This window comes from Pontibacillus chungwhensis BH030062, assembly GCF_000770675.1.
Lineage (GTDB): Bacteria > Bacillota > Bacilli > Bacillales > BH030062 > Pontibacillus > Pontibacillus chungwhensis.
Genome location: NZ_AVBG01000004.1, coordinates 1 through 115,343, shown reverse-complemented (window position 1 = coordinate 115,343; position 115,343 = coordinate 1). Strand labels below are relative to the sequence as shown.

At 38.8% G+C, this 115,343-nt stretch carries 126 protein-coding genes, 1 pseudogene and 1 other annotated feature (1 of these 128 running past the window's edge); of the genes and pseudogenes, 88 read left to right on the top strand and 39 right to left on the bottom strand.

Features of this window, described 5'->3' with window-relative positions; genetic code table 11:
* Positions 1-67, top strand: the 3' end of a protein-coding gene (locus N780_RS07290) for a DUF3951 domain-containing protein (RefSeq protein ID WP_036781922.1). The gene continues 155 nt to the left of window position 1, outside the view; the window shows 67 of its 222 coding nt (coding positions 156-222); the start codon falls outside the window, past its left edge; it ends in the stop codon at positions 65-67.
* A 1,092-nt stretch (positions 68-1,159) separates the two neighbouring features.
* On the opposite strand, the gene N780_RS07280 is transcribed toward N780_RS07290, so the two are convergent.
* On the bottom strand, positions 1,160-2,005 hold the full coding sequence (locus N780_RS07280) for a TetR/AcrR family transcriptional regulator (RefSeq protein ID WP_036781919.1): 846 nt from the start codon (positions 2,003-2,005) through the stop codon (positions 1,160-1,162).
* Positions 2,006-2,138: 133 nt separating this feature from the next.
* Here N780_RS07280 and N780_RS07275 point away from each other — a divergent pair, with 133 nt between their 5' ends.
* Entirely contained in the window at positions 2,139-5,282 is a 3,144-nt protein-coding gene (locus N780_RS07275) for an efflux RND transporter permease subunit (RefSeq protein ID WP_156969105.1), read from the top strand.
* Positions 5,283-5,403: 121 nt separating this feature from the next.
* Here the strand turns inward: N780_RS07275 and N780_RS07270 are convergent, their stop codons facing one another.
* Complete coding sequence (locus tag N780_RS07270) at positions 5,404-6,147, bottom strand: SDR family NAD(P)-dependent oxidoreductase (protein ID WP_036782190.1); 744 nt, start codon at positions 6,145-6,147, stop codon at positions 5,404-5,406.
* Positions 6,148-6,424: 277 nt separating this feature from the next.
* Here N780_RS07270 and N780_RS07265 point away from each other — a divergent pair, with 277 nt between their 5' ends.
* The 4 genes from N780_RS07265 (at position 6,425) to N780_RS07250 (ending at position 8,882) form a co-directional block, all read left to right on the top strand.
* A complete protein-coding gene (locus N780_RS07265) occupies positions 6,425-7,078 on the top strand; it encodes a reverse transcriptase-like protein (RefSeq protein ID WP_036781918.1) in 654 nt (217 codons plus the stop codon).
* A gap of 219 nt (positions 7,079-7,297) precedes the next feature.
* The gene (locus tag N780_RS07260; RefSeq protein ID WP_036781917.1) at positions 7,298-7,723 is read left to right on the top strand and encodes a DMT family transporter; all 426 of its coding nucleotides are present in this window, start codon (positions 7,298-7,300) and stop codon (positions 7,721-7,723) included.
* An 11-nt stretch (positions 7,724-7,734) separates the two neighbouring features.
* Positions 7,735-8,433, top strand: coding sequence for a Crp/Fnr family transcriptional regulator (locus N780_RS07255; RefSeq protein ID WP_036781916.1), 699 nt, complete (start codon positions 7,735-7,737; stop codon positions 8,431-8,433).
* Between the two features lie 14 nt (positions 8,434-8,447).
* Entirely contained in the window at positions 8,448-8,882 is a 435-nt protein-coding gene (locus tag N780_RS07250) for a DMT family transporter (RefSeq protein ID WP_036781915.1), read from the top strand.
* Between the two features lie 176 nt (positions 8,883-9,058).
* On the opposite strand, the gene N780_RS07245 is transcribed toward N780_RS07250, so the two are convergent.
* Complete coding sequence (locus N780_RS07245) at positions 9,059-9,412, bottom strand: VOC family protein (protein WP_036781913.1); 354 nt, start codon at positions 9,410-9,412, stop codon at positions 9,059-9,061.
* A gap of 118 nt (positions 9,413-9,530) precedes the next feature.
* Between N780_RS07245 and N780_RS07240 the strand changes: the two genes are divergently transcribed.
* Both N780_RS07240 and N780_RS07235 read left to right on the top strand, forming a co-directional pair.
* Positions 9,531-10,187, top strand: a complete 657-nt coding sequence (locus tag N780_RS07240; protein ID WP_036781912.1) for a hypothetical protein — start codon at positions 9,531-9,533, stop codon at positions 10,185-10,187.
* A gap of 49 nt (positions 10,188-10,236) precedes the next feature.
* A complete protein-coding gene (locus N780_RS07235; protein WP_036781911.1) occupies positions 10,237-10,911 on the top strand; it encodes an HAD hydrolase-like protein in 675 nt (224 codons plus the stop codon).
* On the opposite strand, the gene N780_RS07230 is transcribed toward N780_RS07235, so the two are convergent.
* The 4 genes and pseudogenes from N780_RS07230 to N780_RS07225 all read right to left on the bottom strand — a co-directional run bounded on the left by N780_RS07230 (position 10,891) and on the right by N780_RS07225 (position 11,954).
* A complete protein-coding gene (locus N780_RS07230; RefSeq protein WP_438942501.1) occupies positions 10,891-11,154 on the bottom strand; it encodes a phospholipase in 264 nt (87 codons plus the stop codon). The two genes, N780_RS07235 and N780_RS07230, sit on opposite strands and share 21 nt — an antisense overlap.
* A 61-nt stretch (positions 11,155-11,215) precedes the next feature.
* Positions 11,216-11,317, bottom strand: coding sequence for a YjcZ family sporulation protein (locus tag N780_RS19475; protein ID WP_084599434.1), 102 nt, complete (start codon positions 11,315-11,317; stop codon positions 11,216-11,218).
* Between the two features lie 128 nt (positions 11,318-11,445).
* Positions 11,446-11,517 (bottom strand): annotated as a pseudogene (locus N780_RS20385) (YjcZ family sporulation protein); the annotation flags it as partial.
* Between the two features lie 191 nt (positions 11,518-11,708).
* A complete protein-coding gene (locus N780_RS07225) occupies positions 11,709-11,954 on the bottom strand; it encodes a hypothetical protein (protein ID WP_036781907.1) in 246 nt (81 codons plus the stop codon).
* Positions 11,955-12,089: 135 nt separating this feature from the next.
* Here N780_RS07225 and N780_RS07220 point away from each other — a divergent pair, with 135 nt between their 5' ends.
* On the top strand, positions 12,090-12,932 hold the full coding sequence (locus N780_RS07220) for a DUF2268 domain-containing putative Zn-dependent protease (RefSeq protein WP_036781905.1): 843 nt from the start codon (positions 12,090-12,092) through the stop codon (positions 12,930-12,932).
* A gap of 140 nt (positions 12,933-13,072) precedes the next feature.
* On the opposite strand, the gene N780_RS07215 is transcribed toward N780_RS07220, so the two are convergent.
* The 3 genes from N780_RS07215 to N780_RS07205 all read right to left on the bottom strand — a co-directional run bounded on the left by N780_RS07215 (position 13,073) and on the right by N780_RS07205 (position 15,369).
* Complete coding sequence (locus N780_RS07215; RefSeq protein WP_036781903.1) at positions 13,073-13,768, bottom strand: class I SAM-dependent methyltransferase; 696 nt, start codon at positions 13,766-13,768, stop codon at positions 13,073-13,075.
* Positions 13,769-13,875: 107 nt separating this feature from the next.
* Positions 13,876-14,562 (bottom strand): VOC family protein, encoded by a 687-nt coding sequence (locus N780_RS07210; protein WP_052114942.1) that lies wholly within the window; start codon positions 14,560-14,562, stop codon positions 13,876-13,878.
* An 84-nt stretch (positions 14,563-14,646) separates the two neighbouring features.
* Entirely contained in the window at positions 14,647-15,369 is a 723-nt protein-coding gene (locus N780_RS07205; RefSeq protein ID WP_036781901.1) for a 3-ketoacyl-ACP reductase, read from the bottom strand.
* Positions 15,370-15,539: 170 nt separating this feature from the next.
* Here N780_RS07205 and N780_RS07200 point away from each other — a divergent pair, with 170 nt between their 5' ends.
* The gene (locus N780_RS07200) at positions 15,540-16,964 is read left to right on the top strand and encodes an aldehyde dehydrogenase family protein (RefSeq protein ID WP_036781899.1); all 1,425 of its coding nucleotides are present in this window, start codon (positions 15,540-15,542) and stop codon (positions 16,962-16,964) included.
* A gap of 264 nt (positions 16,965-17,228) precedes the next feature.
* Positions 17,229-17,426: a cold-shock protein gene (locus tag N780_RS07195; RefSeq protein ID WP_027446191.1), complete on the top strand. Its 198-nt coding sequence runs from the start codon at positions 17,229-17,231 to the stop codon at positions 17,424-17,426.
* A 46-nt stretch (positions 17,427-17,472) separates the two neighbouring features.
* On the opposite strand, the gene N780_RS07190 is transcribed toward N780_RS07195, so the two are convergent.
* Positions 17,473-17,676 (bottom strand): DUF6366 family protein, encoded by a 204-nt coding sequence (locus tag N780_RS07190; protein ID WP_036781896.1) that lies wholly within the window; start codon positions 17,674-17,676, stop codon positions 17,473-17,475.
* Between the two features lie 210 nt (positions 17,677-17,886).
* Here N780_RS07190 and N780_RS07185 point away from each other — a divergent pair, with 210 nt between their 5' ends.
* From N780_RS07185 to N780_RS07170, 4 genes are all read left to right on the top strand, one after another.
* A complete protein-coding gene (locus N780_RS07185; protein ID WP_036781894.1) occupies positions 17,887-18,900 on the top strand; it encodes a C45 family autoproteolytic acyltransferase/hydrolase in 1,014 nt (337 codons plus the stop codon).
* A 95-nt stretch (positions 18,901-18,995) separates the two neighbouring features.
* Positions 18,996-19,295, top strand: a complete 300-nt coding sequence (locus tag N780_RS07180) for a DUF3784 domain-containing protein (protein WP_036781893.1) — start codon at positions 18,996-18,998, stop codon at positions 19,293-19,295.
* 130 nt (positions 19,296-19,425) lie between these two features.
* Entirely contained in the window at positions 19,426-20,043 is a 618-nt protein-coding gene (lepB, locus tag N780_RS07175) for a signal peptidase I (RefSeq protein ID WP_036781892.1), read from the top strand.
* A gap of 192 nt (positions 20,044-20,235) precedes the next feature.
* A complete protein-coding gene (locus tag N780_RS07170; protein WP_036781891.1) occupies positions 20,236-20,670 on the top strand; it encodes a DMT family transporter in 435 nt (144 codons plus the stop codon).
* Here N780_RS07170 and N780_RS07165 read toward each other — a convergent pair.
* Positions 20,648-21,037 carry a MerR family transcriptional regulator gene (locus N780_RS07165; protein WP_036781890.1) on the bottom strand — a complete coding sequence of 130 codons (390 nt, stop codon included), beginning with the start codon at positions 21,035-21,037 and terminating at the stop codon, positions 20,648-20,650. The genes N780_RS07170 and N780_RS07165 overlap by 23 nt on opposite strands.
* 104 nt (positions 21,038-21,141) lie before the next feature.
* Here N780_RS07165 and N780_RS07160 point away from each other — a divergent pair, with 104 nt between their 5' ends.
* The 7 genes from N780_RS07160 to N780_RS07130 all read left to right on the top strand — a co-directional run bounded on the left by N780_RS07160 (position 21,142) and on the right by N780_RS07130 (position 26,660).
* The gene (locus N780_RS07160; RefSeq protein WP_036781888.1) at positions 21,142-21,900 is read left to right on the top strand and encodes an SDR family NAD(P)-dependent oxidoreductase; all 759 of its coding nucleotides are present in this window, start codon (positions 21,142-21,144) and stop codon (positions 21,898-21,900) included.
* A gap of 171 nt (positions 21,901-22,071) precedes the next feature.
* Entirely contained in the window at positions 22,072-22,227 is a 156-nt protein-coding gene (locus tag N780_RS19745) for a hypothetical protein (protein ID WP_156969104.1), read from the top strand.
* Positions 22,228-22,581: 354 nt separating this feature from the next.
* The gene (locus tag N780_RS07155) at positions 22,582-22,932 is read left to right on the top strand and encodes a hypothetical protein (protein ID WP_036781886.1); all 351 of its coding nucleotides are present in this window, start codon (positions 22,582-22,584) and stop codon (positions 22,930-22,932) included.
* A 99-nt stretch (positions 22,933-23,031) separates the two neighbouring features.
* Positions 23,032-23,325 carry a hypothetical protein gene (locus N780_RS07150; protein ID WP_036781884.1) on the top strand — a complete coding sequence of 98 codons (294 nt, stop codon included), beginning with the start codon at positions 23,032-23,034 and terminating at the stop codon, positions 23,323-23,325.
* 206 nt (positions 23,326-23,531) lie between these two features.
* A complete protein-coding gene (locus N780_RS07145) occupies positions 23,532-24,824 on the top strand; it encodes an aminoglycoside phosphotransferase family protein (protein ID WP_036781882.1) in 1,293 nt (430 codons plus the stop codon).
* Positions 24,825-24,959: 135 nt separating this feature from the next.
* A complete protein-coding gene (locus N780_RS07140; protein ID WP_036781880.1) occupies positions 24,960-25,469 on the top strand; it encodes a hypothetical protein in 510 nt (169 codons plus the stop codon).
* Positions 25,470-25,898: 429 nt separating this feature from the next.
* Positions 25,899-26,660 (top strand): Nif3-like dinuclear metal center hexameric protein, encoded by a 762-nt coding sequence (locus N780_RS07130; RefSeq protein ID WP_036781876.1) that lies wholly within the window; start codon positions 25,899-25,901, stop codon positions 26,658-26,660.
* A 728-nt stretch (positions 26,661-27,388) separates the two neighbouring features.
* On the opposite strand, the gene N780_RS07125 is transcribed toward N780_RS07130, so the two are convergent.
* The gene (locus N780_RS07125) at positions 27,389-28,213 is read right to left on the bottom strand and encodes a DUF2268 domain-containing putative Zn-dependent protease (protein ID WP_036781874.1); all 825 of its coding nucleotides are present in this window, start codon (positions 28,211-28,213) and stop codon (positions 27,389-27,391) included.
* Positions 28,214-28,502: 289 nt separating this feature from the next.
* Here N780_RS07125 and N780_RS07120 point away from each other — a divergent pair, with 289 nt between their 5' ends.
* From N780_RS07120 to N780_RS07065, 11 genes are all read left to right on the top strand, one after another.
* On the top strand, positions 28,503-29,336 hold the full coding sequence (locus tag N780_RS07120; protein WP_036781872.1) for a hypothetical protein: 834 nt from the start codon (positions 28,503-28,505) through the stop codon (positions 29,334-29,336).
* A gap of 127 nt (positions 29,337-29,463) precedes the next feature.
* Positions 29,464-29,802, top strand: coding sequence for a DUF3221 domain-containing protein (locus N780_RS07115; RefSeq protein ID WP_036781870.1), 339 nt, complete (start codon positions 29,464-29,466; stop codon positions 29,800-29,802).
* 126 nt (positions 29,803-29,928) lie between these two features.
* Complete coding sequence (locus N780_RS07110; protein ID WP_036781868.1) at positions 29,929-30,363, top strand: hypothetical protein; 435 nt, start codon at positions 29,929-29,931, stop codon at positions 30,361-30,363.
* A gap of 97 nt (positions 30,364-30,460) precedes the next feature.
* Positions 30,461-31,048 carry a GNAT family N-acetyltransferase gene (locus N780_RS07105; protein WP_052114940.1) on the top strand — a complete coding sequence of 196 codons (588 nt, stop codon included), beginning with the start codon at positions 30,461-30,463 and terminating at the stop codon, positions 31,046-31,048.
* Between the two features lie 190 nt (positions 31,049-31,238).
* Entirely contained in the window at positions 31,239-31,577 is a 339-nt protein-coding gene (locus tag N780_RS20355) for a DUF4306 domain-containing protein (RefSeq protein ID WP_036781866.1), read from the top strand.
* A 1,247-nt stretch (positions 31,578-32,824) separates the two neighbouring features.
* A complete protein-coding gene (locus N780_RS07090) occupies positions 32,825-33,187 on the top strand; it encodes a hypothetical protein (RefSeq protein WP_036781862.1) in 363 nt (120 codons plus the stop codon).
* 64 nt (positions 33,188-33,251) lie between these two features.
* A complete protein-coding gene (locus N780_RS07085; RefSeq protein ID WP_036781860.1) occupies positions 33,252-33,800 on the top strand; it encodes a GNAT family N-acetyltransferase in 549 nt (182 codons plus the stop codon).
* A gap of 89 nt (positions 33,801-33,889) precedes the next feature.
* Complete coding sequence (locus N780_RS07080) at positions 33,890-34,369, top strand: GNAT family N-acetyltransferase (RefSeq protein WP_036781858.1); 480 nt, start codon at positions 33,890-33,892, stop codon at positions 34,367-34,369.
* Between the two features lie 117 nt (positions 34,370-34,486).
* The gene (locus N780_RS07075) at positions 34,487-34,864 is read left to right on the top strand and encodes a hypothetical protein (protein WP_036781856.1); all 378 of its coding nucleotides are present in this window, start codon (positions 34,487-34,489) and stop codon (positions 34,862-34,864) included.
* A gap of 122 nt (positions 34,865-34,986) precedes the next feature.
* Positions 34,987-35,370, top strand: a complete 384-nt coding sequence (locus tag N780_RS07070) for a hypothetical protein (protein ID WP_036781854.1) — start codon at positions 34,987-34,989, stop codon at positions 35,368-35,370.
* A 443-nt stretch (positions 35,371-35,813) separates the two neighbouring features.
* Positions 35,814-36,608, top strand: a complete 795-nt coding sequence (locus tag N780_RS07065) for a phosphotransferase (RefSeq protein ID WP_036781852.1) — start codon at positions 35,814-35,816, stop codon at positions 36,606-36,608.
* 315 nt (positions 36,609-36,923) lie between these two features.
* On the opposite strand, the gene N780_RS20045 is transcribed toward N780_RS07065, so the two are convergent.
* The gene (locus N780_RS20045; protein ID WP_036781850.1) at positions 36,924-37,103 is read right to left on the bottom strand and encodes a hypothetical protein; all 180 of its coding nucleotides are present in this window, start codon (positions 37,101-37,103) and stop codon (positions 36,924-36,926) included.
* Between the two features lie 345 nt (positions 37,104-37,448).
* Between N780_RS20045 and N780_RS07055 the strand changes: the two genes are divergently transcribed.
* The 3 genes from N780_RS07055 to N780_RS07045 all read left to right on the top strand — a co-directional run bounded on the left by N780_RS07055 (position 37,449) and on the right by N780_RS07045 (position 41,253).
* Positions 37,449-39,083 (top strand): acetolactate synthase large subunit, encoded by a 1,635-nt coding sequence (locus N780_RS07055; RefSeq protein ID WP_198135837.1) that lies wholly within the window; start codon positions 37,449-37,451, stop codon positions 39,081-39,083.
* A gap of 6 nt (positions 39,084-39,089) precedes the next feature.
* Positions 39,090-40,523: an aldehyde dehydrogenase family protein gene (locus N780_RS07050; protein WP_036781847.1), complete on the top strand. Its 1,434-nt coding sequence runs from the start codon at positions 39,090-39,092 to the stop codon at positions 40,521-40,523.
* A gap of 121 nt (positions 40,524-40,644) precedes the next feature.
* Positions 40,645-41,253, top strand: a complete 609-nt coding sequence (locus N780_RS07045) for a hypothetical protein (RefSeq protein ID WP_036781846.1) — start codon at positions 40,645-40,647, stop codon at positions 41,251-41,253.
* Between the two features lie 65 nt (positions 41,254-41,318).
* Here the strand turns inward: N780_RS07045 and N780_RS07040 are convergent, their stop codons facing one another.
* Genes N780_RS07040 through N780_RS07025 form a run of 4 tightly spaced genes read right to left on the bottom strand, consistent with a single transcriptional unit; the run spans position 41,319 to position 44,526 of the window.
* On the bottom strand, positions 41,319-41,885 hold the full coding sequence (locus tag N780_RS07040; RefSeq protein ID WP_052114939.1) for a hypothetical protein: 567 nt from the start codon (positions 41,883-41,885) through the stop codon (positions 41,319-41,321).
* Positions 41,886-41,897: 12 nt separating this feature from the next.
* Positions 41,898-43,334 carry a sodium:solute symporter family protein gene (locus N780_RS07035; protein ID WP_036781845.1) on the bottom strand — a complete coding sequence of 479 codons (1,437 nt, stop codon included), beginning with the start codon at positions 43,332-43,334 and terminating at the stop codon, positions 41,898-41,900.
* Between the two features lie 11 nt (positions 43,335-43,345).
* Complete coding sequence (locus N780_RS07030) at positions 43,346-43,570, bottom strand: hypothetical protein (RefSeq protein WP_036781844.1); 225 nt, start codon at positions 43,568-43,570, stop codon at positions 43,346-43,348.
* Between the two features lie 20 nt (positions 43,571-43,590).
* Complete coding sequence (locus N780_RS07025; RefSeq protein ID WP_052114938.1) at positions 43,591-44,526, bottom strand: ornithine cyclodeaminase family protein; 936 nt, start codon at positions 44,524-44,526, stop codon at positions 43,591-43,593.
* Between the two features lie 190 nt (positions 44,527-44,716).
* On the opposite strand from N780_RS07025, the gene N780_RS07020 reads away from it, so the two are divergent.
* The 4 genes from N780_RS07020 to N780_RS07005 all read left to right on the top strand — a co-directional run bounded on the left by N780_RS07020 (position 44,717) and on the right by N780_RS07005 (position 47,993).
* Positions 44,717-45,634 (top strand): DoxX-like family protein, encoded by a 918-nt coding sequence (locus N780_RS07020; RefSeq protein ID WP_036781842.1) that lies wholly within the window; start codon positions 44,717-44,719, stop codon positions 45,632-45,634.
* A complete protein-coding gene (locus tag N780_RS07015; protein WP_036781840.1) occupies positions 45,634-46,242 on the top strand; it encodes a DUF4166 domain-containing protein in 609 nt (202 codons plus the stop codon). Before N780_RS07020 ends, N780_RS07015 begins: the two co-directional genes overlap by 1 nt.
* Positions 46,235-46,957, top strand: coding sequence for a hypothetical protein (locus tag N780_RS07010; protein WP_052114937.1), 723 nt, complete (start codon positions 46,235-46,237; stop codon positions 46,955-46,957). The genes N780_RS07015 and N780_RS07010 overlap by 8 nt, the downstream gene beginning before the upstream one ends.
* Positions 46,958-47,147: 190 nt before the next feature.
* Complete coding sequence (locus tag N780_RS07005; RefSeq protein ID WP_036781838.1) at positions 47,148-47,993, top strand: GNAT family N-acetyltransferase; 846 nt, start codon at positions 47,148-47,150, stop codon at positions 47,991-47,993.
* 89 nt (positions 47,994-48,082) lie between these two features.
* Here the strand turns inward: N780_RS07005 and brnQ are convergent, their stop codons facing one another.
* The 3 genes from brnQ to N780_RS06990 all read right to left on the bottom strand — a co-directional run bounded on the left by brnQ (position 48,083) and on the right by N780_RS06990 (position 50,808).
* Positions 48,083-49,435 (bottom strand): branched-chain amino acid transport system II carrier protein, encoded by a 1,353-nt coding sequence (gene brnQ / locus N780_RS07000; protein ID WP_036781836.1) that lies wholly within the window; start codon positions 49,433-49,435, stop codon positions 48,083-48,085.
* Between the two features lie 257 nt (positions 49,436-49,692).
* Positions 49,693-50,319 (bottom strand): FMN-dependent NADH-azoreductase, encoded by a 627-nt coding sequence (locus N780_RS06995; RefSeq protein ID WP_036781834.1) that lies wholly within the window; start codon positions 50,317-50,319, stop codon positions 49,693-49,695.
* Positions 50,320-50,376: 57 nt separating this feature from the next.
* Positions 50,377-50,808 (bottom strand): MarR family winged helix-turn-helix transcriptional regulator, encoded by a 432-nt coding sequence (locus N780_RS06990; RefSeq protein WP_036781832.1) that lies wholly within the window; start codon positions 50,806-50,808, stop codon positions 50,377-50,379.
* A 192-nt stretch (positions 50,809-51,000) separates the two neighbouring features.
* Here N780_RS06990 and N780_RS06985 point away from each other — a divergent pair, with 192 nt between their 5' ends.
* The 3 genes from N780_RS06985 to N780_RS06975 all read left to right on the top strand — a co-directional run bounded on the left by N780_RS06985 (position 51,001) and on the right by N780_RS06975 (position 54,528).
* The gene (locus tag N780_RS06985; RefSeq protein ID WP_036781830.1) at positions 51,001-51,870 is read left to right on the top strand and encodes a pirin family protein; all 870 of its coding nucleotides are present in this window, start codon (positions 51,001-51,003) and stop codon (positions 51,868-51,870) included.
* Positions 51,871-52,005: 135 nt separating this feature from the next.
* Positions 52,006-53,151, top strand: a complete 1,146-nt coding sequence (locus N780_RS06980; RefSeq protein WP_036781828.1) for a winged helix-turn-helix domain-containing protein — start codon at positions 52,006-52,008, stop codon at positions 53,149-53,151.
* A gap of 81 nt (positions 53,152-53,232) precedes the next feature.
* Positions 53,233-54,528, top strand: a complete 1,296-nt coding sequence (locus N780_RS06975) for an MFS transporter (RefSeq protein WP_052114936.1) — start codon at positions 53,233-53,235, stop codon at positions 54,526-54,528.
* A gap of 164 nt (positions 54,529-54,692) precedes the next feature.
* Here the strand turns inward: N780_RS06975 and N780_RS06970 are convergent, their stop codons facing one another.
* Entirely contained in the window at positions 54,693-55,097 is a 405-nt protein-coding gene (locus tag N780_RS06970; protein ID WP_036781826.1) for an RDD family protein, read from the bottom strand.
* 214 nt (positions 55,098-55,311) lie between these two features.
* Here N780_RS06970 and N780_RS06965 point away from each other — a divergent pair, with 214 nt between their 5' ends.
* The 8 genes from N780_RS06965 (at position 55,312) to argS (ending at position 61,409) form a co-directional block, all read left to right on the top strand.
* Positions 55,312-55,809 carry a GNAT family N-acetyltransferase gene (locus N780_RS06965; protein WP_036781824.1) on the top strand — a complete coding sequence of 166 codons (498 nt, stop codon included), beginning with the start codon at positions 55,312-55,314 and terminating at the stop codon, positions 55,807-55,809.
* A 76-nt stretch (positions 55,810-55,885) separates the two neighbouring features.
* Complete coding sequence (locus N780_RS20155) at positions 55,886-56,077, top strand: hypothetical protein (protein ID WP_084599426.1); 192 nt, start codon at positions 55,886-55,888, stop codon at positions 56,075-56,077.
* A gap of 110 nt (positions 56,078-56,187) precedes the next feature.
* Positions 56,188-56,439, top strand: coding sequence for a hypothetical protein (locus N780_RS20150; RefSeq protein WP_084599424.1), 252 nt, complete (start codon positions 56,188-56,190; stop codon positions 56,437-56,439).
* A gap of 26 nt (positions 56,440-56,465) precedes the next feature.
* Positions 56,466-57,221 (top strand): NRDE family protein, encoded by a 756-nt coding sequence (locus tag N780_RS06955; RefSeq protein ID WP_036781822.1) that lies wholly within the window; start codon positions 56,466-56,468, stop codon positions 57,219-57,221.
* 246 nt (positions 57,222-57,467) lie between these two features.
* Positions 57,468-57,737, top strand: a complete 270-nt coding sequence (gene rpsN / locus N780_RS06950) for a 30S ribosomal protein S14 (protein WP_036781820.1) — start codon at positions 57,468-57,470, stop codon at positions 57,735-57,737.
* A gap of 27 nt (positions 57,738-57,764) precedes the next feature.
* On the top strand, positions 57,765-58,949 hold the full coding sequence (locus N780_RS06945; RefSeq protein ID WP_036781818.1) for an FAD/NAD(P)-binding protein: 1,185 nt from the start codon (positions 57,765-57,767) through the stop codon (positions 58,947-58,949).
* 85 nt (positions 58,950-59,034) lie between these two features.
* Positions 59,035-59,388 (top strand): hypothetical protein, encoded by a 354-nt coding sequence (locus N780_RS06940; RefSeq protein WP_036781816.1) that lies wholly within the window; start codon positions 59,035-59,037, stop codon positions 59,386-59,388.
* Positions 59,389-59,441: 53 nt separating this feature from the next.
* Positions 59,442-59,660 (top strand) — a binding site (T-box leader).
* Positions 59,661-59,711: 51 nt separating this feature from the next.
* Positions 59,712-61,409, top strand: coding sequence for an arginine--tRNA ligase (argS, locus tag N780_RS06935; RefSeq protein WP_036781814.1), 1,698 nt, complete (start codon positions 59,712-59,714; stop codon positions 61,407-61,409).
* A 91-nt stretch (positions 61,410-61,500) separates the two neighbouring features.
* Here argS and N780_RS06930 read toward each other — a convergent pair whose 3' ends face one another.
* A complete protein-coding gene (locus N780_RS06930; RefSeq protein ID WP_036781812.1) occupies positions 61,501-61,908 on the bottom strand; it encodes a hypothetical protein in 408 nt (135 codons plus the stop codon).
* Between the two features lie 121 nt (positions 61,909-62,029).
* Here N780_RS06930 and N780_RS06925 point away from each other — a divergent pair, with 121 nt between their 5' ends.
* The 7 genes from N780_RS06925 to N780_RS06895 all read left to right on the top strand — a co-directional run bounded on the left by N780_RS06925 (position 62,030) and on the right by N780_RS06895 (position 67,683).
* Complete coding sequence (locus N780_RS06925) at positions 62,030-62,593, top strand: GNAT family N-acetyltransferase (protein WP_036781810.1); 564 nt, start codon at positions 62,030-62,032, stop codon at positions 62,591-62,593.
* On the top strand, positions 62,590-63,471 hold the full coding sequence (locus tag N780_RS06920; protein WP_036781807.1) for a GNAT family N-acetyltransferase: 882 nt from the start codon (positions 62,590-62,592) through the stop codon (positions 63,469-63,471). Before N780_RS06925 ends, N780_RS06920 begins: the two co-directional genes overlap by 4 nt.
* Positions 63,472-63,498: 27 nt before the next feature.
* Positions 63,499-63,891, top strand: coding sequence for a nucleoside 2-deoxyribosyltransferase (locus N780_RS06915; protein ID WP_036781805.1), 393 nt, complete (start codon positions 63,499-63,501; stop codon positions 63,889-63,891).
* On the top strand, positions 63,885-64,406 hold the full coding sequence (locus N780_RS06910; RefSeq protein WP_036781803.1) for a GNAT family N-acetyltransferase: 522 nt from the start codon (positions 63,885-63,887) through the stop codon (positions 64,404-64,406). The genes N780_RS06915 and N780_RS06910 overlap by 7 nt, the downstream gene beginning before the upstream one ends.
* Positions 64,407-64,567: 161 nt before the next feature.
* Positions 64,568-65,458, top strand: coding sequence for a GNAT family N-acetyltransferase (locus N780_RS06905; RefSeq protein ID WP_036781801.1), 891 nt, complete (start codon positions 64,568-64,570; stop codon positions 65,456-65,458).
* An 82-nt stretch (positions 65,459-65,540) separates the two neighbouring features.
* Positions 65,541-66,290 (top strand): phosphotransferase family protein, encoded by a 750-nt coding sequence (locus N780_RS06900; RefSeq protein WP_036781799.1) that lies wholly within the window; start codon positions 65,541-65,543, stop codon positions 66,288-66,290.
* 169 nt (positions 66,291-66,459) lie between these two features.
* Complete coding sequence (locus N780_RS06895) at positions 66,460-67,683, top strand: MFS transporter (RefSeq protein WP_052114935.1); 1,224 nt, start codon at positions 66,460-66,462, stop codon at positions 67,681-67,683.
* A 62-nt stretch (positions 67,684-67,745) separates the two neighbouring features.
* Here N780_RS06895 and N780_RS06890 read toward each other — a convergent pair whose 3' ends face one another.
* Positions 67,746-68,024, bottom strand: coding sequence for a hypothetical protein (locus tag N780_RS06890; RefSeq protein ID WP_036781795.1), 279 nt, complete (start codon positions 68,022-68,024; stop codon positions 67,746-67,748).
* A 276-nt stretch (positions 68,025-68,300) separates the two neighbouring features.
* On the opposite strand from N780_RS06890, the gene N780_RS06885 reads away from it, so the two are divergent.
* Positions 68,301-68,861, top strand: a complete 561-nt coding sequence (locus N780_RS06885; protein ID WP_198135842.1) for a group-specific protein — start codon at positions 68,301-68,303, stop codon at positions 68,859-68,861.
* 27 nt (positions 68,862-68,888) lie between these two features.
* Here the strand turns inward: N780_RS06885 and N780_RS06880 are convergent, their stop codons facing one another.
* Positions 68,889-69,788 (bottom strand): LysR family transcriptional regulator, encoded by a 900-nt coding sequence (locus N780_RS06880; RefSeq protein WP_036781793.1) that lies wholly within the window; start codon positions 69,786-69,788, stop codon positions 68,889-68,891.
* 106 nt (positions 69,789-69,894) lie between these two features.
* Here N780_RS06880 and N780_RS06875 point away from each other — a divergent pair, with 106 nt between their 5' ends.
* The 3 genes from N780_RS06875 to N780_RS06865 all read left to right on the top strand — a co-directional run bounded on the left by N780_RS06875 (position 69,895) and on the right by N780_RS06865 (position 72,540).
* The gene (locus tag N780_RS06875) at positions 69,895-71,130 is read left to right on the top strand and encodes an APC family permease (RefSeq protein ID WP_052114934.1); all 1,236 of its coding nucleotides are present in this window, start codon (positions 69,895-69,897) and stop codon (positions 71,128-71,130) included.
* Positions 71,131-71,254: 124 nt separating this feature from the next.
* Complete coding sequence (locus N780_RS06870) at positions 71,255-71,977, top strand: MBL fold metallo-hydrolase (protein ID WP_036781792.1); 723 nt, start codon at positions 71,255-71,257, stop codon at positions 71,975-71,977.
* Entirely contained in the window at positions 71,974-72,540 is a 567-nt protein-coding gene (locus N780_RS06865; RefSeq protein WP_036781791.1) for a TetR/AcrR family transcriptional regulator, read from the top strand. Before N780_RS06870 ends, N780_RS06865 begins: the two co-directional genes overlap by 4 nt.
* A 110-nt stretch (positions 72,541-72,650) precedes the next feature.
* Here the strand turns inward: N780_RS06865 and N780_RS06860 are convergent, their stop codons facing one another.
* On the bottom strand, positions 72,651-73,169 hold the full coding sequence (locus tag N780_RS06860) for a dihydrofolate reductase family protein (RefSeq protein WP_036781789.1): 519 nt from the start codon (positions 73,167-73,169) through the stop codon (positions 72,651-72,653).
* Between the two features lie 101 nt (positions 73,170-73,270).
* Here N780_RS06860 and N780_RS06855 point away from each other — a divergent pair, with 101 nt between their 5' ends.
* The 4 genes from N780_RS06855 to N780_RS06845 all read left to right on the top strand — a co-directional run bounded on the left by N780_RS06855 (position 73,271) and on the right by N780_RS06845 (position 76,924).
* A complete protein-coding gene (locus N780_RS06855; RefSeq protein ID WP_036781786.1) occupies positions 73,271-74,203 on the top strand; it encodes a helix-turn-helix transcriptional regulator in 933 nt (310 codons plus the stop codon).
* 73 nt (positions 74,204-74,276) lie between these two features.
* The gene (locus tag N780_RS20350; protein ID WP_369094772.1) at positions 74,277-74,393 is read left to right on the top strand and encodes an RAxF-45 family protein; all 117 of its coding nucleotides are present in this window, start codon (positions 74,277-74,279) and stop codon (positions 74,391-74,393) included.
* Positions 74,394-74,556: 163 nt separating this feature from the next.
* The gene (gene abc-f / locus N780_RS06850; RefSeq protein WP_036781784.1) at positions 74,557-76,404 is read left to right on the top strand and encodes a ribosomal protection-like ABC-F family protein; all 1,848 of its coding nucleotides are present in this window, start codon (positions 74,557-74,559) and stop codon (positions 76,402-76,404) included.
* 73 nt (positions 76,405-76,477) lie between these two features.
* Positions 76,478-76,924, top strand: a complete 447-nt coding sequence (locus N780_RS06845; RefSeq protein WP_036781782.1) for an ASCH domain-containing protein — start codon at positions 76,478-76,480, stop codon at positions 76,922-76,924.
* A gap of 87 nt (positions 76,925-77,011) precedes the next feature.
* Here N780_RS06845 and N780_RS19185 read toward each other — a convergent pair whose 3' ends face one another.
* Positions 77,012-77,701, bottom strand: coding sequence for a hypothetical protein (locus N780_RS19185; RefSeq protein ID WP_052114933.1), 690 nt, complete (start codon positions 77,699-77,701; stop codon positions 77,012-77,014).
* Between the two features lie 343 nt (positions 77,702-78,044).
* Between N780_RS19185 and N780_RS06835 the strand changes: the two genes are divergently transcribed.
* Complete coding sequence (locus tag N780_RS06835; protein ID WP_036781781.1) at positions 78,045-78,392, top strand: hypothetical protein; 348 nt, start codon at positions 78,045-78,047, stop codon at positions 78,390-78,392.
* Positions 78,393-78,835: 443 nt separating this feature from the next.
* Positions 78,836-80,293, top strand: coding sequence for a UDP-N-acetylmuramoyl-L-alanyl-D-glutamate--2,6-diaminopimelate ligase (locus N780_RS06830; RefSeq protein ID WP_036781778.1), 1,458 nt, complete (start codon positions 78,836-78,838; stop codon positions 80,291-80,293).
* Between the two features lie 75 nt (positions 80,294-80,368).
* Here the strand turns inward: N780_RS06830 and N780_RS06825 are convergent, their stop codons facing one another.
* Entirely contained in the window at positions 80,369-80,920 is a 552-nt protein-coding gene (locus tag N780_RS06825) for a GNAT family N-acetyltransferase (RefSeq protein ID WP_036781776.1), read from the bottom strand.
* Between the two features lie 260 nt (positions 80,921-81,180).
* On the opposite strand from N780_RS06825, the gene N780_RS06820 reads away from it, so the two are divergent.
* The 5 genes from N780_RS06820 to N780_RS06805 all read left to right on the top strand — a co-directional run bounded on the left by N780_RS06820 (position 81,181) and on the right by N780_RS06805 (position 86,892).
* Complete coding sequence (locus N780_RS06820) at positions 81,181-81,573, top strand: DoxX family protein (RefSeq protein WP_036781774.1); 393 nt, start codon at positions 81,181-81,183, stop codon at positions 81,571-81,573.
* A 133-nt stretch (positions 81,574-81,706) separates the two neighbouring features.
* Positions 81,707-82,849, top strand: a complete 1,143-nt coding sequence (locus N780_RS06815; RefSeq protein ID WP_036781772.1) for a M20 peptidase aminoacylase family protein — start codon at positions 81,707-81,709, stop codon at positions 82,847-82,849.
* Between the two features lie 174 nt (positions 82,850-83,023).
* Positions 83,024-84,406 (top strand): S41 family peptidase, encoded by a 1,383-nt coding sequence (locus N780_RS06810; RefSeq protein ID WP_052114932.1) that lies wholly within the window; start codon positions 83,024-83,026, stop codon positions 84,404-84,406.
* 112 nt (positions 84,407-84,518) lie between these two features.
* Complete coding sequence (locus tag N780_RS20245) at positions 84,519-84,647, top strand: hypothetical protein (RefSeq protein WP_269746694.1); 129 nt, start codon at positions 84,519-84,521, stop codon at positions 84,645-84,647.
* Positions 84,648-84,750: 103 nt separating this feature from the next.
* Positions 84,751-86,892, top strand: coding sequence for a type IA DNA topoisomerase (locus tag N780_RS06805; RefSeq protein ID WP_036781770.1), 2,142 nt, complete (start codon positions 84,751-84,753; stop codon positions 86,890-86,892).
* Between the two features lie 169 nt (positions 86,893-87,061).
* Here the strand turns inward: N780_RS06805 and N780_RS19180 are convergent, their stop codons facing one another.
* The 3 genes from N780_RS19180 to N780_RS06790 all read right to left on the bottom strand — a co-directional run bounded on the left by N780_RS19180 (position 87,062) and on the right by N780_RS06790 (position 90,434).
* Positions 87,062-88,696 carry a transglycosylase SLT domain-containing protein gene (locus tag N780_RS19180; protein WP_052114931.1) on the bottom strand — a complete coding sequence of 545 codons (1,635 nt, stop codon included), beginning with the start codon at positions 88,694-88,696 and terminating at the stop codon, positions 87,062-87,064.
* Positions 88,697-88,882: 186 nt separating this feature from the next.
* On the bottom strand, positions 88,883-89,278 hold the full coding sequence (locus tag N780_RS06795) for a VOC family protein (protein WP_036781768.1): 396 nt from the start codon (positions 89,276-89,278) through the stop codon (positions 88,883-88,885).
* Positions 89,279-89,480: 202 nt separating this feature from the next.
* Entirely contained in the window at positions 89,481-90,434 is a 954-nt protein-coding gene (locus tag N780_RS06790) for a calcium/sodium antiporter (protein ID WP_036781766.1), read from the bottom strand.
* 558 nt (positions 90,435-90,992) lie between these two features.
* On the opposite strand from N780_RS06790, the gene qoxA reads away from it, so the two are divergent.
* From qoxA to N780_RS06765, 5 genes are read left to right on the top strand one after another with little or no spacing between them, the layout of a single operon-like run.
* A complete protein-coding gene (gene qoxA, locus N780_RS06785) occupies positions 90,993-91,940 on the top strand; it encodes a cytochrome aa3 quinol oxidase subunit II (RefSeq protein WP_052114930.1) in 948 nt (315 codons plus the stop codon).
* Positions 91,941-91,964: 24 nt separating this feature from the next.
* On the top strand, positions 91,965-93,908 hold the full coding sequence (gene qoxB / locus N780_RS06780) for a cytochrome aa3 quinol oxidase subunit I (protein WP_036781764.1): 1,944 nt from the start codon (positions 91,965-91,967) through the stop codon (positions 93,906-93,908).
* A 1-nt stretch (position 93,909) separates the two neighbouring features.
* A complete protein-coding gene (gene qoxC / locus N780_RS06775; protein WP_036781762.1) occupies positions 93,910-94,515 on the top strand; it encodes a cytochrome aa3 quinol oxidase subunit III in 606 nt (201 codons plus the stop codon).
* Position 94,516: 1 nt separating this feature from the next.
* Positions 94,517-94,891 (top strand): cytochrome aa3 quinol oxidase subunit IV, encoded by a 375-nt coding sequence (gene qoxD, locus N780_RS06770; RefSeq protein ID WP_036781760.1) that lies wholly within the window; start codon positions 94,517-94,519, stop codon positions 94,889-94,891.
* 20 nt (positions 94,892-94,911) lie between these two features.
* Positions 94,912-95,118 (top strand): cytochrome C oxidase subunit IV family protein, encoded by a 207-nt coding sequence (locus N780_RS06765; protein ID WP_052114929.1) that lies wholly within the window; start codon positions 94,912-94,914, stop codon positions 95,116-95,118.
* Between the two features lie 53 nt (positions 95,119-95,171).
* Here the strand turns inward: N780_RS06765 and N780_RS20040 are convergent, their stop codons facing one another.
* The gene (locus N780_RS20040; protein ID WP_036781758.1) at positions 95,172-95,459 is read right to left on the bottom strand and encodes a spore morphogenesis/germination protein YwcE; all 288 of its coding nucleotides are present in this window, start codon (positions 95,457-95,459) and stop codon (positions 95,172-95,174) included.
* A gap of 339 nt (positions 95,460-95,798) precedes the next feature.
* Between N780_RS20040 and N780_RS06755 the strand changes: the two genes are divergently transcribed.
* Both N780_RS06755 and N780_RS06750 read left to right on the top strand, forming a co-directional pair.
* Positions 95,799-96,146, top strand: a complete 348-nt coding sequence (locus tag N780_RS06755) for a MerR family transcriptional regulator (protein WP_036781756.1) — start codon at positions 95,799-95,801, stop codon at positions 96,144-96,146.
* Positions 96,143-96,604, top strand: coding sequence for an SRPBCC family protein (locus N780_RS06750; RefSeq protein ID WP_036781754.1), 462 nt, complete (start codon positions 96,143-96,145; stop codon positions 96,602-96,604). The genes N780_RS06755 and N780_RS06750 overlap by 4 nt, the downstream gene beginning before the upstream one ends.
* Before the next feature lie 219 nt (positions 96,605-96,823).
* Here the strand turns inward: N780_RS06750 and N780_RS06745 are convergent, their stop codons facing one another.
* Positions 96,824-97,309 (bottom strand): hypothetical protein, encoded by a 486-nt coding sequence (locus N780_RS06745; protein WP_036781752.1) that lies wholly within the window; start codon positions 97,307-97,309, stop codon positions 96,824-96,826.
* A 73-nt stretch (positions 97,310-97,382) separates the two neighbouring features.
* On the opposite strand from N780_RS06745, the gene N780_RS06740 reads away from it, so the two are divergent.
* Complete coding sequence (locus tag N780_RS06740) at positions 97,383-97,874, top strand: DUF6843 domain-containing protein (RefSeq protein WP_036781750.1); 492 nt, start codon at positions 97,383-97,385, stop codon at positions 97,872-97,874.
* A gap of 221 nt (positions 97,875-98,095) precedes the next feature.
* Here the strand turns inward: N780_RS06740 and N780_RS06735 are convergent, their stop codons facing one another.
* Positions 98,096-99,214: a glycerate kinase gene (locus tag N780_RS06735; RefSeq protein WP_036781748.1), complete on the bottom strand. Its 1,119-nt coding sequence runs from the start codon at positions 99,212-99,214 to the stop codon at positions 98,096-98,098.
* A 275-nt stretch (positions 99,215-99,489) separates the two neighbouring features.
* Here N780_RS06735 and N780_RS06730 point away from each other — a divergent pair, with 275 nt between their 5' ends.
* Positions 99,490-101,751: an alpha-galactosidase gene (locus N780_RS06730; RefSeq protein ID WP_036781746.1), complete on the top strand. Its 2,262-nt coding sequence runs from the start codon at positions 99,490-99,492 to the stop codon at positions 101,749-101,751.
* Positions 101,752-101,893: 142 nt separating this feature from the next.
* Here N780_RS06730 and N780_RS06725 read toward each other — a convergent pair whose 3' ends face one another.
* Positions 101,894-103,123: an ROK family transcriptional regulator gene (locus N780_RS06725; RefSeq protein ID WP_036781744.1), complete on the bottom strand. Its 1,230-nt coding sequence runs from the start codon at positions 103,121-103,123 to the stop codon at positions 101,894-101,896.
* Positions 103,124-103,622: 499 nt separating this feature from the next.
* Between N780_RS06725 and N780_RS06720 the strand changes: the two genes are divergently transcribed.
* On the top strand, positions 103,623-105,209 hold the full coding sequence (locus N780_RS06720; protein ID WP_036781743.1) for a solute:sodium symporter family transporter: 1,587 nt from the start codon (positions 103,623-103,625) through the stop codon (positions 105,207-105,209).
* Between the two features lie 41 nt (positions 105,210-105,250).
* Positions 105,251-107,203 carry a beta-galactosidase gene (locus tag N780_RS06715; RefSeq protein WP_036781742.1) on the top strand — a complete coding sequence of 651 codons (1,953 nt, stop codon included), beginning with the start codon at positions 105,251-105,253 and terminating at the stop codon, positions 107,201-107,203.
* A 306-nt stretch (positions 107,204-107,509) separates the two neighbouring features.
* Here the strand turns inward: N780_RS06715 and N780_RS19730 are convergent, their stop codons facing one another.
* A complete protein-coding gene (locus N780_RS19730; RefSeq protein ID WP_156969100.1) occupies positions 107,510-107,647 on the bottom strand; it encodes a hypothetical protein in 138 nt (45 codons plus the stop codon).
* A 176-nt stretch (positions 107,648-107,823) separates the two neighbouring features.
* Between N780_RS19730 and N780_RS06705 the strand changes: the two genes are divergently transcribed.
* On the top strand, positions 107,824-108,693 hold the full coding sequence (locus tag N780_RS06705; RefSeq protein WP_036781739.1) for a site-specific integrase: 870 nt from the start codon (positions 107,824-107,826) through the stop codon (positions 108,691-108,693).
* Positions 108,686-109,327 (top strand): hypothetical protein, encoded by a 642-nt coding sequence (locus tag N780_RS06700; RefSeq protein WP_036781737.1) that lies wholly within the window; start codon positions 108,686-108,688, stop codon positions 109,325-109,327. The genes N780_RS06705 and N780_RS06700 overlap by 8 nt, the downstream gene beginning before the upstream one ends.
* 135 nt (positions 109,328-109,462) lie before the next feature.
* On the opposite strand, the gene N780_RS06695 is transcribed toward N780_RS06700, so the two are convergent.
* Positions 109,463-109,696: a hypothetical protein gene (locus N780_RS06695; protein ID WP_036781735.1), complete on the bottom strand. Its 234-nt coding sequence runs from the start codon at positions 109,694-109,696 to the stop codon at positions 109,463-109,465.
* A 606-nt stretch (positions 109,697-110,302) separates the two neighbouring features.
* On the opposite strand from N780_RS06695, the gene N780_RS06690 reads away from it, so the two are divergent.
* Both N780_RS06690 and N780_RS06685 read left to right on the top strand, forming a co-directional pair.
* Positions 110,303-112,039, top strand: coding sequence for an ATP-dependent nuclease (locus N780_RS06690; protein ID WP_036781733.1), 1,737 nt, complete (start codon positions 110,303-110,305; stop codon positions 112,037-112,039).
* The gene (locus tag N780_RS06685; RefSeq protein WP_036781731.1) at positions 112,032-113,816 is read left to right on the top strand and encodes a UvrD-helicase domain-containing protein; all 1,785 of its coding nucleotides are present in this window, start codon (positions 112,032-112,034) and stop codon (positions 113,814-113,816) included. Before N780_RS06690 ends, N780_RS06685 begins: the two co-directional genes overlap by 8 nt.
* A gap of 193 nt (positions 113,817-114,009) precedes the next feature.
* Here N780_RS06685 and N780_RS19175 read toward each other — a convergent pair whose 3' ends face one another.
* Positions 114,010-114,600 (bottom strand): DUF6241 domain-containing protein, encoded by a 591-nt coding sequence (locus N780_RS19175; protein WP_052114928.1) that lies wholly within the window; start codon positions 114,598-114,600, stop codon positions 114,010-114,012.
* A gap of 281 nt (positions 114,601-114,881) precedes the next feature.
* Entirely contained in the window at positions 114,882-115,175 is a 294-nt protein-coding gene (locus tag N780_RS06675; RefSeq protein ID WP_052114927.1) for a DUF4386 domain-containing protein, read from the bottom strand.
* Between the last annotated feature and the right edge of the window lie 168 nt (positions 115,176-115,343).

The following is a 115,343-nucleotide window of genomic DNA, read 5'->3' as shown; positions in this document are numbered from 1 at the left end:
CCATGAAGAACGTCAGGAAGATGAACAAGAAGAGGAGGAAGACGAAGGAGACGACAAAGATCGCTAAGCGGATTAAGGAGATCTATAGATTTGAAAGAACTTTTCTGTACTTGGAAAAGTTCTTTTTTTTTGCGCGCTCTGCGCCTTATAGGGCGCTGAAGTATGTAGGCGCTTGTTCTAGTGTCGAGACGAAGTGCGGAAGTGTCGGGACCGCGGGCTGAAGCGTCGGAACGGCTCGCCGAAGTGTCGGAACGCGCGCCTGAAGTGTCCAGACCGGGCATCGAAGAGTCGAGACGCGCGCCTGAAGTGTCCCGACCGGTCGTCGAAGAGTCAGGACGCGCGCCCAAAGTGTCCCGACCGGTCATCGAAGAGTCGAGACGCGCGCCTGAAGTGTCCCGACCGGTCATCGAAGAGTCGAGACGCGCGCCTGAAGTGTCCCGACCGGTCATCGAAGAGTCGAGACGCGCGCCTGAAGTATCCAGACCGAGCATCGAAGAGTCGAGACGCGCGCCTAAAGTGTCCAGACCGAGCGCCGAAGAGTCGAGACGTGTCCCGAAGTGTCCAGACCGAGCATCGAAGAGTCGAGACGCGCGCCCGAAGTGTCCAGACCGGTCATCGAAGAGTCGAGACGCGCGCCCAAAGTGTCCAGACCGGTCATCGAAGAGTCGAGACGCCCGCCCAAAGTGTCCAGACCGGTCGTCGAAGAGTCGAGACGCGTGCCTGAAGTGTCCAGACCGAGCGCCGAAGAGTCGAGACGCGCGCCTGAAGTGTCCCGACCGAGCGCCGAAGCGTCTAGACGCGCGCCTGAAGTGTCCCGACCGGGCATCGAAGCGTCTAGACGCGCGCCTGAAGTGTCCCGACCGGTCATCGAAGAGTCAGGACGCGCGCCTGAAGTGTCCCGACCGAGCATCGAAGCGTCTAGACGCGCGCCCGAAGTGTCCAGACCGGTCATCGAAGAGTCAGGACGCCCGCCCAAAGTGTCCAGACCGGGCATCGAAGCGTCTAGACGCGCGCCCGAAGTATCCAGACCGAGCACCCAAGAGTCGAGACGCCCTCCCCAAGTGTCAGGACAACCCCCAAAAAGCGTCCAGACGCCCCCCTAATTGTCCATACCAAACCCATACCCCAACAAAAAAAGGAATCCGCTCCTGGATTCCCTCTACATAAATTTAGCTCTTAATAAAGAAGCCAGGTCTGCATAACGCTCGTACTTTTCTAAATGATGAGCCATTCCGGTTATGATTACCCTTCTTGGTGATGAAGTCTTTAGTTCTTGTACTAAAACATCAATTGTTTCTTTTATGTCTGGTTCGGGCTCACTTGAAGCGATTATCTCCAATTGCTCTAGAAGATCATCTAAATAATGTAGATTATAAGAAGAAGGGGTCAGTTGATGAATAATCTTTTCTGTAATGACTGGTTGGTCATTTTTGTGTTTATATCCTTCTATAAGAGAATCGACCTTATTTGTAATCGACTGAGCCAATACGAAATAATCAAATTCGACATTATCGACAATTATTAAGTCCATATAGCTCTTTAAAATGCCTTGAACCATTACGCTTGCTTCCCATGCATAAGGCTCTATCTCTTGGCCGTAAATACTTAGCAAATGGTTCCTGTAAAATAAAATAGAATGGTAGCGCATTCTCCGAATGAAATGCTCAATCGTATCATTGAAGGGGATGGCTTGCTCTCTTACTTGCATAATAATGAAGTCGCGGTGGGTAGCGATTTCTTCTATCGTAACCTTTAGCTGGTCTGTAAACTTTTCCTTTGGATCTAAGGGTTTTGCAGATACTTCGTTGATACGGGTTTGCATACGAAGCCAATAGTATTCAAAAAGCTCATGCAATAATTCATCCTTAGAATTAAAGTGGAGATAGAAAGCACCTTTAGAAATTTGACTTGCGTTCACAATCTCTTGAACAGACGTAGAACTGAAGCCTCTTTGAGCAAATAATTTAATGGCATTTTCAATGATGTTTACTTTCTTTTGATCCATGTAAGATCCCCCCTTTTTACCTAAGAAGATACATTTATTTCTTGACCTCTGACTGACTGGTCATGTATATTGTATATCGTACTGACTAACTAGTCAACGAGCTTGTTCTTAAGATGGAAAGGGGATATAAATATTGAAGAATATCATTAATTTCTCGATGAACAATAAGTTTGCCGTATGGCTGATGACCATTGTTATCACCGTAGCAGGCTTATACTCGGGGTTAAACATGAAGTTAGAAACAATACCGGATATTGACCCTCCGATTATTACGGTAACCACTGTATATCCAGGTGCGACACCAGCTGAAGTGGCGGGTGAGATAACAGAACCTATTGAGCAGCAGGTGCAAAACTTGAGCGGTGTAAAGACGGTGAGCTCAAGTTCATTCCAAAATGCCTCAAATTTGCAATTGGAGTACAGCTACAGTAAAGATCTTGATGAAGCTGAAGATGAGCTAGAGGAAGCTGTAAGGTCTATGCAACTACCAGAATCGGCTCAAGATCCAGACGTTTCACGCATTAATTTTAATGCATTCCCGGTTCTTAGCATGAGTGTGTTGAACGGAGATGGTAGTCTAGAAGAGCTCACTAAGACTGTTGAAGACCAGGTTGTACCTGAACTTGAGGGGCTAGAAGGTGTAGCATCTGTTCAAGTGTCAGGCCAACAAGTTAAAGAAGTTCAAATGAGTTTCAATGAAGAAGCGCTAGAACAGCGTGGCATGGACAAAGAAACAGTCCAAAATATCATTAAAGGTTCAAATGTAACCTTCCCATTAGGATTATATAACTTTGATGATACACAAAAGTCTGTTGTGATGGACGGGAACATTGCCACACTAGAAGACTTGAAACAATTACAGATCCCGATGGTACCATCACAATCTCAAGGAGCTCCATCACAAGCTGCTCAACAAGCCCCAGACGGACAACAACCCGGAGCTGCTCTGCAAGGGAATGCCGCAGCGCAAGGTAGCGCGGAAGCACAAGGGATCCCAACTGTTGAGCTACAAGAAATTGCAGATCTTGAGATTGTCGGGCAAGCAGAATCCATTTCTCGTACCAATGGGGAAGATTCTGTATCCATTCAGATTGTAAAGTCTCAAGAAGCGAATACAGTAGATGTTGTGAATGCGGTTAAGGACCGAACTGCTGAATTTGAAGAAAACATTGATGGTGTAGAATTTGTATATTCTTTCGACCAGGGAGAACCCATTGAAGAGTCTGTTAGCACGATGTTAAACAAGGCGTTATTTGGTGGCTTATTTGCGATCATTGTCATTCTGTTGTTCCTACGTAACTTTAGAACAACGTTGATTTCTGTTGTATCCATTCCACTATCCTTATTAATTGCTATTTTGATACTAAATCAAATGGGGATTACGCTAAACATTATGACACTAGGTGCCATGACAGTTGCCATTGGACGTGTTGTGGATGATTCAATCGTAGTAGTAGAGAATATATACAGACGCATGTCCTTGAAGGATGAGAAACTAGAAGGTAAAGAGTTGGTTCGTGCTGCCACTCAAGAAATGTTTATGCCAATCTTATCTTCTACAATCGTAACCATTGCGGTATTCCTTCCGCTAGGATTAGTGCAAGGGGTAGTTGGGCAAGTGTTCTTACCATTTGCGTTAACGGTCGTATTTGCATTACTGGCTTCTCTTGTTGTAGCCGTTACAATCGTACCGATGATGTCTCATTCACTATTAAACAAGAAACAAGCGATGAAAGGTCATCACGAAGGACCTGGGAAGCTAGCAAATGGATACCGCTCTGTTTTAAACAGTGTGTTAAATCACAAAATTATTACTTCAATTGTGGCGGTTGCGATTCTAGTCGGCAGTATTGCTCTTGTTCCTTTAGTTGGTACTAGTTTCTTACCTTCTGAAGGGGAGAAGATGGTCATGCCAACGTATAGTCCAGCACCTGGCCAAACAATTGAAGACGTAGAAGAGACCGCACAAGATGCATATGAATACTTTAAAGATCGTGAAGGCGTTAAGACGATTCAGTATTCAGTAGGCGGAGAAAACCCTATGAATCCTGGAGTAAGTAATCAGGCCGCTTTCTTTGTGGAATATGATGAAGACGCGGAAAACTTCGAGGAAGAGAAGCAAACAGTGACGGATGACCTGAAAGCTATGACCGAAAAAGGAGAATGGTCGAGTCAAGACTTCTCAGCTACAGGATCAAGCAGTGACATTCAAGTTCAAGTATTCGGTGAGACTATGGATGATATTAAGCCATATGTTGAAGATGTGAGAACAATCTTGAATGAACAGGAAGATTTACGTGAACCTGAATCAAGTCTATCTGAGTCATATGAAGAATATACACTCGTGGCTAATCAGGAAAAGTTAAGTGAACTTGGTTTAACAGCTGGACAAATCGGCATGGAATTAAGTCCAGACCGTGAACGTCCGAAAGTTACTACCATCAAAGAAGATGGAGAAGAGCTTCAAGTGTACCTTGAAGTGAAGAAAGATCAGTATAACAGTATTGATGAACTAACCGATAAGGAGATTCAAACTCCACTTGGTCAATCAGTACCGTTAAGTGACCTTGTTCAGGTCGAAGAAGGAACGACAGAAGATACAATCACTCGTCAAAATGGTAAGGTATATGCAAGTATAAGTGCCAAAGCCACGACAGACGACATAGGTTCTGTATCGGCTGATGTTCAAAAAGAGTTAGACAACATTGAGCACCCGGCTTCAATTGACCTGAAGATCGGCGGGGTTACAGAGGATATTAATGAGTCGTTTAGTCAGTTAGGTATTGCGATGCTCGCTGCTATTGCGATTGTCTATGTCGTTCTAGTCATCTTCTTTGGAGGAGCATTAGCGCCATTCGCTATTCTGTTCTCCTTGCCGTTTACCATTATCGGGGCCGTACTTGGTCTGTTAGTAAGTGGGGAAACGCTAAGTATTTCCGCTATGATCGGGGCGCTTATGCTAATCGGTATTGTAGTTACAAATGGTATTGTATTGATTGACCGTGTTATCCAACGAGAGAAAGAAGGCATTTCTACACGTGAAGCCTTACTAGATGCTGGAGCAACACGCCTTCGACCAATACTAATGACAGCACTAGCTACAATAGGTGCTCTATTACCATTAGCTCTAGGCTTTGAAGGTGGTTCGATCATCAGTAAAGGACTAGGTATAACCGTAATTGGAGGGTTAGCAAGCTCAACGCTTCTTACACTCCTAATCGTACCTGTTGTGTATGAAGCATTAAGTAAAATTGGACGTAAAAAGAAAAAAGCATAATAGAATGAAAGGGACCTAGCGATAGCTAGGCCCCTTTTTTTACTATTTTAAATGAGAAGGGGGAACTTATAGAAAACATTATTTCTCTGATGCACTGGCTTGACTTCGGCTAGGGCAACGTTTATTGATCAGACGTTCCTAAAGTCATTCCGCCATCAACCACTATCTCTGTACCGGTACAGTAAGAGCTCTCTTCAGAAACTAGAAAGGCAACAGCCTTTGCAATTTCAATGGGTTGTCCAATTCTACCAAGTGGAACGGATTCATAAAAACTCGGTACCCCTTCTCCTCCGGTTGCCATATCCGTATCGATACCTCCAGGGTGCACCATATTGACGCGAATGCCTTCTAGTCCTAATTCGATTGCCGCGGATTTCGACATCGCGACTACAGCTGCTTTCGTTGCGGCATAGGCAGATGATTTGCGAATGGGAGCAAAGGAAGAGATTGATACATTGTTTACAATTGAACCCTTTTGTTGCCTTTTCATTTGTGGAATGACGGCTTGCATGCCAAGAAACACACCTAATTGATTAACTTCAATCATCTGCTGATAATCACTCACTGTCATTTCTGTGAAAGGCTGTCGTATGAGGACACCTGCATTATTCACAAGGCCATCGATCCGTCCGAAATTCCTAATTATATCTTGAACTACTGAGTGCCACTGTTCTTCTGAGGTAACGTTTAGCTCAACGGGATAAGCTAATTCCCCGATATTTGTTGCGGTTGTTTGTGCGTCTTTTAAGTTCCTGGCTCCTACGATAACGTTTGCTTCAAGTGAGGCGAGGTGTTCTGCGATCGCTTTTCCTTGTCCTCTGTTGGCTCCTGTAATGATGATAACTTGTCCTTGTATATTAGCCATTCCTTGGTCTCCTTTTACTGTAGCATTAATGATTATTATATAATTCAAATAGTGCGACCTCCAACAAAAACTGCGTGGTTCGGATGAAATCGATTTGAAGAAACAAAACAATGGTAATGACCTTGTAGCTTTCCAATGAGGTTGAAGGAAAATTCCAAAGGGTATAAACGTATAAAGGTAAGGGAGACCAAGAATACACCAGGACGGGTTTAGGGAATGCTACACCTAACAATCAATGGAACTGTATTCACCCATTCAGAATAGAGGGGGAGATAGTATGAAAGTACATATAGAAGTCGTTTATAAAACTCCAGCAGGAGCAGAAGCAACATTCTCTTCAGAAATGATACAAGGAGCTCATGCGCTTTTGATAGCTGAAGATTTTGAACGAACGGGTCGTGTTAAATCGATGAAGTTTATTGATTCCTATGAACAAGTTTGGGAATTGAAGAAATTAAAAGAATATATGAAGGAATACGAAACAGAACCTCACAATATTACCGTTTACTTTGATGGAGGCTATGACCTTCAATCGAAAACGTCAGGACTTGGTTGTGTAGTGTACTATGAACAGAATGGTAAAGCGTATCGCTTAAGAAAAAATGCTCGTGTCGAAGAGTTAGAATCCAATAATGAAGCGGAATATGCAGCCCTTCATTTAGGTTTACAAGAGGTTGAGGCTTTAGGAGTCCACCATATGCCCATTCAAATAATAGGAGATTCTAAAGTAGTGATCCATCAGCTCCTTGATGAATGGCCATGCTATGAAGATACGTTATCAAGATGGGCAGATCGGATTGAAGAGAAATTACAAAGCTTACATCTAAAGCCAGAGTATGAAACAGTCTCTCGTAAGAAAAACCAAGAGTCAGACCGCCTTGCTACACAAGCTTTAAAAGGTGTGGAGATCTCAAGTACAATCGAAACGTAAAAATAAGGAGGAGAGGTACCGCTTAGCATGAACCAGAGCTAAACAATACCCATCCTCCTTTTGCGCTTTAAAGCGCTAATCGGTGTCTGGCACCCTTTATCACGGTAATGAGTTACTGTGATATATTTTTTAGGTGTTTTTGGGACATATGTCCTTTTAGTGTTAAGCGTAGTTGTACTTTAATAAGAGAGGTAAAAACTATGCTTGGAGGTTATTGATGTGCAAGGGATTTTATTCTCTTTAATGGCTGGACTTTTTATCACGATTCAAGGTGTATTTAACGCCCGTCTCGGTGAAACGATTGGGGTTTGGCATACGACTGTAATTGTTCATATAGTTGGATTATTACTCTCAGGAACGATATTTTTATTCGCAAGAGATGGTCACGTGAAGCAAATTAAAGAAGTTCAACCAATGTACTTATTGGGAGGGGCATTCGGTGTTTTAATCGTTTTTGGTGAACTGATGGGGATTTCCTTGTTAGGGGCGAGTTTCGCCGTATCACTCTTGTTAGTATCGCAATTAATGTTTGCATTTTTGATAGATACAAAAGGATTGTTTGGAGTACCTAAAATTCATTTCAGTGTCAACCGAGTGGCTGGTATTGCCATTATGATCTTAGGTATTATTATTTTTAAGTTATAGGAGGTGCTTGAATGCGACAAATGATGGACCGTCAGAAAATTCACGGTTTCTTAGACCAGCATGAACTTCAGCACACATTTCCTGAAGCCCTTCAAGAAAGAATTCGTTTATACCACTTTGAAAAGGGTGAAACGATTTGTACTGAGGGAGAGCAACTTTCTCAGATGTATTTTCTTGTGAAAGGGAAACTAAAGATTTATACGGTTTCATCCGAGGGGAATTCCAGGTTATTACGATTTAAAAATCCACTAGATATTATAGGGGATGTCGAATACATAAAGAAGAACCTTGTTTTCAATACTGTAGAAGCGGTAACCGAAGGAGCGCTGTTGGGAATATCTTATGAAGATATCACCCGATTAGCTTATGACCATCCACCATTTCTTCAATTTCTTCTAGAAGAAGTAACACATAAGTTTTATATAGAGTCCAATGCATCAACTCTAAATCACTTAAATTCTGTTGAAACCCGTTTGGCTAGCTATTTCCTTTCGACTGCTACAACTGAGAAGAGTACATTATTCTATCAAGAAATGAAGACAACAAACTTAAAGGACATAGCAGATCTAATCGGTACAAGTTATAGGCATTTAAACCGTGTGATTAAACAGATGTGTGAGGAAGGAATTATTGAAAAGAAAAGTAAGCGTATATACATAAAAGATCACGACTTATTACATGAGCGTGCTCATGGCAATATATACGAGTGACAGGAGGATAACGTATGCAAGGAATCATTCTTTCCGTGATCGCAGGCGTATTTATTAGTTTGCAAACTGTGTTTAATTCGAGGGTAAGTGAGCGTTTTGGATTATGGGCTACAACAACGTTAGTGTTCGTTGTTGGTCTTGCCGTTGCCATTCCTGTTTTCTTGCTTGTAGGCGAGGGGTCCCTTTTCCACATTGAAGAGGTAAACCTGCTGTATATGACAGGAGGGCTCTTTGGAGTTGGGATTGTTTATAGCATCATGAGGGGGATTAGAGCTCTTGGACCTGCATATGCGGTTTCTATTGTTCTAGTAGCCCAGTTATTATTAGCGCTTATTATTGATACGTTTGGGTTATTTGGTAGTGAAGTGATCCCTTTTAGTTTTACGAAATTAGCTGGTTTACTCGTAATGATTATTGGGATCTTAGTTTTTAAGATGAAGGATAAATGATAGAAAAAGTAAACAAAAGGACCAGACCTCATGCTTAGTACATAACTTTCGAAAAGAGCTTGCCCTATAAGGTAAGCTCTTTTTATCGGAAAAATAGATTTATTGAAACTTTTGGAATACTATTTTCGTCTATATAGAGAGGTAGTTAAAGGTAAAGACCTAGAATGAACGAAAATTTAACACTGACAAACCATTAGGTGATTTCCATCAGGATCTTGAAAGGTGAAGAAGTGATCGTGTTGGATTTCTGATGTGACAGTGACTTTCTTTTCTTTCATATAAGAATATGTTTTCTGTATATCGGTTGTATTTAAATGAAAAGGGGCCATCTTATAAACTTTTTCATCGGAATAAATCTTGCTGTCTAATACAATTCCGGTGCTCTTCATTGGTAATATATACAAGTGACCGAATAATATATCGCCATCAGCAGCGAGTCCCAAAATGTCACAATACCAATCGCGTGCTTTTTCAATATTCTTTACAGGGATAAAGACCGTTCCGATTTCATTAAGGATCGGATGATTCATCGTTCCACCTCCAACAAAAGTTGACTATATTTTACAAGAGATTGGATGGAAGAGGAAGAATTTTTCTGATAGTTGTGGTAAAATATGTAAAATAATCCTATTGAATGGAGAGTTCCGTATGAAAAGAATATCAGTTACTGCCACATTTACATTATTCATCCTCTTTATCATCTTTGTTATGGAACCTCAACAAAAGAAAATCGACACTTCAGAGAAAGTGTTGAACGAACCTACACAATCCCCACTGAATGAAAAAGACCTTCTGAGAACTTATAACGAATGGTCAGAGGACGGAGTAGTATCTTATTTGCTTGAAGCGCATGAAGGTGAAAAGCAAGTCCTCTATGGAGGGGAACCAACAGGAGTGACGATCATACCTAAAATGACGTTTCGAATACATGAATCAAAAGACAAATGGGAAGCGGAACCGATTGAATTTAAAGTAGAACCTGGGGATGGAGTGCGTATTGTTGAAGAAGAGGGATGGAAGAAAGACCATTCTAAAACCTACACGTATACGAAATCTGTCCGAATAAAAGGGGAAGAAGGGGTAAGGAGGCTTATCAGAGTATCACAAGCTAAAAAACTAACAGAAGAGCAGCCCGTATCGTTTAATTTTCCTACTGAAAACTATGATAGTCTTCAGGAGCTTTTAGAGGAACAAGACGGTTCGAAAATGTTTCACGCCATGTATGAGCCTGGTTTTGAAATGTACCAGGAGATTACATTCACCCTTGTAAATCCGGAGAATGTTAAGGTTCAATTAGGTAGTTAAGAAATCTCCCTTTATCTAAATGGGAGAGAGTCGATTAAGGAGGATTTTTATGAGCCAAGCTGTAATTTTTGATATGGATGGAACGCTGTTTCAGACAGATCTTATTCTAGAACCATCTTTAGAGGACACGTTTAGTCGGTTGCGTGAAGCAAATCTATGGGAAGGTGAAACACCTTTGGAACAATATCGTTCGATTATGGGAGTCTCACTCCCTGTTGTTTGGGAAACGCTCCTTCCTAATCATACGAATATTGAGCGTAAACGGGCGAATGAGTGGTTTCAAAAGAGTTTAATAGAAAATATACGTAATGGGATGGGAGATTTGTATCCTTATACAGTTAACGTATTGAAAGAGCTTAAAGATCGATCTTTCTCAGTGTTTATTGCTAGTAACGGAGAAGAAGAATACTTACATACGATTGCAAGTCAATTCTCTTTAAAGGACTGGGTCTCTGGTATTTATAGCATTCAAGCTATAAACTCCGGAGATAAAAGCGAGTTAGTAACGAAGGTTATGAATGACCATAAGATAGCCAGGGGCTTGGTCGTAGGTGATCGTGGGTCTGATGTTCGTGCAGCAAAGGCTAATAACCTATTAGCTGTGGGGTGTCAGTTTGATTTCTCTCAAGAAGGTGAGTTAGAAGAAGCGGATGTTGTTATTGAAGATTTAAGAACTGTACTGGAGTTAACAACTTGTTTCTCCTCACCATTTACATGTAAATAAAGTCTGAAACTTCATATAGTTGTACATGGCTCTTGCGTGTCGTCCTTCTTGTGTATAAGGGTTTTGTAAAGCAGCAAGTCGTTTAATGAACTGTTGATCACACTCGCAACTAGGACCAAAGCGCTTGTAGCATTCATCGTGAGCTTTACAAGCAGCGTCTACAGCGTTTACTGGTGTACCTGGACCTTTGCATCCTGGACCGCAGTATTTGTAGCCAGGAAATAAACAGATTTTTAATGGCAACGTGGACACCTCCCATTTTAATACCGAGAACCCGCAGGAAAGGAGGTTCTCGGTTTTTATTTTAGTATCCGTATCCTCCGCTAAACGCTCCTGCCCCAACAATGATAAGCAAGATAAATAATACAACGATTAACGCGAAACCTCCGCCGTATCCTCCAGACATATTCTCAACTCCTTTCTGCAGTAAGGTACCTTGTTACTATATGTGGATGCCCTTTATTTTGTTAGGGCCAATGTCATTCATATAAAAATAAAACCTGACCTGGAAGTTGAGGTCAGGTGTAAAGCAAATTAGTAAACGAAAGAAGCTCCAACAATAATAAGCAAGATGAACAATACAACGATTAATACGAAACTGCTACCGTATCCACCGCCGTAGCCACCGCCATAACCACAACCGTATGACATACAAACCTCTCCTTTCCTTACTAGTGTCGTATAAATCCACTTTGTGGACCTTACACTATCTCATCATATGGAATTAGGGAAAAGGTGTGTAGGTGCATCCCTAATCTGATGAAAATATCTTGCAAATGGGTCTTAACCTAAAACGATTACCACAAAAAGGCACCTGCTAACGCAATGCCTGTAATCGCGCCAAGTGCAAATGGCACTCCAAAGCCTCCATACCCGAATCCGTAATATCCCCATCCTAATCCTCTTTGACCACCAACAGGTCTAATCCATACATGGCTTCTAGTGACGCGTGTAACTTCTCCAACATGAACTCGGCCTCTTGATTCTAAACGCACTACTCTGCCTTTATAACGGCAACATCGATCGTACATGTGATGTGACATACATATCCTCCTTTCTTTCCTGATATACATATCAGTATGTAGTGATAACGTATGCGCCAAAGGAGCAAATGGACTAGACGTTTCGGCCAGAATCACCAGATTAGGTTAATAACCAGGTGTAAAAGGGGGGATTTTATGGGGATAATCCAGACGCATGAATGGGTTCAAGAGCTAGTGGAAGAGTACGAAGAGAAAAGGTCTTCTGATTTTTATTATTCTCAACTGAAGAAGATTGGTGAACCGGTCAGCAAGCACTTTCCTTCTTCAACTCCCGAAGAAGTTCTATATCACTTGCAACAAAATGGCTTATTTCAACCTGGAGAATGGCGAAAAATTAAACCGTTATTAAAGTCAATGAGGGATATAGAAATTTGGAAGACAATTGAAGTAGAATTCGTGAGGCTGAAGAAGCAATGGAAAGGGCCTGACATTCCGATCTATGTGTTTCCGATCACCCGTGGTTATGATAAAAGACAGGAAAAAAACAAAAACGGATTGGCTATTAAAGAAGCGGTTTTTCTCTTTCTCTCAGCTACGCATAGTTCAAATGAGCTAAAAGCCATATTAGCCCATGAATACCATCACGTATGTCGCATGAATGTACAAAAACTAAATGAAGTGGAACTGCGTCTTGACGATTTACTTGTCTTGGAAGGCACCGCAGAGCAAGTTGTAAAGAGAGTTTATGGAAAGGGATATATGGCCCCGTGGACGACGGCTTTTAAGGAAAATGAAATTAAACCTTATTGGAACAAATACCTTGTCCCTGTGTTAGATTCAAAAGACCATGAGCAAAATATGAAACTGATGTATGGGAATAAATTTGGACGCCCGCCAAAGTGGATGGGGTACAATGCAGCTTATCATCTTGTGAATGCATTTTGCAGAAAGAAAGGGCTTCAGAAAATCGAAGACTTGTTTCACGTTTCGGCAGAAGAAGTTATAAGAGAGTCTACTTTTGTCAGACCTCGTAGCTAGTAATTATTGAGGTAATATTTAACTCTTACGAAGGTAAAATCGCAATAACTCCCCTCCTTAAAGGAGAGGAGTTATGATGTTGCATTAGCAAAAACATTAATCTTATCATCATGTTTGGAAAACGGTAACTTTCAAACAGTTTAAGATTTACAGCAACGATAAATGCGAAATCCCAAGTGTTCCTTGCAGATTTCAACAAATTCTACGTGCTCATCCCAAAGCTCATATAAGGATTCTGGAATGACAGGGCTCATTTTCATATCAGAAATGGGGCTCTCCTCTAAATTTGATGGAATGTCTAGGCACTTAATGTTTGTAAAACCTGCTGCTTCCATTTCTTCCTTCCATTGTGATTCCGAATAAATTTCTTGAATATGATAAAGGTTCTTGACCTGCTTTTTCACAGTATCAGAAAGAGATTGCTCTGCTGTCATTTCCATAAATAGAGCCGTTCCTGTAGGGGTGAGGACGCGATTAATCTCTTTGAGGGCTTGTGGTATTTTTGTAAAACTAAGAGTGGATTCTGTGAAAACGAACTGAAAGCTTTCGTCTTTAAAAGGGAGATGTTCTACATCTCCTTCTAAAAATATGGCATCCGTTTTTCGCTCTTTTGCTTTTTGTATCATAAGCGGGTGATTATCGATTCCCGTGACTTCACACCCAAATGTTTCCCGTATATATTCAGACGATTGCCCAGTCCCGCAACCTATATCTAAGACATGAAGATCTCTATCTAAGTGTTCTTTTTGGAAAACTTGTTTACTTAATTCAAATCCTCCTGGATGAGCCCCGCCTATTCCAAAGTGAGCTAATAAATCTAAATAATCGTTTGTCATCGCGATTCTCCTGTTTCTTCGTTTTCCTATTAAACTATGTGCTCAAGCAGGCTTTGTGAAAACAAAAAGATCCAGCCTGCTGAGCAGGCTGGATCTTTTTACATCATTTAAAGATTAACACTTCCAAATTTAGCATTCACTCCGTTCCCTTCCGACAAGGAGAGTGTTCCATTTCCTAGCTTCCATTCATAGGAGGTGTTGCCGGCTAAGTCTTGTGCATGATTGGGTTCACCTAATTGATAGAATAAAGTCCACTGGTGAAGAGCAGCTTCTAGATCCTCGACACCAACATGAATCGTTTCAAATGGTAAGGAATTTAGATTTTCAGAGTTATTAGGCTTATTCGGTTCACCGCTCCATTCAATAAGAAATGGCAGGGGAGAGGAGGAATCGGTATTCGGGAAAAGCATGCGCCAGCTCAATTGGCGACCATCTGGAGTCGTTCTGTTTCCTTCGAAAGGTCCTTGATAGTCAAGATTTTCGGCTTCCCAATGTTCAATAAGCTGGTCCATTTGCGATGTTCTAAGTGCAAATGTAAAAGGTCCTTCTACATCTTTGTCGTGTGCTTGGACAGTTTGTTGGATTAAAGGATTATCTGAATCTGTTGCTGTATCGTAATCCGTGATTCCAATCCATTCTATGTAAGCACTATTTTCAAAGAATGCTAAATGGTTGTATGTGCCCCATTGTTTATGTTCGCCACCCTTTTCTCCTCGAATACCATGCTTACCTTTCATATCCTGCTGCGATTTCTCTGGAGATTTTGCTAAAACCACTAAATGATCGAAATCCATTAGGACGCCTCCTTAAACAATTTATAAGCTATTTACCCTTCGGTAAGGATTTACAAACAGATTGTTCCCATGCATTTTCTAATATTAAAACGGATTTGTTGCCCATTGCAGGGACTGTTTAATAAAGATACGAGGGTGCAGCTTTAACTGACTAACCATATATTCAGCAATGTCTTCAGGTTGCATGTATTTTTCCTTATCTTGTTCCTCAAGTTTGGCACCAAAGGCTAGTTCTGTGGCAACGAGGCTAGGGTTTAACGTGAAGACTCGTATGTTTTGACGGCGAACTTCTTGCATCAAAGCCTCAGTCATTCCTTGGATTGCGAACTTGGATGCGCTGTAAGAGGTGGAACCGGCAGTCCCTTTTAACCCATTGCTTGAAGAGATGTTTATAATGTCACCCTGGTTATTATCAATCATGTGGGGGAGAACCGTTCTTGTAACGTGATAGGTTCCAAACACGTTCACTTCAAATGTGTGCTTCCACTCATCTGGTTCTATTTCGAGAAATGATCCGTTTGATCCTATTGCAGCGTTATTCACTAGTATATCGGCTGGGCCAATGTGCTGTTTCAGGTCATCTACAGCTTTCTCTACCTCTTCAAGGCTTGCTATATCAGCTACTGCATAGCTAGCCTTCACCCCGTAAGAAGTAGCTTCTTCTTTGACTTCCTTCAGTTTGCTCTCTGTTCTTGCTATAAGTCCGAGGTGAATGCCTTCTTTAGCGAATTGAATAGCGGTTGCACGTCCAATTCCGCTACTAGCTCCTGTAATATAAGCGATTTTTCCTTTAACATTTTGTGCCATTCTACTCATCCTTTCTATATCAATAGTGTAAGCGCAATCTGAAACAACCTCAAAAAAACTGCTTTCCATTCGAGATGTTTCGTTTTGAGTATAAGCGGTAATACATGATTACGTAAGCACATCCATACAACTTTTTACAATCACAATTTTTTATAAAGGAGAATTTGAATATGCGTAAGAACCTAAAACATTATATTAACGGTGAATGGGTTGAATCAACGGGGAATGAGACATACAACGTTATTAACCCTGCAACGGAAGAACCAATGGGGCAAATCAGCTTAGGAACTAAGGAAGACTTAGATAAAGCTGTTCAAGCAGCCAAAGAGGCCTTCCCAAGCTTCTCGCAAACTTCTAAAGAAGAGCGCATTGAAATGCTAGAGAACATTGCTGAAGCATATGCACGTCGTAAAGATGAATTTATTGATGTAATGACGGACGAATTAGGAGCACCTCTTAAAATTTCAGAGAAGGTTCACTATAGCATGGGCTATAATCATTTTGCTCAAGCGGCTGAATCTCTTAAGAATATTGAATTTATGGAAGACCGTGGCAACCATACGGTAGTAAAGGAATCGGTTGGTGTAAGTGGGTTAATCACACCATGGAACTTCCCGACAAACCAAGCTTCAACTAAAATTGCCAGCGCGTTTGCCGCCGGTAGCCCAGTTGTATTAAAGCCCGCTGAGATGACGCCATTTGCTGCTATTATGTTAGCAGAGATCTTCGATGAAGTAGGCGTGCCTAAGGGGGCTTTCAACCTGGTTAACGGTACAGGCGAAACGATTGGTGATGGCATTAGCTCACACCCTGATATTGACTTTGTATCCTTTACAGGTTCAGCAGGAGTTGGAGCTAAAGTTATGCAAAATGCATCTGAAACGATTAAAAACGTTGCTCTTGAACTAGGCGGTAAATCTCCATTAATCGTTCTTGAAGATGCAGATATGAAAGATGCTGCTAGAAATGCTGTTAGTCATATCGCAACGAACACGGGTCAAGTTTGTTCTGCCGCTACCCGCATGCTTGTCCCAGCTTCTAAGAAAGAAGAATTTGAACAAGCCGTTCTAGAAGTGCTACCTGAATTCCCTGTAGGTCACCCTCGTGAAGGAAATTATGTTGGACCACTTGTATCCAAGAAGCAGTGGGATACGGTTCAATCCTATATCGAAAAAGGAATTGATGAAGGTGCAAATCTTATAGCTGGTGGTACTGGTCTTCCGGAAGGTTTAGAAAAGGGCTATTATGCTAAGCCAACAATCTTCACAGACGTGTCCAATGATATGGTTATTGCACAAGAAGAAATCTTTGGACCGGTCATGAGTATTATTACGTATGACACGATTGATCATGCGATTGAAATTGGAAATGACGTTGTTTATGGACTAGCTGGTTATGTATACGGTAAAGATCCAGAGACACTTAAAAAAGTCGCGACATCTATCCGCGCAGGTCGTATTAAAGTAAATGATGCATCACACGATTTTGCAGCGCCATTTGGTGGTTATAAGCAGTCTGGTATTGGCCGTGAGTGGGGCGATTATGGAATTGAAGAATATCTTGAGAAAAAAGCGATTCTTGGGTTCCCATCTTAAATTGTTGATTGATTAAGTAAGAGCTATTCTCCTAAAAGAGGAGAGTAGCTCTTCTTTTTGTATGGATGAACAAAAGAAGTTTTTAAATAGTTTAGTAGCTACACTTGACGGAATTACATTTAGCTGATATAGTAGGTATTAATTATTCTTGTTCGTTTACGAGTGAAAGAAAAAGTAACTATTAAGTCACTTTCGTCTGGAATGAATATGCAGAGCAATAATAGTAATACAATGTGGACTTGATCCACGCAGGAGGTAACAATTATGTTACAAGGTACAGTTAAATGGTTCAACGCTGAAAAAGGTTTCGGTTTCATCGAAGTAGAAGGTCAAGACGATGTATTCGTTCATTTCTCTGCTATTCAAGACGAAGGCTTCAAAACATTAGAAGAAAACCAAACGGTTTCATTCGAAATCGTTGAAGGTAACCGTGGCCCACAAGCTGCGAACGTTCAAAAGTAATTTATTACTTGCGATAAAAAAGACTGCCATTTTTGGCAGTCTTTTTTTATACCATTTTGTAGATGATATAACCGACAATCATGAACACGATTAGGAGCCCTGTTCCTTTCCATCCCATTCTTCCCACTACATGACCCAAACTGAAATAGTCTACGGTAGTCCAATTTTTATCTTCCTTTAAATACTTTCTACCGCTTGTTTCTCTCATACGTTTACGTCTCTCTTTAGAGGTTTCCTTTTGATGGTTCATATGAATCTCCTTTTAAACAATGGAAATAGTTTATATGATATAGTATCACAATTGAAGAATAAAACATCAATGACATCATTAAACAAGTTTATCTACGAAGTATGCATTGAAACCTTCGAGAATAGAAGAGTCTATTGAGAATATAGCTACCACTGCATATGGAATAAAATGGTATGTTGTGCTATTTTGTAATTAAGGAGGTGGAGACGAATGAATGCGTTCAACGTTGATGTTATACAAATGAAAAAGAATCACCACTCAATTGGTGCTAGAACAGCTGAGCTTCTAAAAGAGCGAGGGAAGATAGAGATGCTAGAGAGCATCACAAAAGATAGCATTGATTATGAGAGTATGGAAGATGTGTTCTCTCAATTTGCGCCCCATCTATTAGAAGAGTTAGAGGGATTTGGAGAAATGCAACAGATCCCTGCAAAAAAGGCTGCAGCTTTGTTTAGTGGATACGATGTTCCGAGAGTGGTTTCCATGGGGTGCACGGCTTATGGGACGAACTCCTTTTATGTTAGAAATTATGATTTCTCTCCCGATTTCTATGATGGTATTTTTAGCATCATTAAACCAGACCAGGGGTTTGCTTCAGCTGGATACAACCTTCAAGGTATTGGACGACACGATGGAGTCAACGAAAAAGGGGTAGTAGTTGGCCTTCATTTCGTGAGTAATACTCATTACGCGAAAGGAATATCAGCCTGGACTACGGTGCGGATCATTTTAGATACGTGTTCATCTGTTGAAGAAGCTATCAATCTTTTAAAAGATATCCCTCATGCAGCCTGTTACAATTTCTCGCTTGGTGACCCGGGTAATTTCGCTGTTGTAGAAGCAAGTCCAAAAGGAGTCAGTATACGTCGGGATAAAGAGTTTCTTTCATGTTTTAACAACTTTAAGCAACCAAATATGAAAGACAAGAACAGGTCAAGTATAGAAGGATCTCTAAAGCGAGAGCATTATTTACAACGGTATGAAAAAGAAACGTTAAGTCGTGAAGAGCTGTTTCAAATGTTTTCCGATCCTGCCTCTCCTTTATTTTTTACAAAGTATGACGATTTGTTTGGGACACTACATACATTTTCTTATTCATTTCAAGAGAGCAGGATCGTCACCACGATTGCCAGAGGCGCGAAGGGACTGGATTTTCGATTTCCGGATTGGTTGAATGGGGAAGATGTCAAAGTCCAGCGATTATATGGAGCTATTGAGATGTAGGTAATCTTCGTTTTTCAAGCAGGCGCAGTACTAATTTATCCATCGATCATATGAGTTTGCATGCAAAGTTGCTTCTATAGGAAAGGAATGGTTCGATGTATTTGAATGAGGGTCCTTTAGCTATTGGAATCATTTTATTGTTGTTTGCGTATATGGTTGGTATAAAGAAGCATACATGGTTGCTAAGTGGGTTCAATCAGCGTCGAGTTCGAGATAAGGAAAGGTTATCCAGGTTAGTTGGCCACTTAGATTTATCCACCGGCCTTGTTCTGATTGTTTCAGGGGTATTAACTCCACCACCTCAGCTTCCTGCGGTTATGGGCATAATAGTCACGCTCATAGCTATAGCGCACGTTGGTATGATTATTTACGTACAGAAGAATATGGTTGAATAGCTCGTTATTAAAAGGATGCCTAAAGTTTGAAAAGAGGGAACTTTTCTCCTTTGTCGTCGTAGGTATAGTAAAAGGGAAATGATACAGCTTCCGATATGCAGACTATTTAACAATCGAAGGAGATTTATTTATGAGTGGAAAACGAATTGTGCTAGAGATATTTAGTTGGAGCAAGGTCATTGTATTTGTACTCGTGTTTTCTGTTGCCATTACTACTTTCCTCCTGCAACCGTTTAAAGTAAGTGGAGAATCTATGGAACCGACTTTAGATGGGGTGGATCTTAAAGAAGGAGACATGAAAGGGGATCGACTATGGGTATTTAAAAGTGCCTACACACTTGGTCAACAACCTGAATACAAGGATGTGGTTGTTGTCGATAACCGTTTAGATGAAAAACGTACCGTAAAGGACAAGCTTCTTGAGAGTCCGGTTGTAAATATGGTTTTTGGTGATAAAAATCAAGACAACTATTGGGTGAAACGCGTAATCGGGGAGCCTGGGGACACGATCGAGTATAAAAATGGGGATCTCTATCGAAATGGTAAGGTCCTTGAAGAGGCATACATTAAAGAAGAGATGCTCAGTTCTTTTGAGAAAGTGGTTGTACCAGAAGGGCATGTGTTCGTAATGGGAGATAATCGTAATAACAGTCACGATAGCCGGGCAGTGGGATCAATTCCGGTTGATCACCTCGTAGGTCAAGTCTTCTTGCGGTTTTATCCTTTTGATCAATTGAAAACCTTTTAATAAAAGATTTTCAATTGATGTTGTTACTAAAATCAACAATAAACATTAAAAGAGCATTATAAAAAGCCACCCAAACGATCGGGTGGCTTTTGTGTGGAACCTATTAATTGTGGAATATTTGATGTTCTGAAATAATAAGCATATTGCCTTTATAAATAATCATTAGATTGGACAGATGAGGAGGTTTCATATATGCAGTTTTTAGTTATGCTTATGGTGTTTGTAGGCGGTATAGGTGTGGCCGTACAATCCTCTGTTAACGGTGGATTAGGTCAAAAGATAGGAGTTTTTGAAGGGGCGTTTGTCTCCTTTTTGGTCGGAGCAGTAACGCTGTTTTTAGTTATGCTTTTCTTTGGGAAAGGAAATATTGTGCAAGTATTTTCTGTGCCGAAATGGCAGCTAATTGGTGGTGTGCTAGGGGCTTTCTTCGTATCAACAATGGTTTTGGCTGTTCCGCGGATAGGGGTCGGAGCTGCAATCTTCACGCTGATCTCAGCGCAACTGATTGCGAGCTCCTTGATTGATCACTTTGGGTGGCTTGGAATGAAACAGATTCCGCTCGACTGGTCACGTATATCAGGTATGATCCTTATGATCGTAGCCATTATTTTATATACGAAGAAATAGAAAGATGAACTTCGTTACCAATCATGTCCTTATAAGTGGAGACTTTTTTCTCGAGCATCTGCTCTGTATCTTGCAGTTCTCTAATTTGTTGCTGGATAGACGCACGATGATCTTCTAATAATTGCAAACGCTTGTTAGCCGTATGCTCACCTTCTTGCAAGAGCTTTACATATTCTTGAATGCTTGAAACAGGCATATGGGTTTCGCGTAGTTTTAGAACGAAACGAAGCCATTTGACCTGTTGTTCTGTGTAATTCCGTACACCGGCATGATTTCGATTAGATTCTAAAATGCCTTCTTGTTCATAATAACGAAGCGTATGAGGTTTGATGTTTAATTTCTCTGCTACTTGGCTTATGGAATACATGGGGAATCCTCCTTAGCATATACCTCGCGCATGAATGCTTGACTTCAAGTGCACTTTAACGAGTAGGCTTATAGTGTATCACATAATAAAGAGGAGGATCATGTATGGCATATACAGTTATTACCGGAGCAAGTTCAGGGATTGGGTATGAAGCAGCGATTGCATTCGCCGAACGAGGAAAGGACCTTATTCTAGTTGCTCGTCGGGAAGAGAAATTGGAAGAGCTAAAATCAGAGATCCAACAACGGCACAATGTGGATGTGGTTGTTAAACCGGCTGATCTAGCTGAGCCTGAGAACGTCCACGCTCTTTATGAAGACATCAAGTCCTATTCGTTAGAAACATTTGTGAACAACGCTGGATTTGGGAACTTTGATCCAGTAGCAGATCAAGATCTTGGAAAAATTCAAAAAATGCTTCGTTTAAATGTTGAAGCATTAACAGTTCTTTCAACATTATTTGTACGTGATTATGAAAAACAAGAAGGAACGCAACTTTTAAATATTTCATCAGCCGGCGGGTACAACATCGTTGGTGGCGCTGTTACGTACTGCTCGACTAAATTTTACGTGAGTGCATTTACAGAAGGTCTGGCTCAAGAGCTCCAAGGAAAAGGCGCTAAGATGAGAGCGAAAGTACTTGCACCTGCAGCTACGGAAACAGAATTTATGAAGCGCTCGTTTGATGTAGAAGATATATCTTACGAAGGAAACGTTCCTCAGTACCATACTGCAAAAGAAATGGCTCATTTCTTACTAGACCTTTACGATAGTAACAAAGTAGTTGGAATTGTAGATGGTGAAACATACGAGTTCCACTTAAAGGATCCGATTTATCCGTATGTAGAACGTTCATCCAAATAAATTTTATTAAAGGAACTCCCAATTCGGGAGTTCCTTTTTTTAGTCATATTTTCTATCTCCGTTCATTTTGAAAGCTTTTTCAATTTCGCTTAGAGAAGAGTGAAGGGGTGAACATATCTATTCCGTAACTAAGGCATACTATGAACAACTTTCTAAAAGGAGTAGATAAACATGTCTCAAAAAGGACCATCCAAGCACAATCAAAAAACCGCAGAAATTGCTAAAAAGAATAAAAAATACGAAGCTGAATTAGCTGATGATATGCAAAAGGGAAATTCAAAACATCAGAGTCAGAAAAAGAGTGGAAGACAAGCAAATAAAAAGTAAATGTTTAAAAGGGAAGTCGTAGGTAAGGCCAAATCTCATATGAGATTTGGTCTCTTCTTTTTACCTTATATATCAACGATTATTTGATAGTAACATTTGATATATCATACGAAATCGGACCCAAATAGCACACCGTCAATGGATATTGTTGGTGTGCTGTTTCCTGTGTAATTAAGAAAGTTATTTACAATACTTATTTTCTTATTTGAAGTAGGTAATTGTTATATTATGTTAAAATATAAGGTGGGTTTTGTGAAAGATTGTACTTAAACTAAAGGGGCAGGTTAGTTGAATAAGGGCAACTTAAGATCAAACATAATGAATTTACAACCTTAGGTGAACGGGGGACTTTTAGTGAATGAAGAATTTGTTAAATCTTTATATAAATCAATAATTGAAGAAAACATCGAACTATACAAAGGTTTATTTGAAACAACAAATCCTAATGGCTCAACTGATGAATATTTTGGAGAAGCTTTAAGCTTTTATAATTCCTTGGATAAAAAACATAAAGAGGTTTTCTTCAAAATCATTGAACAAACAATGATTGATACAGTTTCAAATACGCTTGGGGTAATTGACGGAAGCTCTAAACTTGTAGAGTGTGCAGTAGAGCCGAAGTTGCTGCTCGACTCAAAAGATACTGAAGGAGAACTTCAGGATTGTTTTCTTGAGTTCATGGAAGAAAATGAATTACATAAATAATATTTAACATTAATAGCATTGTTTTGCTAACGGGTGCGATTGTTGAACAAGAACAGTCGCTTCTTTCAATAGCGGAGCAGGCTTGATTAGGGGGATTATATGATAAAGAAAAAGGCATTACTCGTCGTTACGCTTTTACTACTTACAATTTCTTTAATAGGCTGCTTAAAAGAAGATACAGTTAAGGGAGAAATTAAAGGTACTATTGAAGAAAAGTATCCACAACAAAATATGATATTAGTACTGGATAATTCTAATACACGAAACAAAATTCCTGTTGATGATATTGAAAAATATGAAATAGGAGACAAAGTAGAAATTACTGTGTATATGGATCCTGAAAAAAACGGTGCTACAACATATGAAAATTCGAAATTCGTAATAAAAAAGTAAATTAACTCTCTTTGGAAAAGGGATAAAATTTCTCCATAACTTATTAAACTATTGGGTGCGATAGTGAAATAAGGAGTTGTCGATGCGGCAGCTTCTATTGTGTTAATGGGGCAGAAGAGTTGAAGAACTTCTAACTATGCAAACATTGGATTAAGAAAGAAAAATCGAAGTATCCCGATTTAGTCTTCTAAAAAGTGAGGGTTTTAATGAAACGTCAGTTAACTTATAAATGTATAGTCATTACTAAAGACCGAAAGAGCATTTTGCTTGATAAAACATATGAAATGGATACTTTATCGTTTCCATCTTTTATTCCCGATACTCAACATGTTGCGATCACAAACCATATTAATGTTTTTTTAAGAAAGAATTATAATATAGAGACTAATGTATTAAGGATATTTAAAGAAATCAATAACATAAGAATATATGAAATTGAAATTTTAGACGAACCTGGGTCATTACATAAAAATTTTGTTTGGGTAGATATATCTAATCTTCTTCAAGATCATTTAAATACTTTCGATCAATATATTTTAAAAGATTGGGTAGATGCAACAGAAAGCCAACCCCTCCCATGGGTTAAGGCTGGTTGGAGAAATGAGATGGAAAAGAAAGTAACCAATATGCTTGGGAATGATTTAGAATTTGAACAAATGAGAAGTTGGGAACGTTCAGCTTTATTTAAAATTTATTCTAAAGGAAGAAATTTTTACTTAAAGACAGTACCAGATGTCTTTAAACACGAGGTGTTAATCAGTGAATATTTGTATCAACGCCACCCCACATATATACCTGAAATCTTTGATGTAAATCAGGAAGAGCAATGGTATATCATGGAGGAATTAACTGGACCTTTACTTGGACAAAAAAAGAGAATTGAATATTGGAGAGAAGCATTGTTTAGATTAGCAAAAATTCAAAAAGAATCAGTTTCGCATGTTACCAAATTACAAGGAATGGATTGTCCTGAAAGATCAGTATCAACCATTATTCGAGAGTACCTTAAATCTTCGTTAGATAGCTTACACGAGACAAAATACATAACAGATCACAGCTACTCTGAATTTATTAGTCAACTTCCGAAAATTTTTAGTAAATGTAATCGAATAGATTTTACAAATATACCATTTACAATAGAACATGGGGATTTCTTTGGTGGAAATATTATTATTCATAATAATGAACCTAAGATTTACGATTGGTCAGACAGTACAATTTCACATCCTTTTCTTAGTATTATAGTGCTGTTAGAAGAAGTGAAAGAATTTTTTTCAAATACTGAAGCCGAGCAATTACTTAACGAATACTTAGAACATTGGACGGAGTACGATACTAAAGAAAACCTCTATTATGAGTATTGCACTTTGAAAACAATTGCCCCTAGTTACTATTTGTCTTTATATGAAACATTTATTTTCCCGTCCTTTAAAGATAATTTGGATAAAAAACAAATTATCGATAGTTACATTAAAGAATGGAAATTACGCCTTGAATAATTGAGCACTTTGCTTTAGTTATTAAGTAAAAATGCTATTTACCTTCTTTAACTAAAGGGTGCGATTGTTGAACAAGAGCGGTCGCTTCTTACGTTAACGGAGCAGGATAGATGAAGAAAAAAGGAGTATATGCGTTTGGGTAAATATCTTTATTTAATCTTCAGTTTTTGCGTACTTTTATTTATTGTCGGATGTAACCAAGAATCAGCATCGGACTGGCAACCTTCAAAAGATGCAGCCATTGAATCGGGGCTAAAACAAGAAGAGGCAGACCGTGATTCTATCTTATCCATTGAAGAATATGAAGACGAGACATTTGTGTTTTACGAGTATATGGGTGGTTTGGGTGTAGCAAACATAATTGAAAGTGAAAAAGGATATGTTTGGAGAAGAAGCCAGCCTTATACTGATTTTGAGACTGGAGGAGATTTAGCTTATTCTACATCTGGTTTTGAAATCAAAACGAAAACAGGATTATCTGCCTCAGTATTAATTGGGAGAACTTTCGTTTCTTCTATTAAGGAAATGAAGCTTTTAGGTGATGGAGCTGAAAGAAAACTAAAGGTATCTGGTGATAGCGGATTCTTTTATGCTATACATAAAATGCCTACTGATTCAGTCGACGTTTCTCCAGTAGTAAACTAAAAAAATAAAAATCAATGCTTATTGGAGTAAAGGGTACGATTGTTAAACAAGAGTAATTGCTTCCACCACCATTGACAATAGAGTTTGCGGAACAGTAATAGAAGGAGGCATATAAATTGTTGAGATTATTAGCACTTATACTATCAATTATTTCAGTAGTAACAGTGTTCTTTAGTTTAAATATTGCAATCTTAATACTTGGAACATCTCTGCTACTATTTGGTTTTAATAATTTAAAAATAAAAAACAAATCAATGGGCTACACTTATTTGACTTCTGGGGCTGTGTTTATAATAGGAAGTTGTATTAAAGTTTTTTACTAATGTAGTTATTCAACTATCGGGTGCTTTAATTAAATAAGGAGATCATCTACTTCTTAATAATGGTAAGTGGTATTAGAGTTAAAGGAATTGGGGGGATCTTGTAATTATGGACATAGGGCAATTCGAACACCATATTAAGCAGCTTTTTAAAGAGAATTTATTAGAAAAGTTTAATGATGATTACGGCTTTACTTATAAATCCAATAATTCGATATCAAAAATTGGATATTCAACAAATTTATCCATTGAATCTATTGAAGAAGCCGCGAAGAACGATGTTGATTTGATGATTACCCATCACGATGCATGGGATTTTATTTATGGTTTGAAAGAGGAGTGCTTAAAAAAATTACAAGAGTATGATATTAGTCATTTTTGGATTCACGGTCCTTTAGATTTTATCGAATTTGGTACTTGTACTTCTCTTATGAATGTTATCGGTATAGATAACATAATTAGATATTCGTTTTATCATAATGGGGATGTTCCTGGTATAGGTGAATTTAGCGAGCCTATCGATTTTAAGGTACTCGTTCAAAAAATGAGAAATGAATTAGAGGAGCCAGTTAGAGCATGGAGGAATAACTATAAGCTAGTAAAAAAGGTAGGAGTACTGACAGGTGCAGGACATTCTTCAAACCATATAAAGATGGCAGTGGAAGCAGGTTGTGATACATATATAACTGGGGAAGCAACATTATACACTATTCAATATGCTCAATTTGTAGGCATTAACCTTTTAGTTGGCAGTCACACTTTTACAGAAATATTCGGAGTAGAAAGTCTAGCTAATAAGCTCAAACATTTAGATAAAGATATCGAACTTGTTAAGTTAAAGGAAGAACATTTTGAATTTAATCATAATTGATTTCACGTCTTTCTAACTTTATGAAGATCTGTAATTCAGCTAACGGGTGCGATTGTTGAATAAGAGCAGTTATTCTCAGTAAACTCCCATTAGTAACTCCTCCTATTCAGTATTTTCATCTCCTTTTGAGCATTACAGTTTATATAGGGAATTGAAGAAACAAAAAACAACCTTGCTCTGCACTAAATGTTTTTTTAATCGGATAAAAACAAGAGGTGAACTATATAAAACATTTAAGCTTTAATGAAATGTCAATAACATTCTTGATAGTGACATTCGTACTTTATGCTATTTGCATTATACTTTATGGAATTGAAATTATTTTCAGTTGGATACCACTTGCATCCGTTGTCGTGAGTTCTCCAATTGCTTATTTATTAGTTAAACTTCAATATTCAGACAAAGATGAATAAAATTCCATAGAGACCTATCAAAATTCCACACTATCAATGGATGATACTTTAGAGAACCTTCTAGAGAAAACTATTAATTAAACAAACAAAGAAGTTAGTTCCCTCATAACGATCGGGTGAGATTGCTTTACAAGGGCCGTTGCTTGTTGCGTGATCTTATCTTTCCTTAAGAAAAGTAGTTAGGTTTCTATAAAGGAAAACTTAATTCTGAGTTTAATTTTTATACTAAATGACAGTATGAACAGGAGTGAGAAAGCCGCAAGAAATAACACTCAAAAGGGCTTGGGATTAGTTCCAAGCCTTTTTTAACAATACTTATAGAGAAGCGCTAGCACCGTTCTCATATTCATCAATAAAAGCCAAAACATCGATAAAGTAAAGCTCGTTGTAATTACTTATCGGATGTTTTTTTACATAACTTTTAATCATCTCATGAGCAAATGCATATCCGATCATCTGAGGGATTCCTTTATTTGAATCACCAAAACATAATTGGCTTTTAATTCTGTCGTCAGTTGTGTCTATCTCTTGTTTTGCTTTGCTCCAATACTCCAATTCTAACTCTCTAGAAAGATCCTTTTTCCACCACCTTTTGTCTTCATACAAGTTGAGACTGAAAAACTCCGCTGTTCCCTCCATTTTGTACCATTCACCTAAAGTGAAGGTTTCTAGTGTTAATTCGTATATCGGGTTATTAGGAGATGCGTGGTGCAATTCGTGAGCAATCAAGTACCTTAAAAATTGCTCGTCTGGATTTGGAGGGATTGCTAGTTGAATGCTATTTGGACTATTTGTGAACCCATTGGTCCAAATGCTTCTATCTAAGTTTTTAAACCAAGGGAATGGTAAAGCAGGTACGACTGTTACTTTCACTTCATCTAACGTTATATGTTGTCGTACTTGCAATATTGTATCTTCAATAATTTCTCGAACTCTTCCTGTGTCCCACTGATAAGCCAAAGCTTCTTCTTGACTAAAGCTTTTGAATTGTAGCAGTTTAAAGCGTAGAGCAATTTGCTCCCATTCCTTCATCCAGCTCTTATTATTAATCAAAGGTCTTAATTCGGTTGACAAAAAATCTTCTAATGTATCTTTTTTTGTATATAGTTCTTCTGGTGTTAGTTGGTTTATTTCATTCAAGATAACCCCTCCTATAACACCGAATATTAACATATATAGAAAATTTAGTTAAATAAAAGAGTCTGACACAACAGTAAGTGTATCATTCTTCAACTCTTAGGCTTGGAAGCTTCGATAACAAAAAAATTTAGGGATTTATTGAGTAACATAATACTGAACATCACTTGGTATTTAATGTTAAAATTAGGTCGTAAGTATTGGTGTACTAATGGAAAGTAATCTTTAGTAAGGATTTTTTCCTTTTGATTAATATTCATTCAGGAGATATGTATTAAAGGAGTGTTTATCTGTGGAATTAGAAAGTAAACATCTTGAGAGAGATTTAAAAATTCCTAGGGATCGCCAAACTATGCTTAGTCAAATTGAGCAAGACTTAATAAACGATGAAAATGTATTAGCTGTTTTTTATGGAGGTTCAATAGGAAAGCAAAATACAGATTTATATTCGGACATTGACCTTCGTATACTTGTTAAAGATGAAGTATTTGAAGAATATAGGTTGACTAAAAAAGAGAGAGCTAAAAACTGGGGGAACGTATTGTATTTCGAAGATATCCCCTGGGCGACTTACACTGTTGCCCACTATGATTCTTTCATAAAGGTTGATGCATTTTATTATAAAACAGAATTTATTCAACCATCTACGTGGTTACAAAACATTAATATTGTTTATGATAAAACAGGATTTATGGGAGAAGTATTAGTGAAATCAGAGATACTATCATACAGTCCATCTTTTCAAGAAGTGGAAATATGGAGAACTAAATTTTTTGCATATGTTCACGAAGCTTATCGAAGGGTAAACAGAAAAGAAATGTTCTATGCTTTAAGTTGTCTGGATAATTTAAGGCTGTCTATGGTAACAGCTTGGTATATGGATAAAGGATTACAACCTAATGCATTCGGAGATTGGGCAAAATATGAAGGTGAGAGAAGCGAATTGGATAGTTGGCAGCTTTCACTTTTAGCCAGTTGGCATAGCAGTAGAGAAGCGCATGATTTAATGAACGTAATTGAAAAAATCATTCCTGAATTCAAAAAAACACATAAGAGTCTATGTGAAAAGGTAGGAATAGAAGAAAATCCCGAGTGGGTAGATGAAATTTTTGGAATGGTTTTTTAAATAACAAGCATTCATTTTGGGGTGCTTTTTTATTGTTTAACTAAAGGGTGCAATTGTTGAAGAAGAGCAGTCGCTTCTTTCATTAACGAGGCAGTTTAATTGAATAAGCTATAAAAGGAGCGTCAGGATGAATAGCTTAAATCAGTTAAAAATTTTTGGATTGTACTTAACGGTCTCTATCTTTTTAATTGGTTGTTCGAATAGTGAGGATAGTATTAAGATTGAGGGGTATGTTGTAGAAGTTGAAAAAAATAGAATATTAGTTGTCGAAAATATAACAAAAGATGCATATGAACAATTGCAGGATAACAGTAGTGACGAGTTAATGGAACAAGAAGAAGACTTAATTTACTTAGAGACTAAAAGTTCAAATTTCAATATAGGAGATAAAGTTCAAGCGATGGTATCGGGAGTAGATACATCCTATCCAGCACAAGCTTATCCAGATAAAATTAAAAAAGAATAGAAAAGGCTGCCTTATTAAACAAACGGGTGCAATAGTGAAATAAGGAGTTGTCGATGCGGCAGCTCCTATTGTGTTAATGCGGCAGTAGAGTTGAACAAGACTTAAATAGAAAGTGTGGGGGATGAGGTGAAGTTAATTAAAATTCTGTTGTTATTTTCTATAATTGGTTCGCTGGTTGCTTCCAATAACGGAGAATATTATACATTTGAGAATAAAGATGAAGCAGAACAAGAGATTGGTGATTTTCATACTCCCTCTATGCCCAAAAAATATATAATAAAAAAAATAACGTATGATAATGATGGCTTTACCCACCCAATAACAAAAGTGTTTTATCAGAAGGGAAGTCATAAGATTACGTTCATGATTGGATCATCATGGTTTGATAATAGCCCAAAACAGAAAGTTGATACCGATAAAATAAATGACATAGTTTGGATTTCAAAAGAAAAAGAATATGTATTAAAGTGGAGAAACTCAGACAAGAAAAGTTATAAATATCTATTCACAAGAGATGAAGGAGATAAAGTATGGTTAATCTCCATTGCAGAAAATTATTGAACTAACGTGTGCAATAGTTTAATAAGGGTATTAAGTACCTGGGTGAGTCTATCTTTAGACAAGTATTATAAAAAATACATAAATATAAGGTGAAAAAATGTTAAAAATTTCAACAGATAGATTAATAATTAGAGATCATATTGAAAAAGACCTTTATCCAATGCATGAATTACTATCTAATCGAAAAGAAATGTATTATTTACCTGAATTGAGAACAAACAGCATCACAGGTACAAATGAAAATTTACAGGTTGCAATAAATGAATCAAAAACAAATAAAAGAAGCAAATTCTTTTTTGCCATCACCGATAAATATACAGGAGATTATATTGGTGAAATAGGGTTTATAAGAACGAATAGAAGTATCTTTGGGGATATCATGGAATTAGGATATTTTATAAAAGAAATATATTGGGGGAAAGGAATTGTTACAGAGGCATCAAAAAGTATAATGAGCTACGCCTTCAATAATTGGAACACTAGAAAGGTAGTAACAGGCTGTGTAGTAGAAAATAAGGCGTCAGAAGGAATAATGAAAAAGCTGGGGATGATTAAGGAAGCCGAATTAAAGAATCATGTTGTTTTACATAATAAGCTCCACGATAGAGTGGAGTATCGAATTCTAAAGGAAGAATGGGGAGAATTGTATAAGGACAACAATACCATAGGGGATAGATTTAGTTGAAAAAGTATTACTTTTTAGGGGGAGAAATATAAGGAAGATAACGTTTTATCGAATGATAACATAATTGGCATTTAATGTTAAAGTGGACTTTTAGGGAAAAGTCAATTATATGGATTACGTTACTAAACCTGAATTTGATTTAAAGGGCCTTTGGGCGATTTAGTTTTCCTCTATTAAAGTTAAGAGGCAGATGGTTAAATTTGGTCTGATAAGGGGCGGTATAAAGGGAGGGGTTTGGTTGAACAAATGGTGGGGACTGTGGTGGATTTGTATACCCATTTTCATTGTGTCCTATATTTATTCAATGATTATATCTAGTAAAATTGTTTATTTACCGCAATCAGAATGCAAACCAAAGTTTATCTTTACACCTCAAGATGTTCAGTATTGTAGTGATATTTATGCGATTGATGTGTTTTTAATTGCCTTAAAGACTAACCCAATTATTTATATTTCAATATTAACTGGACTTTATATAATGGGATTTTTAGTTTTTGTTTTAATCAATAAAATACGGAGAAGGAAATGATCGAACTAACGGGTGCTAAACATTAAATAACATAAGGGAGAAGACGATGGTAAAACGAAAACTTTTAACAGCTTTAATTACTCTATTAATATCAGTTCCCTTATACAGTTTTATGTCTAAAGGGACCACCTCTGACTACGTTGTTACTTATTTCTTAATTTTAACTACTGCAATTTCATGCGGTACACTTTTATCGATTTTCATTTCTTATCTTGAAAACAAGGTAAATCTTCATAGACTATCCTTGCGATTTATCCTCCATATTATTATAGCCTTACTGTTAATAGCTATTTTTGTTAAAAGTAATTACTTCCAAATCACCCTTTATTTAGCTATCCCAGTGGCTTTTGGTTATTTCGTAATAGATGAATGGTTAAGAACGATGTTTAAGAAACCTTTTAAAGCATAGTTTGAGATAAACTAAATTCTTAATATAAATTTCTCGATTTCAACCAGCGGGGGAGATTGTTGAAGAAGAGTATTTGTTTCTTTCATTAACGGAGCAGTAGGATTCAATAAGGATATTAGAAGACTAAAGCTGTGAACTATTACATTTAACCTATAGGGTGATAAAGTGAAGAAGAGCAACGTTTGATGGGGAGACCGTTCTGTCACAAAAATGGCAGCTTCATTACCCTCTCTTTCTTCTACATTTGTTAGGCAAATGTCACCCTTAATATTAAAATATACTTCTCTTTCCTTAGCTCCATACCCCCTAACAATTGCTGAACTTCTCCCCCAATTAATACTGTTGCGATTAAGGTTTATTTCTCCTATGAGGAATTACATGCGTCTCCCAAATGTTCAATTCTCGTTCTGTTAAAAACATCAGAATTCGCTTCCCGACTTTAGGTTCTTTTATTTTCCTGACGGGATTACAATTGAACGCTAGAATCAGCTAAATATAGTTTTAGACCACTTGTAGTAACCTCGTTAATTTGGCTATTCCCAACATAATCTATTAGCAGTTTCATTTGAAGTTCATATGCACTAAGTATTTGTGATTAAAATCCTTCATACCTTTTGTCTTGCTCCGAAGATTTGGGAGCTTCGGATAACAACATAATAATCCCTTCCAATACTTTTTGTAATTAGGACGTCCTAATCTAGTTGGGAACAGAATTTTCAAACAAAAAATGGAATTTAATGTTAAAATGAGTTTTGAAGTGCTTAATATACAAACAGAGCAGGTCAGTTAAATTAGTGGTGGGCATGAGCCACTTTCCATTTTAGAAAAGGAGATTTTTATGAAAAAGATTTTCATTTTACTTCTATTATCCATCACATTAATTGCATGTAGCCAAAATAGTTTTGATTTTATAGGAGATAGCGATAATTGGGAGGTTACATACCATGTATCTACTAAAAGTGAAAGTAGTCAATCTTCAAACTTGGAGATTAGATATATAGGTAATAATAACCCTCCAGAGCAAATTAATTATAAGTTTGATAATGGAAAAGAAGGAACTAATATAAGGTTGGATGAGGGAACTTATAAGGGAGTTAATTCTCAATGTTCTGGATGCAACACAACCCAAGAATCAGAGGAATTTGTAATTACAATTGAGTGGGATGAAAAAGAAGAAGTTATTGACCTCTCAAGTGAATAGTAAAGACTTCTATAATCTAGAAAGTTTCGGGGGTGCAACTGGATGACTTAGGAGGGAGAATAACATGATAGTACATTCAAAAGAATATAAAGTTCGTAATCTCCATTACAAAGTAAGATCTGCACAATCCGAAGACGCGCAAGCTTTATCTGAATTAAGGTTACAAGTAGATGGTGAAACTGAAAACTTGGATAGAGTTAAAGGAGAAGCGTACATAAACGGAGAAGGATTCAAAGATATCATTAAAACTGACTCAGAAAGTTTGAACAATATTTTCTTAGTAGCTGAAGTGAGTGGAACCCTTGTTGGTTTCTCTAGGTGCGAAGGAAATACATTAAAGAGAAGTTCTCATAAGGTAGAGTTTGGTGTTTGTGTACTGATGGATTATTGGGGATATGGAATTGGAAAGAACTTTTTAAAAGAATGTGTTAGTTGGGCAGATGCAAATAACATAAAGAAAATCACTTTGAATGTCTTGGAAACAAACGAGAAAGCAATAAATCTTTATAAAAAATATGGCTTTAAGATTGAAGGTATATTACAAAAAGATAAGTTATTATCTGATGGTAATTACTACAATACGTTATTGATGGGAAGATTAAATCAATTATAAGCATAATTATTTTGGTGTCTAGCATAACAGGAACGGGTGCGATTACTGAACATAATCAAAAGAATACCTAATGGTTGAGGTATTTTATAGTGAAAATTTATCCTAATGAGGAGTTGCCGAAAAGCAAAATATTAGATTTTTTTCAGTTCCATTGGGGAAGCCCGGAAATGGTTATATCGAGCGGAATCTATGATTGCAGTACATTAGATGGATTCACTATTGTAAATGAAGAAGAAAAGATTATTGGCTTAATTACTTACATAATTAACGACAACGAAATCGAAATAATTTCATTGGATAGTTTGGAAGAGGGTAAAGGTATAGGTACGATTTTAGTTAAGGAAGTGGAAAGTCTTGCTATTAAAAGAAATTGTAAACTCGCAAAACTTATAACAACAAATGATAATCTATTGGCATTAAGATTTTATCAAAAACGAGGGTTTACCTTGTCTCAAATTTTAAATAATGCAGTTGAGAAAGCGAGAAAAATAAAGCCAGAGATACCTTTAATTGGTAACGGTGGTATCCCTATAAGAGATGAAATTGAATTGATAAAGGTATTAAAATAATGGGTGCGATTGCTGAACATGAGCATTAGCTTCTTTCATGATCGGAGCAGAAGGGTTGAATAGATCCAATGAAACTTCTCTGGAGGCACTACGTCTATTTTGATAAGGAGGTTTTATATGAAACGTAAGAATTTCATCTATCTCATTCTATTCTTATTCTTTTTAGTCGGGTGTAACGATGAGACAAGTGAGGAGATTACCTTTAATGAGGAAGGAAGCGCTGGAACAACATCATGGGCATTCAAGTTTGTAAAATATAACGATATTTCTTATGAGCTAACTGGTGTAGAGGTAAATGAAAGCAATGTAGGAGAAAAGATTGGAGAGGTTAAACGAGATCTTACTGATTTGGAGACGTCTGGAAAACTCAATGAAGTCGATTTTGACGCAGCGGGATTGCCGAAAGGGACACCTTTGTATAAAAGCAAGTGGAATAAAGATGTAATCATTTATAAAGAGAACAACACCTATTTCATTGCAAAAAAACAATCTTAAGCTAAAGGGATCGATTGTTAAACGAGATCAATCCAATCCCTTTTTTTATTAACAGAGCAGGCTTATTTATTTAGCAAACCCTAAACTTATGTCTCCATCTAATTACTATAAGGGAGATTGGAATGTTAAAAAGAATATTAATCCTTTTACTATTACCCTCATTGGCCCTAGCAGCCTGTAATAATGAAACCACAGAAAGTGATATTGGAAATCCAACTGCGGAAGAAATTCTATCAAAGAATAATGAGGCAGATATTTTTGTCTTAAACGGCGTTGTATATAGTAATGCAGAAGATCTGGAGTGGGTTTATGAGAAGGAGCTGACTCTTGGTAAGGAAGTTGGTGAGATTAAAAAACAAACACAAGAAGGCGATGAGTTTGAGAATTTGTCTGCCTCAAAACTACCAGTCGGTACTGAAATATATGCACCAGTCGAAAAAGAGAATATCTATATTGTAAAAGTTAATGACAAGGAAATACGTTACTTAGGGTTGAGAGAAGGATAACTTTGTTGTGCTAATGGGGACGATTCTTCAATTAAGTATAGTCGTCTTTTTCTTCTTAGAATTATAAAGAATATTGAACCAAGACATTGAGAGAATTTTATGTGTAAACGCGTTTTCTGGATGTGAAGGTAATTTGAAAAAAATGGTTGATCTTTTAAGTATTTACTATATACTTTCTTGTAGAGATGTAATATGAAAGGGGAATTTAACTCGGCATGTGGACTACCTTGTAATGGTTAATTAAACAGACTAAATACTCGCCTATAATTACAATTGGTGTAGTATGTCTATTTTAAATCATTAACAAGGGACGCTTGATGTGTTAATACCTGACTTACACAAGTGGATACCTTTGTATCTGCTTTTTTTGTGTTTATAGGAATACTACATCTCTTACAAGCGCATTGTAGTTTCCCTGAATTTTATTATGGAGGGAAGTTCAGATGTCAAAATATCAAAACGAAGAAGAGCTAACTGGTGGAAATGTCACTATGGTGTACCGTTCAGGTGACTCTGTTCGTAGAGAGATAAAATCAGGGAGTAAAAGAATCCACGATCTATTGTTGCATTTGGAAAAGAAGAACTTCAAAGCTGCTCCAGAGTTTCTAGGCATAAATGAAGAGGGTAGAGAGGTATTATCTTATATTGATGGAGTCGCTGGTAATTATCCATTGAAGAAATACATGTGGTCAAATGAAGCTCTAAAAGATATAGCTAAAATGCTGCGCCGTTATCATGATTCTGTAAGCGATTTTCCAATAACGAATGATTGGGAACCGATCGACAACACTCCGAACAAATTTGAAGTCGTCTGCCATAACGATTTTGCTATTTACAATATAATTTTTAATCATGAAAAACCAGTGGGTATTATTGATTTTGACCTGGCTGCTCCTGGACCAAGGCTTTGGGATATTGCCTATACCCTCTATACTTGTGTTCCTTTAAGTAGACTTTATCACAACGAGGAGGGTGAAGCAGTTTATTATAATCCAACACGTGATGCTGCCTATATAAAGCAAAGGGTTAAAACGTTCTTTGAATGCTATGGTATGAAAGGCATAGAAGAAGGCTACCTAGAAATGGTGATGTTACGATTAGAAGGGTTATGTAAAACCATGAAAAGGAAGGCAAGTGAAGGGGATCCTGCTTTCCGGAGAATGATAGATGATGGACACTTTGATCATTATCAGAAAGAAATAGAATTCATAAGTCGACACGGTAAAGAATGGATGTAGTTTAAAACTTCTCTGGAATAGCATATCACATTGGAAGAGAGTTGAGATATGGAGTCTTCAACTAAAGAGAGCGATTGCTAAATAGAGCAGTCGCTTCTTTCATAAGCAGCGTAGAGCTATAGCACTTCCTTTACTGTACATCGCCTTTATGGTTACTGACTTAGTAATGTACTCTAATTAAACATACGGGTGCCAATTAAGAATAAGTAAATTTTAATTTTTAGTAGAATCATGGAGCGACATAAAGAAGAGTAAGCAACACTAGGTTGCTTACTTAGTTGGAGTAACTGATAATGCAGCTTTAAATGCAGAGAATTATTCTTCAAGCATTAGTTTATTGTCATTTGTGCCACATTTTGAGCACTGAACCCATAGTCTAGTGGCTACTTTATCAGTAAACTCATTTGGATCTACTTTTAGAACAGTTTGTTTATCGTGAAGGCAACTTGCACATCTTTTTATGATGGTATCACCTACGGAGAACTTTGAAGCCAAATTCTCACCTCATTAATTCAGAATTTATAAAGGTTTACCTTACATCAATTTAAATACTCAAGCAATGGTGGTTTTTGGTAGTGATTATAAAAGGCATTATGATGGAATTAAAGCTCGCACAACACTTTACCAAAGAAAATATAGTATCGGAACTGCTTACTTGTAGTGTAACGTAACTTTCCTTTTGGAATTTATGACTTAGGTCAGGTTAGAAGTTGCATTTTCCTCCGAACCATTTCCCCACACACAATTGTCTCATCTTTGTTGAGAAGGCTCTAACCTTCTGCTCATAAGAATCACCTTTGTTACACACCCTAAAAGTACTGAAACTAGGGAGTGACAGATATGAACGTTGCACAATTACTTATTAAATGTTTAGAACATGAAGGTGTAGAATATATCTTTGGCGTTCCAGGTGAAGAAAATATTGATATGATGGACGCTATTAAAGATTCGAAGATCGAATTTATTACAACGCGTCACGAAACGAGTGCAGCCTTCATGGCCGGGACTTACGGTCGTTTAACCGGTAAACCAGGGGTCTGCTTGGCGACGCTTGGACCAGGGGCAACAAACTTATTAACAGGTGTAGCAAACGCAAATATGGACCATTGTCCACTGATTGCGATAACCGGGCAGGCTGGTTTGAATCGCCAACATAAGGTTTCCCACCAGTATTACGACCTCGTGGATATTTATGAGCCGGTAACGAAATGGAATGCCCAAATAAAGACAGGGGAGATCGTGCCGGAAGTTGTCCGGAAAGCCTATCAACTAGCTGCCGGGGAGAAGCCAGGGGCGACTCACATCGACTTACCTGAAGATGTTGCTGGTATGGAAGTGGATCTTGATCCTCTTTACATAACAGACCATGTGTTACCTAGAGCGAGTGAAGATGTTTTAAAGGAAGCGGCTCTTTTAATTTCTAAAGCTCAGTCTCCTTTGATTTTAGCTGGCAATGGCGTGACTCGTTGTAAAGGAAGTAAGCAACTTCGTGAATTTGCTAAGAAAACACAAATCCCTGTTGTGCATTCCTTTATGGGAAAAGGGGCCGTGTCATGGAAAGATGAGTTAAGTCTTCTTACAGCTGGGTTAAGCGGAGGTGACTACATTACATGTGGCTTTAAGCAGTCTGACCTCATCCTCACCATTGGATTTGATATGGCTGAAACCCCACCTCAAAACTGGAACGAAAAAGGAGAGACGCCAATCCTTCATATAGACACAGAAGAGGCTGAGGTTGATGCGTATTATCCTGTTTCCTTGAATGTAGTAGGAGACATCAAGAAGAATTTGGAGCACTTAATGGAAATGGTGCCAGAGCAGTCTCGCGATTTGGAGTGGGCTAGGTCCATTCGTAATAAAGCACTTACGGAGCTCGAATCCTATCGAAATGATGCAGGCTTTCCTATGAAGCCTCAGAGGATTATTTCAGATCTGCGTGAAGTTTTAAACGATGATGATATTGTGATATCAGATGTCGGAGCTCACAAAATGTGGATTGCACGAATGTATCATGCAGCCCAACCAAACACTTGTCTCATATCAAATGGACTAGCTTCGATGGGTGTGGCTGTACCAGGTGCGATTGGTGCAAAGTTAGCACAAAGGGATAAAACCATTGTAGCTGTGTGTGGAGACGGCGGCTTCCTTATGACAGGAGCGGACATCGAAACGGCAGTAAGGTTACATTTACCGATCGTCATTTTGCTATGGAGAGATGAAGGATATGGTCTGATTGAATGGCATCAGTTGAAGAAGTTCGATCGTCCCGCTCATATTGAATTTGGAAACCCTGACTTTCTAAAATTTGCTGAGTCATTTGGTATGGAAGGCATACGAGTGGACCGTGCAGAGGATTTGAAACCTGCTCTTGAAAAAGCGGTTGCTATGAAGCGTCCAGTGTTAATTGATTGCCCAGTTGATTACAGTGAAAATATGAAGTTAACGGAAAAGCTGAAAAACATAACGTGTGAATGAGGTGGCATGATGAGGATCAGTTCAATCATTAACGGCGAAGAGTATAAAGATGAAACGAGAAAATCTCTAGAAGTAAAAAATCCTTATAATCAGGAAGTCGTAGCAAAAATGGCTCTAGCGAAAGAGGAAGACTTACACGAAGCAATTGATGTAAGCTTTTCAACGTTTCACGATACGATGAAAGAAATGCCAGCGCATAAACGAGCGGATATTTTACGTAAGGCTGCTGATCTCTTGGAAGAGAGAGAAAATGATTTTGCTCAAATCATCTCTAGAGAAGCGGGTAAGCCTATAAAATTTAGTCGAGGAGAGGTGCAACGTTCGGTACAGGTGCTTCGCTTTGCTTCTGAACAAGCGAAAGACATTAATGGAGAAGTGATTCCGATGGATGCTGCAATTGGTGGTCAGGGAAGATTAGGCTTTACAAAACGTATGCCACTCGGTGTTGTTGCAGCTATTACACCATTTAACTTCCCGCTCAATCTTTCCCTTCATAAATTAGCTCCAGCGATTGCAGCAGGGAATACGATTGTGTTCAAACCTGCTGAGAAAACACCTGTTTCAGCTTACATGCTCGTAAAACTGTTCCATGAAGCAGGGCTACCTGTTGGAGCTTTAAACTTAGTTCTTGGGTTAGGGGAAGAATTAGGAGATCCTTTAGTTGAGCATGATAAAGTTCATAAAGTAACCTTTACGGGTAGTCTTCCTGTGGGGAGAAGAATTCGTGAAAAAGCAGGGTTCAAAAAGGTAACGCTTGAGCTTGGTTCAAATTCGCCTAACATTTTATTTGAAGATGCTGATGTAAATGAAGTGGTAACAGACTTAGTTAAAGGGGCTTTTGCTTTTTCGGGCCAAGTATGTATATCAGCTCAGCGCATATACGTGCACCGCTCCCTGTTGGAATCATTCTTGGCGGAATATAAATCCCAAACTGAAGATCTAACAATCGGTGATCCACTTGATGAACATACGGACTTTGGACCAATGATTACAGAAGAAGCGGCAGAACGAGCGAAAACATGGATCGATGATGCCGTGAAAAATGGTGCGAAAATTGAAACAGGTGGAGAACAAAATGGTACACTTCTTACACCAACCATTATGACAAATGTTAAAAGCGACATGAAGATCATCGCAGATGAAGTATTTGCACCAATTGTTTCGATTATTCCATTTGACACGGAACAAGAAGTAGTTCAAGCGGCGAATGATTCGATTTATGGTCTTCAGGCGGGCGTTTTCACTAAGGACATTAATCGAGCTTTTAGAGTGGCAGACCAGATTGAGATGGGCGGGGTATGGATTAACGAAATCTCTACGTATCGCCAGGATAATCATCCTTATGGTGGTGTTAAACAAAGTGGTATTGGACGAGAAGGTGTTAAGTATGCGATTGAGGATATGACAGAGATGAAGTTTTATGGAGTGAAATTGAAATAGTGGAAGAGGGCATTGGTGAATGAACCAAGCCCTCTGTTTTTATAAGGCTTAATAATTGGTTGAGTTCAGCACTATCTTTTGAAATAATTGGATAAGAATCGCGAGGATAGGGAGTGTTGAGGTGAACAAATTAATAGCTTATGCGATTTTTGGCACCGTTTTATTAACAGGCTGTCAGTCCGTCCCAAGTGAAGAGGCGAAAGCAGGAGAGCCGGAAAATGAAGATCAAGCGGTCATGAAAGAGGAAGAGCATACGTTTGATGAGTATAAAGAAATGTTTAAAGAATCCGCTACAGAAGCGGAAGCGTTTGGTGTTCATGACGAGGAAGTAGAGAAATGGATTACACGCATTATTTATCAATCCAAACGAAATGGAAATGACAATATAAAGGAAGAAATGGTGCTAGAACAAGCAAAAGAATCCCATCAGGAACAAAAGGATTGGAAAAGGCACGCCAAGAAAGCATATGAAGTTAAGGTAACGGCTGAAGAGGTGGATCGTTATATAGAAGAAGGACCGGATCAAATGGAAGTGATGGAACAACAAGCAGTTGCCGAGGCACTCGGAATGACCCCGAAAGAATTCAATCATTCGTTTGATCGGGACCATTATGAACTGGCTGTTTTATTTGAAAAACTGATTCCTAAACTACGAGAAAAATATGATGAGGGTTCTCCTGGAAACCTCATTGAACGCTTTAAAGAAGAAGCATCTAAGCATAGCGAGTAGGAGATGGATAAATTATAGAGCCAAAAACACCTCAAGCAGAAGCGGATCTGCTTGAGGTGTTTTCTTTACAGTTTCCATGTATTAGACTGTGTTAATTCTAGCATTAACTCTTCTGATTCACCTGTATTTCCGTTAATATAGTAGGATTTGGTTAAGAAAGGTGTGTGTAACTCAACCTCCCACAGAGGTACATACACCAACTCTGCTTCTTTAATTTCATATCTCGGTTTTTTAAGGACGTAGTTTCTGTTGATTTGCTTGTCCTGCACATCTGGCAAATAACGTGTGAACAAATCATCCTTTGAAATTACGGCTTTCTTAACGTCAGAGGAGTTCACTTGTTTCTGAGCAGTAGGTGGAATGCTCGGAAACAACCCCCGATATCCTGAAATTGCATCGATAAATACCATGTTAGGCGTTACTTTAGATTTAAAAGGTTTCCGGTCTGCTATGACAAGCAGTTTAACAATCCACATAGGATGATAGACTCTCTCTTTTTTTATCATTCCTTCCTGAACCGTTTTTTGACTGAAATTTCGATTCCATCGTAACGTGGGCTTAACGCTCTTATAAATAGATGTGGGTAGATCGGTTTCCTGAATCTTTTCTTCGCCTAAGATCGTCACATTCATTCAATCACCTGCTTATGCTTGTATGTTGGTATGATACTGATCTACTTGAAGTTGAGTAGATTGAGAAGGCGAAGCTGTCATAAGGCTTACGCCGATGGTTAAGATAGCAGAAACGGGAGCAGACACCAGGTGTTCTGATACTAGAGCAGAAGGGAGTAGTGCCATAATGATAAACGTAGCCGTACCACCTACCATTCCTGCTAGAGCTCCTGCTGTATTCGCCCGTTTCCACCATAATCCTAGTACTAACGGGAATCCAAATGCCGAGAGCATAGCACCACTTACCCAACCAACCATGACGGCAATAAGTTGAGGCGGATCGATGGCGAAGATAATTCCGACCACACTAGCCAGGATCATAACGACAAGACCTAGTCGAGTAACCGTTTTCTCGGAAGCATCTTTGTTGATGTGTTCCTTATAAATATCATGTGCAATTCCTGCGGCAACAGCGAGTAGCATCGCATCAGCAGAAGACATAATCGCTGCCAATAACCCTGCTAACATAACCCCAGCTAGAATAGGGGGCATATAGTGTTCAATGACTGAGATGAAGATCATATCCTGGTTCTCCAGAGAATCAGCAATGCCTAAGCCAGCGCCTGCTGAAGCAATGAAGAAGCCGAATATAAAGACCGTAACATATAGGAAACAAGCTCCTAATGCTGAGCGCCGAGCTGTCTTCGCGTCACGAGCTGCAAAGTTCCTCATAACAGCTGAAGGGGAGACAACTCCGAACCATAAAAACGCAACAAATAAACCAAAGTACGACATCCAAGGTTGCGTAACATCACCAAACTGTGGATCAACAGCCAGTGCATCTTGGATTAATGTGCTGACTCCACCATGGTCCATCAAGATGATAATCGTTAAGATAAACATTCCAATAACCATAACGGCACCTTGAATTAAGTCCGTATATGTAATGGCCCACATTCCACCAAGCGCTGCATATAACGTAAAACCTAGTCCTAAGATGATGACTGCTGTTACATAATCAATGCCTAATACGTAGGATCCAATTAAACCAGAAGCTGTCAATTGAGGGATCATGTAAAAGGTCATACAAAAGACAACAATAATAGCGGATACAATCTGTACCGACTTTCCGTATCTCGTTTTAAAGAATTCAGGTAATGTTTTAACCCCAGCTCGTCTGATTTGACCAGATATAAGAAACATAGCAAACGAAGGGATGGCTACTGCCCCGAATCCATAGGCTAGCAAGAAAGGTATACCTAAGGCGACACCCGAGCCAACAGCCCCCATTAGAGAACTAGAACTCGCTACGGCAGCGAAGAAGGCGAATGAGCCAACAAAGCTATTAATCTTACCACCCGCTGTCCAATAGTCCCCTTCAGAAGAGTGGGCTCTCTTAGCAAACCAAATGCCAATCCCGGTCATAATTAATAAATAAATTCCAAGTATTGTGGCTTCCATTATTTGCATAAACTCACTCCTTATTCAGCTTCATGCTTCTCTATTTTTTCCATCCAAATGACATAGATTACCGTTAATGCGAGCCATATGAAGAAGCAGGCGAACATGGCCCATCCTACTAGGGAGATGCCGCCTATGTAAGTATCAGTTGGCCACCAAATCCAAAAGATCAAAGCTATTGTTGATAAGAGGATGACCATGATAATGCCTGGGTCTTTCCACTTTTTTTTCGTTAATTTCTCCATTTAGCCATTCCACTCCCTTATTATTGATAGAGTTTTTCGTAAACAGATTGAAAGACGACAAGATCAAAAATGGACGCGCCGACAGATTTGAACACAATGAGTTTTTCTTCAGGAGCTGTTGGTGAATGTTGTTCTGTAATGATTTTCTCTAAGTCCCATGCATTTTCAAGGTTACTTCTTAATGCTTTGGCACGAATCATATCTCCTGATTCGTGTAAGGCAGATGGCGCATCCACGTATATGTCATCTGCATGTTGTAATACATCATCTGAGATCTCCTGCATATCAGGACGGAATGATCCCACACCCACAAGTAACTTTCCTGTCCATTCGGATGGACTTAAATGGGGTAATACAGGTTTGGATGAGGTCGTTGTGGTGACGATTATATCTGAGGCTCTAACTAGCGTTTCAGCAGTGGAAACGCTGAACGTTACATTTGGAAAGGTTTCTTCAGCTCTCTCCTTAAAATCTTCTGCTTTTTCTCTCGTTCTGTTAAAGATATGGACTTCCTCAATGTCCCTAGCAACGAGCGCGGACTGTAAGTGACTCCACCCTTGGGTCCCGGTTCCAATAATGCCGAGTGTTTTCGCGTCTTTCTTCGCAAGGTAGGACATCCCGAGGCCTCCGAGCGCTCCTGTTCGTAATGCGGTAATGGCGATCGCATCACACAGTAATAATGGTTCCATTGTCTTGCGGTTATGAAGAATCATAAGCCCATGGATCGTATCTTTCCCAGCCTGCGAGTTCTCTGGAGCAACTCCAACAAGCTTCGTCGCATAGTAATCTCCATAAAAAGCAGGCATCAATAAAGCGGTATTCTTCCCATCATTAATGTGCATTCGGTCAGGGGAAATATAGGATTTGTCCCCAGTCTGGTAGAATGATTCAATAGCCTGCATAGTCTCTTGCATCGAATAGTGTTCTGTAATTTCTTCTTTGGATCTAACGTTCAAAAATAATTCCTCCTTTCTTATAGTTCACCATATTAACAAAATTTTCAGAAAAAATAAAATGATAATGTCTTAGTCGGTTAGTGTTTTAGATGAAATTAGGTCTAAATGCCTCTAATTAGGATTATCAGAATCTTGTTATTCCTGCTACACTTATAAATAAAATAGAAGAGATAGAAAAGGAGAGGTGATAATGAAAAAGAATTCCATCTATGTAGAAATTCCTATTCATGCAGAAATGGAGGATTTGTGGGAAGCTTCACAAAATCCCGGTTTGCATGAACAGTGGGATCTTCGCTTTTCTTCGATTTCTTATCAACCCAAGGAACGTGAAGATGATCCACAAGAGTTTACATACAGAACCAATATTGGTCTTGGTCTTTCAGTAGAAGGATGGGGGAGAAGTAAGGGCACTCATGATGGTAAAGATGGTTCGAGGACATCCTCCCTTCACTTTGGTACAGATCAGAAGATCTCTATTATTACAGAAGGGAAAGGCTATTGGAAGTACATCCCGAAAGCTGATAAGGATATGACATTCCTAACTCAATACGATTATCAAACCAGATTTGGTACGCTGGGAGCGTGGGTGGACCGGTTGTTCTTTCGTCCTATGATTGGCTGGGCAACAGCACTGAGCTTTGACGTTCTTAAACGGTGGCTTGAAAAGGGGATGACGCCTAAGTCTCAGTACTTGCAGTTTTTTGCTTATTGGATTCTATCCTTTTTCTTCTCTTTCATATGGATCTACCACGGGTTGATTCCTAAAGTCTTATATAAGCACCCAGAAGAAATAGCGCTAGCAGAAAGTTTACTGCCCCTCTCAGTGTCAGCAAATTCTGTTGTATTTTGGATGGGGATTGCTGAAATATTGTTTGGTCTATCATGGTGGGTTATAAAGAGGCGAAGGCGGCTGTATTATCTGCAAGTATTTGCTTTTCCCATCCTTACCGCATCGGCGATCATGGCGGACCCAAGTACGCTAACTCATCCGTTTAGTCCACTAACCTATAATAGTAGTTTATTTTTATTATCTGTACTTGGACTTGCAGTGAGTAGGGACGTACCTACCGCTAAGAATTGTAAACGACAGAAAAAGGAGTCAGCTTGATGCCGATCTATTCACAAGTGTTGGGGGAGGAGTTTAATCAACTGCACCCCATGCTTCAACAACGTTACAAGCATATTGAGAAGGAACCCTATGAAGGATCTGGAGTCATGAAAAGAATATCTCGAGGTCCGAAATGGATGTCCCCGCTCATGATGATGGGGACCAGGCGAAAGCTCTTATTCCCTGAGAAAGGAACGTTCATTCCTTTTACCATTAAACATAAGCCTCAAACGGGTGAAGCGGGAGAGGATCAGGTGCATTGGGAGCGTGTGTTTTATTTCAAAGGAAAGAAGCGGTATTTCAATGCCCTTATGAGTCTCGATTCTGAGCGTGGGATCATTAAAGACTATCTCGGAGAGCCTTCTGTTATGTACTCTGATTTAGCATTAACCGTTCTTGAAAACGGTGGTTTGCATATTCAGTCAAAGCGACAACGTGTAGTTCTTGGAGAAAAGGAAATCCCTTTGCCGCGCTTCCTGCAAGGGGTGGCAACTGTAGTTGAAACGTTTAATGATGAGCGTAATGTGTATGAAATTAAAGTGAGTGTTCAAAACCCGATTATGGGAACGATCTTTTCTTATGAAGGGGAGTTTACGGAGGATGCATAATATCCCTACTAGTCGAATGAAAGGTACGTTTCGAGTTGGCGAAAAAGTTCTTAAGGAACAAGTAGATTCTGAGCGGACAGAAGTGGGCTTGGTAGAGGATATGAAGGTATATAAAGAAGATCTTAACATGCATACACTCTCACCAACGATTATCGACTTTTATGAACGAACGACTGGCTACCGCTTATTTGCAAAAGTGAAATGGAGAACATGGTTTAAGCCATTTGCCTTCTTGTATCGGATATTCAGCAGGAAGACTCAACAAATTAACCTACCCTTATCGAGTAAGCAAGTAGAAATGACAGGTGATATTGTGCCTGTATTAGAAGAGGCAGATGGTCGACATCGCCCGAGAGCATGGGTAAGGAAGATAGGGGAAGAGGTTTGCTTTATTGCCATCTATTCTTTTCATAAGACAGCAGAGCGTACCTATATGAATATAGGACTTCCTTTGCCATGGTCTACCATGACGGGGATTCTTGAGCTTAATCAAATGGGAAGCAACTTAAGTTTATCTAGTAAACGACTTAAGTCGAAGGATGCTGACTCCGGAACGTATTTAACAGTGAAACATAAACGCTTCAAGTTGCCGATTGAAGAATATTTTCTGGTGGAAGAAGTGAGGGAAGGGAACTTACGTGCAACGCATAAGATGTGGCTCTTTTCTATACCTTTTCTAACGATTACATATCGAATCGTTGCTAAATCGAGTTAAATGAAGAATACATTAAAAACGGAAGGCCTAGTTCAAAATGAATTAAGCCTTCCTTTTTAATAATACCTTTATGGGTACTCGGAGTCTTCAGGTTCATAGTCATAGTGGAATCATATAGACTTAAACAAAAGTATAGATTGTGGATGAGAATGTTTTTTGAAATAATTGGTATAAGAAATGGGGCGAGATTATGAAGAAGAATTCATATAGATTCACCAACAGAGCAGAAAGAATCATAGATCTTTTAAAAGAATATGACAATATTATTCAGCCTTATCACTTTCTGATAGGTGCCTGTGAAGAAGCAACAGGTGTGTGTGGGGAGCTCTTCTTATATTTATACCAGCAAGTCGGGAGTAACTTCATGAAACAAGTTGAAGAAGCGTGTGAAGCTCAACCGGAAGAGTACATAGAATGGAATGAATTGAACATTACCTTTGCTTCCTTAAAGGTGTTAGAACGTGCAAACGAAAAGAAAGAGAATTACGGACAGACCCTTATCAATGAAGGACACATTCTGTTTGCGGTATTAGAGTTAGAGAAAAATCTTAGGAACGTATTATCGAAAGAAATGTTAAATCACATTTTTCAAATAGCCTGTACACCAAGAGATCTGACTGTCCATTTAGACGGGTATTTACATAAGCCACTCTCTCCTCAAAATGAGATCAGAAGAGTGACACCATCAGACCTTCCTGCTTTAAAGAATTACATTCGTGTTGAATTTGGAGAAAGGTGGCTCGAACACGTTAACCACGCTTCTAACAAGGAGGAGATTCCTATCTTTATAGCGGAACGTAACAACACCATAATAGGCTTTGCTTGTTACGATCTTGTCCGCAACCAAAAAAGCATTTTTGGTCCTATGGGCACTTCAAAAGATAAACGATGCCAATTAGTAGGGAGAGAATTGTTGGATACGTGCTTAGTAGAAATGGCTAACCTTCGTTACCCTTATGCAATTATTGATGAGGCGGGACCGGTTGAATTTTATGAGAAGGCTTGTAACGCGAAGTTGATTCCTGTAGGTCAATAGATGAGTTGAACAAGTGGTGTATGAAAACTTCTAGATAAAGACAACAAAAGGCAACCTCCCCTTAAGGAAGCTGCCTTATCCTAATTTGGCTACATATATGGTGTTTCAACGGTACGCTTAGGAATAAGGAGGCCGATTACGACTCCTAGGATCGCAGGGAGCATCCAACCAAGCCCCATGCTATATAAAGGTAAGATGTCTGCGTAAAAGGATTGGACTGATTCTAATACAGATACGGTCCATCCTGGCAGGCTCGCAACAAGTGCTTTATACCCGTCAATGACACTAACAAAGAAGGTAAGAAACATCGAAACAGTGTAGACGCTCTGTTTGTTTCTAAACAACGGAGAAGTGAGTCCTAATAAGATCAGAACAATGGCTAATGGATAAAGGAACATTAAAACAGGGATTGCGAATTGGATAATATTCGTTAAGCCAAAGTTCGCGATGACAAACGAAACAAGGCACAGAATAAGAACGAATGATTTGTAACTGACTTTTGGAATGATGGAGTGAAAGTAATCACTGCAAGATGTAATGAGTCCAATACTTGTCTTTAAACAAGCGAGTACAATAATAATCGCGAGTAACACAGAACCAAATGGGCCGAAGTAATGTTGAGCGACTTCTGCAAAGATCAGCCCGCCGTTATCAAAAGTTCCAATTGTGGCTACACTTGACGCTCCCATGTACGTAATCAGTCCATAAATGAGCATCATAAGTCCCATAGCAACAACACCGGCTTTCCATGTCGCCTGAGCAATGGCCTTAGGCTCTGTAACGCCTTTTGACTTAATCGCATTAATGACCACAATCCCAAACGCAAGGGAAGCCAAAGCGTCCATTGTGTTATATCCTTCTGTAAAACCTGTCATGAAGGCCATATCCTTATAATCGCTCGCAGGGCTACTGAAACCTCCCATGGGATTTAAGATAGCCGTCCCGATCAGGATGAATAAAAAGATCAGGAATAATGGAGTTAAGTATTTACCGATGTAATCCATAACTTTAGCAGGGTTTAAAGAAAAGTAATAAACAATAGCAAAAAACACGAAACTGAAGACCCCTAGCCATAAAGTTACTTGGCCATCATTTAAGAATGGTTCAAAACCGACCACGAATGGAACGGTTGCTGTCCGCGGAATAGCGAAGAACGGTCCAATCGTTAAATAAAGCACGGTTGCAAAGGTAATTCCGAATAATGGGTGTACTCGACTAGCTAAGTCTTGCAGTCCATTACTTCGTGAAAGTCCGATGGCTAATATCCCCATAAACGGAAGCCCGATTGCTGTCACTAAGAACCCAATTAAGCCAGGCCAAAAGTTTGTCCCTGCCATCTGACCGAGTTGGATCGGGAAGATAAGATTCCCTGCTCCGAAAAACATACCAAAAAGCATGGTTCCGATCAGGGCGTATGTTGAAAATGATAATTTGTTTTGCATAAGTCTTGCCCCTATTCTATGTATGATTAATTCTGATAATTCAATAAAAATAATACTATCAGGTAATTGCATTGGGGGCAATGACATATTGGATTTTATTTAAACCTAAATATATTAATAAAAATTTATAGGTCTAGTAAGGTGTGAAATCATAAGTGGGAATGAGAAGATCTTCCATAGAATTGTTTTTAGCCACATTAACCAACAATACATAAAAAATGTGCCCGAATTTATATAAATTCGGGCACAATTCTCTTTTAGAATGTAAGGGCTGCTTCTTCCGTTTTCTTCAAACCATCTTGAATAATGTCATCCGCTTGGTCAGGAAACTGGTTGTGTCCTTCAATGACAAGTGTTGTAATATCTTCAATTCCCCAGAAACTTAAGATATTCGTTACATAATTAACAGCCATCTCTGAAGACTGAGCTGGGCCTTCTGAATAAACGCCACCTCGTGCATTTAATAGGACAACCTTTTTGCCCTTTAACAGTCCTACTGGTCCTTCAGCTGTATATTTGAACGTTTTCCCTGCTTGCGCCAAGTAATCGAAGTACGTGTGCAACACTGCTGGGATCGTAAAGTTCCAAAGAGGGAAGGCGAATACGACTTTGTCTGCAGCAAGAAATTGCTCTAAATAGCTGTTTACAATAGATGCGGCTTTTGCTTCTTCGTCCGATAACTCGATTCCTTTTGCTTGTTTGAACATGCCATTGATTTTATCAGTGTCATAGTAAGGAAGGTTTTCTTCAAATAAATCTAGCTCAGTAATATGGTCATTAGGATGTTGTTCTTTATATTGTTCTAGAAATGTATGGTATAACTTCACGCTTACAGATTGTTCAATAGGTCTTGAGTTTGCTTTTATGAAAAGTACATTTGCCATAGATAATGCCTCCAGTAATTAATTGTTGTTATAGCAACTATTGGGGAGGAATGTCCACTATTGCTCTTGGACATTCTGATTGATTTTTGTTAACAATCGTTCGAGTTCAACTAGTTCCTCGCTCGAGATTCCTTTACAAACGATATCATTAAATTCTTCTGCAACGGGAATGACTTGTTCACCTAGTTCCTTGCCGCTATCAGTTAAAAACAGCATGAGAGAGCGACGATCTTCCTTAGGATGAGCTCGATAAATATAGCCTTTTTTCTCCAAATTAGAAGCCATTCTCGCTATGTTTGTTTTGTCTTTATCAAGTTGATCCGCTAGCTGGTTTTGAGTTAGCCCATCTTTCTCCCAAAGCAACATCATAATTAGGTTTTGCTCAGGTGCCAGGTTGAAATCTTCAAGCTTTGATTTAATAAACTTTGTAAGATTTAGATCCGTCTGGTGAATTTTAATACTGATATAATCTTGAAAAGATAACTTCAAAGGGGTTCCTCCTGTGTTTAGTTGCTATACAAACTTTTATACGTACGTTAGTATAATGAGGAACAATATAATTGTCAATTCAGTTGTTTAAAGATCTGTGATTATTAGAGCGAGCTACAATTCTTGATAGTATACGATACTTATTATTAAAATAGTTGTTATAACGACTATTGGTGAGGAGGAGTTAATAATATGCAAAGTGAAAATCAGCTAAAGAGACGTGTTCGTGATCAATGGTATGTAGAGTATCAAGAGATGAACTTCCCAGCTATTCAAAAAGGATGGGTACTGCCAGCTGACCGTTGGAAAGATTTCGATCCGTTTATTTTAATGGCAGAGGATTGGTTTAAGAAAGGGACCTTCCCAGACCACCCTCACAGAGGATTTCAAACTGTGACTTATGTAATTGATGGTAGACTTGAGCATATTGATAATGGCGGAGGACGAGATATATTAGAGCCAGGTGATGTTCAATATATGAATGCTGGTTGGGCTGCTCGTCGCGCAGAAGATGGTGTAGAAGACGATGTTGCTCACACCCTTCAATTATGGCTCAATCTTCCTCAGGACAGGAAACAAACAGAGACGCTTTATCAAAACATTTATGCCGAAGATGCTCCTATTGTCAATATCGATGGAGGGTCGATTAGGGTATATTCTGGCGGTGTAGCCGGTGTAAAGGGACCTATGGAATCTATTGTTCCCATTACGTTATCTGAAGTGAACCTTACAGAAGATGCATCGTATACACTAGAACTACCTGAAGATCATAATGCTTTTATCTATGTATTGTCAGGGGAAGTAGAAGTTGGAGAAGAGAACACAACTCTAAAAAAACATGGCGTTGCTACGTTAAGCTATCAAGAGAATGGAGACTCAGAAAAACCAAGCTCACTTCACCTGAAAGGAAACAGAAGACGAACAAGAGTGCTCGTTTATTCTGGTCGTCCAATTAAGGAAACCATCGTTCCTTATGGTCCTTTTGTTATGAATTCAATGGAAGAGATTAAACAAGCTTTTCAGGATTTCAGGGACGGGAAGTTTGGACCTCCTGCCGTGTAACGCTACAAATACTATCTAGTTCGAATGAAAAAGACCGTAATTCTAAAAGGGAATTGCGGTCTTTTTATAGACTGATTTAGTAGGTTTTGAAATAATTGGTATAGAGTATATTGAGTCTTTTTGGAGGGTGGAGACATGGGAGAAATTACGTTGTTTCATAATGAAGGTGTTATAAAATACAGGACATATTCCATTCAATTGTTACCAAGAGAATTTCAGCTCTTTCAATACTTATATAAATGGCCTTCAAGAATATTCACAAGAGATGAACTCCTTGATGCGGTTTGGAATTTAGAAGCCCCAACAGACAGAACGGTGGATGATCACATCTACCGAGTTCGCAAAAAGCTTAAGCCTTTATCTTCTGTGGTTGAGATTGAAACCGTAAGAGGGAAGGGGTACCGTTTGCGGGTTCATAAAGAGACTCAAGTTAGTCCTCTATCAAAAGATGGTGAAGTATCCACAAACGTAAAAACATTGTTTCATAAATATCACCTGTATGGACAAGGGGATGCCTTGAAGGTTCTAGAAGAGAATCAATCCGTATTTGGCGTTACATTAGATCCTCAGAGTCGTCTTTATCTCCAGTTCATGAAAGGGGATATTAAAGGACTCGTCGAAACGGAGGAAGTCACCTTTTGGGAAAAGTGCTACTATCTTTTGCATATCTATTCTTACATACAGCCCGATCAAGAGAAGAGTTTGTCTTACTTTTTAAAGGCTATGGATACACCGAAGATGCCGAGTTTTCATAAAGATGAAATCAGACTTTTAAATCGTATACCACTTCTCATTTTTACTAAGCATTTGGAAGAAGCCGAACAATTGCTTCAGGAATCGAAGAAAGAGATTTATGATAAGAAACTTGAGGGCTTTATCCCCCTCCTCTACTTAGCAGAGTTATATCTAGCATTTTTGAAAGAAAGCGGCTCAGTAATAGAAGAAAAGCTACTGGAAATGGAACAATTACTAGTGAAATACCCTTATTCTAGAGAGCAGTCCACCTTCTTTATTATAAAAGGCATATACTATCTCTACAAAAATGACCATGAAGGGGCAGAAAGGTGGTTCCAAAAAGGGTTTAAGCAATTTACGGAAGCGAGCTACGCACCAGGTGAGTTAATTAGTGTGAATCTTATTCTTTTCTTTATGAAAGAGTTTAATAGTAAAGGGAACATTACAGAGCGTTACCAACATCTTATGGATCAGTATGCTCAAAGATTTCATTTTTCAGATTTAGAGCAGAAGATTTATAAGCAATTACACGATCACTTAGGATAGCAGCCTAAAATTTCTCCTCTGATAATCTTCTGACATTCACACATTATGATGTGATTAAGAACAAATCAGAGGAGGATGGAGATGGAAAAGAAGAATTCCATATGGCGAAATCAAAATTTTGTTCCTTACTTTTTAGCCAATGCCCTATCGAACCTTGGAAATTGGTTTGACTTTGTAGCTGTTCTTATTTTATTCAGATATACTTGGCAAGCAGATCCGATGTTAATTGCGCTAATCCCAATTATGTATGCCATACCTAGTATCTTGTTAGGGCAGTTTGCAGGTGTGTTCGCAGATCGAAAAGATAAACGGAAAGTGCTGATATACTCAGACTGGATTCGTGGAGGACTGACTCTGTTGATCGTACTGACCACTTCACCTTGGTTTGCGCTCCCTGTTCTTTTTTTGCGCAACGCGGTGGGAGTAGTTAGTTTTCCTGCTCAACAAGGATTAATGAGAAGCATCGTACTCGAAGAAGATATTATGAAGGCAGTAACGATTAATGGAAGCTTATATCAACTTATGAAAGTTGTAGGCCCCCTGATCGGTGGTTCCGTAACGGGTTTCTTCTCACCAGAAGTATCCATAGTAGTAAACGCTGCCTCCTTTATACTGTCTGGGCTGATTTTACTTAAGGTAGAAGTGAAGCACCAAGACCTTGGAGAGAATGAAGTTGATGAGGGCAAAGAAGCGGTTCGTTTCCTCACTTCATGGAAAGAAGGATGGCGTATCGTTTTAAAAAGTCAGGTCCTCTTTGCCAGCATGATGTTTGGGATTGTAAGCACATTAACGATTCAAATGATTGATACTCAAATCGTAACGTTGTTTAGTGAGGTGTTTCCTAATAAACCTGAAATAACAGGGTGGGCGATTTCTGGCATTGGGATGGGTTCACTTATTGTGGTCCTTTATTTAAATCGGTTGGATGAAATCCTTAGGTATGGATGGTTCTTCGGCATGGGTAGTGCGTTGATAGGAGTCATGGTTCTTGGGTTTGGTTTCCTTGATCACTTCAACCTAGTAACTGTAGCCTTAGGGCTTTCTATTATTGGCGGTATAGGGAATGGAATAACCTTTACAGCCATCAATTACTTGATTCAAAAAGAACCACCTCAAGAAGCGATTGGCAGGGTATCGGGAATTGTAGATTCTACTTTAAGTGTCTTGTTTATCGCAGGCCCTTTGCTTGGAGGAATTTTGATTAGTCAATTTGGGGTGCTGCTGGCTTTTAAGGGAATAGGGATAAGCTTGGCGATGATTGGACTCCTGGGGATCGTTCTACAGAATTTTATCTGGGGTGAGCGGCCCACATTTTCGAAGTCACAATTAGAGAGAGAAGCCTACCCTGAAATTGAAAAAGGCGGGGAGCAGGTATAGATCAACCTGTTCTTGTACAGAAGAATCTTCTTCTTATCAATGTGAATTGTTAGGGGGTAAATAAAATACCGCAGTTCCTAGTAGGAACTGCGGTTTTACTTGATTTCTTAACTGTTATACAAGCTGGGTGGTATAACAACAGAGAAGTTAGAGATACACTTTATTTATCTTTCATTTATAACATACGTACCAGCAATAAAGTCGTGAATCGCTCGTTTGTCTTCTCTTACAGCGACCATAATGGCACTAACGATAAAGGCAATTCCTATTGTTAATCCGTAAAGAAGTCCTGCGACGATTACACGCAGAATCATGGTTAGAATCGTAACATTCTCACCGTTCTTCTTGACAATCCGAATATTCATTAACCGCTTTCCAATCACATAGCCTTTCCAGACCACAGGGACTATGATTAAGTATAAGGTACTTAGTAAATCTGTAATATTGTAATCCTCTTTATAGAAATCCCCATAGAAAAGAAATGTAATAAAGCTCAAAATAACCCCAACAATTATCCCGTCTATAAGGTTAGCCAGTAAACGAACCCCAAATCCAGCTGGACGTTCCATTGGATCTCCTCCTTATAAAAGCATCAATTCCTCCCACATTGTACTACTCTTGAAAAGCGGTTCCAAATGGTTTTAATCATTCATCAAAAAAATTCTTCTCGTTATTAACTATTCTTGTCAGGGTGAAAACATGACGATATTCCATGATTTAGTGGACGGTTGTGTGTCGTTTTGAAATAATTGGGGTAAGACGAGTGCAGTGTGAGGTGAGGGGATGGAAAGAGTATACATAAGGGACTACAGAATGGAAGATGAACCGTTTCTTGCTTCTATGCTACAAGACCCTGAGATGATGATGTATATAGGAGAGGGGAAAACGAGGGACGATAAAGGAGTTCATCGTTTCATGAGAAAGATTCTAGACACATATGACCAGAATCCGAGTCTTGGTTTGAAGATTATTATAAGAAAAGAAGATGAGGTCAAGATTGGACACGCTGGGATTGTTCCTCAGACAATTGAGGGGACAGAGGAATGGGAGATTGGCTATTGGATTGCCCGTCCTTATTGGGGGAAGGGTTATGCAACAGAGGTGGCTCAATCCCTAAAGCTTTATGGATTTCGACACTTAAAGGCTAAGAAGCTTATATCCCTTATTCAGCCTGAGAACATGGCTTCTAGAAGAATAGCTGAAAAGAATGGGATGATGGTAGAGCGGTTGATTCAGTTATCAGGTAAGGAAGTGCTCGTTTATGCTGTTTTAAGGGAATAAGAAAAGAATTAGCTTCAGGGAGAGAAGCTTGTCTTTTATGTTCTCATTTTAAACCTAGTTATAGGAGGTATTTAGGTTGGATCGCTACGCTATTGTAACCGTTGGGAAAATCCATAGTGGCCAAAGCACATTTGCCAAAGAATTGCACCACCATTTATCAAATTCCCATATCATCGATCAGGACAATCAAGCTACGTTTATCAATACTTATTATAAAGATATGCTTCCTGAAGAGGGGCCAAACGTTTTGAAATATGTTGTATCATAATCCATTCTCGACTATGCACTAGATTATACCCATGCCCACCTAATTCTCTCTAATGCCAATTTATCGAGAGTGGGACGTTCAAAGCTATTGATCAATTTCGCCAAAAGAGGATGAATACGATCATCGTTTACTTCGATCTGCCTAATCAAGTCTTGGAAGAAAGAATAGAACGAACGAATCGAAGTACCAATATATTTAGAGTTGCCACTACGTTTGAAGAAGTACTAGAGAGGCAATCAGTCAATGAACAAGAAGAAGAGCTTTTACCACCTACACAATCGGAAACGGATCATTTGTTTGTGATAAAAGGCGCAAAAGACATCCACACTGTCATTAGTGATATCTGCAATATTGCAGAATAGTTCTTAGAAGGTTGAGGTGATGGACGATGTGTTTAATTAACTTTGCTTACAAAATAGATAGCACCTATGATTTAGTTGTAGCAGCAAACCGTGATGAGTTTTACCAAAGAGAAACAGCCAAAGCCCACTTTTGGGAGGAGGCTCCACATGTACTTGCTGGACGAGATCTTGAAAAGATGGGTACATGGATGGGAGTTACGAAAAGTGGGCGTTTTGCGGCCCTGACAAATTATCGTGCCCCTAATGAAGATACAGAAGGAAAGCGTACGCGCGGGGAGTTGGTAAGTGATTTCTTGAAAGGGAGTGCGTCACCTAGAGAATATTTAGAGGCTGTTCATGAGAGGAACCATTCATACCCAGGCTTTAATCTCCTCGTATCGGATGGGGAATCTTTATTCTATTATTCAAACCGCGAACGGGATATCCGGGAACTAGAGCCAGGCATTTATGGCCTAAGCAATCATCTGTTAGATACACCGTGGCCGAAAGTGCAAAAAGGTAAAGAAGGATTAGGGGCGTGCTTGGAAACGACCTCAGATGGTTTGGATTCTTGTTTATTCCAAATACTTGAGCAAGCAGAACCCGCTAATGATGAAGACCTTCCTGACACAGGCATTCCTCTTGAGTGGGAGCGAAGTTTGTCTTCACTTTTTATAGATACTCCGAATTATGGGACGAGAGCTTCTACATTAGTTTATATGAATGAAGAGCAGGTTCGTTTTGTTGAACGAGTTTATGAAGGTGGAACTTTTGGGGAAGAGACCTATATTCTTGAGAAATAGTATGAAAGAAGGGAGTGAAGTATCTTATATAAATTGGTTAACCGTTTAATACTCTTTCGATTTTATAAGGTACTTTACAAATTTAAAAGAATAGTATACCCTTCAAATAGTAATGATTACGATTTAAGTGCACTTACTTTTCTTTTTTTAAATCGTAACCAGAACTTAGCATTTATGCATAAACTTGTATAAAAAAATTTTTCATATTTTTAAATCGTAATCATTACATTTTATGGAGGTGGTCATATGGCTAGAAAGTCAAAAATCGTAAAACAAAAAAAGCGTGAAGCAATGGTGGAGAAATATGCTCAGTTGCGTCATGAATTAAAAGAAAAAGGAGACTATGAAGCTTTACGAAAGTTACCCAGAGATTCTTCTCCGACACGATCAAAGAAACGTTGTGCAGTAACTGGAAGGCCAAGAGGTTATATGAGAACGTTTAATATGTCACGGATCGCTTTTCGAGAATATGCCCATAAAGGTCAGTTGCCTGGGGTGAAAAAAGCAAGTTGGTAATACAGATCCTGAAAGGAGGCGGCCCTTGTGTATAAGTGGATTGTAATAGGGGGCGGCATTCATGGAAGCACTGTCGCCTCTCATTTATTGCATCACGGTGCAGTTACACATGAAGAAATGGCCATTATAGATCCTTATGATGGCCCGATAGAGAATTGGAAAAGGTTAACGAATAAGATAGGTATGAAGCATTTACGGTCTCCCTCTGTTCATCACCTTCATCCAGATCCGTATCATTTAAAAAAGTTTGCCAGAACACAACAGTATAGCGCTGGGTTTAAAGGGAGATATCAGCGGCCCCTGTTACATATGTTTAATCATCACTGTGAACAATGGTTCAATGAAGTGAACTTACAACGCTCCTGGAAAAAAGGGGAAGTAGAAAGTCTTAACAAAAAGGATGGAGCATGGCATGTGCATCTGAATACGGGTGAGTGTTTCCAATCCAAAAATATCGTTTTAGCTATAGGTGTTACTAACAAGCCTCATTGGCCAGGTTGGATCATGGAACTAAAAACATCAGACCCTAGTGGTATCTATCATATTTTTGAAGAACCTACTCTTCTTGCAAAGGGAAAAACTGCAATCATTGGGGGTGGAATGACAGCCGCCCATACGGCAATTCAACTAGCCAAACAGGGTGATGAAGTAATAACTTTAATTAAACGTCATCCATTCCGCTTACATGATTTTGATAGTGATCCAGGGTGGTTAGGACCAAAATATTTAGCAGGGTATGAAAATATTGATTGTAATAAAGAGCGTCGGTCTCAAATTCAAAAGGCTCGTTATAAAGGATCTTTGACGAGAGATTTACATGTTGAAGTAAAGGCATTGATTAGACGTGGAAAACTGAATGTCATAACGGATGAAGTTTCTTGTGTTAACAGAAGGGAGAGAAGCTTATTACTTCAAATGAAAGGCGGGTCGGAAGTAAAGGTTTCTTCAATTGTATTAGCAACTGGGGTGGATAAAGGAATACCAGGGGAAGAATGGCTATCAAAAACAATACGAAAACATGAGCTCTATTGTGCGCCTTGTGGATTTCCGGTGGTAGACGACACGTTAAAGTGGGATGAGGGGCTTTATGTAACAGGAGCGTTAGCCGAGCTTCGAGTCGGCCCAGCATCAAGAAATATAGCTGGGGCTAGAAAAGCCTCTGAACGCATTATGCAATCTGTTTCATTGGAGAGAATAGTAGAACGAAGATAAAAATCCCCGGTTTATATGGTCAATAGGACTTTAAAGAAAATATGTGATAAGAAAAAAATCATGCGTTAAAAATGAGGTGCTTCGTATGGATCCTTATTTAGAAAAGATTCTTACCAGACAAATCATTCGTTCTCTACCATCTAAACAAAGAGATGTGTATACCTATGTTACAGCTAAAGAGGAACGAATAGCTGAAAAGGCAATAGATAAGCAAGGCTTTCTAGATTTATTAACTCAACAATCCATTTATAAGAAAGCCGCAAAGAAATACCATATGACAGAAGCACAGCTACACGCTTTGTTAAAACAAGCAGAGCTTACAATTTTAAATCGATTGCATGGTTTGGATGCTATGTGGATTGACTTTACAGATAATCTAAAAGAAAGCCAATCCAAAAAATTATTTTATTTTAGTTTGAGAGACATTAAGAATAAGTAAGGTTTTCGTTTACAGTTTCAGCCTTCTATTATATAATATTTCCAATTAAACAAATTTAACCTGTGAAAAAGAGAGTAGTCGTTTGAAGGCCTGCAGAGAGCTGGGGATGGTGGGAGCCCGGTGGTAAAAAAGCGATGAACCGGACTTTTGAGGTATAGCTCTGAAAGAAAGTACGGGCTATCGGGACTTGCCGTTATCAAGTACATAAGCTGACCTTTCTTTTTCTGAAAGGTAATGAGAGTGGCACCGCGGAAACGATACCCGTCTCTCCTCCTGTAATGGAGGAGGGGCGGGTTTTTTGATGTAGAAAGGGGAGTATGAGGATGAATGTTACACATGAGATTGCGACGTTGTTGGCAAACGAATTAAATGAACAACTATCACCCGAAAGGATTGAATTGTTACTGGAAGTACCGAAACACAGCAAGATGGGCGACCTTGCTTTTCCATGCTTTGAACTGGCAAAGGCCTTCAAGAAAAGTCCAGCTTCCATTGCAGGAGAGCTATCCATACACATACAACCATCACCTTCTGTTGTATCTCATATAGAAGCGGTTGGGCCATATGTGAATTTTTTCTTTAACAAAGCATCCTTTACAGAAGAGGTCTTAGCAGCCGTTCAGACAAAGGGAAATCTTTATGGTGGTCACACATTTGGAAATGACAAGACGATCACGATGGATTTATCCAGTCCGAATATCGCAAAACCTTTCTCAATGGGGCATCTTCGTTCAACTGTAATTGGAAATGCAGTAGGCAATATTCTAGAGAAGTGTGGCTATACTGGAGCTTGTTTAAACTACCTCGGCGATTGGGGGACGCAATTTGGTAAATTAATCGCTGCTTATAAGTTGTGGGGAGTAGAGGGGAAAGTGCGTGCCAATCCCATTCAGGAACTACTCAAGCTATACGTGAAATTTCATGATGAAGCAAAAGAAGATCCTTCCCTTGAGGAGTTAGGACGTTCCTGGTTTGTAAAACTCGAACAAGGGGATCAAGAGGCAACGGAGCTCTGGGAATGGTTTCGAGAAGAATCTCTTCATTCCTTCGGGTCGATCTATGATCTTCTTAATGTCTCTTTTGATTCATACAAAGGAGAGTCTTCTTTTCATATGCACTCCGAAGAGATTTTAACGATGTTAAAAGAGAAATCATTACTTGAGAAGTCGGATGGAGCTCTTGTTGTACGTTTAGACGATGAAGGTATGCCACCTGCCCTGATTCAGAAGTCAGACGGAACGACACTTTATACAACCCGCGATCTAGCAGCAGCTATTTATAGAAAGGAAACGTACAATCATGCTGCTTCTTTATATGTTGTTGGAAACGAACAAAGTCTCCACTTTAAGCAACTTCGCGCTGTATTGAAGAAAATGGGCTACAATTGGGCAGATGAAATCATGCACGTTCCCTTTGGCATGATGCTTAAAGATGGTAAGAAAATGTCCACTCGTAAAGGGAAAGTTGTTTTCTTAGATGAAGCACTCCAGAAATCAATCCAGTTTGCGAAAGAGAATATTGAAGAAAAGAATCCTGACCTGAATCAGAAAGAAGAGGTGGCACAGAAGGTTGGTGTTGGGGCCGTCATTTTCCACGACTTAAAAAATGATCGCATGAATGATGTGGAGTTCTCTTATGAGGAGATGCTGAAGTTTGAAGGGAATACGGCTCCGTACTTGCAGTATACGTATGCTCGTGCCAAGTCGGTTTTGAAAAAAGCGGAGGGAGTCACGACCCATTATTCCTTCAAAGAGGAGGACTGGGAGTACGCATGGTCTGTTGTTCAAAAGGTGGCGGCTTTCCCTGAAGTCATTGAACAGGCAGCAATACACTATGATCCTTCGAAAGTGGCTAAGTATCTATTGAAGCTTGGTCAGGCGTTTAATAGTTATTACGCGAATGTACGTATCTTAGAAGAAGGGCCTTACCTGGGTGGTCGTCTAGCGTTAACAGAAACTGTAGCTATTGTGATTTGGGAGGGGCTTAGTCTGCTAGGGATAGAGGTACCAGAAGAAATGTAAACGTATTTAAGGTGTACGAAGTGAAGAGCCATACGGAGTGAGGAAGAGATAATGTAATAAGCGCATAGTCTCTTCCTTATCTCTGTAAAATTTATTTCGAGGGCAAGCTTACTTCTTCATTAATAATTGAAAACTCATTAAAAAAACCTCTTACTTTTAAATCCAAGTGGTAGGTAGGGTCTTCGAGATTGCGGTAAGCTACATCTTTTCTCATGGTAAATACACCAGAAGTATAACTCTCTTTCGCCGTAATCATGGTGATTTGCTTGTCTTTCCCGTTCTCATTTTCTGCTTCCACCTCAAATGAATCGCAGGTTACATCGAGGCATTGGACATCATAGTGATTCTTTAGCCACAAGGCATAATCCGTATTGTCAGGCTTCATGATGATCAAGAGGATGCTGACCATCAAAACTATGTGTACTGTAAATGAAGCAGCAATGAGTAGGATGTGTTTCTTTTTCAAGTCAATACCTCCAAGTTCCATAACATAGCTCATTAACATTTCCTTCTGAATCTACATAAATCAGATAATTCAAATATGTTACAATATTAACAGTTTTTGAGATTGTGTGCATTGGGAGTTTGGGAAAACTTGTAGTGAACTTAGGAGGGGTAACATGACTATTCGTTTCTTAGAAAGTGAAAGGCTATTCCTTAGACCTATAGAAGAAGCAGACTTGGATATATTCTACCAACAAGGACTTTGGGATGCTGAAGTTAGAAGATTGACAGGGACACAAGCCTTCTTTAGTAGATCTAGTGTAGAGCAGTGGTTTGAAAAGATCTCTGGAGACTCAGAGCGTATAGACCTACTCATTTGCCAGAGGGAGGATGGAACGCCTATTGGGGACATGGCGATGTTAGATATTGACCATTTGAATCGAAAAGCAGTAGTGAGAGTTTCCTTATTTGCTAAGGAAACATGGGGGAAAGGATTAGGTACGCAAGCCCTATCTTTACTTGTGGAGTATGGCTTTAAACAGTTGAATCTGAATCGCGTTGGTTTAGATGTGTTTTCGTATAATAGTCGTGCCATTCGTTCTTATGAAAAGCTTGGATTCGTTAAAGAAGGGGAGATTCGGGATGCTTTGTTTTACGATGGTGCGTACCACGATTCCATTTTAATGGGGATGAAGAAGAGGAATTTATCAAGCAGCACAAATAGGGAGGGAGCGAAGTGAAAGAAATCATTCAACAGCCACATGATTTAAAAGAGTTAGCTCAGTTTATTGCGAAGCTGAATCAAAACCCTTCAACCCATATCGGCTATGCAGGAGATGAACAAGTTGAAATTCACGATACGTTAATGTCAGATTTCTCTGATCTTGATCCATCTTCTTCTTTTTCGGTCTGTTATGTGGATGGGCAAATTATTGGTGCGATCGGAGTAGATGTTGACCTGAGTGATGAGAGTGGGGAAGTTTGGGGACCTTTCATAATGGAAGGTACCGGCTATAATCTTGCTGAAAGATTATGGGACGAACTACTTGTAACATTACCTACCTCTATTAACACCTTCTCTTTTCTTATTCATAAAGACAACGATCCTGCCCAGACATTTTTAACAAGAAAGGAAGCGAGGAAGTGCCAAAGTCACATCGTACTTCAGGCAACTTTAGCTCAGAAGCCTGAAGAAAATATCATTTCCATGATTTTTCCTTATACTGCATCAGATTTTAAAGCTTTCAACGCATTACACAATGCTTTATTTCCGGACACATATTTCAGTGCCCATACGATAATAAACCGCCTCAACCAAGACAGGGAGCTTCTTTTTGCTAAGGATACTTCAGGGGAGATGAAAGGTTACGTTTACATCGAAGCAAACCCTGCACACGGGGAAGGTTCTATTGAATATATCGGGGTTGCAACACAACATAGGAGGAAAGGTTTGGGTAAACAACTACTTACCGCTGCCCTGCACCACCTCTTTTCGTATAAATCGATCCAAGATATATCGATCTGTGTGGCGAAGAAGAATGAAGCAGCGATTTCTTTATATAAAAGGGTCGGTTTTAAGGCGATTAGTGAGCTGGAGCATTATGAGATAGAGAAATAAGATGGAGAAGTTATGGGAGAGATTCTTATGAAGTATACTATCGCATCTGGGTTTCAAAACAGAGATCAGGTACGCTATGTTAGGGACAAATTGAATCTAGAAGGATTTGTACATACTTATGACTGGACTCAAAATGATCGAGCTACAAGTAAGGAAGCGCTAGTTGAAATCGGCCAAAAAGAGAAATATGGCGTGAAAGAAGCGGATCTTATAGTAGTCCTTCTGCCTGGTGGGAAAGGAACACATATTGAATTTGGGATGGGGATTGGTTTAAACAAAAAGGTTATTTTATATGCACCACATAGAGATGTGGAGGACTTCAATAATACGAGTACCTTCTCCCATCTACCTGAAGTACAGTCTTCTGATTCGTTGGATAAAGTTATTAATATGGCTTTGGAATGGAGGGGAGGATGTTGATTTATATCGAAAAACTGACCCGTAGTCATGCTAAAGCATTATTTCACTTTGAAGTTGCCAATCGCTCTTTCTTTGAAACCATGGTCCCTTCACGTGGAGAGTCGTACTATGAATGGAATGTCTTCTTAAAAAAGCTTGATTCCTTACTTAAGGAACAGAAGGAAAAGGAAGCTTATTATTACTTAATCATGGAAAAGGCCGGCACAATAGTTGGAAGGATAAATATTGTTTTAGATACTACTGCCAGTACTGGAGATTTAGGTTACCGTATTGGTCAAGATTATACAAGGAAAGGTCTGGCAAAGCGGGCAGTAGAAACTCTTCTAAAGGAGAAACATGTAGCGGAGTTAGAACGAATAACGGCTAAAACTACCTCAAGTCATATAGCTTCTCAGAAAGTGTTGGAGAGAAATGGATTTATATATGTAAAAACTGATCCTGTCGCTTTCTATTTCCGTGGAAATAAGGAAAATTTTGTTCATTATGAGCTAGTGAAAGGTGAACGTTTAAAGTAAAGTCTCTAAAGGAGTGAATAAATTGTTAAGTAGTTTCGGGATCCCCGGTCTTATTCTTATATTGCTGATGATTGTAATAGTTGTAGGGGTCGGTATGTTAATCGTTAAGAATATTAAAAATTCATAAGTGGTATCAGAAGGATTTTGCGGAGGTAGATATAGTGAAAGTAGAAGATCTGCAATTGGTTAGTAATTATAAAGATGACGCTAAAAAAAGAAAGAGCTTTAATGATCTAGCTATACTCACTTTTGGAATTAGCTTTGAAGAATGGTACCAAAAAGGGTTTTGGAACGAACGTTATATCCCTTATTCCTTTGTGCAAGGTGATCAGGTAATCGCCAACGTTTCTGTAAATCTTATAGATTTGGTCATAGATGGGCAACTGAGAATGGCTGTGCAAGTAGGCACTGTTATGACACATCCTGATTATCGAAATCAAGGCCTCTCATCCAGATTGATGAAAAAGGTTTTACAGGAATATGAAGATGCTTGCGATTTCTTTTATTTGTTTGCTAATCAAAGTGTGCTCGATTTCTATCCGAAGTTTGGATTTCAAGAGGTAAAGGAACAAACGTATTCGATGTCTTACTCTCCACCCTACCCATACTTATATTCTAAGCTTAAGAAACTAGATGGAACGAATCTAAGAGACCTATCTTGTATCTATGAATTTGCTGCTGATAGAGTCTCAGCTTCAGAAAAGTTTGGCGCGATAAATGCTCATGGGATCTTAATGTTTCATTGTCTATACGACTTTCCTGACGATATCTACTATATCCAGGAAGACGATTGTATTGTCATCTTCAAACAACAAGGAGGAACGCTTCACCTCTACGATATAATCAGCAAGGAACAAGTTCAATTGGAGAAGATTCTCCCAAAAATAGCTAACGGGAATGATTTAACTATTATCTTTCATTTTACACCTGAGTTGACAGAGTGGCCGATGAGAAGTGAGAGGCTTAATGGGGACGACGTCCTGTATGTTAAAAGTACAGGAAACGGTGCTTATCCTGAACTGGTGAAACATCCTGTTGTTTCTCAAGCATAGAGCGGACTCGAATATATAGGTAGTCTTGGAGCTTTTTATTTCCGCTAACCTCATGAATTTTTAAATGCAAGGAGAGAAGCACATGAATCTTGGGGAACCCATTGCAGAAGGCAACACAGCCAAGATCTATATAAGTGATGGTCATATTATAAAAGTTTTTAAAGAACATCTACCAAGTACAGAGGCTCAGAAAGAAGCTAAGAAACAAGAGTTTGCCCTTTCTTGTGGACTGCCTGTGCCTCGTATTGTCAACGTAATGACGATTGAAGGTAAACCTGCCATTGTAATGGAGTACATAAAGGGTGAATCCATTGGAGTACGCTTCATGGATAATCCGAATGAGGCTGAGTGCTATCTGAAGCAGTCTGTTGAGGTGCAATACAACGTGCATTCCATACCTTGTAACGGGTTGGAGTCGATGACAGAGAAATTAGCAGATCAAATTAAGGCAACATCCATGCTTGAAGCAGCCCAAAAAGAGAAGCTATTAGATTTACTAAAAGAGTCCAACTATACTCCAAAGCTTTGCCACGGTGACTTTCACTTGTATAACCTTATTCAAACAGAGTCTGGTATCTCAATTATTGACTGGGTTGATGCTAGTTCGGGTGACCCTCGTGCTGATGTGTATCGCACGTACTTGCTTTACCTACAGCATTCTAAAGATTTAGCTGAACGGTATCTGACTATTTATTGTGAAATGAGTGGGTTTAAGAAGGGAGATATCCTACAATGGGCGCCCATTATTGCAGGTGCTCGCTTAAGTGAACATGTAGCGTCTGAAGATGTGAGTCGCTTACTTAACATAGTGAATCTCTATTGTCCCGTATAGTAAAAGAGTTTTTCATCATTCCCTCCACCATTTACAGTTTATGAACAAAGAATTAAATAGATTGTCTCGGAGAAGGTTTGATGGGAATACCTGAAAGAAAGTAGGTCATAACGGCATGTAGAAACTCCTTTTTATCAAAAAGAACGACCGATAAATAGGAGGGCGTATGATGAAGAACTCTTTTCGATTATTGTGGAGCGGGCAGATGCTCGCCAATCTTGGTGATGTACTATATATAGTTGGGATCATTACGTTTTTGTATGCTTCAACGGAATCGTCATTTGTCTTAGCGATGCTTCCGTTCTTGAACACGTTTGGCCGCTTCATGAGCGGTATGGTCTCTCCGATCTTAATGAATCGGTATTCTCTAAAGACTTTGCTTGTGGCGTCTCAGGTGAGTAAAACAATCGTTCTCTCCGTATTAGCCACATGGAATACCCTTGCACAAGTTCCCGTTCTATTCTTGTTCGTATTTATTCTCACCATTGCACTCTTAGATGGCTGGGCGTTACCAGCAACAGATGCAATGCTTCCTAGAATAGTGAAAAAAGAGGAGCTAGTGAAGGCGAATAGCTTCGTCTCGATTGTAACAGAGAGTACTCAGCTAGGGGGATGGGCGATCGGCGGGGTACTTGCCTCCCTCATCGGTGGTCAAAACTTACTTTGGTTAACCTTCATTCTCTTTGTAACCTCAACGGTACTCTTAAATGGAATACTGGATCCGGTGCCTTTTAAGAAACATAACGGAGAAAAGAGAATGATAGGAGAGTTATCCGAAGGGTTTAAGGTAATATGGCGCTCTAAGCTGTTTCGCGTCATTCATATTGAAATGGTTATGGAGGCTATTGCCAATGTCGTATGGGTGGCAGCTATTATCTATGTCTATGTCGATGAGGTGCTTGGCCGGTCTGAGGCCTGGTGGGGGTACCTTAACACATGTTTCTTCCTTGGCATGATTGCAGGAGGATCTATTTGTGCTAGATTCCACAATCGTTTAGAGCACAAATTACGCTCGTACATGTTGGGGGCTTCTTTTGTTGTCGTGGTCATGACGCTCTCGTTTGGCTTTAATCAGGTAGCCTGGGTAGCGTTAGTACTTGCTTTTTTCCATGGCATATTCGGCCAAGTGAAAGGTGTGGGACTGAATACATTTTTGCAGAAGGAAGCTACAGGTGAACAGCTTCCAAAGATCTATGCCCTTCAGTCTGGCGTTTTGTCCCTCATATTCGGAGTATCCACCTTGCTGTTTGGCGCTTTAACAGAGTGGGTTGGTGTTCAGTATGTGTTTATGTTATCTGGAATTCTATTATGGATAGGCACGGTTTATTTAATGTTCTATAGATTTGTGTTTCCGAAGTACTGCAAAACGCAAGAGGTCAAAATTCATATGTAAGAGGTAAGAGGGAGTCAGTAGTTTTGGCTTCCTCATTATTTATTAATCCTACTTCTCAAACATTAAACTTTTCTACGCACAACATCTATAAGAATAGCTGATAATAGAGATACACCAAACACTAATGAGAGAATAATCATTAGAACAATATCAGTAATGGGCTCATAGGATTGAGAGAGGAAAAGCATTTTCATATAAACTATACCAATACTTAAAGCTGCAGTAATGGAGGGTATGTACTTCATAAGCCAATGCGACTTATTACGGCTAAGCTTATAAAAGAGAAACGATAATAAAACGGTCATGATGAATCCAATTAACAAAATAAAAATAACATTCACATTTTACAACTCCTATTCTTTAAATGTATTATGAGTCTCCTTTAGTGTAGCATTATTATCTTAATGGTAGGTTATCATTGTTATTCATAATCATCACCGAACATGGTGAAAAGTCTTTCTTTTTATTTTTTTATAAATAAAAAAGGTAGCCTGATATCAACAGGCTACCTTTTTTCTATTACTATTATATCATTCATTACCACTAAATGTAATTCTTTATTTATCTCAATATTCTGTTAATGTTTAGGGAGTATGATCCTAAAGGGGGGATGCTTTATTCCATATATTTATCACATGGTACCTAAAAACATGAAAGGTGAGAGGTTAACACCGTTAAATCGTTTAAAAGATGAAGGACTGCTCAACCTCTATAAGAAAAAGTATTACGATCATCAAGACAGGCCTAAGTTGTTAGAAAAAAGAATCCCTAAGCTAGATTGTCTGTGGAATGATGTTGTTCATTTTCTACCTATTCAACCATACTTCGTCTATAAAACTTTAAAGGACTTAGGTGTAAACATAAGTAGTAAACTACAGTTTTATAAAATCCCGATTACAAACTTAGAGCATAATCAGAATGTCATTTATCTGTATGAGAAAGAAAGCTACAAGGGACCGGCGTCGGAAATTGGAGAAGATCAAATCCTTATCATTAACTCAAGCAATTATAAAGAGCTAACGACTCTTCCGCCTGCAACGACGGAATACTTCGAGGAACAACACCATAAGGGCGAGACGCGATTTGGGATGTTTCATTACATACCACATATCTTGAGCTTAGGAGAAGTGAATATCGCTAATGCTGAAGTGATAAGGTGGAACAAGCCTCCTGAATAGGAGATCAATGACCTCTGAATTTAGAGGTCATTTTTTACTATGAACAAGGTCACTTACTTCTTCAAAGTATTCCCTCGCCGTCTCCATAAATGCTTTCATAGCAGGTGATTTCCATTTGCTCTTATGAGTAGCAAGTATACTCATTACATTAACTCCTGGTTTAGACCATTCTTCGACTTTGAGTTTGCCTTGTTCGATCTCTTCTTCAACGGTAATAGCAGGTAAGAGCGCGATACCAAGACCACATTTTACACACTGCTTAATTGCTTCTACGCTCCAAAATTCCATACTGTGGTGAGGGGTAATTTGATGATGGAGAAGATAATCATCAAATAATATTCGATAACTGCATCCCTTTTCTGTATAAAGAGCCGTGGGTTCACTAGATTCCCCTTGTAAGGGTATATCTTCAGGAGCTTCAACCATAACCATTTGTTCTTTAAAGAGTAGTTCGGTTTCTAAATCCTCGTATGTATTTAGATCTATATCAAGCAAAATAGCAACATCTACCTCTCCATTTTGAATATACTCATTCAAGTCGGGGCAGTCTCCAACTTTCAACGTCAGGTAAACATTGGGGTAAGATCGTCTGAATGCTTGCATAATTTGGGGAAGCCGGTACACAGCTAGTGACTCAGGTGCTCCGATGGTCAGAATGCCTTCTGGATTTTGGGAAGGTATGGCTATATGTCGTGATTCTTCGTAAAGCTCTAACATTTGCCTTGCTTTCTGAAGGAAATGTGCGCCTACTTCTGTTAGTCTTATCTTCTTTCCTAACCGGTCGAATAAAGGAGCTCCTAGTTCTTCCTCTAACTGTTTAATGTGAGATGTAATCGTGGACTGCGCATAATCGAGTGAGGATGCTGCTTTAGAAAAGCTCTCGTATTCAACCACTTTCACAAATGAATGTAATTGGCGAATCTCCATTCATCTTCCTCCTTGTCATCATTATTTATGATCGTTTCTATTTATTATTTCAATTTTACTGATAAGTCCTCTGACTCTATACTAATAAGAGGAGGAGGAATTGTAAATGAATGAGAAGAAACTTGGACCACTATTATTAAGTGGTTTAATGATAGGCCCTGTATTAGGGTCAGGGATTATCTTGTTACCAACCCTCGTTTATGACACGAGCGGTGATTACGCCATCTTTGCTTGGTTCAGTATAATGATGGTGACGTTTTTATTTTCCATGTTATTTGCGAAGATTTCTATAAAATATCCAGGTGATGGTGGAGTAACGATTTCAATTTATAAAGCATTTGGGGAGAAGTACCGAAAGCTTGCGTCCATTTATTTTATGTTAGCAGCCTCAATTGGACCGATTGCCGTCCTAATGACAGCAGCCAAGTATGTGGAAAGGTGGGGTGGTTTTACTCTCAATGAAGTATTCATAGGTGTAATTCTGATGGCAATTGGGGTCCTTATCCTCTTGAATGACGTCAGCTTTATCGGGAGAGCCTCCTTTATCTTTTCGACTTTTGCGGTTGTCATTTTATTCTCAGGAGGAGCGGTAGCGTTATGGACTAATCCACCTGAACAGGTTATAACGACCTCTTTTGACTTATCTTCTTTTGGAGGAAGTTTGCTATTACTGTTCTGGATGCTTGTCGGTTGGGAGATTGTCGGTAATTATAGTGGAGAAGTGAGAAACCCGGATAAAACGATCAAACGAGCTGTTCTATATAGTGCTAGCATAGTGACAGTCGTTAGCCTTACAGTTGCAGCTGCGGTACAGTGGTCGGGTAAAGGTGCAGTTACGGATCTTTCGGTCATCTTAGCTCCTTTATTTGGCAAGTTTGCGCTACCTCTTATTTCTCTTGTAACGCTAAGTTTATGTATGACGACATACATATTAGTAACTGGAGGCGTCTCCCGTTTAGTAGCAAGCCAGCAGAACTTGCCGGCATTCATTAAATTTCGTAATAGAAAAGGCGTCCCGATTGGATCCCTTATGTTATTAGGCGTAATCCATATGATTGTATTTACGCTCGTGTATTTTGAAATGGTGACACTAGACCTATTAGTAAAAACAGCAGATGTCTTCTTTATTGGGAATGCGTTTATAGCGGTAGCAAGCGTATTTGTAAACTTTAAAGGAAGACTGATACGCGTAACAGCTGGTGTGATTAGTGTGGTACTTGTTGTCATTTTACTTTTCTCTTCTAAACTTGTTTTAGGATTCGCTCTTTTAGTAGCGCTTGGAACGATTATGACTACGAGTAAAGATGAAGGTACGCTTGAAGCGAAAGCGATTCATGAATAAACGCATTTAAAAAACCAGTTCTTCTTAAGAGCTGGTTTTTGTGGTGATTTTAAACTTATACTAGTTGAAAAACTAATGGTGTTAGTTGATAATCAAACTAATACCATTAGTTTGGAGTGATTGGATGAGAGTAACGAAAGACGATTACATTTATCAACTAACTTACATGCCAAACCTTTTTCCAGTGAATTGTTATTTTGTTGAGGAAGATGACCATCTGGTCCTTATTGATGCTGGGCTTTCTACTAACAAAAAAGCGATTTTAAAAGCAGCAGCAGATATAGGAAAACCAATAGAGAAAATTTTAATAACCCATGTTCATAGCGACCATATTGGCGCACTTGATGGATTAGTAGCTGAGCTTTCAAACGTTGAAGTACTCATGCCGAAAAGGGAATTAAAAATCCTGGAGGGAGACCAATCTTTAGAAGAAGGAGAAGGGACGAACCCAATAAAAGGAGGAGTACCGAAGAATATAAACACAAGGCCTGATCGGTTGCTGACTGAAGGAGAGGAAATTGGATCGTTAATGGCTATTGATGCACCTGGTCATACCCCAGGGCAAATGGCTTACTTAGACAAGCGAACAAACAGCTTAATAGCTGGTGATGCTTTACAAACAAGAGGTGGAGTAGCTGTGGCAGGAGATCTTCAATGGACATTTCCGTTCCCTGCTATGGCGACATGGGATAAGGAAGTTGCGATTCGTACTGCAGAACATCTCTTATCCTATCATCCAACTTACTTAGGAGTAGGACATGGAAACTCACTAAAAGACCCGGAAAGTTCTATGGAGAATGCGATTAATCATGCAAAATGCTCGTTAGAGAAGGGGAATAAAATGTGACTGTAAGACCAGGTTTGAACCAAGAAATGATTGTAGACAGAGCATTAGAGTTGGCGGAAAATGAAGGCCTAAGCGCGGTGACAATGGCTAACCTTGCTAGGTCGTTCTCGATTAAACCACCGTCCCTATACAATCACTTTCGAAATTTATTAAAAATTAAGCAAGCTATGGCATCAAGAGCTCAGAAGATGCTCTACGACAATTTGAGCGGAGCCGTTAATGCTGAGCTTGAGCCATTAGAGCGAATCCAAGAGATGGCTAAACAATACGTGACATTTGCGACCTGTTACCCTGGCATTTATGAAGCATCTATCATTGCACCAGATATAAAAGGTGAGTCTCACAAGAACAGAGAAGAACCTCTCTTGCAATTATTAAAGCAATACGTTGCGCCCTTTGAGTTGTCAGAGCAAGACAGGATTCATGCAATCAGAGGGCTAAGAAGCCTGCTTCATGGGTTAGTAGATCTAAACAAGAAAGAAGGGTTTAAACTTGGTGTTGACCTTGAAGATTCCCGCATTTACTTGATTGAGGCATATGTAAAAGGACTACAGCAGAAGTAGCGTGGAGGGGGAGTTACTTACTCTGACTATTCAACATTATCACTAAGGATGGGTTTCAAAGAGGATATCTATAAAGCGCAGTGTAAGTGTTCTTACACTGCGCTAAAGGTTTACTTGATATAGGTTGATTCTATAACATCCCCGTATTGTTTCACTTCTTTCAATGAAAGTTTCTTTTCCTCTAATGGTCTTTCAAAGAGAGGAATCCCATCTCCAAGGAGGACCGGCATCGTAAAGATCTTGAATTCATCAATCAGATCAAGAGCTATAAAATCCTTTAAGAGAGAAGCGCCTCCAACAATCCAGATATCCTTACCCCTTTGTTTCTTTAAGCTTTCTATGAACGCTTCAGGAGCTTCTTTCGTAAATTGGACATGCTCATTCGATCCGGTTTGTGTGGTGGAGAAGACATAATTGGTCTTGTCTCTATATGGGAATTCATCTGCAAGTTGTAAAACATGTTCATATGTTCTTCTTCCCATTAATGTCGTATCAATCGTTTCCATAAATTCGTGATATCCAAAATCATGATACCCTTCAAACTGATGCAACCAATCCACACCCCCATTTTGATCAGCAATGTAGCCGTCTAGACTTGTAGCAATGTATAATATGACGTTTCGTGACATTGATTTTTCATCCTTTCTCATGTAAAGTCTACTCTTTTACAAGACATACTATAGCAAGCAATGGTGACAGGTTTTGTCCTATTTAGAAAAGGAGTGGCAAAATGTCTAAATCCTCTCGTTTATTCGAGATTATGATGTATATCAACAAGAAGAGAGTATTTACTGTACAAGAAGTCTCCAATGAATTTGGTCTTTCTACACGTACTGTACGTCGGTATCTCGATGACTTAAGTGTGATGGGGCTTCCTCTTTATTCTGAGCAAGGGAGAGGTGGAGGATACCGAGTCTTACAAAACGATTTGGCATTTCCGGTTCTTTTTACCAAAGATGAATCCCTTTCACTATTCTTTGCCTTTCAGTCTTTAGTTCATATGAATGATCTCCCATTCCAAGCAGAGGTTAAGACTTCTTTACATAAGCTTTATCATCAGTTAAATCCTGAAGCGAAGAAGAAAGTTGATGCAATCGAGAATCATGTCCGATTTTATTCACCAACCCGTAATGTAAGAAGCCCATTCCTCGAAGATCTTCTCGATTCTAGCTTGAAGAAGGAGCGTATTCGGATAACGTATCGTTCAAAAGATAGGGATAAAACATACGTCGTATTTCCAATGGGGATCTTCGCGCAAGATGGTCTTTGGTATGTACCTGTTTACGCTTATGAAAAAGAAAAGATTATTCTACTTCGTGCAGACCGGATTCTAAAGCTTGAATCAGCAGGAAAAAATGAAGAAATAAACATGAATCTAAATGATTTCTTTGCTTACACTCCCGCGCATAATGTGACGACGTTACGCGCTTTTTTAACCAATGAAGGAGCCAGGCAATGTAGCGGTCATCCTTTATTTCAGGATAACCTTAATAGAGTTGATGAAGAAACGTGGATTCTAGAAATGGAAGGTGATGAGCAGGAACTACTATACTCAGCGCCCTTCTTCTATCGTTTAGGGAAGGATGCAAAAGTTAAAGAGCCTCAATCATTAATTGAACGGATTACTTCCCATGCAAGAGAGCTATTAAATCATTATCAGTAAAAATTAGAATTGATTGAAAATTTCGAGTGTGCTAAGATAAGCATAACGAATTAGCTAGGAGGTGAATGAAGAGATGGTACACGCTGCGAAGAGCACGATTGATAGCCAATTATTGTATATTCATCGTGCGCAAACTCATGATTTTGTTGCAGACGGGACACGTATGTCCTTTTTTAGCAACTTAATATGAGCACAGCGTGTGGGAATCCCTTCATTCAACCTATAGATCGGACCTAGAAACCACACGACAAGTGTGGTTTCTTTTTGTATATACGGAGTACGGGCGTGACCCTTGAGAAACCATTCTCAAGGGCTTTTTGTGTTTACCATTAATCATAATCGGAGGAAAATATATGTTAGTGACGATGAAAGATATAAAGAAAATCGTAAGCGGAGATTTATTATTTGAAGAGATCAACTTTGAAATCCATGAAGGGGATAAAGTAGGCCTTGTGGGTCGGAACGGAACGGGGAAGTCTACGCTCTTTAAATTGATTTCAGGATTAGAGCAAGCAGATGAGGGAGAGCGTTTTGTAAGGAAACAAGCAACCATCGGCTATCTGGAACAGTTGCCAGACTTTAATAATGGCAGCGTTCAGGAATATTTGAAAGAAAGCTTTACGGAAGTTCTTGCTTTAGAGAGAAGAATGACCGAACTGGAGACGTTGATGCAGCAGCCAGAACAATTAGAAAAAGCCATGGAGGAATACGGCACTCTGCAAGATCAATATGCTCGCTTAGGAGGTTATGAGCTTCAAGCAATAATTGATAAAGTGGCGCATGGGCTCGGAGTTGAAGGATTATTGAATGCTTGTTTTGAACATTTAAGTGGCGGTGAGCAGACAAAGGTAGGGTTGGCGCGTCTCTTATTACAAGAACCGGATGTGCTTCTTTTAGATGAGCCAACAAACCATCTTGATCTCGAAGCCATTGAGTGGCTAGAAGAGTTTATTCAAGGATACACAGGAGCAGTATGGATTATTTCACACGATCGAACCTTTTTAGATCATACCGTGACGAAGATTATGGATTTAGAACAAGGAGAGCTGCTTCTATATGAAGGAAACTTTTCTTCATTTGTAACTCAGAAAGAAGAGTTCCTGCTAGCGGAGTTTAAAGCCTATCAGGAGCAGCAAAAGAAGATCAAGAAAATGAAAGAAGCGATTAAGCGATTGCGACAGTGGGCGAATGAAGCCAACCCACCTAGTGAGAAGTTGTTCCGTAAAGCCAAGAGCATGGAGAAGGCTCTTGAGAAAATGGAGAAAAAAGAGAAACCGTTACTTGACGCGAAGAAGATGGGGTTTAGCCTTGAGGCCAATGAACGGAGCGGGAACGATGTACTAGTTGCCGAAGAGGTATGGAAGCGATATGGAGACCGGAATGTGTTAGCAGGAGCTAGCCTTCATCTCCGTTTTCAGGACCGACTTGCCATTGTAGGACGAAACGGAAGCGGCAAGACGACTCTTCTTCGCTTACTAATGGAACAAGAGACACCAGATGAGGGCTGTATTAAAAAGGGGACTGGGATTCGCCTTGGGTATCTCCCTCAACATCCTTTGAAAGAAGTAGATGGGAACTTACGTATGATTGACTACTTCAGAGAACAAATCTCCGTGACAGAAGGGCAGGCGCGTCATATCTTAGCAGGATTTATGTTCTTTGGATATGCGGTCTTCCGAAAGATCGGTCAGCTAAGCGGAGGAGAGCAAATGCGTGTGAAGCTCGCCATTTTTATGCATCAGGGAGTCAATCTGCTTGTATTAGATGAGCCGACGAACCACTTGGATATTGAATCTCAGGAAGTATTAGAAGAAGCCCTTCAGGATTTTAATGGAACAGTTCTTGCTGTATCCCATGATCGTTACTTCCTTAACCGGTGCTTTAGCGAATGTGCGTTTTTAGAGGACGGAAAGCTGTACCGATACAACCGGCCTTTTGATGAGGCTCGAGTGAAGCATGAGGAGAATAAGGTAGTGAAAGAGCCGGAGAAGGGACATAAGAAGCAAAAAAGCCTTCAGGAGAAGGAGCCGGAAATGCCTGACTTTGAAGGGATGATTGAAGCTTTAGAGGTACAACTGAACTCTTTAACAGAACGGATGACTGACGAAGAGGACATAGAAACATTAATGGAACTACAACAAAAAAAGCAGGTCCTTGAAAGTACGATAGAAGAGAAGTATGTTGAATGGTTGGGTGAGTAATTCGTAATTGCATAGTTCAGCCATAGAAATCACTTATGAGGTTATAAGGTTAGATAGAAAGAGGTCGATTGTTATGAGTCATGATTCAATTAAGCGCATATGGGACAACTTTAAAAAGGAAAACCCGCACGCACCGGAGGAATATGAGGCATGGGCTTTCGGTGATTCAAAGGAGATGGCAGATGAACTGGCTGAACTGGTCCTCACTGGTACTAAAAGAGCCACAGCTTCTAATTATTTGGCCTATGAAGACACAGAGTCATTACCATATGTTGGTCTTCACAATGTTATTCTTGATGGAAAAGGTAGAGCAGTAGCGATTGCTGAAACGACTTCTGTTGTAATTGTCCCTTTTAATGAAGTGAACGAGGAGCATGCTTATTTAGAAGGAGAAGGGGATCGAACGTTAAGGTTCTGGCGTGAAGAGCATGAGAAGTTTTTCAAAAAAGAGCTAAAGGAAATAGATCATGAATTTCATGAGCAAATACCAGTTGTATGTGAACGTTTTACGTTACTTTAATGAATAGAATAGAGAAAAACGCTTGGTTTTCCAAGCGTATTTTCTATTCAAATTAAGGTCCTTAAAGAATAAAGTAACTCTCTATCATTATTGAATCGGAGTAAAAGTCGCTGACAGGGTTAATTCGATTACATCTCCTTCCTCTGCTTGGAAAACGTATTCGCTCTCATAAAAATCTCCTCTTCCTAACATAATATTGACTTTCGCTCCTTCGTTAACGAAGAAATTACCGTTTCCGTTAGGCGTTACTTTGTACCTAGAAGCAGGGATATCTTTACCCACAGTAAAGAATCCGGCAGAAAGAGTTTTCGGTTTATCTTTTAACTCAATAATTTTACCAGAAACGACTGCGAGCTCTTTCTCTTTCGCTTCGATACTACCGTCGAGTTCTTGAATTTTTTTCGTTTTGGTTTCTTCTTGTGTAGTTAGTTCATTTATTTCCTGAGTGATTATTTCCTTTTCCTTTATTAAAGCAAGAGCTTCCCCTAACTCTTTTTTGAGGTTATTTATTTTCTCTTTGGTTGATCCGTGTTCTTCGTTCAATTGATCTAGTTGATCCTGAAGGTCTATTGTTTCTTGTTGTTTCTTACTAATCTCTTCATCTATGGATTTCGACTTCTCCACTAAGCCTTCATACTTCAATTTTTCGCCGTCTATTATTGTTGCCATGCTAGATGAACCAATGAAAAATGCTAATATGAATATAACAATAACTCCTCCCGTGTTAATCCAGAACCATTTGCGTTTAAAGAACTTTGGCTTGTTCTTCTCTGTCATCTTTCTTCCTCCTATAGGTTGATCCGTTATGTTACTTTCATATTACGCCGGTGTCTGAAAATTTATTTCTCAAAGTTACCGGTACGACCACAAACAAAAAACGCCCAATCTCAAAAGCACCTCATGTCGAGCAAGAAGTGTTGAGTAGAATATCACTAAAAAAGCATTAATATAGATATATAGTTGTTAGAAAGTGGCATCTGGTGATGACTTTGGAGAACAGTTTATAGAGGAAAAAAGCGTTCTAACAACTTAAAGAGGTTAAAAAACGACAAAATTGGTTTAATTTGGGGTTAGAGAAATATTATAAGATATGTGATTAATTGTGGGAGGGGATTTAAAGATGCATTTAAGTTCTTTAGAAGAAAGTCGAAATAGAAACAATGAGATAAAACTTGTGACTGAAGCGTTATGTGAAACTAAAGTTCAGGAAAATGAAATGTTGCGCATTTTAATGCAGGTATGTAATGTTAGTCGAAATGAAGCGATGAATGCCCTTCAAAATGAGAAATTCATGCTCTCACCTTGTCGAGAATTGCGTCAGTACTTAATTGTGAAAAAGGGATTTACCCCTCAGGAGGCTGAGGCATTTGTTTATAAATACGCAAGGACTGCCCTCGCACGGAATGCGGAATTAAGTAAATTGTCCTCAGCTAAGTTGTTTGAAGCTGTTAAAAAAGCGAATAACTAGTTGAAGACACCATTCCTTCTTTCTTGAAACTATGATCTAGTTTGTTAAGAGGACGTTGAATGAGTAAATTTTCACTACGAGCACACAGGGCTTTTTCCCTTTGTGCTCGTTTTTTCATTTGTTAGTTGACTAATCCTTGAATATTTAACATCCCGCGGGACAATGAACCTGTCCCCGTATCCCGTAGTATATTCGAAATTATGATGTATTTTATAAGAAAAAGGGACAATATATTTTCGTATCTTGGCTATTATTTTATGCTCATTTTGCTAATGTTTGTTTAAAGTAGTATCTTAAAAGGGAATCGTGAATGTTAGGCTCCTATGAGAAAAACCTATAGGGGGACGGTCAGGGCATTTTACTCTTTCTTAAGAGTGTTCGATGCTTTCGTTAAAGTTTAGTTGAAAGATTTTTTTAAGAAGGTTTATTAAAGGAGAGCACACATGGAACTTCAAGAACTAGCCAACATCCTAAAAACTGTGGAATCTGAAAGTAATAGTGTAAATCCCAACGCATTAATTAAAGGAATATCCTTTAACTCACAAGAAATTCAAGAAGGTTTTCTATTCATTGCAATTAAAGGGTACCAGCAAGATGGTCATCGTTTTATTAATAATGCAATTGAAAACGGGGCGTGTGGTGTTATAGGTGAACAGGAGATCACAGATTTATCCGTTCCTTATTTTCAAGTCGATAACAGTCGGAATGCTTTAAGCATAGTAAGTAATCATTTTTATAACTATCCTACTAATGAAAAGATTGTGATCGGCGTCACAGGTACAAATGGAAAGACCAGTACAAGCTATCTTTTAAGACATATTTTAGAAAATAATGGCCTTTCATGTGCTTTTTTTGGTAGCACTAAAAACATAATTAATGGTGAGAGTTATCCGACGGTTAACACCACTCCAAACTTATTAGAAATAAACAGACTTTTAGCTGGAAGTCGAGATGAGGTAGTAGTGATCGAAGTGTCGTCACACGCTTTAACACAGTACAGAGTTGAAGGAATTTATTTCGATTATGCCTTGTTCACCAATCTTTCTCAAGATCACTTAGATTATCATGGTTCTATGGAAGAATACTTCGGGGCCAAGAAAAAACTTTTTGAGATGTTGAAAGACGAAGGAAAAGCGATCATTAACACGGATGACTTGTGGGGGGAGCAATTGGCAAGGCAGCTTGAGGATGAAAGTATTCCAACGCTAGCCATTGGTGAAAATGAAAAATGTGATGTGAAACTAGAAAGCTATACGACTAACCCACCGAGCTTACAATTAAAAGAAAATAACGAAAGCATTTTAATAAAGCCTTTGTTATACGGACTCTATAACATGTATAACATAGCTATGGCATATGGAACAGCAAAACAAATCGGAGTGAATACCAAAGGCGCTATCGAAGCGGTTCAGCACTTTCAGGGAATTGAGGGAAGGTTTGCTCTTACTGAATTAAATAATGGGGCTACTCTTGTTGTAGATTATGCCCATACTTCTGATGCGCTGATGCATTGCTTGAAAACCGTAAGAGACAACTGTGAAGGAAATCTTATTCATATATTTGGATATAGAGGAGATAGAGACCCCGGCAAAAGAAGGGATATGATATCGATCTCATCTGAAATGAGTGATCGATATATTCTTACCTTCGATGACCTGAATTCCGTTTCTCCCGAGGAAATGAAAAATACACTAATCAGCTACCAAGAAAGGTATGGGAATGATAAGGGGATTGTCATCACTGATCGTACATTGGCAATTGAGGAAGCTGTGAAAATGGCTGAAATGGGGGATTGGATTGTGATTACAGGTAAAGGTCATGAGAAATACCAGCAACAATACCATTATCCCGTTCATAATGATGAAGAGGCAGCCATTTATCTTACTAAAGCAAAAGATTAGTACGAATGAAAACAGTTCGTGGTATCGTATACCGCGAACTGTTTTCTAAAGTTCTTCTTGGCATTACCTAACTTACTATGATTTTGAACCCTTTAACATTCCAAAATAAACAAGATCCTTATATTGCTCATCTTTCTTCACATGCTCACGTAAAACGCCTTCCTGTTTCATCCCAATCTTTTCTAAGACCCTTTTAGAACCAGGGTTTGTGTCAAAGGAAAGAGCGTAAACTCTGTGATACAGCTTTACCTGAAAGGCAAATTCAAGTATAGCTTCCCCTGCCTCTGTAGCATAGCCGTTGCCCCAATATTCCTCACCGATCCAATAGGCTAACTCCCCATTGTTGGCGTGTGATTTGTAGGAGAGAGCGATTGCTCCATATAAACAGCCATTTTCTTTATCGGTTACCGCCATTTCAAATAATCGTCCTTTTTGGAAGTTTTCCTTGTGGTGTTTAATCCATTCCTTCGCATCTTTCAATTTATAAGGAAATGGTAAGTGAAGAGTATTTTGATAAAGCTGCTTATTATGGCAAAGTCTCTGCACTTCTTGAGCATCTGCCTGCTGGAATAATCGTAATTGTAGTCGGTTTGTTGTTATGGTTCTCAAGTTCGCGTCATAATCCATATATTCAACTCCTATTAAATGCTTATGCCTAATCCTTTTCAAACACATATCCTAAAACTTTTTTCCTAATTTCATAATTCTACATAAGTTTCATAGTTCCTTTTGAATCAATCTTGTTGAGTCTATTCCTGAAGCTTATCCCATACAATTTAATTAGAATTCGTCTATATTGCATCAGAAGTTTAACTTCCCGTAACGGATAAGTGACCAAAGGATGTGAGACAGACGATCGCTAGGAAACTATAAGTGAGGTGTTTTGTGTGGATAAAAAAATCGGTTGGGGCCTCTTCCTCGGGAGAGTAATCCTTGGTGTCATTATGGTGGCTCATGGATTTCAAAAGCTTGGTCATATGGATAACACCGTTCAGATGTTTAGTAAATTAGGTCAGCCAGAATGGTTAGCTTATGTTACAGCAGTTATTGAAGCAGGAGGTGGACTCTTTTTATTAGTAGGACTCTTTGTAGTGCCATCAGCGATCTTACTCGGACTTACGATGGTGGGTGCGATTATACTTGTTAAGCTTCCTGCGGGATTAATTGGAGGAATTGAATTCCCGCTTGCTTTACTAGGACTCTCCATTATATTGGCGATGGCGGGGAGTGATAAACTATCTATTTCACACCTGTTAAATAATAAAAATGGCTCGAAATAAGAACGTATGATAGTTCTTATTTTTTTGGAGACAGTCAATTGTTGAACTTTTCATATTTTACAGACATTTGGTTGTCCTTTATACTACTGTTCAAGTTCTTTAATCAATGGAGCACAACGAGAGGGGATGCAGCATGTCGCAGCAAATCGACGATAAAATTAGACAAGCCTTTAATTACTTACATGAGAATGGAGAAATAAGCTGGCAGGAATATAAGACGACCAAATATATCGAGGAGATTCTTCAAAGCTACGGATGTGAAACAGAAACCTTTGACGCCTGCCCTGGTGTCGTAGGGAAGTATGGAAATTTTGACGGGACCGTACCTGTTGTAGCCTTAAGAGCAGATATTGATGCGCTTTGGCAGGAAGTAAACGGGACACAATGTGCGAATCACTCCTGTGGTCATGATTCTCATATGGCCATGGTGCTTGGAGTCTTATATCTTATACATAGTCTTGAAGATTTGAGAGATAAAGTGGCGATTAAATTCATCTTTCAACCCGCTGAAGAGAAGGCGGCAGGGGCTCTCAAAATGGTAGAGCTTGGTGTGGTCAAAGATGTTGATTATTTATTCGGCGTTCATTTACGGCCTCAGGCAGAAGTGGAGGATGGCTATGCGACACCAATGATTGGTCACGGTGCTACGAAGCTGATGGAAATTGAAATCGACGGAGAGGATGCGCACGGGGCAAGGCCTCATCTGACTCATAATGCCGTGAATGTAGGTACGCAACTAGTGAACGCAATCAATCAGATTCGTATGAACCCAGGCGTCCCTCATTCTGCAAAAGTAACGAAATTCCAGGCTGGCGGTCCGAATACAAACATCATTCCTGGTAAGGCTTCTCTTTCACTCGATCTAAGAGCGCAAACGAATCCAGTTATGGCTGAATTAGAAGAGCAAGTAGAGCATATCTTTAAGTCGATTGAATTCCAGTATGGTACGACCATTAAAGTTGGCGCAGTTAATCAAATTGCAGCCGCCATGACGAATGAAGAGGCGATTGAAGTGATGAGGGGGGCAATCGAATCAGAGTTAGGCGCTGACTATACGTTGCCACCGACCGTAACTCCCGGAGGGGACGATTTCCACTTCTATACCATTAAGAAGCCTGAACTAAAAGCGACTATGCTCGGGCTAGGGTGCGACCTAAACCCTGGATTGCATCATCCAAATATGACATTTAATCAAGGCCGAATGATTTATGGGACGAGGATACTCGCGCGTGCTGTGTTAAATGTGTATGGGTTAAATAAAGAGTTCTCTAAATAAGTTTGAAAGGATCTGCTCTTCTAAATTGAAGGGCAGATCCTTTTTCTAATTTCCCTCATTTACCGCTTGTGGTAAAAATAACCATCGTGTAGAGTGATAGTCAGATAGATTTTACATATATCTCAGTTTTGTGTGGGCGGGAGACAACAATTAGAAGTGAAATGGGGGGATTGGATGGACTATTTACGTATTTTTGACGAAGTAGTAGAGATTGCCCATCACGATTATGCCGGATGGAAGGATAAACAAGGGTGGGATAATCCGGAGCAGTTTAGAAAGGTGTTAAAAGAATCAAACCTATCCCCAGAAGAGTTCGGGGAACTTGTAGAAGATTACTTACTAGCTTTCAACGACCACCACTTCTTTTTTGTAGTTAAAGGAGAGAATTCCTGGGACCGAGGCTTTCGGGTTAGGCGGTATGAAGATCGTTTGTATGTGACGGAACTGAAAGGAGAAACTCGTCTTTCAAAAGGACAAGCCATTATCTCTGTGAACCAGATTCCGATTCCAGAACTCGTCCAATCTCATTCATTGGACCTTCGTGAAAAGGGGGCAGAACGAGAATTATGGAAAGGCGTATTAGAGAAGTACCAAACGATAGAAGTGGAAGTCGAGTATGGAAGGATTCATAGTGTGGAGATGAAGCGCCATAAAAAGGAAGCATATAAGCCTGTTCATTCCTTACAAGTGCTAAATGAAGATACTCTCCTTATGAAACTAACGGACTTTGTTACCCCAGAGCCCATTAGTGCTTTAATAAGTGAGAATAAAAAACTCTTGGATACATACCCGAATTTAATAATAGATCTTCGAGACAACATAGGTGGTAATGACTCGGCCTTTTATGGGTTGGCGCCTTATATATTCCCTGATGGACGTACCATTATTGAGCCGTATGAGGATAACTTCATGTTGTATAACTGTACCGAGGCGAATGCGGAGCGATTATTCAAAGACTTTGAATCTTATCGTAAGGAAACGAAAGACCCTCAAACGCGTGAGGTCTTGTCTTTGATTGAAAGCGAGTGGAGAAAGCATCAAGGAGAAGGGCTAGTTCGCTTTGACCTTTCAGATCTAGAAGAGAAGTTTGTAGTAGAAGGCTACGAGTATCCAAGGCGAGTCGTTCTGTTAACCGATATTTCGACGATTAGTTCAGCTGAATCCATTGTAGAAGTATCGAAGCATTCGAAGATTGTGACCACAATAGGGAGAAGTACTCTTGGAGTGAATGACTATGCCAATCTAATTGAGGCTTCGTGGGGAGACCAGTTTAAACTTATGATCCCTACAACAAAACAATTAAGAGTAGATGAAGGTAGAGGAATGAATGGTGTCGGAATTAAACCTGATATTCATATTCCATGGACACCGGAGCATACCAGACGGGATGTGGATGTTGAAGAGGCGTTGGCATATTTGGGAAAAGATAAGGACGAATTTAAATACCCCGGAAAGCGTGAAGCGAATGAGGAGGCTTTTAAAAGAAAAAGGAAGTTGTCACGTCCTATGACAACGTCGAACGCCCCCACGTCGTGTGGGGTCCCGGAAAGCGAGTGATTTCCCGAAACACCTTACGCTCTATAAAAGCAAACGTAAACATTCTTTACTCAAACTTTTCTTCAACAAATCTTCCTAATCATGGTAAAATAATGGTGGAGGTGACGATTCGTTGAGCCGTAAGAAAAGAAAAGAATATAGGGATTCTCCTCTATTGTATCTTGATGTCTTCTTTGATGTCATCTTATATCTTCCCCGACTCGTTGGGAAGATGGTAAAATGGATCGTGGAAGCAATCTAACCGTTGCTTCCTTCTTCTCTTTATTCCCCAACTTTCTATCCTCCCCCTTGCCTTCTCTATCATCTCATAGTACAGTTGTGTTTCGTTGAAAGGAGTGGAGACCATGACACGAGTGGTCATCTTAGCCGAGAAACCATCTCAAGCGAAAGCCTACGCCGATGCATTTCAAATTAAAGAAAAAACGAAAACATATATCGAATTAAAGCCAGATAGTACCTTTCCAGAAGGTGCCACGATTACATGGGGAATCGGTCACCTAGTCGAATTGAAAGAACCTCATGATTATAAGCCGGAATGGAAGAAATGGAAGCTTGATCAGTTACCGATCGTACCGGATCAATTTTATGAGAAAGTCTCAAGCGGAAAATGGGAACAGTTTAAGGCCGTGAAGTCACTATTCCAGAAAGCGGACGTGATTATAAATGGTGCCGACGTTGACCGTGAAGGGTCTAATATTTTCTATAGTATCCTTCGCCTGACTGGAGTAAAGGGGAAACCGGTTAAGCGGCTATGGATCAATTCTTTAGAGAAAGACGAAGTACGAAAAGGATTCAATCAGCTTCAAACGAATGAAAAGGACCTGCTTCTCTTTGATGAAGCAAAAGCCCGTCAGATTAGCGACTGGATGGTGGGGATCAATGCAAGTCGCCTGTTTACGGTTTTACTTCAAAAGAAAGGTTTTTCAGGTTATCTATCAATTGGACGAGTACAGTCTCCTACCGTGTATTTAATCTATCAAAGGCAGAAAGAGATTGAGAACTTTGTCTCTGAACCTTTCTACCAAATTGAAGGACTCTTCCAAGCGGAGAAGGGGAGCTATAAAGGCTTAGCCAAGATTAAGGAGAAAGACAAAGCCAAAGTTCAGGCGCTTATGGATCAGCACGGTCTGAAAGAGAAGGAAGACATTCGTGGAACCGTTCAAAGCGTTGATAAGAAGACGAAGCACCAGAAATCTCCTAAGCTTCACTCTCTGTCGACCCTGCAAAGTGTCGCCAATAAGCGCTGGAAGTATAGCCCGTCCCAGGTGCTTAAAACGATGCAAAAGCTGTATGAGAAGCGTCTCGTTACCTATCCGCGTACAGACTGTAACTACATTACAGATAACGAATTTTCGTACTTGGTGAAGAATCTAGGCCGTTATCAGGAAGCGATGAACGTATCTTTCACCCCTGCCTCGACAAGACCAAGCAAACGCTACGTCGACAGCAGCAAAGTTCAGGAGCACTATGCCATCATCCCGACTAAAACAGTCCCAACCCAAAACAAAATCAATGGACTAAGCCGGGAAGAGAAGAACATTTATAGTGAAATCATGCTCAATACACTTGCCATGTTCCATGAGGACTATGTGTATGAAGAAACAACGATCATGACGGATGTAAAAGGTCTGGCGTTCAAATCAACCGGCCGAACGGAAGTGAAGCGGGGCTGGAAGGAACTCTTTCCAAAACCCGCTAAGTCCAAGCAAGAGAAAGACCCCTTATTACCAGAAGTGAAAAACGGGGAAGAAGTAGGTGCCCGTCTTCATATTAAAGAAAGTATGACACAGCCACCCAAACCTTATACAGAAGGTCAATTGATCAACATGATGAAAACATGCGGGAAGCTTATTGATAACGAGGAAGACGTTGAGATTCTTAAAGAAGTCGAAGGCCTCGGTACAGAAGCAACCCGATCTGGCATCATAGAAACGATCAAAGCCCAGAAGTATATCGAAGTAAAGAAGAACATTGTGTACGTAACCGAGAAAGGAATTACCCTTTGTGAAGCTATTGAAGGCACGCTTCTATCAAGTCCAGCCATGACGGCGAAATGGGAATCTTACCTCAAGAAAATCGGTAACGGACAAGGATCTAAACAAACCTTTATTAAGCAAACGAATCAATTCATTCATAAACTTATAGAAGAAACGCCTGCGTCGATTGAAAAAGTAAAAGTACGTGATACAGGCGAGGGGAACAAAAAGAAATACAACACACCCATTGCCAAGTGCCCAGCCTGTCCAACAGGATCGATTGTCGACCGCTATAAGTTTTATGGGTGTTCTGCCTATAAGGAAGGGTGTAAAGTATCCTTCCCGAAAAAGCTAGCCGGTAAGACGTTAACGCAAAATATGATTAAAACACTCTGTGAGAAGAAGCAGACGAAGGTGTTGAAAGGGTTTAAAGGGAAAAAGCCGTTTAGTACGGCGCTAAAGTTGGATCAAGAGTATAAGATTAAGTTTGATTTTGAGAATAAAGCTTAATTATTCGCCGCTACTTCTAAGGAGTAGCGGCGAATTATGTTTTTAATGATAAATTGATGTTTATATCAATAAAAATAAGCAGTCCAATTATTACGGATAATTGGACTGCTGTTTAGTGTATTTTTTGTTTTGGACTTTAAAACAAAGCCTGAGAATTTAAGATAAGTATCTACTCGATGACAAACGGCATCTCCAGCAAGAATTCACTTCCGTATCGAGCTATAAGGGTGTATTCTCCTTTAGGTGCATCATAAATAGGAGTGCCTTCCTCCATGAAGTTTTGGATACTAAGATCGAAAGTAGCAAAAGAGGTTTTCTTAGCCCCTGCTTTCAATTCGAGCTCGATCCAATCATCTTTTACAAATCTAGGGGGGAGATCGCCTTTTCCGTTAAAATAAACGGGCTCCCCATCTTGTTGAATAGAGAAATGCAGGTTGGCAGAATGAGAAAGTGTAGAAGATCCGTAATAAACAAATGGTTCGTTGGCTTGATTCTCGATGGAACCTGTTACCCGAATTTGATCTCCGTCAGAAAAGGATTTCTTATTCATAGACGCTTCTAGAACGACATTCTCTTTCTCCACAGATTCTTTATAAGGCTCTTCTACTTGAAACGTCATGGAAACCTTATCTTCCATCTTTTTACCACACGTAGATTTTAAGTCTTTAATATAAAGGGTGTACGTTTGGCCTGGCATATAATCTTGTTGAGGTTTAACCGTTATGAATTTTCCGTTAACACTGACATCAGCACGAATACCCATACCATCCTCGCGAACCATATATACATTTCGAGGATGAACAGTAGAAGAGTCAATGGTTGTGTTCATCTCGATCTCCCATGTTTTATCAATAGCTACATTTTCTTTAGGGTTCTCTTTAGTAAAGCCACTTGGTAAGGTTTCGATTGGACGAAGGTTAGAGGAAGCCATGTAGCCACTAAAATTTACACCCTCTACTTGATAGGTAATGAAATGATTGTCTTGCGTGCTGTTTAAAAAGTAAGGGCCACCTGTAATTTCAAGCTCTGTATAGTAGGGGATACGCCTCGATGAAGCATTCGCCATCTCCTTTTGATCTCTAAAGTTTCCGTAATAAGCATCTCCATCATTTAAAGCGTAGACTTTGTCACCTTCTTTGAACATTTGGGTCGTGTGTGAGTCAGCTTCATCCCAAGAATACGTCATCTTTTTAAAGCGGAGCTGTCCCTTATCATCTAATCCAAATTCAAATTGCTCAGGAGTATCAGCGATCTGAACTAAGCTGTTTTCCTCAATGATTGAAAAGACTTCTTGTTGGTAAGTTGGTTTTACACGTTCTTCATTGTCTGGGTTATTTCGGTTTGCTATACCGTTATAGGCCATAATAGGGTAGTACCACTGTTCAATAATGTGGCGGTTATCTGCACCATTAATTTCAGGCAAAGTCCCGGCCTTCATCTTCTCCCATTTGTTATTTAGTACCTTCGCTCCAGCCTCAATATTATAGGCTGTATCTGTCTTTAACTTCTCTTTATTAAAGTCAAAGTCAGTGTTCGTAATTTGCATCATGCCAATGCCACCATCATCACTAACAATAGTGTGACCGTTCTCATCGAATTGGTTCATTTTGTTTTCAGCCATTGCGATTGCTTTCAGGATTTCAGGAGGAATATCGTACTTTAGTGCAGCATTCGTAAGTAATTCATGCTTCTTCTCCCATGATAACTCTTCATACGTTCCTTCCTCCGCATTAACTTGGCTTGTCATACCAAAGGTTAATGTTAATAGTAAAACTGCAAGAAGGAAGCTCTTTATCCATTTCATGTTATGTACTCCTTTCTAGCAATAAGTTATTTTCAATATATTTCCTCTATTAATTATAATTCTAGTAATCTAGGAATTACAAGGGAAAAGGGGGCGCTGTTTTCATCGTTAAAGACAAATTCAACAAAATGAACCTATACAAAAAGAAAAGGCGCTGTGAGAGCGCCTTTTCTAGTAATGAATATTCTATTTTGCGTTTTCGTCTGGTTGATGAATACCAAATATATTTCCTTCTGGATCTTTGTAGTACCCCTGCCAAGCCATTCCGGGAAGAGCGTACTTTGGTAAAGCTACTTCGCCACCATGTTTGAGAATTTTGGCTTCAATAGCATCGTAATCTTCTACTCCCATCGTACATGTATATCCATTCACGGGCTGATTTGGTTCTGGGGCTGGACCTTGGCGCTTCATTAAAGCACCGTTAATTCCTGGTTTATCTTCCCCGCCAGTCACGGCTCCCATATAAGGCATACCAGCAAATTCGCTCCAGTCTTCAAACGTCCATCCAAAAACTTCACCGTAAAACCCTTTTGCACGATCCATGTCATCAACGTGAATTTCGAAATGTACTAATCTACCCATATTTCCCTCCTGAATTTCCTGAATAGTTTGGTGACCATCTCCTTACTATAATTTCTACAAAATTGTTAGATCTTCCTTCTCCTTTCCGAATGAATGAACAAACATTAGGAGGTGTTTAGTAAGGAAATGATATATTTATCGGGAAAGATAGACAAATTGACATAACAGAGTTCTAAATTTAGGCTGTTTACCGATAAGAATCTTAGTTTCTCAAGATAATGTAAACAAGATAAATGATATACAAACTCAGGAGGATGAACCCTTCTATTTTTCCGATTTTGTACTGGGTTCGTGAGAATATGAATAATAACAAGCTTAATGCAATCATTATGATTACATCTGTGAATATTTTACCATTTACAGCTAATGGAGAAATAAATGCTGAAGACCCGAGAACAAATAATATGTTGAATATGTTGCTACCCACGACATTCCCTAATGCTATTCCGCTTTCTTTCTTTAACGCAGCGGATATAGAGGTCACAAGTTCAGGAAGCGATGTACCAATTGCAATGATTGTTAAACCAACTAACGTTTCACTCATTCCGAGCTCATAAGCAATCTCTGTCCCGTTGTCTACGACTAGGTCCCCGCCAAAAATAATGGCACCTAAACCTAATACCGTTAAAACGATATTTTTCTCCCACTTCACGTTTGTGGGGGCAGGTTCTTGTGCCGATTTATTTCGACTTTTCATACCTACTTCAATCACATAGTAGAGAAATATAGAAAGAAACAGCAAAAAGATGATGCCATCACTGCGTGTGAGCAGGTTTTCATTTAATCCCTGTAATTCTGTATCGCTCACAAGTACGAGTAATGCTCCGCTAGCTAGTAAGATAAATGGGATTTCTTTTTTTGTGGTTTCATTCTCTACCATTAAAGGATAAAGGAAGGCTGCGATCCCTACCACTAACGTCACATTAAAGATGTTACTGCCTACAACATTCCCAAGTGAAACTTCGGCATTTCCTTGTAAAGCCGCAATGATACTAACCGTTGCCTCAGGTGAGCTCGTGCCGAAAGCTACAATTGTTAACCCAATCAAAATAGGGGGTACACGAAGTAGCCTGGCAATATTAGAAGACCCATCAACGAATAAATCGGCTCCTTTAATTAATAAACCAAAGCCAATAAGTAATAAGACATATGCCATATTCGTCTATCAAACTCCTTTTTATTTTTACTAGTTTTACCATACCCTCATTAGGCACCATTAAAAAGCATGAAAGGGCATGTTTTACTTCTTAATATGTATAGAAAAAAGCTGTCATTTATTCATTGCTCTTAGACCATATTTATATAATAAATCATTTTATATACAAGGTGTTTCATTTATTTAAGGAACCTGTATCACTTAAATAGTATATCAGGTTTTTATTTTTACCTAAAATTTGAGAGTGTTGTAAAGAACTAATGGTCGGAAAAGGTTCCATTCATTTGTGAAGAGGGTAAGGGATGGGGGAGCTTGAATATTCACGTTTGGCTTGGTTTCACACCCTATTTTTCGCTAATTTGTTAGTAATTCCCTTGAAAGCGTAAATCATTTGGTAAATTATTAAAAGTTCGTGAACGATATATGACAAAGTTGTGAACAAACGTTTCTATTTCGCTAAAATCTGATATAATCAGTCAAGCCCTGATACGTATAACAGCTCCTAGTTTCAGAGTTTTATACTTATAATTTAACAGATTGATAGGAGGGTTAAGAATTATGAAAGCTAAACATCTCCGTAATAGATGGTTAGGTTTGCTGCCTCTCGGCTTGATCTTTTTCTTAAGCGGGTGTGGGCAGTTGGAAATGACTGTGCTCGATCCAAAAGGGCCGGTCGCTCAAAGTCAATATGACCTGATTGTATACTCACTTTGGTTCATGCTTGGAATCATTGTTGTCGTGTTTGCTTTATTTACTTACATGATCATCAAGTACCGTGAGAACCGTCCGGGACGTAAAGAAAGTGACTATGATCCGAACTTGCATGGAAATACAACCATCGAGATCATTTGGACGATTATTCCGGTTATTATTGTCATTCTTTTATCCATCCCGACCGTTACGACATTGTTCGACTTGGAGAAACCTCCAGAACCTGCTGCAGGGGAAGAGGAGAAGGAACCTTTAGTTGTACACGCAACAACAGCGGATTGGAAATGGTTCTTCAGTTATCCCGAACAGGATATTGAAACCGTGAACTACTTACACATCCCAACTGATCGTCCGATTGAATTCCGATTAACGTCGGCAGACGCGATGACAGCTCTGTGGATCCCCGCACTTGGAGGTCAAAAGTACAACATGGCGGGTATGATGACCACATTGTATCTCGAGGCTGATGAAGAAGGGGGCTACGATGGGCGTAACTCTAACTTCAATGGTGAAGGTTTTGCTGCTCAAACGTTCAAAGTTCACGCTGAGAGCGAAGAAGACTTCAACGCGTGGACGCAAAAGATCCAAAACGAAGCGCCAGAGCTAACAGCAGATCGATATAACGAGTTGCTGAAGCCAGGGCTGACGGACGTTGAATCTTTCTCAAGCACTCATTTAGATTACGTGAAGCACCATACAAAAGATGGTATGGGTTACACAATAGAACACTTCCGTGATCTGTATGGGAAGAAACTTGATCTTTATGAAATCGAAAAACAAGAAAGCTTCCAATAGTACGTAAAGAAAGCAGGTGAAGACATGCACATAACAGATATTCTAGTCACCGGTGAACCGATCATCTATGGTGCCATGGTATCAATGGCTTTAGGTGGACTTGCCATCCTTTTCGTTCTGACGTATTTTAAAAAATGGGGATGGCTGTGGCGTGAATGGTTAACATCGGTTGACCACAAGAAAATCGGTGTCATGTATATTTTAAGTGCCCTTCTCATGTTATTCCGTGGTGGCGTAGACGCCATGATGATGAGGGTGCAGCTGGCATTTCCTGATTTGGGATTCTTAAACTCCCAGCACTATAACGAAATATTCACAACGCACGGAACGATCATGATTATTTTCATGGCGATGCCGTTCTTGATCGGACTCATGAACATTATCGTTCCTTTACAAATTGGAGCGCGTGACTTCGCGTTCCCATATTTGAACGCCTTAAGTTTCTGGTCCTTCTTCTTCGGAATGGCGCTCTTTAACATTTCTTTCGTAATCGGAGGATCTCCTGATGCCGGGTGGACAAGTTATACACCACTCTCCGGCGCAGCCATGAGCCCAGGACCAGGACAGAACTTCTATCTTATGGGACTGCAACTATCAGGTATCGGTACCCTTGCTACAGGGATCAACTTGATGGTTACGATTTTAAAAATGCGTGCCCCTGGCATGAAGCTTTTCCATATGCCGATCTTCACATGGTCGACATTGGTTACATGTTTCATCATCGTGTTCGCATTCCCGATTTTAACAGTAGCTCTTGCACTACTTACAATTGACCGTATTTTCGGTTCTCAATTCTTTACGTTGACAGGGGAAGGCCTGCCGATGATGTGGGCAAACCTGTTTTGGATGTGGGGACACCCGGAAGTGTACATTGTTATTCTTCCTGCCTTCGGTATTTTCTCCGAAGTCATTTCCACATTCGCGAAAAAACGTCTGTTTGGCTACAATGTGATGGTTTGGTCGATGATCGTCATTGCATTGCTTAGTTTCTTAGTATGGGTCCACCACTTCTTCACAATGGGTGCTGGCGCATTTGTTAACTCCGTCTTCTCTGTTTCGACGATGTTGATCGCCGTACCGACCGGAGTGAAGATATTCAACTGGCTCGCGACGCTTTATAAATCGAAAATCGAGTTTACTGTACCAATGCTTTGGTCACTGGCCTTCATCCCAAGTTTCATTCTTGGTGGTGTAACAGGTGTTATGCTTGGTATGGCAGCAGCGGACTATCAGTTCCACAACTCGTACTTCCTGATCGCACACTTCCACTACGTGCTGATCGCAGGTACCGTATTCGCCTGCTTCGCAGGACTTGTGTTTTGGTATCCGAAAATGTTCGGTCACAAGATGAACGAGCGTTTGGGTAGATGGGCATTCTGGTTGTTCTTCTTTGGCTTCCATGTGTGCTTCTTCCCACAATATTTCTTAGGCCTAGACGGCATGCCGCGTCGTTTATTCATCACGAACGTAGCAGAATGGCTTCCATTGAACGTTATATCAACTGTGGGTGCTGCCGGAATGGCTCTTGGTTTCGTTGTCTTCGTTTACAACGTTTACTACAGCTTCCGTTACAGTGAGCGCGAAACAACAGGCGACTCATGGAACGGAAATGGTCGTACGCTTGAATGGGCGACGACAACACCAGTTCCTTACTACAACTTTGCTACGGTCCCATATGTTGATGAAATCGATCCATATGTCCGTATGAAAGAAGAAGGCAAAACGACGTTTGAGGAAGACAAAGTGAAGCCAATTCACATGCCAAGTTATACAGGTCAGCCGTTCATCTTTATGGCTTTACTCGGACTTGCCAGCTTCGGTCTCATTTTTGAATGGATGTATCTAGCTGTCTTTGGCTTAATCGGTGGAGTGGTCATGATGATCCGTCGTTCCTTCGATTATGACGATGGTTACTATGTATCGGTTGAAGAAATTAAAGAGACAGAGAAAAAAGCGAGGGGGTTATAATATGGCTGCGGAAGAACTGAAAACAGGTCCTTTAGAATATCGCACCCAAGAAGGTCAAATGGGCATCATGGGCTTCTGGATTTTCCTTGGAGCCGAAGTTGTCCTCTTCGCGACCCTATTCGCAACGTATGCTGTCTTGTTCGGTCGTACAGCTGATGCACCTTTGCCAAGCGAACTGTTTGAGCCGGGCATCGTTCTTATTATGACTTTCCTGCTTTTAACGAGTAGTTTCACATGTGGACTTGCGATTCATGAAATGAGAAGGGGATCGGTCAAAGGGCTGATCTTCTGGATGGCCATTACGTTAGCTCTTGGTCTTGGATTCCTTGGGTTTGAGATTTACGAATTTGTTCATTATGCGCATGAAGGAGCAACGCTTCAGTCTAGTGCTTTCTGGTCGGCATTCTTTGTCCTTGCCGGAACACACGGACTGCACGTGACGCTTGGTATTGGCTGGGCGATCTTGCTCTTGATCCAAATCAAGCAGCGCGGATTGACAAACGTTACAAGCCGTAAATTCTTTATCATTAGCTTATACTGGCACTTTCTTGATGTCATTTGGATCTTCATCTTCACAAGTGTTTATCTGATTGGGATGGTGATTTAATATGTCCGATTCGAAAAAACGAGTACCAATGAATCACGTCATTGGCTTTATCTTATCACTTGTTATGACGCTAGTTGCCGCATGGGCAGCGATTCAATCCGACTTGCCTGTCACATGGGTGATTATCGGCATCATGATTTTGGCCCTGTTACAAGCAGGCGTTCAATTGTTCATGTTCATGCACGTTACGGAAGCTTCAAGCGGAAATGGGCATGTACCATGGAACATGATGTTCCACGGGTTCGCACTTGCCGGAATCGTCGTAGCAGGCTCCCTTTTCGTAATGTCCTTTGGGCATGACCATGGAGATCACGGAGATATGGGTGACATGCAACAACAAGAAGAGCAACATTCAGAAGACCATAACGGTCACTAAAACAAATGGGGGTTATCAGGATGGAACAAAAGCAAAACATGCCGATGGAGGCCGGATGGCCGTGGAAAGATTTGATTGGGTTTATTCTTTGCATATTGTTGACGGCTTTTTCCTTAGGCGGAGCGCTTTATTCCTCCTATGACCATAAATTTGTCTTATATATTCTGACTGGCTTCAGTTTTGTGCAGGCGATGATTCAACTGTACAAACTGCAGCCACAGGATTAAAAAAAAAGAAACGCGTCTTTCCTAATATAAGGGAAGGCGCGTTTCTTTTTTATTTAGCTAAGCTGATCTTTCGTTAAGCTCTTTTTGTATCCAGGGCTTGATTTTACGGTCGCTACCATGAACATCACCCAAGCCACGTGGGCGCCGATTAAACCGAGGTAGAACATGGCCCCTGTAATGGAAAATAATCCTGGATCTGTGTACATCGTCACTTGGAAGAAGTACAACCACATACCGATAAGTAGGATTGATTGCGCTACGGCAAATGCCATCTTTTTTGTTTGTAAGAACAGAAATGGAGCTATTGTCGCCAAGAGCAAGAACATTACAGTTGCACCCATGAAAATCATCTCCTTATTAATGTTTCATTAATGTAAACGTTTTCTTTGACTATATTGTAACAGAAAATTCATACTTTGGACACAAAATGTTCATAATTGGGCTGACAATTTTATAATTTCCTATTTTAGGCTTGTTTAAACGGTTTTCTCAGGTCAAAAAACAAAATTAATCCCTTGAACAAAAAAATAAAATCTTCATTTTTGGCGACTTTATGAAAAAATGTAATTATGCTAAAGCTTTTCTTAACAATAAAGGGTTAATGTTTTCATAAATAAATCAACATTGATGTTGACTGTGTGGTGCACTACATCCTTTATGATTACAGTGAGGTCGGGGACATGTACAAGGTTGGTGAGTTTTGCAAAATGACTGGTTTGAGTAAAGAAACCTTACGATATTATGCTCAAATTAAAATTCTTGAACCAGTCTATATCGATCCACATAATAACTATAGATATTATGATAATGGTTCATACTTGGTTGCGAGGTTGTTGGTTTACTTAAGAAAATTCGATTTTTCTATTCAAGAAATGTTAACGGTTGTTAATGACGAATCATTTGAACACTTAGAAGAGTTAATAAAACAGAAACGAAAAAACTTGCTAAAAGAAGTCAACCGTCTCCAAACGACGATTCAAGAGATGGACGAGTTCTTTGAAATGGAAATGGGGGATGAAGAGGGATGATTAAGTGGCATGAGGAACGAATGATACCCGTTAATATTGAAGTGATCTGGAGCTTGTTCGAAACAGAAAGCCTTTCACGCATTATGCCGAATGTAGTAGAAACCAAAGTTCTTGATAAGAAAGAAGGGGTAGTTGGTACGACGTATCAACAAAAATATAAGGAAGGAAAGCGTGTTGAAACGTACATTGTTGAGGACTTGGAGTATGAGAATACCCCTGAAAAGAAACATAATAAAATTGGTTTCACATTAGCCAAAGCATTTGATATAAAAGCTTCATTTACATTGATTAAGTTGAGTGAGAATGAAACAAGATTTATATATGAAGGTCAAAACGTAGGGCTAAATTTTTTAGGGAAAACGCTGCTTAAATTAGGCGGACAAAAAAACAACCAAAAAGTAGTCGATGATTTTATGGATAGAGTCGAAAAAGAAGCCTTGATTGAAAATCAGTCCTAAGGGATCGCGGGAGACAATAATCAATATCAAGAGTTCAGAGCCTTAGAAGCTCAGTGGATGAGTCGGGATCAATGAAAAAGTCAAATAATCATAATGAAGAAGCAAATCACCTACTGTATATACATGATTTGCTTCTTTTTCTATCTCTGTTATAAGGTAAGTGTACAGCACTTTAATAAAACGTACATGCTTTTGGGCCTAAAGCTTTTGAGGTAGTGTTTAAATGTTTTCCGGTCTAATATCCAATTCAAAATTTGTAATGAAATTTGACTTTATTATTTTATGGTCTCCATTGAAAACATTTACTTTCACTGCGTGATCCCCAATTATTTTTCTGAGCGTGTCTAAATCTATGTCTTCTTCTAAAGGAACAGTGTAACTTGGAGTAAGTGTGGAATGAGGTTTTAATACTTGGGTTTTATCAAGATTTCCAGGGCGAAACTTATTTGTTTTTACCTTCTTCTGAAGTTGTTTATTAGTAATCTCAAATACTACATAATACGGCTGTGAATGTTGTGAAGAATTATTACTTAGGACAGCATCGAGTGATAAAGCTAAACCACTTTCTGCGCTCTCTCTAGGGTGTAATTGAATTTTACTTTCTTTAGTAAACTTTATTGTTTCTCCCTGAGCATAGGAAATATAGGAAAACATTACTGAAGAAAGAATAATTAAGCTTGCAACAATCCATATATACTTTTTCAAAATTATTCCTCCATTATATTTTTCCATGATTTAGTTTATCAGACTATATACTTGTTGGTAAGAGGTGATTAGTGTGAAAAAAATTATTTTTAGCCTTCCTGTTATATTTCTTGTATTCATATTGGGTGTACTCGGTTGGTCTAAATTCCAAAGTTCAAAGACTGGTCCCGATGTTCAGTATTTAATCCCTGAGGGAAAAGAAGGATGTTTCGCTGTAATATATAAAGTCGAAGGTGCTGAACCTCTAGAGATTGAAGATAACACCATTACACATTCATTTTCAGTAGACGGTTTATCTGAAACGTCATCACCGCATAATTTCGGTTGGGAAAGAGAGAACACTTCTGGTTATATAAAGGTCGACTATTTTTATGTAGATGGAGAGGAAAAGGTTAAGATACCTCCTGAAAACATTTATATGGAAACTTCTCCCTCCGGAGCGAAGGTTAATGAAGAAGGAGAAAGAGTAGTATATGAAAACCTGTCGACGTTTTATATCGGAGAAAATGAACCTTCTAAAAAGATAGATTGTACTAAAGTTGCTTTGGAAAAAACAACAAAATAACCTTATCTTAGAAGGGGGATTTTTAAAAGATAAACGCTGTGTCTATTACTGAGTCAAATTTAAGGAAACCGCCGAGTACGTGCTCGGACGCTCGGCGGTGTTAGAGAACGGATGTTAATCCCCCTATCAGCTGTGGATTCAGAAGGGCGGCTCCCTTCGTACATAGTTGAACCCGTCCCCTCGGTTCACACCGGGACAATTAACCTGTCCCTTTGTCCCGGTTACCGTTCTACTATATGCCCCCAAAGTCGAGCAATTTCAATGCTTGTGTCATAGAGGTAATTTGAAGCATGATTCATACAATCTTCTAAGCTAATGATGTTTGGCACAATAGAGAAGCTACTCATGAATGTGCTCCGTAGTTGATCACGGTCTCCTTCTATACTTCCAGATAACAAAATCGCTGGTATACCATACTCCGCAGCTAAATCCGCAACGTAGGCAGGCGCTTTTCCATACAGCGTTTGCTCATCAGATTTCCCTTCTCCAGTAATAAGAAGGTCTGCATCCTTCATGGATTCCTCTAGTTTAATCGCTTCTGACACAAGCTTAGCTCCTGATTCAAGTTCTCCACCTAAGGTTAGAAAAGCAAAACCCAAGCCCCCGGCAGCTCCAGCGCCCGGCGTTTCCATATTGTCTTCATTTAAAAGGCGTCCCCACTTACCGAGGGCCTCATCTAACTGGTTTACCTGCTCTTCTGAGGCTCCTTTTTGTGGTCCATAAACATGACTTGCTCCATTCGGTCTTGTAAGAGGATTGGAAACGTCGCATGCAACTCTGAACGTACATTCTTCTAAACGAGGGTCTAGTGTACTCTTATCAACCGAATCAATGTGGTAAAGGTCTTTACTAAGTGACCCAACCGGTTTTCCTTGTTTGCCCTGAACGTGAAGGCCTAATGCTTGTAAAATACCAAGACCACCGTCATTGGTAGAACTTCCGCCAAGGGCAATCATAAATGTGCGATACCCACGCTCTAATGCATCAAGAATCGCTTCGCCTAGTCCGTAACTTGTTGTCCGTTCAGGATTTCGTTGGTCGGTTGGCACAAGGGTAAGACCAAGAACGCTAGCCGCCTCAATTGCGACCGTACCATCTTCAAGAATCAAGTAACTTGAGTCGATCGGATCACCAAGAGGTCCAGTTAAGCGGATGGACTGACGCTTATGATCCGTTGCAGCTGCAAGCGCATCAAGCGTTCCCTCACCACCATCTGCCATTGGTTTTTGAATTACTGTAAGCTCTGGATGCACGTCTTTAAAAGCGCGCGCAATATGATGAGCGACTTCGCTTGATTCGAGACTTCCTTTGTATGAATCGGGTGCAATGACAATCTTCAAATCGATCCCTCCATTTGTTTTTTTGGCTTTAGTTCTATTACAACGTACAAAAGTGGAGTCATATAGATATAAATGAACTTGTTAGGAGCTAGGGAGCTATTAATACCTTATTATAATTTTACTCTTTTCCATGTGTCTTCTCCCGATGTGTGTTTATATATCTGATTTAAAGATAAAGTCTATTGTTAAAGAAATTATATTTTTATCGATTGTTAAGAGATAGATAACACTTTATCATGAAGAAGTAGGAAATAATTACATAAAGGGGTTTTTACATAATGATACTTGTAAATGAACATAAAAAACAGTTTCACTTACAAAATGATAAAGTAAGTTATATTATCCATATCTTACAGAATGGCCATTTAGGGCATCTTTATTTTGGGAAGCGCATAAGTCATTCAGATGATTTCTCTTATATGTATAAGGAGGGGGAGAGGGTAACAACCTCTTATGTGTACGAAGGGGATCTGAATTTCTCATTAGATTTAGTTCAACAAGAATACCCTGTTTATGGCACTACTGATTATCGTTACCCTGCGTTGCACATTGAGCAAGAAAATGGGAGTCGTATTAGTGATTTTAATTATCAATCCTACAAAGTGTATAAAGGGAAGCCTGAGCTGAGAGGACTACCTCAAACATATACGGAAGATGAAAATGAAGCAGAAACGCTTGAAATTTCATTATATGATCCTATTCTTCAAGCGGAGTTGGTTTTATATTATACGATTTTCAAGAACTACGCAGTCATTACAAGGTCTTCCAAGATTATCAACCAAGGCTCACAATCTTTTCAACTTGATCGTGCACTAAGTGCTTCCATTGATTTCTTTGATTCTAATTTTGATATGGTTCAGTTATCAGGAAGTTGGTCACGGGAAAGGCACGTGAAAGAACGTGCCTTAGAAAGTGGTATCCAGTCAATTGGGAGTACTCGAGGAACGAGTTCTAGCCAGCAAAATCCTTTTTATGCATTGAAAAGGAAGCATACATCAGAAGATCAGGGTGAAGTCTATGGCTTCAGTCTTGTTTATAGTGGGAATTTCTTAGCTCAAGTAGAAGTGGATCATTATGATATGGCTCGTGCATCGATTGGAATCCAACCTTTCGATTTCAGCTGGAAATTAGATCAATATGAAAGTTTTCAATCTCCTGAAGCTGTTCTCGTGTATTCAGATCAAGGTTTAAATGGCATGAGTCAAACCTATCATCATTTGTATCGCAATCGTTTGGTAAGAGGAGAATGGCGTGATAAGACAAGACCGATATTGTTAAACAATTGGGAAGCAACGTATTTTGATTTTGACGAAGACAAGATACTAGATATAGCTTTAGAAGCGAAAAATTTAGGGGTAGAGCTATTTGTTTTAGATGATGGGTGGTTTGGAAAACGAGATGATGATACTACCTCCCTTGGTGATTGGTTTGTGGATCAAAGTAAACTTCCAAATGGTATAAAAGGGTTGTCTGAAAAAGTAACAGACCTTGGGTTAGATTTTGGACTTTGGTTTGAGCCAGAAATGGTGTCTAAAGCTAGTAAACTCTATGAAGATCACCCTGATTGGTTAATTTATGTGCATGGCAGGGCGATGTCTCATGGGAGAAACCAATTTGTTTTAGATTTTTCGCGACAAGAAGTAGTAGATTATATCTACAATCAGATGGCAACTCTTTTACGTGAGGCAGAAATCAAGTACGTGAAATGGGATATGAATCGTTATATGACAGAAATAAGTTCTCAAGCCCTTTCCTCTGACCGCCAAAAAGAAGTTCCTCACCGCTATATTTTGGGAGTCTATGATCTCTATGAAAGGTTAACATCAGAATTCCCAGACGTTTTATTTGAATCATGTGCAAGCGGGGGAGCTAGATTCGATCCAGGTATGCTTTATTATGCACCGCAAACGTGGACAAGTGATGATACAGATGCAATAGAACGGTTAAAAATTCAGTATGGAACATCTTTTGTTTATCCATTAAGTTCTATTGGAGCACACGTCTCTGAGGTTCCAAATCATCAAGTACGCAGGCTCACTTCTTTGAAAACACGAGCAGAAGTTGCGTTTTTCGGTATGTTTGGATATGAATTAGATGTTTCCAAAATGAGTGAAGCAGAGAAGGAAGAAGTAAAAGCTCAGATTGACTTTTACAAACAATATCGTCATTTGATTCAAACAGGAAACTTTTATCGATTACTGACTCCATTTGAGGGGGAGAAGAATCAAACCGCATGGATGGTTGTTTCTGAGGATCAATCAACTGCTATTATAGGATACTACCAAATCCTTGCTAGAGCTAATGATGGGTTTAAACGTCTTCAGCTAAAGGGGCTAGAACCTACGGCAAAATACAAATTATATGAAATAAACTCCTACGAAGACTATAGAGTGGAGCAGGAAACTGCAGAACGATTTGGTGATGAAATCATGTATGCAGGGCTTGACCTTGGCTCAGGGTATTCCGGAACACAAGCAGGAGGGATTAAAGAATCTGGGGACTTCACTTCTAAACTGTGGGTTTTGAAGAAAATGTAAGGGAGTCTAATGAAAAAGGAGAGTACTCTATCAAAATGAGTACTCTCCTTTTTATGGGGCTTTGTTTGTGATACCGCTATGATCTTTTAATCACTCTAAGTCGGTGCAACACTAAATAGTAACAGAGTTTTAATATGAGAAATTATTGTGAAACTTGTTTTCCACCATGAAAGAAGTTTTGTAAAATAAGGACACACGCGCCAATAGCAGAGGCATTATCTCCTAATTGTGATGGAACAATTTCTGTCTCTTTAGCAGCGTCAGTAATAATTCTTGCTTGAATAGTCTCCTGGAGGCTATCCAAAATAAATTCACCTGCATGTGAAACCCCTCCACCAATAATGATACGGTTAGGGTTAATGGTATGAATGAGGTTGGTCAGCCCAATACCTAAGTACCTTCCAGTTTGTTTCAATAATTCTTGACTAAATTCATCCCCTCTTGTAGCAGCTTCAAATACGATTTCCCCGTTTACCCGTTCTAGATCTCCTTGAACTATATCTGTAATCATTGATGTATTCCCGGCTTTTAATTCTTTTATGGCACGTTGAGCGATGGCAGGTCCCGCAGCAAGAGTTTGAAGGCATCCATAATTTCCGCAGCTGCATTTTGGTCCAGATAGGTCAATGGTCATGTGGCCAATTTCTCCAGCTATAAAATTAGCGCCCTGAAATAATTCGCCTCTAATCATAATCCCGGCACCGATCCCGTGACCAACATTTATTCCTACGATATTATCTTCGTCATTTCCATTTCCTAACCACCATTCCCCAAGTGTCATAGCTTTTGCATCATTCTCAACATGAACCATCATGGAAAACTCCTTAGCTAGCTCTTCTTGTATAGGGATATTGTGTGTTTGGAAAGATGGGGCAAATAAAGATACACCTGTATTTACATCAACTATGCCGTGCATAGCCACGCCAATTCCTAAGTACTTGTCCTTATTCCTGCCCCCCTTTTGCATGATCTGATAGATTCCTTCTTTCATCTTTTCAATTAGGTCATTAGCTTCTGGTTGTGCTTGGATATCAAGCATCAGTTGTTCAACTAATTCACCATAAAGATTAGTGATTACAAATTTTATATGGTAACGCCCTACATCTATACCCATAATAAAAAATTGATTCGCGTTGATTTCAAGATATGTAGGCTTCCTGCCCCCTTGTGAAGAACCTTGAGTCGTTTCTACAACGAATTGACTATCAAGTAGCTCTTTCACGATGTTACTAACAGTGGGAGGAGTTAAATTTGTTTGTTTGGCTATATCTGCACGGGAAATGGGCCCTTTTGAGCGAATCATATTTAGAATAACCGAGCGGTTGATTGACTTCATAAGTTGAAAGCTACCGCGTGTATATTTTGTAGACATATAATCTCTCCTAGGTATTCCGTCTGTAGTTTCACTATATCATATATGAAAGTAAATTAATTTAACGAAGTATTTAAAAATGAGTTTTAAAATTTTTATTCTAAGGTTGTATAATGAATGGCTTTAGTGAGAGTATTTTGCAACTTAAAACTGTTGGTATTAGTAGGGGGGAAACAAATAGTAGCCTATATCTTGTTAAAGAGCAAAAATATAAAATTTGTCATAAAATTTTTAAAAAAACTTTTCAGAGTTTATTTCTTATGATAACTTAGCATTAAGTTAATTAAATTAATTTATTAAGTTTTTTGAAAGCGCATTAATTTTATCCAAATAAGACAATACGAAAGGATACATAGACAGAATGATTTTGGGTTAAGGATTGTGCGGTTGAATAAAAACAAAATGAATGTCTTTAGAAAGCAAGGGATAGGGATGCGTTATTTAAGAAGTCTTATGCTCGTGTAATTTAAAGTAAAGTTTGATAAAAGGGGAGAACTATATGAATCTGTTTACGATCGTGTCTTTTTTATTTTTCACTGGTTTAGTTGCTCTAATTTCCTATTACATTACGAGAAAAGAAGATTTGAATTCACATGATGGGTACTTTTTAGGTGGTAGAAGTCTTGGAGCTTGGACTATTGCAGGCTCTTTAATGTTAACCAATCTATCCACCGAACAATTAATTGGACTGAACGCTCAAGGTTATTCCACCACCATTGCTGTAATGGGTTGGGAAGTAGGTGCTGCCATTGCATTAGTTATTGTAGCGTTCTTTCTTTTACCGAAATATTTAAAAGGTGGAATTACAACAATTCCTGATTTTCTAGAAGATCGTTATGATTTCGGTACAAAGCAGATTGTAACCATTCTATTCTTATTTGGGTATATATTTAATCTATTACCTCCAATTTTATATTCTGGAGCGGTTGCCATTAATGGCTTGTTCAACATACCAGAAACTCTTGGGATTGGTAGACTTCCATCTTTATACCTTACTGTACTAGGTATAGGAATTGTAGGATCTATTTACGCAATTTTTGGAGGTTTGAAAGCGGTTGCCGTTTCCGATTCGATAAATGGTGTTGGACTTTTGCTTGGTGGGTTACTGATTCCGGTTATTGGGTTATACGTTCTTGGAGATGGTTCGATTGGTGCTGGTTTCAACACAATCTTGCAAGATTCCCCTGAGAAGATGAATTCCATTGGCGATTCTGATAGTCCTGTACCATTTAGCACGATGTTTACAGGAATGTTGCTTGTGAACCTCTTTTATTGGGGTACTGCCCAACATATTATGCAGCGTGCCATTTCAGCTAAAAGTTTGAAAGAAGGGCAAAAAGGAGTTTTGATTGCGGCCTTCTTAAAATTATTGGGCCCGGTTTTCCTTATTCTACCTGGTATTATCGCTTTCAATATGTTTGGTCCTGACCTAGAACCAACAAATGCTTATCCAAGACTTGTTAATGAGATATTGCCAACACCTTTAGTAGGCTTTTTTGCTGCTGTATTATTTGGGGCTATCCTTTCTTCCTTTAACTCAGCACTAAACTCATCCGTTACATTAATTGCTTTAAATATTTACAAGCCATATATAAATCCAAATGCTACAGATAAAGAAGTGGTTCGTAAAGGTAAATATTTCGGTACGGCAATTGCTTTATTCGCTATTTGTATTGCTCCCTTAATAGATTTGGTACCACAAGGATTTTTCCAATACCTACAGATGGTAAACGGTTTTTATAACGTACCGATCTTCACGATTATGATTGTGGGTTATCTAACAAAACGAGTGCCAGCAATTGCAGCGAAAGTATCCTTGTTTGTGTTTATCTCTACTTACGCGACGACTCAGTTAGTGTGGGATACCGGGTTACATTTCCTTCATATCTTAGGTATTCTATTCGTTATATGCTCCACTCTAATGTTATTAATAGGCAAGCTATATCCAAGAAATGAAGAGTTCCATTTAGAAGAAAAAGCGAAAGTAGATATGCAACCATGGAAGCTGGTCTATCCAGTGGGAATTGCGGCGACTGTAGCGATGATTATTATCTATACACTACTGTCACCGATAGGGATTATATAAACTAAGCAAACCCTAAATAAAAAAATATTGGAGGTTTTTATATGAGCTATTTTGGAGTGGATTATTATCCAGAACATTGGCCATCTAGCCAGATGGAAGAAGATTTAACAGGCATCAAAGGTCTTGGAGCTAATATGATACGGATCGGTGAGTTTGCTTGGCATGTAATGGAACCAAAAGAAGGAGAATTTGATTTCTCTTATTTTGATAACGTAATAGAGCAAGCTAAAGCCTATGATTTTAAGGTTATGTTTGGTACACCTACAGCTACCTTTCCTGCCTGGCTGGCTAACAAATTTCCTTCCATTCTCTCAAAGGATGAATATGGAACAGTGAGAGAGTTTGGTGGGAGACGCCAATATTGCTTTAACTCGGAGGAATATCGTCAGTATAGCGCCCGCATTACTCGTGAATTAGTCAAGCATTATAGAAATGAAGAAGCTATTGTAGTATGGCAAGTCGATAATGAATTTGGTCATGAAGGAAGTGATCAATGCTATTGTGATCAATGCAAGGGAGCATTCCAAAAGTTCCTGAAGGAAAAATATAATGATATTCAAGAGTTAAATGAACGCTGGGGGACTATTTTCTGGGGGCAGACTTACAATGATTTCACGGAAATTCCTGCTCCTACGCCTACAATAACCACCCATAATCCAAGTTTGAAATTAGATTGGGCCCGTTTTCGCTCTTTCTCTCTTAACAGCTATGCTCATCAAATGACGGAAATTGTTCGAGAAGAAAAAGGTCCTCATCAAGAAATAACGACAAATGTTTCTGGTGGTTTCTTTGATAAGTGGTTTGACCATGAAGAGAATTTGCGACCAATGGACTTTGTTTCCTATGATAATTACCCAGTTTGGGGAGGTCTTGAAAAACCCATACCTCCTAGCGAAATAGCGATGACACTTGATTTCAATAGAGGATTGAAGGGTCAAAATTTCTGGATTGTAGAAGAGCTGATGGGAGCACAAGGCCATGATGTCATTGGATACCTACCTCGTCCTAATCAAGCAAAGCTGTGGTCTTATCAAGCTTTTGCTCACGGGTGTTCAAATATGCTTTACTTCAGGTGGCGTGGGATGACTAGAGGTGCGGAACAATTCTGTTACGGAGTTATAGATCATGATAACCGTTATGGACGTAAGTATCATGAGGTGAAGGATGTCTTTACCGAAATGAGCAAGTACGATCAGCTATTAGAATCTCCTATTGAAGCAGAAATCGCAGTGCTCTACGATTATGATAATATTTGGTCTTGGCGTGCTCAAACTCAAAGTAAAGACTTCCATTTTAATCAAGAGCTTATGCGTCTGTATCAGCCTTTTTATGATTTAAATACTAAACTAGATGTCATACCGGCAGATCGTGATTTTTCCAACTACAAGGTAGTTTTGGTACCCGTTATGCAAGTGCTGAATGAAGAATTAGCTACTCGTTTGAAAGAATTCGCAAAACAAGGTGGAACGGTAATCTTTTCTTTCCGAGCAGGTTTGAAGGATAAAGATAATGTCATAAACTTTGGCCAGACCTTACCAGGCCCCGTTGCAGATTTAACCGGAATACGTGTAGAGGAAATTGAATCATTAACAGCAGAACATCGCCTTTCCGTTAAAGGAGAGCATGATCTTTCACAAGAAGAGAGTTATGTGAATATATGGCGAGATCTGATTGTACCAGAGGGTGCAGAAACCATTTACCGATATACGGATTCCCTCTATAAAGAATATGCAGCAGTTACGAGGAATTCATATGGAGATGGAGAAGCTTTCTACATTGGCGGTGGACTTGATGTAGAGGGACTTAGACCACTTGTTAAAAAGGTAGTAGAGAATCATAATATAGATTATGAAGAATCTCCAATTGGAGTAGAAGTGTATACTAGAGTTGTTGATGAAAAAGAATATCAATTTATTATGAATCATACAGAAGAAGAAGTATCGTATATGGATAAAGTACTTGCGCCATATGAGACTCAAATCGTAAAAAAATAACGTATACTACTTTTAATAAAAGCCTTGAAGCATACAATAGCTTCAAGGCTTTTTTATTGAGCGTTTCTATGATTTATAAGGAAGCGGTGGGAAGGATCCTGCGCTTCTTTACTTTTATTCTACGAGTAATACTGATAAAAAAAGCAAACCACTTAATTAAAAGTGATTTGCTCCTATATTATGAAGATTTGATGGAAGAACAGCGACGGTTTTCATGCATTTTTATAGAGAAAATAAGGAAGATCAGAACCGCCCCCGTGCTTCTTCCGCCAAATCCCAAATCCTTTGGTCTGTTGCTCTATAGTGTTAAATGAGTTCTTTGGTTAACTTATAGTCTTCGCTACCGTTGTCACTGTATCTTATAAGGATATCAAAAGTAGGAAATGAAGATACTAGGTGGTTATACATCTCAAGAATTGCTAGATGGTGCTTGGGTTCACTCATATTAACTTTCCTCCTGCTCCAATAAGTTTTTAATCCTTTTAATGGAGCCACTTTAAGTATTGTTTGAAAATATTATTATAATAAATTGTTCTAAAATCTATTGGAAAAATTTATTGAACGAACAGATTTGTGGTAAAATGTGGTAGTATAAAGTCAAAAAATTGTGGAGGGGTAATATGCTGGTATCTAGATCAAGACGAACAGTTACGAAGAGATTGATGGGACTAAACGAAAGAAACAGTAAGCTTTACTCGGATTATGTTGAATACCTTCAAAAGAGCGGTAAGGGTAAGACGACTATCACAAATTATTCAAACAAGGTGCTCAATTTTTTGGAAACGCTTCGTGAAGATCAAAAGATAGAGGACACTCCATTTGTTATTATGGAAGACTTTATTAGTGCAGCTCAAGCTGAGAGCAGTTTTAATAATAGAGTCTACGCTCTAAAGAACTTCTGGCGGTATTTATCCGAAGAAAAGGGCTTATCTTTGTTGATTAGTAGTGATAAGCTAGGATCAATTGTGTTTAGTCCTGGTGATGTACGTCAAAGTATTCAAAGGGGAGCGGTACCTTTGACAATAGAACAAGTCGTACTCATCAGAGATACTTATAAGCGTGATAATGAGAATAAAAGATTATTCACTTTTGAAATGATCTATCGACACGAGGTTAAGTGGAACGATTTAGCAAAATGTCATCGGAAGAACTATTCACCAGAAAATAGAGAGTTCAAGATTACTAAAAATAAATCCATCAATATTGATGATTACATTGCTGATCTCATTGAGCGTGATGACGCTATTCTTGACAGAGTTTCTATGTCAGGTCATCAATATAGATTAGTTGATATGTCGGAGCTTCTTGGGCGTGATGTAAGGTGGATTGACATCGAAAAAACACATGACAAAAACTTCGTTGCGTGTCCGAGATGTCAGAAAGAAAATGAAATGCAAGCTGATAACTGGGTTTTAGTGTCTGTAAATGAGAACCACACGAAGTGGTTGGTATGTAAGTCATGTGTCGAACAAGGTGAATCAAATGACTAAACTACATTTGTATGAAATAGGTACCTTGAATCGGTATAAATTCAATTCACATGATGGTTTCTCTCATTTTAAAGAAGGAGTGGAAATAAAAGTTGATGAATATGAAATTGACTTAGGTGATATTCGTAAAAAACAACAAAAACATTTACCGGATGTCCTTGAAACAAGCGAAATTGATGAGGAGAACCTTCAAGACGAATTATTAAAAGAAATCCAGAGTATCCAGGGGTCCCTGGAAAGAACAACACAAGCGCAAGATCGTATCAGAAGATCGGCTAAACTAGTGAGAAAGCTAAAGACTCTTTATAAACATGAATGTCAGTTATGTGATCCTTCTGAGCCATTCTTGCCAATTATCATGGAGACCGGTGTTAAATATGTTGAGGTTCATCATATAACAAGTATTGGGTTAGCTAATACCCCTGAACAGAAGCAAGATATTGAAAGCCTTGATACTTATCAGAATACTGTTGTGGTTTGCCCTCAACATCATATGCGATTACATTTTCACCAAGGTGGCACGGATAATTTAATTAAGGAAAACAATAAATTGAAGTTTGTCTTTAACAATGGTGAGACAGAAGAATTGTATTTGAATTACCATTTAGATGAGTTTGACCATAGTTTTCTATAGAAATCAGCAAATGCAAGTCACATCAGACGATTGTGATAAATAGTATACAGGATAGTTAAAAGCTCTCTGTGGAAATCGTATGGCATATGTGAAAAAAACTGATTCTATAAAGAACCAGACTCTTGTTGTGGTAAATTAGTTTAGTCGGATTTCTTGGCGAAGGTTGCCGAGATCGAATCCTTGCTTCTCGATCTGCTCCCTGTATTGGTCAGCGGCGATCCTGACTTGTTCTGAACCAGTATCACCTTCAATAGTCACGCTGCCTTCGATTGACATCATGTGCTTGTATCGAATAGTAGTTCGACCACCAGGGAAGGTAGCTTGAAGCTGTCCAGCTAAACCACCCAACTCTCCGCAAATGTTATCCACTTCACGGCTTACGGCTTTGTAAGCGTTGATGAACTCTTAGAAATCCCCTTAAAGAATGTTTGCCAGAATGCTGGTCCTGATTTTGTCAGATTAGATAATAGACCTTCTTTCGCGTTTGAGAGCGAGCTTCCATTGAAAGAAAAAACGTGGAGCTCAAACGTTTCCACGGTATATCCCGAGCTAGCGGATATGGCCTCTTAACCATGATGAATCAAGAGAAATTAACCGATATAGCGGTTAATTTCAAAAGGATAGTAGCCATCCTACCTCTAAAACCTCATCTATTTTTAGGCTATAACCCAACATAATAGTACTTTTAATATGTGGTCATTTTCACGTGTGATTTAAATTGAAAAAAACTACTTTTTCACTGGACTTGGGGATTAATAGTAAAGTCAGTTAAAACCGGTGTAACGTATTATATAAACACCCATGAAGAACTAAAAAATTAGAGATGAGAAAAGAGCTTTGAAGTTTTTGTCATAACCTCTTTTTCTATGTGCTAAAAGACTTGAAACAATTTCCCCTAGATAAGAGATTAGTTTCAAGACTGATTTGGAAATGGTAAAATTAACATATAAAATGCTTTATAGATGGAGGGGTATTTTGAAACTAATATGGGTTGAAATTTGGAATTATAGAAACTTAGATGGAATAGAGGTTGCGTTGCATCCAGATATGAATTTTATTGTAGGGGAGAATAATTTAGGGAAATCAAATTTTCTAGCGATGTTAAACACTATTTCCGCTTCAAGATACTTTCGTGAGCGTGACTTCAAAAATCCAGACAATTCAATTGAAATAAATTTACAATTACAACTTGATGATGAAGAAATAGGATTATTTGATGATTATTTTTCTCCTCACGATGAACAGATTAATATAATCAATATAACTTTAAAACAAGATAGTCCAGAAGAAATATTTAAGTTTTTACATAAGGAAACTGAAGAGGAAATATCTCATAAAACTTTAAGGAAGTTAAATTTCATAAACTATTCATCATTTAGGAATCCTCAAAACGAGTTAAATTTTGATAGGGGAACAGGTGGAGGAAAGTTCTTAAAATACCTTGTTGAACGTTATTTAAAAGAAAATTCAACAGATGGAAAGAATCAGTTTATCGATGAGAACGATTTTACTGATTTATTAAAGTACTTAAATAAAAGTATAGGAAAAATTGAAACAATAAATAACTTTTCTATTGCTGCTCATTTGGATAATGAGGTTGAAAAGGTTCTATCTAAACTAATAGTTTTAAAGGGTAACGGGGATCACTATATAAATGATATGGGTTATGGTGTGCAATTTTTAAATATTATACCCTTAGTAATTATTGATAACATATATAACATAATAGAAAAATCTCGTAGGTCAGGTGAAAATGTTTTAGAACAAGATCGGAACGAACATTATCTTCCGGTTATAATAGGTATAGATGAACCGGAAATACATTTACACCCATTCATGCAACGAAGCTTAATAAAATACTTATCCGAAATAACAAAGGGTGAAGATCAAAATTTTAATAGTATATTAAAAGATTTATTTGATGTAGATAGAGTTAAAGGACAGCTAATTTTCGTTACTCACTCTCCATTTTCAATACAAAATAATTATAAACATATTGTGAGGTTTTTTCAGGATGAAAGTGGAGAGCTGAGTGTGAAAAGTGGATCTCAAATAACTTTTAAACCTGATATAGAAAAGCACCTAAATAAGAATATGGAAATAATTAAAGAAGCATTTTATGCTAAAAGTGTATTGGTAGTAGAGGGGGAAACAGAAGAAGGAGCATTTCCTATTTTCGCTCAAAAGTTGGGATATGATTTCGATAAGTTAGGGGTCAGTATAGTAAGAGCTGGTAGTGTAAATAGTGTACCTCCTTTAATGAATTTATTTAATAAATTTGGTGTTAATGCTGTAGGAATAATTGATAAAGATGATGGGAATATGGAACGTAAAGCTTTTCAAAATGTTGAAAACTTGTTTGAAACTAATTTTGTTGATTTTGAAGAGGAGTTATCACACAGTTTTCAACCTGAAGATTATGCTAGTTTCTTAGTAGAAAATATTCCTGAAAAGAAAGGCTTTCTTATTGGTACTGCAAAGAAGTTAAATATCCAATTTAACCCTGCGAACCCAAACTTGCATGAAGAATTCAAAGCTATTAAAGAACAAGACAAAATACGATTGAAATCTGAATTGCAATCCGGTATACATTCACAGTTGTCAAATATTAAGAGCATTATTGTTGGTAAGGAATTGGGGAAACATACTACAGTGATTCCACAAATCTATATTGAAACGATAAGGTGTTTGGTGGGGGGATCTGATGATTGAACATACTGACATAAAAGATAAAATTACAGAAATACATGGTGATGATAAATCACAATTAGATGTAATATTTTCGGACGGTAAAAAAATAATGGTAGAAGCACCTGCTGGTTATGGTAAAACACAGACGCTTATTAGTAAAATTGCATATGACATTGTGGCCAAGAAAATAAAGAATTATAAAAAAATATTAGTGATCACATTTAGTGTGAATGCAGCACATAAAGTTAAAAAGGACATAAAGTCAAAGTTACCCGTATTGCTACAAGACGCTTTAAAGCCAAAACCTAAGGAGATTGATGGAAAAGTGGTGGTTTCTAATTACCATGGCTTTTGTCGTGGAATATTAAAGAAATACGGATATTTACTTCATCAGAATTTGAAAGAAGTTGATTCCTTTAAAATTTTCAACACAAAAGAAGAAATAGGATTAACTAAAGAAGAATTAAAGGTAATCAGTAAATTTGAACACGATGTAAGAATTATTAATTATGCAGGAATTGAACAAAATAAGCATAAATACTTAAAAATATTAATTAAAAAATTATTAGACAATAAATATATTACATATGATGGGATAATATTATTAACTGAACTGTTACTTAAAAATTACCCCAGTGTTTTAAAGTTTTATCAAAGTATATTTCAATCAATTGTTATAGATGAGTTTCAAGATACTAACGTTTTAAGCTGGGAATTAATGAATTTAATTATTAGTGATAAGTCTAATGTTCAATTTTATGGTGATTCTCTTCAAAAAATTTATGGGTTTATTGGGGCTATCCCTAACCTTTTAGATGATGCCGCTGAAAAATTTGATATGGAATATCATCATTTAAAGTATAATTATCGATTTAAAGATAATAAGGAAATGTTGTTATTAGATAATAATATTAGGGAGATTGCGAAAAATCCTATAAATCCAAATATGGAAAGTGAAAGTGAGGTCAAGTTAAACCTTTTTGACTCTCAATATGATGAAGCAAAAGGCATAGTACAATTAGTTAATTCTTTAGACCTTAATCAAGCCAACGAAAAAGTAGCTATATTATATAGGCAAAGAGGTAGAAATTTAGATATTGTTCTTAAAGAATTTGAGGATAAGGGAGTTCCGTATTTTAATGGTTTATATTTACAAGATGAAGATCCTGTTTATAAAGACTTTCATCAACAATGTTTGAATAGATTTATTGAGTTTTTTAAGAATAGAGATTCAGTATCTAAGAAAAACCTTATGGAATTCTATTTAGATTTTAAATCCATAATAAAAATTAATTCAAAATCTCAACCTTTGTTAAGGTTACTAAAAGTTTTTATAGAACAAGTTATTAAAGAAGCAATTTGGAAACATCTAAATTCAGAAGATAGAAAGAATTTCATAATCAATTTTCTTATGGGTAAAGGATTGAAGAACTACATTGAATACGTTAAAGAAAGTGTAATCATTTCTACGGTTTTCGGAGCAAAAGGGTTGGAATGGGAATACGTTATTATTCCAGACTTAGAGAAGGATTCAATTCCTAATTATATGGGGATGTGTAAAGGGTGTTCCTTTAAACAAAATTGTAGGCTTATTATAGACGAAGACAACGAAAAGAGCTTTATAGATGAATTAGGAGTTTTTTATGTGGCTCTTACTAGGGCTAGAATACAAACGTATTTCACAGCCAGTGAAATAAATGGATATGGATACAGAACTAATATAACTTGTTTTCTAAAACTGCAGGGTATTAGCATGAATATTAACAAAGATGTTAAGTCAATCTTTAAAGAAGCGTAGAGACGGTTCCTGCGCTTCATTATGACTATTCTCAAATATTTTATCAAATGGTATAGTAACCGTAAGTTATTCTAAGAATTTCACAGGTTTAAAAAGAAGCAAATCACTCATATACAGGTGATTTGCTTTTATATTGGGGAGATTTAACTTTTATCGCCGGTGGCTATCCGCCATAATGCTTTTTAAAACAGTTCTACTCAATATCACTACCAAAATGATCTTGAATAAATTCTCTTTCCTGTGCAATCGACATAACGCCAGTTGCTTTCCCAACTGTTCCGCCTTGCATTTCCCAAATCATGTTATGGTGGTCATCTATGTTAGCGAAATCTTTGTTTTTCCATGCGTTGAGAATTTCTAAGTAATCTTGCTTGTGAGTGTAATTGTTCATCTCAACCACTTCAATTAAACGATTTACACGATCCATTGTGATGGGTAAAGTACCCCATTTTTTGTTAGCGATGACTTTTTGATGAGACATTTGGTGAATAGCGTTTTGAATAGCGCTCTCGGACGTGCCTTCTGTATATATTTCTTCAATGGGTGTGTCTCGTTTTTCGTTAAGCTCAATAAAATTATTTTCCTTTTTTTCGCTATCTTTAGAAACGGTTACATCTAGGTCTGTTCCGGGTTCAACTTCTTCTTGTTTTTCATCAGCTTTAGCATCGTTCGTTAGCAATTGTTCTGATCCACCGTACAAAATAAAAAAGATAATCCCTGTGCCTGCTAAAAAAATAGAAGCCAACGTAATAACGAACCAATTTTTCACTAAGAATGTTTTCATTGTTATAATCTCTCCTTAATTGATTGTTTTCACTTCTTTCACTTCCATAGAAAATAAACGATCCTAAATGGGAAGCATCAGGGTTATGGTTTGAGCTCTTTAGGTGCGACAATTCTAAATGACTATTTTACACATGCTATATTTGTCCGATTAATAGGTATATATAAAATTATATCGTAGAAACATTGAACCAGAAAGCTATTCTTGGGAAGTAGTTCCAATTTTTATGGGTTATATATGAAGTGGCAGTGTAATTTCTGAACGAAAAAACATTAACATACTCACCGAAATAAGGCGTAACTAGAATGGAACGGCTTCAAGAACATATGAAATCCCCATGCAACGATTACATCCGCTATGATAATGATGAGCCATCCAAGCATCTCAAGACGAAACAAGGATTGAGAGGCTTGGATGTCTTTGAATGTCGTTGTCACATCTCCTTCTATAACTAATGAACTGTGCACATAGCCTTGAGCAAACATAGCAGCAACTGTCATGAGAATGAACGCAACACCAGAGATCACTGCTGCATGTTGCTGCATGTTTTGATAGGGGTTCATTCTTATGTTCATTTACGTACCTCCTCGAATTTGATCTAAGTATGATTGTATTCTGTCTTAGAGAGACTTTTATTGACTTAAATAAAGGAATTTGTGCTTTTAAATATTTGGGTGTAAGAATAGTGGAGCTTTTGTAAACGTCAAGTTGATTTTTACACTTTCTGCTCATTGAACTTTTAC

Excerpts from the sequence above, each read along its gene's own strand:
- qoxD (WP_036781760.1), top strand. The coding sequence starts at position 94,517 with ATGTCCGATTCGAAAAAACGAGTACCAATGAATCACGTCATTGGCTTT.
- N780_RS06940 (WP_036781816.1), top strand. The coding sequence starts at position 59,035 with ATGGATCCTTATTTAGAAAAGATTCTTACCAGACAAATCATTCGTTCT.
- N780_RS19475 (WP_084599434.1), bottom strand. The coding sequence starts at position 11,317 with ATGTCTGGAGGATACGGCGGAGGTTTCGCGTTAATCGTTGTATTATTT.
- N780_RS06930 (WP_036781812.1), bottom strand. The coding sequence starts at position 61,908 with ATGAGCTATGTTATGGAACTTGGAGGTATTGACTTGAAAAAGAAACAC.
- N780_RS19745 (WP_156969104.1), top strand. The coding sequence starts at position 22,072 with ATGTCTCAAAAAGGACCATCCAAGCACAATCAAAAAACCGCAGAAATT.
- lepB (WP_036781892.1), top strand. The coding sequence starts at position 19,426 with ATGAGTGGAAAACGAATTGTGCTAGAGATATTTAGTTGGAGCAAGGTC.
- N780_RS06995 (WP_036781834.1), bottom strand. The coding sequence starts at position 50,319 with ATGGCAAATGTACTTTTCATAAAAGCAAACTCAAGACCTATTGAACAA.
- N780_RS07070 (WP_036781854.1), top strand. The coding sequence starts at position 34,987 with ATGTTAAAAAGAATATTAATCCTTTTACTATTACCCTCATTGGCCCTA.
- N780_RS07265 (WP_036781918.1), top strand. The coding sequence starts at position 6,425 with ATGAAAGTACATATAGAAGTCGTTTATAAAACTCCAGCAGGAGCAGAA.
- N780_RS07235 (WP_036781911.1), top strand. The coding sequence starts at position 10,237 with ATGAGCCAAGCTGTAATTTTTGATATGGATGGAACGCTGTTTCAGACA.
- N780_RS06805 (WP_036781770.1), top strand. The coding sequence starts at position 84,751 with ATGACACGAGTGGTCATCTTAGCCGAGAAACCATCTCAAGCGAAAGCC.
- N780_RS06675 (WP_052114927.1), bottom strand. The coding sequence starts at position 115,175 with ATGAACATAAGAATGAACCCCTATCAAAACATGCAGCAACATGCAGCA.
- N780_RS07190 (WP_036781896.1), bottom strand. The coding sequence starts at position 17,676 with ATGAACCATCAAAAGGAAACCTCTAAAGAGAGACGTAAACGTATGAGA.
- brnQ (WP_036781836.1), bottom strand. The coding sequence starts at position 49,435 with ATGCAAAACAAATTATCATTTTCAACATACGCCCTGATCGGAACCATG.
- N780_RS07255 (WP_036781916.1), top strand. The coding sequence starts at position 7,735 with ATGCGACAAATGATGGACCGTCAGAAAATTCACGGTTTCTTAGACCAG.
- N780_RS07010 (WP_052114937.1), top strand. The coding sequence starts at position 46,235 with ATGCATAATATCCCTACTAGTCGAATGAAAGGTACGTTTCGAGTTGGC.
- N780_RS06790 (WP_036781766.1), bottom strand. The coding sequence starts at position 90,434 with ATGGCATATGTCTTATTACTTATTGGCTTTGGTTTATTAATTAAAGGA.
- N780_RS07065 (WP_036781852.1), top strand. The coding sequence starts at position 35,814 with ATGTCAAAATATCAAAACGAAGAAGAGCTAACTGGTGGAAATGTCACT.
- N780_RS07020 (WP_036781842.1), top strand. The coding sequence starts at position 44,717 with ATGAAAAAGAATTCCATCTATGTAGAAATTCCTATTCATGCAGAAATG.
- N780_RS07115 (WP_036781870.1), top strand. The coding sequence starts at position 29,464 with ATGAATAGCTTAAATCAGTTAAAAATTTTTGGATTGTACTTAACGGTC.
- N780_RS07215 (WP_036781903.1), bottom strand. The coding sequence starts at position 13,768 with ATGACAAACGATTATTTAGATTTATTAGCTCACTTTGGAATAGGCGGG.
- N780_RS06900 (WP_036781799.1), top strand. The coding sequence starts at position 65,541 with ATGAATCTTGGGGAACCCATTGCAGAAGGCAACACAGCCAAGATCTAT.
- N780_RS06925 (WP_036781810.1), top strand. The coding sequence starts at position 62,030 with ATGACTATTCGTTTCTTAGAAAGTGAAAGGCTATTCCTTAGACCTATA.
- N780_RS07040 (WP_052114939.1), bottom strand. The coding sequence starts at position 41,885 with ATGAATGTGACGATCTTAGGCGAAGAAAAGATTCAGGAAACCGATCTA.
- N780_RS06910 (WP_036781803.1), top strand. The coding sequence starts at position 63,885 with ATGTTGATTTATATCGAAAAACTGACCCGTAGTCATGCTAAAGCATTA.
- N780_RS06725 (WP_036781744.1), bottom strand. The coding sequence starts at position 103,123 with ATGTCTACAAAATATACACGCGGTAGCTTTCAACTTATGAAGTCAATC.
- N780_RS06970 (WP_036781826.1), bottom strand. The coding sequence starts at position 55,097 with ATGGAACGTCCAGCTGGATTTGGGGTTCGTTTACTGGCTAACCTTATA.
- N780_RS06685 (WP_036781731.1), top strand. The coding sequence starts at position 112,032 with ATGATTGAACATACTGACATAAAAGATAAAATTACAGAAATACATGGT.
- N780_RS07200 (WP_036781899.1), top strand. The coding sequence starts at position 15,540 with ATGCGTAAGAACCTAAAACATTATATTAACGGTGAATGGGTTGAATCA.
- N780_RS20350 (WP_369094772.1), top strand. The coding sequence starts at position 74,277 with ATGGTACACGCTGCGAAGAGCACGATTGATAGCCAATTATTGTATATT.
- N780_RS06880 (WP_036781793.1), bottom strand. The coding sequence starts at position 69,788 with ATGGAGATTCGCCAATTACATTCATTTGTGAAAGTGGTTGAATACGAG.
- N780_RS07015 (WP_036781840.1), top strand. The coding sequence starts at position 45,634 with ATGCCGATCTATTCACAAGTGTTGGGGGAGGAGTTTAATCAACTGCAC.
- N780_RS06810 (WP_052114932.1), top strand. The coding sequence starts at position 83,024 with ATGGACTATTTACGTATTTTTGACGAAGTAGTAGAGATTGCCCATCAC.
- N780_RS07165 (WP_036781890.1), bottom strand. The coding sequence starts at position 21,037 with ATGTATTCCATAAGCCAAGTAGCAGAGAAATTAAACATCAAACCTCAT.
- N780_RS07005 (WP_036781838.1), top strand. The coding sequence starts at position 47,148 with ATGAAGAAGAATTCATATAGATTCACCAACAGAGCAGAAAGAATCATA.
- qoxB (WP_036781764.1), top strand. The coding sequence starts at position 91,965 with ATGCACATAACAGATATTCTAGTCACCGGTGAACCGATCATCTATGGT.
- N780_RS07170 (WP_036781891.1), top strand. The coding sequence starts at position 20,236 with ATGCAGTTTTTAGTTATGCTTATGGTGTTTGTAGGCGGTATAGGTGTG.
- N780_RS07085 (WP_036781860.1), top strand. The coding sequence starts at position 33,252 with ATGATAGTACATTCAAAAGAATATAAAGTTCGTAATCTCCATTACAAA.
- N780_RS06870 (WP_036781792.1), top strand. The coding sequence starts at position 71,255 with ATGAGAGTAACGAAAGACGATTACATTTATCAACTAACTTACATGCCA.
- N780_RS07180 (WP_036781893.1), top strand. The coding sequence starts at position 18,996 with ATGTATTTGAATGAGGGTCCTTTAGCTATTGGAATCATTTTATTGTTG.
- N780_RS07035 (WP_036781845.1), bottom strand. The coding sequence starts at position 43,334 with ATGCAAATAATGGAAGCCACAATACTTGGAATTTATTTATTAATTATG.
- N780_RS07030 (WP_036781844.1), bottom strand. The coding sequence starts at position 43,570 with ATGGAGAAATTAACGAAAAAAAAGTGGAAAGACCCAGGCATTATCATG.
- N780_RS06975 (WP_052114936.1), top strand. The coding sequence starts at position 53,233 with ATGGAAAAGAAGAATTCCATATGGCGAAATCAAAATTTTGTTCCTTAC.
- N780_RS19180 (WP_052114931.1), bottom strand. The coding sequence starts at position 88,696 with ATGAAATGGATAAAGAGCTTCCTTCTTGCAGTTTTACTATTAACATTA.
- N780_RS06795 (WP_036781768.1), bottom strand. The coding sequence starts at position 89,278 with ATGGGTAGATTAGTACATTTCGAAATTCACGTTGATGACATGGATCGT.
- N780_RS06705 (WP_036781739.1), top strand. The coding sequence starts at position 107,824 with ATGCTGGTATCTAGATCAAGACGAACAGTTACGAAGAGATTGATGGGA.
- N780_RS06985 (WP_036781830.1), top strand. The coding sequence starts at position 51,001 with ATGCAAAGTGAAAATCAGCTAAAGAGACGTGTTCGTGATCAATGGTAT.
- N780_RS07130 (WP_036781876.1), top strand. The coding sequence starts at position 25,899 with ATGGACATAGGGCAATTCGAACACCATATTAAGCAGCTTTTTAAAGAG.
- N780_RS07240 (WP_036781912.1), top strand. The coding sequence starts at position 9,531 with ATGAAAAGAATATCAGTTACTGCCACATTTACATTATTCATCCTCTTT.
- N780_RS07270 (WP_036782190.1), bottom strand. The coding sequence starts at position 6,147 with ATGGCTAATATACAAGGACAAGTTATCATCATTACAGGAGCCAACAGA.
- N780_RS07220 (WP_036781905.1), top strand. The coding sequence starts at position 12,090 with ATGGGGATAATCCAGACGCATGAATGGGTTCAAGAGCTAGTGGAAGAG.
- qoxA (WP_052114930.1), top strand. The coding sequence starts at position 90,993 with ATGAAAGCTAAACATCTCCGTAATAGATGGTTAGGTTTGCTGCCTCTC.
- N780_RS20355 (WP_036781866.1), top strand. The coding sequence starts at position 31,239 with ATGGTTAAATTTGGTCTGATAAGGGGCGGTATAAAGGGAGGGGTTTGG.
- N780_RS20040 (WP_036781758.1), bottom strand. The coding sequence starts at position 95,459 with ATGGGTGCAACTGTAATGTTCTTGCTCTTGGCGACAATAGCTCCATTT.
- abc-f (WP_036781784.1), top strand. The coding sequence starts at position 74,557 with ATGTTAGTGACGATGAAAGATATAAAGAAAATCGTAAGCGGAGATTTA.
- N780_RS07250 (WP_036781915.1), top strand. The coding sequence starts at position 8,448 with ATGCAAGGAATCATTCTTTCCGTGATCGCAGGCGTATTTATTAGTTTG.
- argS (WP_036781814.1), top strand. The coding sequence starts at position 59,712 with ATGAATGTTACACATGAGATTGCGACGTTGTTGGCAAACGAATTAAAT.
- N780_RS06845 (WP_036781782.1), top strand. The coding sequence starts at position 76,478 with ATGAGTCATGATTCAATTAAGCGCATATGGGACAACTTTAAAAAGGAA.
- N780_RS06700 (WP_036781737.1), top strand. The coding sequence starts at position 108,686 with ATGACTAAACTACATTTGTATGAAATAGGTACCTTGAATCGGTATAAA.
- N780_RS07185 (WP_036781894.1), top strand. The coding sequence starts at position 17,887 with ATGAATGCGTTCAACGTTGATGTTATACAAATGAAAAAGAATCACCAC.
- N780_RS06895 (WP_052114935.1), top strand. The coding sequence starts at position 66,460 with ATGAAGAACTCTTTTCGATTATTGTGGAGCGGGCAGATGCTCGCCAAT.
- N780_RS07150 (WP_036781884.1), top strand. The coding sequence starts at position 23,032 with ATGATAAAGAAAAAGGCATTACTCGTCGTTACGCTTTTACTACTTACA.
- N780_RS06980 (WP_036781828.1), top strand. The coding sequence starts at position 52,006 with ATGGGAGAAATTACGTTGTTTCATAATGAAGGTGTTATAAAATACAGG.
- N780_RS06855 (WP_036781786.1), top strand. The coding sequence starts at position 73,271 with ATGTCTAAATCCTCTCGTTTATTCGAGATTATGATGTATATCAACAAG.
- N780_RS19175 (WP_052114928.1), bottom strand. The coding sequence starts at position 114,600 with ATGAAAACATTCTTAGTGAAAAATTGGTTCGTTATTACGTTGGCTTCT.
- N780_RS07145 (WP_036781882.1), top strand. The coding sequence starts at position 23,532 with ATGAAACGTCAGTTAACTTATAAATGTATAGTCATTACTAAAGACCGA.
- N780_RS06765 (WP_052114929.1), top strand. The coding sequence starts at position 94,912 with ATGGAACAAAAGCAAAACATGCCGATGGAGGCCGGATGGCCGTGGAAA.
- N780_RS06825 (WP_036781776.1), bottom strand. The coding sequence starts at position 80,920 with ATGGATTATGACGCGAACTTGAGAACCATAACAACAAACCGACTACAA.
- N780_RS06830 (WP_036781778.1), top strand. The coding sequence starts at position 78,836 with ATGGAACTTCAAGAACTAGCCAACATCCTAAAAACTGTGGAATCTGAA.
- N780_RS06720 (WP_036781743.1), top strand. The coding sequence starts at position 103,623 with ATGAATCTGTTTACGATCGTGTCTTTTTTATTTTTCACTGGTTTAGTT.
- rpsN (WP_036781820.1), top strand. The coding sequence starts at position 57,468 with ATGGCTAGAAAGTCAAAAATCGTAAAACAAAAAAAGCGTGAAGCAATG.
- N780_RS19730 (WP_156969100.1), bottom strand. The coding sequence starts at position 107,647 with ATGAGTGAACCCAAGCACCATCTAGCAATTCTTGAGATGTATAACCAC.
- N780_RS07055 (WP_198135837.1), top strand. The coding sequence starts at position 37,449 with ATGAACGTTGCACAATTACTTATTAAATGTTTAGAACATGAAGGTGTA.
- N780_RS07105 (WP_052114940.1), top strand. The coding sequence starts at position 30,461 with ATGTTAAAAATTTCAACAGATAGATTAATAATTAGAGATCATATTGAA.
- N780_RS06750 (WP_036781754.1), top strand. The coding sequence starts at position 96,143 with ATGATTAAGTGGCATGAGGAACGAATGATACCCGTTAATATTGAAGTG.
- qoxC (WP_036781762.1), top strand. The coding sequence starts at position 93,910 with ATGGCTGCGGAAGAACTGAAAACAGGTCCTTTAGAATATCGCACCCAA.
- N780_RS07225 (WP_036781907.1), bottom strand. The coding sequence starts at position 11,954 with ATGTCACATCACATGTACGATCGATGTTGCCGTTATAAAGGCAGAGTA.
- N780_RS07205 (WP_036781901.1), bottom strand. The coding sequence starts at position 15,369 with ATGGCACAAAATGTTAAAGGAAAAATCGCTTATATTACAGGAGCTAGT.
- N780_RS20150 (WP_084599424.1), top strand. The coding sequence starts at position 56,188 with ATGAATACGATCATCGTTTACTTCGATCTGCCTAATCAAGTCTTGGAA.
- N780_RS19185 (WP_052114933.1), bottom strand. The coding sequence starts at position 77,701 with ATGACAGAGAAGAACAAGCCAAAGTTCTTTAAACGCAAATGGTTCTGG.
- N780_RS07075 (WP_036781856.1), top strand. The coding sequence starts at position 34,487 with ATGAAACGTAAGAATTTCATCTATCTCATTCTATTCTTATTCTTTTTA.
- N780_RS06815 (WP_036781772.1), top strand. The coding sequence starts at position 81,707 with ATGTCGCAGCAAATCGACGATAAAATTAGACAAGCCTTTAATTACTTA.
- N780_RS07195 (WP_027446191.1), top strand. The coding sequence starts at position 17,229 with ATGTTACAAGGTACAGTTAAATGGTTCAACGCTGAAAAAGGTTTCGGT.
- N780_RS06965 (WP_036781824.1), top strand. The coding sequence starts at position 55,312 with ATGGAAAGAGTATACATAAGGGACTACAGAATGGAAGATGAACCGTTT.
- N780_RS07280 (WP_036781919.1), bottom strand. The coding sequence starts at position 2,005 with ATGGATCAAAAGAAAGTAAACATCATTGAAAATGCCATTAAATTATTT.
- N780_RS07050 (WP_036781847.1), top strand. The coding sequence starts at position 39,090 with ATGATGAGGATCAGTTCAATCATTAACGGCGAAGAGTATAAAGATGAA.
- N780_RS06835 (WP_036781781.1), top strand. The coding sequence starts at position 78,045 with ATGCATTTAAGTTCTTTAGAAGAAAGTCGAAATAGAAACAATGAGATA.
- N780_RS07245 (WP_036781913.1), bottom strand. The coding sequence starts at position 9,412 with ATGAATCATCCGATCCTTAATGAAATCGGAACGGTCTTTATCCCTGTA.
- N780_RS07090 (WP_036781862.1), top strand. The coding sequence starts at position 32,825 with ATGAAAAAGATTTTCATTTTACTTCTATTATCCATCACATTAATTGCA.
- N780_RS06875 (WP_052114934.1), top strand. The coding sequence starts at position 69,895 with ATGAATGAGAAGAAACTTGGACCACTATTATTAAGTGGTTTAATGATA.
- N780_RS06955 (WP_036781822.1), top strand. The coding sequence starts at position 56,466 with ATGTGTTTAATTAACTTTGCTTACAAAATAGATAGCACCTATGATTTA.
- N780_RS06915 (WP_036781805.1), top strand. The coding sequence starts at position 63,499 with ATGAAGTATACTATCGCATCTGGGTTTCAAAACAGAGATCAGGTACGC.
- N780_RS07210 (WP_052114942.1), bottom strand. The coding sequence starts at position 14,562 with ATGGATTTCGATCATTTAGTGGTTTTAGCAAAATCTCCAGAGAAATCG.
- N780_RS06860 (WP_036781789.1), bottom strand. The coding sequence starts at position 73,169 with ATGTCACGAAACGTCATATTATACATTGCTACAAGTCTAGACGGCTAC.
- N780_RS06755 (WP_036781756.1), top strand. The coding sequence starts at position 95,799 with ATGTACAAGGTTGGTGAGTTTTGCAAAATGACTGGTTTGAGTAAAGAA.
- N780_RS06715 (WP_036781742.1), top strand. The coding sequence starts at position 105,251 with ATGAGCTATTTTGGAGTGGATTATTATCCAGAACATTGGCCATCTAGC.
- N780_RS07160 (WP_036781888.1), top strand. The coding sequence starts at position 21,142 with ATGGCATATACAGTTATTACCGGAGCAAGTTCAGGGATTGGGTATGAA.